The 114239-nt window shown below is 61.3% G+C and carries 108 protein-coding genes, 3 tRNA genes and 1 pseudogene (2 of these 112 only partly in view); 55 read left to right on the forward strand and 57 right to left on the reverse strand.

Features of this window, described 5'->3' with window-relative positions; translation table 11 throughout:
* Positions 1–254 carry the 3' portion of a hypothetical protein gene (locus tag P3T20_RS25115; protein WP_429288192.1) on the forward strand. It extends 34 nt beyond the left edge of the window, so only the last 254 of its 288 coding nucleotides appear in the window; its start codon lies off the left edge, out of view; its stop codon occupies positions 252–254.
* A 735-nt stretch (positions 255–989) separates the two neighbouring features.
* On the opposite strand, the gene P3T20_RS25120 is transcribed toward P3T20_RS25115, so the two are convergent.
* Positions 990–1511 (reverse strand): hypothetical protein, encoded by a 522-nt coding sequence (locus P3T20_RS25120; RefSeq protein WP_429288193.1) that lies wholly within the window; start codon positions 1509–1511, stop codon positions 990–992.
* A gap of 381 nt (positions 1512–1892) precedes the next feature.
* Positions 1893–2525 (reverse strand): ion channel, encoded by a 633-nt coding sequence (locus tag P3T20_RS25125; RefSeq protein ID WP_429288194.1) that lies wholly within the window; start codon positions 2523–2525, stop codon positions 1893–1895.
* A gap of 211 nt (positions 2526–2736) precedes the next feature.
* Here P3T20_RS25125 and P3T20_RS25130 point away from each other — a divergent pair, with 211 nt between their 5' ends.
* The gene (locus P3T20_RS25130) at positions 2737–3867 is read left to right on the forward strand and encodes a DUF3800 domain-containing protein (RefSeq protein WP_429288195.1); all 1131 of its coding nucleotides are present in this window, start codon (positions 2737–2739) and stop codon (positions 3865–3867) included.
* A gap of 92 nt (positions 3868–3959) precedes the next feature.
* Here P3T20_RS25130 and P3T20_RS25135 read toward each other — a convergent pair.
* From P3T20_RS25135 to P3T20_RS25150, 4 genes and pseudogenes are all read right to left on the reverse strand, one after another.
* Positions 3960–4070 (reverse strand): annotated as a pseudogene (locus tag P3T20_RS25135) (type II toxin-antitoxin system mRNA interferase toxin, RelE/StbE family); the annotation flags it as partial.
* Positions 4071–4088: 18 nt separating this feature from the next.
* Complete coding sequence (locus P3T20_RS25140; RefSeq protein ID WP_429288196.1) at positions 4089–4235, reverse strand: hypothetical protein; 147 nt, start codon at positions 4233–4235, stop codon at positions 4089–4091.
* Positions 4232–4699: a hypothetical protein gene (locus P3T20_RS25145; protein WP_429288197.1), complete on the reverse strand. Its 468-nt coding sequence runs from the start codon at positions 4697–4699 to the stop codon at positions 4232–4234. The genes P3T20_RS25140 and P3T20_RS25145 overlap by 4 nt, the downstream gene beginning before the upstream one ends.
* Before the next feature lie 20 nt (positions 4700–4719).
* Positions 4720–5058: a hypothetical protein gene (locus P3T20_RS25150; RefSeq protein ID WP_429288198.1), complete on the reverse strand. Its 339-nt coding sequence runs from the start codon at positions 5056–5058 to the stop codon at positions 4720–4722.
* A 183-nt stretch (positions 5059–5241) separates the two neighbouring features.
* Here P3T20_RS25150 and P3T20_RS25155 point away from each other — a divergent pair, with 183 nt between their 5' ends.
* Complete coding sequence (locus tag P3T20_RS25155; RefSeq protein ID WP_429288199.1) at positions 5242–5991, forward strand: hypothetical protein; 750 nt, start codon at positions 5242–5244, stop codon at positions 5989–5991.
* Positions 5992–6292: 301 nt separating this feature from the next.
* On the opposite strand, the gene P3T20_RS25160 is transcribed toward P3T20_RS25155, so the two are convergent.
* Genes P3T20_RS25160 through P3T20_RS25170 form a run of 3 tightly spaced genes read right to left on the reverse strand, consistent with a single transcriptional unit; the run spans position 6293 to position 8020 of the window.
* On the reverse strand, positions 6293–7255 hold the full coding sequence (locus P3T20_RS25160) for a tyrosine-type recombinase/integrase (RefSeq protein WP_429288200.1): 963 nt from the start codon (positions 7253–7255) through the stop codon (positions 6293–6295).
* Complete coding sequence (locus P3T20_RS25165) at positions 7248–7631, reverse strand: DUF2513 domain-containing protein (RefSeq protein ID WP_429288201.1); 384 nt, start codon at positions 7629–7631, stop codon at positions 7248–7250. The genes P3T20_RS25160 and P3T20_RS25165 overlap by 8 nt, the downstream gene beginning before the upstream one ends.
* Positions 7628–8020, reverse strand: coding sequence for a hypothetical protein (locus P3T20_RS25170; protein ID WP_429288202.1), 393 nt, complete (start codon positions 8018–8020; stop codon positions 7628–7630). The genes P3T20_RS25165 and P3T20_RS25170 overlap by 4 nt, the downstream gene beginning before the upstream one ends.
* A gap of 345 nt (positions 8021–8365) precedes the next feature.
* On the opposite strand from P3T20_RS25170, the gene P3T20_RS25175 reads away from it, so the two are divergent.
* From P3T20_RS25175 to P3T20_RS25200, 6 genes are all read left to right on the forward strand, one after another.
* Positions 8366–8698 (forward strand): hypothetical protein, encoded by a 333-nt coding sequence (locus tag P3T20_RS25175; protein WP_429288203.1) that lies wholly within the window; start codon positions 8366–8368, stop codon positions 8696–8698.
* A gap of 61 nt (positions 8699–8759) precedes the next feature.
* Positions 8760–8987 carry a ribbon-helix-helix protein, CopG family gene (locus P3T20_RS25180; RefSeq protein ID WP_429288204.1) on the forward strand — a complete coding sequence of 76 codons (228 nt, stop codon included), beginning with the start codon at positions 8760–8762 and terminating at the stop codon, positions 8985–8987.
* Between the two features lie 360 nt (positions 8988–9347).
* The gene (locus P3T20_RS25185) at positions 9348–9605 is read left to right on the forward strand and encodes a DUF2442 domain-containing protein (protein ID WP_429288205.1); all 258 of its coding nucleotides are present in this window, start codon (positions 9348–9350) and stop codon (positions 9603–9605) included.
* A complete protein-coding gene (locus P3T20_RS25190; protein WP_429288206.1) occupies positions 9602–9769 on the forward strand; it encodes a hypothetical protein in 168 nt (55 codons plus the stop codon). Before P3T20_RS25185 ends, P3T20_RS25190 begins: the two co-directional genes overlap by 4 nt.
* Positions 9770–9793: 24 nt before the next feature.
* Positions 9794–10222 carry a hypothetical protein gene (locus P3T20_RS25195; protein ID WP_429288207.1) on the forward strand — a complete coding sequence of 143 codons (429 nt, stop codon included), beginning with the start codon at positions 9794–9796 and terminating at the stop codon, positions 10220–10222.
* Positions 10223–10543: 321 nt separating this feature from the next.
* Positions 10544–11113: a hypothetical protein gene (locus tag P3T20_RS25200; protein ID WP_429288208.1), complete on the forward strand. Its 570-nt coding sequence runs from the start codon at positions 10544–10546 to the stop codon at positions 11111–11113.
* Between the two features lie 659 nt (positions 11114–11772).
* Here the strand turns inward: P3T20_RS25200 and P3T20_RS25205 are convergent.
* The 15 genes from P3T20_RS25205 to P3T20_RS25275 all read right to left on the reverse strand — a co-directional run bounded on the left by P3T20_RS25205 (position 11773) and on the right by P3T20_RS25275 (position 22952).
* A complete protein-coding gene (locus P3T20_RS25205; protein WP_429288209.1) occupies positions 11773–11982 on the reverse strand; it encodes a hypothetical protein in 210 nt (69 codons plus the stop codon).
* A gap of 127 nt (positions 11983–12109) precedes the next feature.
* Complete coding sequence (locus tag P3T20_RS25210) at positions 12110–12484, reverse strand: hypothetical protein (RefSeq protein ID WP_429288210.1); 375 nt, start codon at positions 12482–12484, stop codon at positions 12110–12112.
* A gap of 271 nt (positions 12485–12755) precedes the next feature.
* Entirely contained in the window at positions 12756–15035 is a 2280-nt protein-coding gene (locus P3T20_RS25215) for a DotA/TraY family protein (RefSeq protein ID WP_429288211.1), read from the reverse strand.
* Between the two features lie 5 nt (positions 15036–15040).
* Positions 15041–15562, reverse strand: a complete 522-nt coding sequence (locus tag P3T20_RS25220) for a hypothetical protein (protein ID WP_429288212.1) — start codon at positions 15560–15562, stop codon at positions 15041–15043.
* Positions 15559–15858: a hypothetical protein gene (locus P3T20_RS25225; RefSeq protein WP_429288213.1), complete on the reverse strand. Its 300-nt coding sequence runs from the start codon at positions 15856–15858 to the stop codon at positions 15559–15561. The genes P3T20_RS25220 and P3T20_RS25225 overlap by 4 nt, the downstream gene beginning before the upstream one ends.
* Positions 15855–16649 (reverse strand): hypothetical protein, encoded by a 795-nt coding sequence (locus P3T20_RS25230; protein WP_429288214.1) that lies wholly within the window; start codon positions 16647–16649, stop codon positions 15855–15857. Before P3T20_RS25230 ends, P3T20_RS25225 begins: the two co-directional genes overlap by 4 nt.
* 31 nt (positions 16650–16680) lie before the next feature.
* Positions 16681–17778 (reverse strand): CAP domain-containing protein, encoded by a 1098-nt coding sequence (locus tag P3T20_RS25235; RefSeq protein WP_429288215.1) that lies wholly within the window; start codon positions 17776–17778, stop codon positions 16681–16683.
* 75 nt (positions 17779–17853) lie between these two features.
* On the reverse strand, positions 17854–17985 hold the full coding sequence (locus P3T20_RS25240) for a hypothetical protein (protein WP_429288216.1): 132 nt from the start codon (positions 17983–17985) through the stop codon (positions 17854–17856).
* A gap of 123 nt (positions 17986–18108) precedes the next feature.
* Positions 18109–18360 (reverse strand): hypothetical protein, encoded by a 252-nt coding sequence (locus P3T20_RS25245; protein WP_429288217.1) that lies wholly within the window; start codon positions 18358–18360, stop codon positions 18109–18111.
* 352 nt (positions 18361–18712) lie between these two features.
* Positions 18713–19351 carry a division plane positioning ATPase MipZ gene (locus P3T20_RS25250; protein ID WP_429288218.1) on the reverse strand — a complete coding sequence of 213 codons (639 nt, stop codon included), beginning with the start codon at positions 19349–19351 and terminating at the stop codon, positions 18713–18715.
* Positions 19352–19507: 156 nt separating this feature from the next.
* The gene (locus P3T20_RS25255) at positions 19508–20527 is read right to left on the reverse strand and encodes a site-specific integrase (protein ID WP_429288219.1); all 1020 of its coding nucleotides are present in this window, start codon (positions 20525–20527) and stop codon (positions 19508–19510) included.
* Positions 20528–20701: 174 nt separating this feature from the next.
* Positions 20702–20776 (reverse strand) — tRNA-Val (locus tag P3T20_RS25260).
* A gap of 48 nt (positions 20777–20824) precedes the next feature.
* Complete coding sequence (gene dnaQ, locus P3T20_RS25265) at positions 20825–21559, reverse strand: DNA polymerase III subunit epsilon (protein ID WP_074263871.1); 735 nt, start codon at positions 21557–21559, stop codon at positions 20825–20827.
* Between the two features lie 134 nt (positions 21560–21693).
* On the reverse strand, positions 21694–22140 hold the full coding sequence (gene rnhA, locus P3T20_RS25270) for a ribonuclease HI (protein ID WP_074263872.1): 447 nt from the start codon (positions 22138–22140) through the stop codon (positions 21694–21696).
* A complete protein-coding gene (locus P3T20_RS25275) occupies positions 22137–22952 on the reverse strand; it encodes a class I SAM-dependent methyltransferase (RefSeq protein ID WP_074263873.1) in 816 nt (271 codons plus the stop codon). The genes rnhA and P3T20_RS25275 overlap by 4 nt, the downstream gene beginning before the upstream one ends.
* Positions 22953–22971: 19 nt before the next feature.
* On the opposite strand from P3T20_RS25275, the gene gloB reads away from it, so the two are divergent.
* The 7 genes from gloB to P3T20_RS25310 all read left to right on the forward strand — a co-directional run bounded on the left by gloB (position 22972) and on the right by P3T20_RS25310 (position 33229).
* Positions 22972–23763 (forward strand): hydroxyacylglutathione hydrolase, encoded by a 792-nt coding sequence (gene gloB, locus P3T20_RS25280; RefSeq protein WP_074263874.1) that lies wholly within the window; start codon positions 22972–22974, stop codon positions 23761–23763.
* A 155-nt stretch (positions 23764–23918) separates the two neighbouring features.
* On the forward strand, positions 23919–25622 hold the full coding sequence (locus P3T20_RS25285; RefSeq protein ID WP_074265974.1) for a transglycosylase SLT domain-containing protein: 1704 nt from the start codon (positions 23919–23921) through the stop codon (positions 25620–25622).
* 203 nt (positions 25623–25825) lie between these two features.
* Positions 25826–27067, forward strand: a complete 1242-nt coding sequence (locus P3T20_RS25290; protein ID WP_074263875.1) for an MFS transporter — start codon at positions 25826–25828, stop codon at positions 27065–27067.
* A gap of 349 nt (positions 27068–27416) precedes the next feature.
* Positions 27417–28580 (forward strand): glutamine-hydrolyzing carbamoyl-phosphate synthase small subunit, encoded by a 1164-nt coding sequence (gene carA / locus P3T20_RS25295; protein ID WP_074263876.1) that lies wholly within the window; start codon positions 27417–27419, stop codon positions 28578–28580.
* Positions 28581–28796: 216 nt separating this feature from the next.
* The gene (gene carB, locus P3T20_RS25300; protein WP_429288220.1) at positions 28797–32051 is read left to right on the forward strand and encodes a carbamoyl-phosphate synthase large subunit; all 3255 of its coding nucleotides are present in this window, start codon (positions 28797–28799) and stop codon (positions 32049–32051) included.
* A 153-nt stretch (positions 32052–32204) separates the two neighbouring features.
* Positions 32205–32681 carry a transcription elongation factor GreA gene (greA, locus tag P3T20_RS25305; protein ID WP_074263878.1) on the forward strand — a complete coding sequence of 159 codons (477 nt, stop codon included), beginning with the start codon at positions 32205–32207 and terminating at the stop codon, positions 32679–32681.
* 32 nt (positions 32682–32713) lie between these two features.
* On the forward strand, positions 32714–33229 hold the full coding sequence (locus P3T20_RS25310) for a DUF4149 domain-containing protein (RefSeq protein WP_429288321.1): 516 nt from the start codon (positions 32714–32716) through the stop codon (positions 33227–33229).
* Between the two features lie 97 nt (positions 33230–33326).
* Here the strand turns inward: P3T20_RS25310 and P3T20_RS25315 are convergent, their stop codons facing one another.
* Positions 33327–33887, reverse strand: a complete 561-nt coding sequence (locus tag P3T20_RS25315) for a YhbY family RNA-binding protein (RefSeq protein WP_429288221.1) — start codon at positions 33885–33887, stop codon at positions 33327–33329.
* Between the two features lie 198 nt (positions 33888–34085).
* Between P3T20_RS25315 and P3T20_RS25320 the strand changes: the two genes are divergently transcribed.
* The 11 genes from P3T20_RS25320 to phoR all read left to right on the forward strand — a co-directional run bounded on the left by P3T20_RS25320 (position 34086) and on the right by phoR (position 46299).
* Positions 34086–34748: an RlmE family RNA methyltransferase gene (locus P3T20_RS25320; RefSeq protein ID WP_429288222.1), complete on the forward strand. Its 663-nt coding sequence runs from the start codon at positions 34086–34088 to the stop codon at positions 34746–34748.
* 192 nt (positions 34749–34940) lie between these two features.
* Positions 34941–36830, forward strand: a complete 1890-nt coding sequence (gene ftsH, locus P3T20_RS25325) for an ATP-dependent zinc metalloprotease FtsH (protein WP_074263882.1) — start codon at positions 34941–34943, stop codon at positions 36828–36830.
* Between the two features lie 197 nt (positions 36831–37027).
* Positions 37028–37840, forward strand: a complete 813-nt coding sequence (gene folP, locus P3T20_RS25330; protein WP_429288322.1) for a dihydropteroate synthase — start codon at positions 37028–37030, stop codon at positions 37838–37840.
* A gap of 28 nt (positions 37841–37868) precedes the next feature.
* Positions 37869–39227 (forward strand): phosphoglucosamine mutase, encoded by a 1359-nt coding sequence (glmM, locus tag P3T20_RS25335; RefSeq protein WP_074263884.1) that lies wholly within the window; start codon positions 37869–37871, stop codon positions 39225–39227.
* A 309-nt stretch (positions 39228–39536) separates the two neighbouring features.
* Positions 39537–40568, forward strand: a complete 1032-nt coding sequence (gene pstS / locus P3T20_RS25340; protein ID WP_074263885.1) for a phosphate ABC transporter substrate-binding protein PstS — start codon at positions 39537–39539, stop codon at positions 40566–40568.
* A gap of 112 nt (positions 40569–40680) precedes the next feature.
* Entirely contained in the window at positions 40681–41667 is a 987-nt protein-coding gene (pstC, locus tag P3T20_RS25345; protein WP_074263886.1) for a phosphate ABC transporter permease PstC, read from the forward strand.
* The gene (gene pstA / locus P3T20_RS25350; RefSeq protein ID WP_074263887.1) at positions 41664–42560 is read left to right on the forward strand and encodes a phosphate ABC transporter permease PstA; all 897 of its coding nucleotides are present in this window, start codon (positions 41664–41666) and stop codon (positions 42558–42560) included. Before pstC ends, pstA begins: the two co-directional genes overlap by 4 nt.
* Positions 42561–42575: 15 nt before the next feature.
* Positions 42576–43424, forward strand: a complete 849-nt coding sequence (gene pstB / locus P3T20_RS25355; RefSeq protein ID WP_074263888.1) for a phosphate ABC transporter ATP-binding protein PstB — start codon at positions 42576–42578, stop codon at positions 43422–43424.
* A 29-nt stretch (positions 43425–43453) separates the two neighbouring features.
* Positions 43454–44158 (forward strand): phosphate signaling complex protein PhoU, encoded by a 705-nt coding sequence (gene phoU, locus P3T20_RS25360; protein ID WP_074263889.1) that lies wholly within the window; start codon positions 43454–43456, stop codon positions 44156–44158.
* A gap of 27 nt (positions 44159–44185) precedes the next feature.
* Positions 44186–44887: a phosphate regulon transcriptional regulator PhoB gene (phoB, locus tag P3T20_RS25365; protein WP_006051991.1), complete on the forward strand. Its 702-nt coding sequence runs from the start codon at positions 44186–44188 to the stop codon at positions 44885–44887.
* 98 nt (positions 44888–44985) lie between these two features.
* Positions 44986–46299 carry a phosphate regulon sensor histidine kinase PhoR gene (phoR, locus tag P3T20_RS25370; protein ID WP_074263890.1) on the forward strand — a complete coding sequence of 438 codons (1314 nt, stop codon included), beginning with the start codon at positions 44986–44988 and terminating at the stop codon, positions 46297–46299.
* Positions 46300–46306: 7 nt separating this feature from the next.
* Here the strand turns inward: phoR and ppk1 are convergent, their stop codons facing one another.
* Positions 46307–48370 (reverse strand): polyphosphate kinase 1, encoded by a 2064-nt coding sequence (ppk1, locus tag P3T20_RS25375; protein ID WP_429288223.1) that lies wholly within the window; start codon positions 48368–48370, stop codon positions 46307–46309.
* Between the two features lie 203 nt (positions 48371–48573).
* Here ppk1 and ppx point away from each other — a divergent pair, with 203 nt between their 5' ends.
* Complete coding sequence (gene ppx / locus P3T20_RS25380; protein WP_254368786.1) at positions 48574–50154, forward strand: exopolyphosphatase; 1581 nt, start codon at positions 48574–48576, stop codon at positions 50152–50154.
* Positions 50155–50285: 131 nt separating this feature from the next.
* On the opposite strand, the gene P3T20_RS25385 is transcribed toward ppx, so the two are convergent.
* From P3T20_RS25385 to P3T20_RS25395, 3 genes are all read right to left on the reverse strand, one after another.
* A complete protein-coding gene (locus P3T20_RS25385; RefSeq protein ID WP_074263893.1) occupies positions 50286–51101 on the reverse strand; it encodes a GNAT family N-acetyltransferase in 816 nt (271 codons plus the stop codon).
* 144 nt (positions 51102–51245) lie between these two features.
* Positions 51246–51707, reverse strand: a complete 462-nt coding sequence (gene sixA, locus P3T20_RS25390) for a phosphohistidine phosphatase SixA (RefSeq protein WP_074263894.1) — start codon at positions 51705–51707, stop codon at positions 51246–51248.
* A 605-nt stretch (positions 51708–52312) separates the two neighbouring features.
* A complete protein-coding gene (locus tag P3T20_RS25395) occupies positions 52313–52648 on the reverse strand; it encodes a hypothetical protein (RefSeq protein ID WP_074263895.1) in 336 nt (111 codons plus the stop codon).
* A gap of 265 nt (positions 52649–52913) precedes the next feature.
* Between P3T20_RS25395 and P3T20_RS25400 the strand changes: the two genes are divergently transcribed.
* Positions 52914–53174 (forward strand): DUF4148 domain-containing protein, encoded by a 261-nt coding sequence (locus P3T20_RS25400; protein ID WP_074263896.1) that lies wholly within the window; start codon positions 52914–52916, stop codon positions 53172–53174.
* Positions 53175–53367: 193 nt separating this feature from the next.
* Positions 53368–53526 carry a hypothetical protein gene (locus P3T20_RS25405; RefSeq protein ID WP_167379376.1) on the forward strand — a complete coding sequence of 53 codons (159 nt, stop codon included), beginning with the start codon at positions 53368–53370 and terminating at the stop codon, positions 53524–53526.
* Between the two features lie 535 nt (positions 53527–54061).
* Here P3T20_RS25405 and P3T20_RS25410 read toward each other — a convergent pair.
* The 4 genes from P3T20_RS25410 to P3T20_RS25425 form a co-directional block, all read right to left on the reverse strand.
* A tRNA-Pro gene (locus P3T20_RS25410) sits at positions 54062–54138 on the reverse strand.
* A gap of 105 nt (positions 54139–54243) precedes the next feature.
* On the reverse strand, positions 54244–54402 hold the full coding sequence (locus tag P3T20_RS25415) for a DUF3309 family protein (protein ID WP_074263898.1): 159 nt from the start codon (positions 54400–54402) through the stop codon (positions 54244–54246).
* Positions 54329–55663 (reverse strand): S-adenosylmethionine:tRNA ribosyltransferase-isomerase, encoded by a 1335-nt coding sequence (locus P3T20_RS25420; protein ID WP_074263899.1) that lies wholly within the window; start codon positions 55661–55663, stop codon positions 54329–54331. Before P3T20_RS25420 ends, P3T20_RS25415 begins: the two co-directional genes overlap by 74 nt.
* Entirely contained in the window at positions 55660–56394 is a 735-nt protein-coding gene (locus P3T20_RS25425; RefSeq protein WP_074263900.1) for an SDR family oxidoreductase, read from the reverse strand. Before P3T20_RS25425 ends, P3T20_RS25420 begins: the two co-directional genes overlap by 4 nt.
* Positions 56395–56517: 123 nt before the next feature.
* On the opposite strand from P3T20_RS25425, the gene P3T20_RS25430 reads away from it, so the two are divergent.
* Entirely contained in the window at positions 56518–57123 is a 606-nt protein-coding gene (locus tag P3T20_RS25430) for a helix-turn-helix domain-containing protein (RefSeq protein WP_074263901.1), read from the forward strand.
* 157 nt (positions 57124–57280) lie between these two features.
* On the opposite strand, the gene P3T20_RS25435 is transcribed toward P3T20_RS25430, so the two are convergent.
* Together P3T20_RS25435 and P3T20_RS25440 are read right to left on the reverse strand one after the other, a co-directional pair.
* Positions 57281–57454, reverse strand: a complete 174-nt coding sequence (locus P3T20_RS25435) for a hypothetical protein (protein WP_167379377.1) — start codon at positions 57452–57454, stop codon at positions 57281–57283.
* A gap of 561 nt (positions 57455–58015) precedes the next feature.
* Positions 58016–58324 (reverse strand): DUF2288 domain-containing protein, encoded by a 309-nt coding sequence (locus P3T20_RS25440; protein WP_074263903.1) that lies wholly within the window; start codon positions 58322–58324, stop codon positions 58016–58018.
* 198 nt (positions 58325–58522) lie between these two features.
* Between P3T20_RS25440 and P3T20_RS25445 the strand changes: the two genes are divergently transcribed.
* Complete coding sequence (locus P3T20_RS25445; protein WP_074263904.1) at positions 58523–59233, forward strand: pentapeptide repeat-containing protein; 711 nt, start codon at positions 58523–58525, stop codon at positions 59231–59233.
* A 768-nt stretch (positions 59234–60001) separates the two neighbouring features.
* On the opposite strand, the gene P3T20_RS25450 is transcribed toward P3T20_RS25445, so the two are convergent.
* From P3T20_RS25450 to P3T20_RS25460, 3 genes are all read right to left on the reverse strand, one after another.
* Entirely contained in the window at positions 60002–60337 is a 336-nt protein-coding gene (locus P3T20_RS25450) for a hypothetical protein (RefSeq protein ID WP_074263905.1), read from the reverse strand.
* Between the two features lie 115 nt (positions 60338–60452).
* A complete protein-coding gene (locus P3T20_RS25455; protein ID WP_074263906.1) occupies positions 60453–61178 on the reverse strand; it encodes a peptidoglycan DD-metalloendopeptidase family protein in 726 nt (241 codons plus the stop codon).
* 195 nt (positions 61179–61373) lie between these two features.
* Complete coding sequence (locus P3T20_RS25460) at positions 61374–62294, reverse strand: aldose epimerase (RefSeq protein ID WP_074263907.1); 921 nt, start codon at positions 62292–62294, stop codon at positions 61374–61376.
* 177 nt (positions 62295–62471) lie between these two features.
* On the opposite strand from P3T20_RS25460, the gene P3T20_RS25465 reads away from it, so the two are divergent.
* The 5 genes from P3T20_RS25465 to P3T20_RS25485 all read left to right on the forward strand — a co-directional run bounded on the left by P3T20_RS25465 (position 62472) and on the right by P3T20_RS25485 (position 65358).
* Complete coding sequence (locus P3T20_RS25465; protein ID WP_167379357.1) at positions 62472–62624, forward strand: hypothetical protein; 153 nt, start codon at positions 62472–62474, stop codon at positions 62622–62624.
* Between the two features lie 276 nt (positions 62625–62900).
* Positions 62901–63731 (forward strand): undecaprenyl-diphosphate phosphatase, encoded by an 831-nt coding sequence (locus tag P3T20_RS25470; protein ID WP_074263908.1) that lies wholly within the window; start codon positions 62901–62903, stop codon positions 63729–63731.
* A 142-nt stretch (positions 63732–63873) separates the two neighbouring features.
* Positions 63874–63948: transfer RNA gene (locus P3T20_RS25475), tRNA-Arg, on the forward strand.
* A gap of 137 nt (positions 63949–64085) precedes the next feature.
* A complete protein-coding gene (locus P3T20_RS25480) occupies positions 64086–64325 on the forward strand; it encodes a hypothetical protein (protein WP_074263909.1) in 240 nt (79 codons plus the stop codon).
* 181 nt (positions 64326–64506) lie between these two features.
* Positions 64507–65358: a helix-turn-helix domain-containing protein gene (locus tag P3T20_RS25485; RefSeq protein WP_074263910.1), complete on the forward strand. Its 852-nt coding sequence runs from the start codon at positions 64507–64509 to the stop codon at positions 65356–65358.
* Positions 65359–65425: 67 nt separating this feature from the next.
* Here P3T20_RS25485 and P3T20_RS25490 read toward each other — a convergent pair whose 3' ends face one another.
* Both P3T20_RS25490 and P3T20_RS25495 read right to left on the reverse strand, forming a co-directional pair.
* Positions 65426–65932, reverse strand: coding sequence for a YgjP-like metallopeptidase domain-containing protein (locus tag P3T20_RS25490; RefSeq protein ID WP_074263911.1), 507 nt, complete (start codon positions 65930–65932; stop codon positions 65426–65428).
* A 124-nt stretch (positions 65933–66056) separates the two neighbouring features.
* Positions 66057–67997: an AI-2E family transporter gene (locus P3T20_RS25495; RefSeq protein WP_074263912.1), complete on the reverse strand. Its 1941-nt coding sequence runs from the start codon at positions 67995–67997 to the stop codon at positions 66057–66059.
* 206 nt (positions 67998–68203) lie between these two features.
* Between P3T20_RS25495 and P3T20_RS25500 the strand changes: the two genes are divergently transcribed.
* Together P3T20_RS25500 and P3T20_RS25505 are read left to right on the forward strand one after the other, a co-directional pair.
* The gene (locus P3T20_RS25500) at positions 68204–68695 is read left to right on the forward strand and encodes a MarR family winged helix-turn-helix transcriptional regulator (protein WP_217272800.1); all 492 of its coding nucleotides are present in this window, start codon (positions 68204–68206) and stop codon (positions 68693–68695) included.
* Positions 68696–68774: 79 nt separating this feature from the next.
* Positions 68775–70310 carry an MFS transporter gene (locus P3T20_RS25505; protein WP_429288224.1) on the forward strand — a complete coding sequence of 512 codons (1536 nt, stop codon included), beginning with the start codon at positions 68775–68777 and terminating at the stop codon, positions 70308–70310.
* A gap of 31 nt (positions 70311–70341) precedes the next feature.
* On the opposite strand, the gene P3T20_RS25510 is transcribed toward P3T20_RS25505, so the two are convergent.
* Positions 70342–70965, reverse strand: coding sequence for a glutathione S-transferase family protein (locus P3T20_RS25510; protein ID WP_429288225.1), 624 nt, complete (start codon positions 70963–70965; stop codon positions 70342–70344).
* A 146-nt stretch (positions 70966–71111) separates the two neighbouring features.
* Positions 71112–71342, reverse strand: coding sequence for a hypothetical protein (locus P3T20_RS25515; RefSeq protein WP_074263914.1), 231 nt, complete (start codon positions 71340–71342; stop codon positions 71112–71114).
* A gap of 200 nt (positions 71343–71542) precedes the next feature.
* On the opposite strand from P3T20_RS25515, the gene P3T20_RS25520 reads away from it, so the two are divergent.
* Positions 71543–71932 (forward strand): RT0821/Lpp0805 family surface protein, encoded by a 390-nt coding sequence (locus tag P3T20_RS25520; protein ID WP_074263915.1) that lies wholly within the window; start codon positions 71543–71545, stop codon positions 71930–71932.
* 82 nt (positions 71933–72014) lie between these two features.
* On the forward strand, positions 72015–72464 hold the full coding sequence (locus P3T20_RS25525; protein WP_429288226.1) for an NUDIX hydrolase: 450 nt from the start codon (positions 72015–72017) through the stop codon (positions 72462–72464).
* A 12-nt stretch (positions 72465–72476) separates the two neighbouring features.
* Here P3T20_RS25525 and P3T20_RS25530 read toward each other — a convergent pair whose 3' ends face one another.
* Together P3T20_RS25530 and P3T20_RS25535 are read right to left on the reverse strand one after the other, a co-directional pair.
* Complete coding sequence (locus P3T20_RS25530; RefSeq protein ID WP_074265977.1) at positions 72477–73361, reverse strand: transporter substrate-binding domain-containing protein; 885 nt, start codon at positions 73359–73361, stop codon at positions 72477–72479.
* Positions 73362–73452: 91 nt separating this feature from the next.
* A complete protein-coding gene (locus P3T20_RS25535; protein WP_429288227.1) occupies positions 73453–75162 on the reverse strand; it encodes a glutamine--tRNA ligase/YqeY domain fusion protein in 1710 nt (569 codons plus the stop codon).
* Positions 75163–75420: 258 nt separating this feature from the next.
* On the opposite strand from P3T20_RS25535, the gene ggt reads away from it, so the two are divergent.
* Positions 75421–77283 (forward strand): gamma-glutamyltransferase, encoded by a 1863-nt coding sequence (ggt, locus tag P3T20_RS25540; protein WP_429288228.1) that lies wholly within the window; start codon positions 75421–75423, stop codon positions 77281–77283.
* A 47-nt stretch (positions 77284–77330) separates the two neighbouring features.
* Here ggt and P3T20_RS25545 read toward each other — a convergent pair whose 3' ends face one another.
* Positions 77331–78551, reverse strand: coding sequence for a CaiB/BaiF CoA transferase family protein (locus tag P3T20_RS25545; protein ID WP_429288229.1), 1221 nt, complete (start codon positions 78549–78551; stop codon positions 77331–77333).
* 403 nt (positions 78552–78954) lie between these two features.
* On the opposite strand from P3T20_RS25545, the gene alaS reads away from it, so the two are divergent.
* Positions 78955–81579 (forward strand): alanine--tRNA ligase, encoded by a 2625-nt coding sequence (gene alaS / locus P3T20_RS25550; protein ID WP_429288230.1) that lies wholly within the window; start codon positions 78955–78957, stop codon positions 81577–81579.
* Positions 81580–81773: 194 nt separating this feature from the next.
* On the opposite strand, the gene P3T20_RS25555 is transcribed toward alaS, so the two are convergent.
* Positions 81774–82697 carry a LysR family transcriptional regulator gene (locus P3T20_RS25555; RefSeq protein WP_429288231.1) on the reverse strand — a complete coding sequence of 308 codons (924 nt, stop codon included), beginning with the start codon at positions 82695–82697 and terminating at the stop codon, positions 81774–81776.
* Between the two features lie 150 nt (positions 82698–82847).
* Here P3T20_RS25555 and P3T20_RS25560 point away from each other — a divergent pair, with 150 nt between their 5' ends.
* The 5 genes from P3T20_RS25560 (at position 82848) to P3T20_RS25580 (ending at position 89250) form a co-directional block, all read left to right on the forward strand.
* A complete protein-coding gene (locus P3T20_RS25560) occupies positions 82848–84146 on the forward strand; it encodes a YbfB/YjiJ family MFS transporter (protein ID WP_429288232.1) in 1299 nt (432 codons plus the stop codon).
* A gap of 157 nt (positions 84147–84303) precedes the next feature.
* On the forward strand, positions 84304–85335 hold the full coding sequence (locus P3T20_RS25565; RefSeq protein WP_074265980.1) for a threonine aldolase family protein: 1032 nt from the start codon (positions 84304–84306) through the stop codon (positions 85333–85335).
* A 141-nt stretch (positions 85336–85476) separates the two neighbouring features.
* Positions 85477–86007, forward strand: a complete 531-nt coding sequence (locus P3T20_RS25570) for an NUDIX domain-containing protein (protein WP_074263921.1) — start codon at positions 85477–85479, stop codon at positions 86005–86007.
* Between the two features lie 64 nt (positions 86008–86071).
* Positions 86072–86515 (forward strand): acyl-CoA thioesterase, encoded by a 444-nt coding sequence (locus P3T20_RS25575; RefSeq protein WP_074263922.1) that lies wholly within the window; start codon positions 86072–86074, stop codon positions 86513–86515.
* Positions 86516–87093: 578 nt separating this feature from the next.
* Complete coding sequence (locus P3T20_RS25580; RefSeq protein ID WP_143787583.1) at positions 87094–89250, forward strand: hypothetical protein; 2157 nt, start codon at positions 87094–87096, stop codon at positions 89248–89250.
* A gap of 108 nt (positions 89251–89358) precedes the next feature.
* On the opposite strand, the gene iolB is transcribed toward P3T20_RS25580, so the two are convergent.
* The 7 genes from iolB to P3T20_RS25615 form a co-directional block, all read right to left on the reverse strand.
* Positions 89359–90156, reverse strand: coding sequence for a 5-deoxy-glucuronate isomerase (iolB, locus tag P3T20_RS25585; RefSeq protein WP_074263923.1), 798 nt, complete (start codon positions 90154–90156; stop codon positions 89359–89361).
* On the reverse strand, positions 90153–91079 hold the full coding sequence (gene iolE, locus P3T20_RS25590; RefSeq protein WP_074263924.1) for a myo-inosose-2 dehydratase: 927 nt from the start codon (positions 91077–91079) through the stop codon (positions 90153–90155). The genes iolB and iolE overlap by 4 nt, the downstream gene beginning before the upstream one ends.
* A gap of 10 nt (positions 91080–91089) precedes the next feature.
* On the reverse strand, positions 91090–93039 hold the full coding sequence (gene iolD / locus P3T20_RS25595; protein WP_074263925.1) for a 3D-(3,5/4)-trihydroxycyclohexane-1,2-dione acylhydrolase (decyclizing): 1950 nt from the start codon (positions 93037–93039) through the stop codon (positions 91090–91092).
* A complete protein-coding gene (locus tag P3T20_RS25600) occupies positions 93036–95069 on the reverse strand; it encodes a bifunctional 5-dehydro-2-deoxygluconokinase/5-dehydro-2-deoxyphosphogluconate aldolase (RefSeq protein ID WP_074263926.1) in 2034 nt (677 codons plus the stop codon). The genes iolD and P3T20_RS25600 overlap by 4 nt, the downstream gene beginning before the upstream one ends.
* Before the next feature lie 90 nt (positions 95070–95159).
* On the reverse strand, positions 95160–95990 hold the full coding sequence (locus P3T20_RS25605) for an ATP-binding cassette domain-containing protein (RefSeq protein ID WP_074263927.1): 831 nt from the start codon (positions 95988–95990) through the stop codon (positions 95160–95162).
* A 14-nt stretch (positions 95991–96004) separates the two neighbouring features.
* A complete protein-coding gene (locus tag P3T20_RS25610) occupies positions 96005–97171 on the reverse strand; it encodes an ABC transporter permease (RefSeq protein ID WP_074263928.1) in 1167 nt (388 codons plus the stop codon).
* 192 nt (positions 97172–97363) lie between these two features.
* Positions 97364–98410 (reverse strand): sugar ABC transporter substrate-binding protein, encoded by a 1047-nt coding sequence (locus tag P3T20_RS25615; protein WP_074263929.1) that lies wholly within the window; start codon positions 98408–98410, stop codon positions 97364–97366.
* Between the two features lie 280 nt (positions 98411–98690).
* On the opposite strand from P3T20_RS25615, the gene P3T20_RS25620 reads away from it, so the two are divergent.
* From P3T20_RS25620 to P3T20_RS25635, 4 genes are all read left to right on the forward strand, one after another.
* Positions 98691–99572 carry a MurR/RpiR family transcriptional regulator gene (locus tag P3T20_RS25620; RefSeq protein WP_074263930.1) on the forward strand — a complete coding sequence of 294 codons (882 nt, stop codon included), beginning with the start codon at positions 98691–98693 and terminating at the stop codon, positions 99570–99572.
* Entirely contained in the window at positions 99565–100587 is a 1023-nt protein-coding gene (iolG, locus tag P3T20_RS25625) for an inositol 2-dehydrogenase (protein WP_429288233.1), read from the forward strand. Before P3T20_RS25620 ends, iolG begins: the two co-directional genes overlap by 8 nt.
* Positions 100587–101621, forward strand: coding sequence for a Gfo/Idh/MocA family oxidoreductase (locus P3T20_RS25630; RefSeq protein WP_429288323.1), 1035 nt, complete (start codon positions 100587–100589; stop codon positions 101619–101621). The genes iolG and P3T20_RS25630 overlap by 1 nt, the downstream gene beginning before the upstream one ends.
* 180 nt (positions 101622–101801) lie before the next feature.
* The gene (locus tag P3T20_RS25635; protein WP_074265982.1) at positions 101802–102029 is read left to right on the forward strand and encodes a sulfurtransferase TusA family protein; all 228 of its coding nucleotides are present in this window, start codon (positions 101802–101804) and stop codon (positions 102027–102029) included.
* A gap of 151 nt (positions 102030–102180) precedes the next feature.
* Here the strand turns inward: P3T20_RS25635 and galU are convergent, their stop codons facing one another.
* The gene (galU, locus tag P3T20_RS25640) at positions 102181–103062 is read right to left on the reverse strand and encodes a UTP--glucose-1-phosphate uridylyltransferase GalU (RefSeq protein ID WP_074263933.1); all 882 of its coding nucleotides are present in this window, start codon (positions 103060–103062) and stop codon (positions 102181–102183) included.
* A 62-nt stretch (positions 103063–103124) separates the two neighbouring features.
* Positions 103125–106004 (reverse strand): valine--tRNA ligase, encoded by a 2880-nt coding sequence (locus tag P3T20_RS25645; protein ID WP_074263934.1) that lies wholly within the window; start codon positions 106002–106004, stop codon positions 103125–103127.
* A 196-nt stretch (positions 106005–106200) separates the two neighbouring features.
* Here P3T20_RS25645 and P3T20_RS25650 point away from each other — a divergent pair, with 196 nt between their 5' ends.
* Entirely contained in the window at positions 106201–108552 is a 2352-nt protein-coding gene (locus P3T20_RS25650; protein WP_074263935.1) for a UvrD-helicase domain-containing protein, read from the forward strand.
* Positions 108549–109334: a 5'-methylthioadenosine/adenosylhomocysteine nucleosidase gene (locus tag P3T20_RS25655; protein ID WP_074263936.1), complete on the forward strand. Its 786-nt coding sequence runs from the start codon at positions 108549–108551 to the stop codon at positions 109332–109334. Before P3T20_RS25650 ends, P3T20_RS25655 begins: the two co-directional genes overlap by 4 nt.
* Here the strand turns inward: P3T20_RS25655 and P3T20_RS25660 are convergent.
* Positions 109331–111298 carry a propionate--CoA ligase gene (locus tag P3T20_RS25660; protein WP_429288324.1) on the reverse strand — a complete coding sequence of 656 codons (1968 nt, stop codon included), beginning with the start codon at positions 111296–111298 and terminating at the stop codon, positions 109331–109333. The two genes, P3T20_RS25655 and P3T20_RS25660, sit on opposite strands and share 4 nt — an antisense overlap.
* Positions 111299–111459: 161 nt before the next feature.
* Positions 111460–112710 carry an MFS transporter gene (locus tag P3T20_RS25665; RefSeq protein WP_429288234.1) on the reverse strand — a complete coding sequence of 417 codons (1251 nt, stop codon included), beginning with the start codon at positions 112708–112710 and terminating at the stop codon, positions 111460–111462.
* 433 nt (positions 112711–113143) lie between these two features.
* Between P3T20_RS25665 and P3T20_RS25670 the strand changes: the two genes are divergently transcribed.
* Positions 113144–114239, forward strand: partial view of a methyl-accepting chemotaxis protein gene (locus tag P3T20_RS25670; RefSeq protein WP_429288235.1) — the 5' portion only. The gene runs 575 nt beyond the window's last position; the window shows 1096 of its 1671 coding nt (coding positions 1–1096); it begins with the start codon at positions 113144–113146; its stop codon lies off the right edge, out of view.

The following is a 114239-nucleotide window of genomic DNA, read 5'->3' on the forward strand; positions in this document are numbered from 1 at the left end:
TGTCAGTGATGGCGGGTGGTTTCCTCGGATACCGGACGTATCACTTGCAACGGCATATCCGGCAAGAACTCAAGGCCCTGCGTGTTGAGAGCGATGCGAAGGCGCGCCAGGCGAAGATTTTGGCGGCAGTCGCAGCGCCGGATCCGGTTTCGACGGTCTATGGCGCTGTCACGAACCCCGAAGGTGGGACGAACGCTTATGGGTTTGCGCCCATGAACAGGCCGGTTGAGATCCATAATTCCTACTCGCTATAAAATTCCGGACTATGTCGACTCCTCAGGATTTGGGTGCCGCATTGGCTGCGGCAATGGCTGGTCGTGCCACCCAGCAAATCATGCCGCCGGCGCCGTTGGCATTGCCGATTGATACGAAAGTGCAATTGCTCAGGCAGATGCACGAGGCGACGCAAAATCCTCACAGATTTGAAGTGGGACAACTCGTGAAGTGGAGGTTGGGTATGCAAACTCGACCATTCCCCCCGATGGGCGACCCGGCAATCGTGTTGAAGACCCTCGATCAACCGCTTTTCGACGGTACTTCCGATGCGGCGTTTCCATCGTTCAGGGAGCCACTGGACGTAGTCGTTGGCTGTCTAGGGCCACAAGCGCAGTTCCTGGTGTTTCATCTACCGGGTTTCCGGCTAGAGCCTTTCACTGCGCCGTCGAGTTCCTAACGGTATTTCCAACGCAAGCCAGCTTGAGTCTGTAGCGGAATAGTACGCCATCGGCCTGCATCGGCCTCTGCGCCCGCCTAGCCCCTCAGCAGGGTTTTTCATTGGTGCTGAGCCAAGCGCTCCACGCAAACATCCAGCATGCCTCGCAAGCTTCGCCCGCTCGATCCAGTCGCAGTCTGTCGCGTTGGACGCAGCCCATATCTGGCCGGCTTTTACCACGTGATCAGTCCGCAGCCACTCGCCGGTGTTGGCGTGGGCGATGAGCTGCGCGAGCACGAGGAAGCAGAGGAGGTCGGCGCGCTCTGGGCTATCCATGCTATGCGTCCCATCCCTCAGCGGCGAGGTCATCGATAAAGCTGCGACAGAACCGCAACCCCCTCTCCGCAAGTTCTACTAGTGGCGCTGCGAAGATGTTGTTGCCTTGGTGCTGCGATGGGATGTCGTACGTTTTGCCGCGGCTAGTTACAGACCGCGCGCGCAGCTCGGCGCCGACGATCTTTCTCACGAAACTGGGGGGTGGTGTCACGTTCATCGTAACGCCACATATGGTTCCCCTTGGATTGCGGGCCCATACGCTGCCGTCGGTCGAAATATTTACGAAGCCGGCCGGCATTTCAGCGGTCGTTTCCTCGTGCGAGTGCTCGTCGACCTCCCGGAGATGAGCCAGAGATCTGATCAACTCATCGTCTTTTCTGGCGGCTTTAACGCGCTTGACGTGCTGCGAGTTATAAAAGCGCGCGTCACCTTTGAGCGCCGATTCCGTCTTGTTCCAGACCCGCGCGACGCGGCTGATGCAAGGTCCAGCTCCTTGCGCGCCGCCGCGAGTGTGCCTCCTCATCCTTGTCCCCACTGTGTCATCTACGGGCTGCATTACTCAATCAGCTAGCGTTTGGCCGCGCGTCACGCGGAATCATGGGTTGCGTAGTCCCCGATGTTTCACGACGAATTTTCTGCGCCTTGAATCCCTTGAGCAGTAGGGCTCCGACGCCGATTTGAGGAAATTGTTTCACGCGATGCGATTAGCTCAAAGCCGCGGACAGGCTGTTACCCGACATAACATGCGTTATGTCTCTTTAGGCGATCGAACAATCATAATAATGACGTTATACGTAGTCATGACACCAAGGCTAACCGGTGATGTCAGCGTGCCGCTGATGTCCTTTCAGGGAGCCTCTCGATATTCGAATTGATTAAAATTTATACCTCGACTTCAAGCGAATTAATCTGAAGCATGGTTGACGCGAGAACTAAGGCGAAAAAACAAGACAGTGAAGAAGGCGACGTTGTGCGCTCCCGCGATCAGCGCTTCGAAGCAGAAGTACCACTTGGCTGGATCTGTTTTTGCGACAAAATCGCCAAATCCAACGGTTGTCAAAATCGTAGTGGCGAAGTATATCGAATTTGTCAATCCTGCAGCACCCGATTCAAATGGCGGGGTGCTGTCGGGGGGGGCAAACCCGCCGCCACTAACCCAACCATAGGCGAATTGAGAGATGAGGACGGTCGTATAAATGAGATATATAATTGCGGCTACTACAATATTTTCCCTCAAGCTTGCAGCGCCAAATTTTAGCTCCGAGATGATCGCGCATAAAACGAATAGATTATATAAAGTGATCCCCACGGCCGAAATACTAAAAACCACCTTTGCCGGACTGTATCCTGAGACCGCCCACTGTATAAATACCCCGAAAAGCGCGGAGGCAAATGATAGAATCAAGTACTTGTTATCACAGAGGGAGTCTCGGCAGCATTCGAGGATTCGGCAAATATCTATATATTTTTCGGCTTGCAATTGATTTTCCACCAAAAAAGGGATGATAGTCTGGCCTGCCAATCGCTCGTCGATCATGAGACGATTGGCTTGCCTCTTACAATGCTCAAACGCTGTAATCGGCAGATCTCGAAAAATCTTGAGTGTCGAATTGTGCTACATGTGTGTGACACGAATCCTCTGCTCAGTTATGCTCGTAACTGCATCGTGTTCTGCCGCATGGACAAAGACACGGCGATCCGGGCGCGCAGATGTAAGCGCTGTAAAAATAAAATATGAGAGGCCATCCGTGAAAGAACAACGCACTGACAACGTACGTCTGCTCGCCGACACGGCCGAGGAAGCTGACGCCGTCGATCCCGAAGTTAAACGAGTCGCTGCTCGGCTCAAAGCGAAAGAGAGTCTTATTGCGTCACTCGCCGGGGGCGACTTTTCGAATCAGCAAACACGAGTCGCGCATATCCTTAATTTGCATCCAGCCGCGCGTAACAGTGACGTCGCGCTATCTCTGAAGTATTGGGAGACATTTCAGCCCGAGCTGTACAACCCTGAAGGGATCAAGCCAGCAGATTTTTTCAAACTCGATCGAGTTCCATTTCTTGTTCGGGCACGCGCGAAGATTCAGAACGAATACGAGCTGTTTCAAGCCGAAGACCCAGTACGACGGCGTCGCAAAGGGCGCGAAAATGACATGCGCGATGCAGTCCTAGGTGATGACGTGCCGAGACAAACGCTGCAAGTCTTCTCGGATGAGACCGGGAAGACCGAGGAGCATGTGATCATTGGGTCAGTTTGGGTCTTGAGCGGGCGTGCTGTCTACGACGTGACCAAAGCGATTAAAGATTGGCAGGCGGGCTCAAAATTTGCGAAGAGGGAAGTGCACTTTTCTGCTTTTGGCCGTGGCGATATGAATGCTGTAGACGACTATCTGAATACTGTCGCGGCGAACCGGGAGTTTCTGAGCTTTAAGCTGATGGCGATGCCCAAGCGCAACTCGCGACGCTCGATCGAAGAGATTGTGCAACGGCTGCACGAGATGATGCTCGTGCGAGGTCTGCGTCACGAAATCGAGAGCGGCCGGGTCGGGATGCCCCGCCACGTCGGGGTGACTGTGGACGAAGAACAGTCGATTGACCGCATCGTTTTGTCCGAGATTCGGAATACGGTGGCAGAAGCGGTCGAGCGTGCACATCTCGACGGCGTAACACTTGACGAGCGCTTCAACGCGGTGTCGTCCAAAGAAAGCGCGCTTATACAGCTTGCCGATGTAATTGCAGGAGCCACGAATCGGCGGCTAAATTTTCGAGGCGATCGGAACTTCAAGGACGACATCGCCGACCGCGTAATGGACGTCCTGGGTTTGCAATTGGAAGAAGGAATTGCGGCGGAAATAGACGCAGCGGTGCTTTTCAAGATTTAGCGTCGGCGGAATCGCGTCAGACATCTGTCACGCTGAAAAGCCCGTTGGTTCGTGCTTGTGACCAATGAGCCGCCTCGATGGTGACAGATGACCTACGACACGTCCCGCTTGCGCGCGTCCCGCACGCGCAGGATGTCGACCTGTTCGCCGGTGACGCGGTAGACGACGATATAGTTGGGCCGCACAACCAGCTCGCGCGTGCCGGCGACGCGGCCGGCACGCTAGCGGTTAGGGCAGGCCGAGAGGGTGTCGGCCTTCGCGCGGATCGTCCGGGCCAGCTCGATAGCGGCGGCTGGACTGTCCTCGCTGATGTAGTCGATGATCGACAGCAATTGCTCGACGGCGCGCGGCAACGACACGACGATCATGCGCGGGCCTTGCGTCTGGCTTTCTTCTCGATCTGTGCGACTTTCGCATCGAGCAGCGCCATCACGTCAGCATGTGCAACCTTCGTCACCTTCGGATCATCGGCCTCGGCCGGCGCCTGCAACACGTCGGCCTCGAACTCGGCGGCTTCATCGGCGCGCTGGTGTGTCGCCTTCATGTGCGCGGCCTGGTCGGGCCGGCTCCACGCCTTCGCCTTCGGCGCGCGCGTGTCCCACTCCTCGAGCGCGAAACGGCCGGTCGCGACGCCCAGCTCGCGCACGACCTTGAGCGCCTGGCCCGGATCGCGGAACGAGCGGCGCTCGCGGCCGTTCGATGTGACCAGCTCGGCCACACCGGATTCGCGTGTCTCAAGCTCGATGTAGAACGCGCCTTTGTCGGCACGCAGGATCGCCGACAGTACACCGCCCGCCTTGACAGCCGCACTGGCCTGGGCCAGATCAAACATTGCTCGCCGCATGAAATCCCTCACAGGTTCGAAAGGTCACCCCGTCGCGCGTTGATGGCGTCCAGTCCATCATCGATTGCTTGCAAATACATCTGGCCGAGGGTCGCCACCGGGGGTTTCAGCCCGATAAGTAGGCCATAGGTGCGTTCGACCACCTCATGAGCCACGATTACCGCTTTTTCACGCTTGCGGCGCTGCCTGCGTCCATCGCAGGCGGCCCAAAGTGTCGCGGCCAGCCCGAGCGCCCCGAGTACGAGTCCGGCAATGCCAAGCCACCGGTCAAACGACCATGCGGGGACGGTGAGCGTGAGTGCGGCGGATGCTGCTGCGTCTGAGGCTGCACTGGCTACTGCCATCATGAATTTGCCCCTAGTTGGAAAGGTCACGCATTATAAAATTTTCCAGAACGAAATATAATATTGCGTGGCTTCTCCGGGTAGGGTACGTTATCCGATGGACACGAAGCCTTACGGGACAAGGAGTTACGCGCGGACTTTACATACCCTGTCCCGCAGGGTGACGGTGTTTTTCCGCATGCGAAAATGGCAACCTTGACCGCCGTAGGAAAAGAAATGGAAAGGCAATCAAAGCGTCTGCTTGACCAGCAATGGACAGATGCCCTTCAGGGCATGGCAAAACAAATCCAAGCTTTTAAAAAGTCTTCCGGAGCGACCCAGTTCGAAAGGGCGCTGAACTCCGAGGCCAATTTGCCGTTCATGAAGCATTTGCGAGAATTCGAGGCAACGCCAACGGGTAAATTCATCAAGCAAGCCCAGGAATTCGCGAACTCCCCAATAGGGAAACAATGGGCTGAGATGGCGAAAAACGTTATGGCCGCTAACGAGAGAGCAAAGCAGCTGTCAGATCTCATCCACGACGCGTCCGACATAGACGACGTTCAGACGGCCATCGACTCGATTCCAATCGACGTATACACGCTTTTGGCGCTGGTAAACCTTGAGAGAGACAAGGAAGCTGGTGAACTAGAAAAACGATTTCAGGAGAAAAGCCAGGCGGCTAAAAGCGAGCAGGGTCGCATGTTAGCCAAGCTGGCCCATGCCAAGTCACCTCACGCCCAGGTCAAACCAGAGATCATCAAATTTTACGAAGAGCACGCTGGCGAGATGAAGAATGGCCGACCACGCTTCAGAACCAAGGCATCGTTCGTAAGAGAAGTTGCGAAGAAATATGCGGATACGGTAACCGATCCGAACACGATCGCGCGGTGGATCGCTGAGAGCGCCCTCAAAGTCCCGCATTGGCGTACGCGGCCGGCCGCCGTGAAAAGTTAGATGGCCTGCGACGCAGACAAGGTTGTTTGCACCGCCGATCTGCTTGTCTGCACAGCAGGCATATTTAAACAAAACGGATGCGAATCTATTCTGCCATTTGAGACAACTGTCTCGAAAAAACTAATGAACAGGAGAGTTCAAGTGGCAAAATTTGAGAAACAACAATCGACCCTCACGGCGGCAATCCGCGCGCTCGCGCCAGTGTTGACTACCATCATCCGAGTAGGCGGCGAAATCATGGTGACATGGATTCGATACGCCCATCATTGAAGGGCTGACCGTTGAAGATAGGAAATGCCTGTTAAAGACGGATGCGTTCCACCTCGTCGAGGCTGATGTCGTCACGACGACGATCGTATAGCTGTGTCGTGCGGGTCGATGCGTGATTAGCCATCACTGCGGCGTTCTCCAACGTACCGCCGTTTTTCAGATAGGCGGTGATGCCGGTGGCCCGGAACGTGTGGTTGCCGATCCTCGTGCCGATCCCGGCCGCGATCGCGCGACGCCGCACCATCGAATACGCGTTCGCCTGCGGCAGCGGCGTGTCGCTTAATTGCCCAGTGCCGCGACGGATCGTGCGGAACAGCGGGCTTTTGGTATCACCGCTGATGCCGACGCCATCGAGATAGACATGCAGATATTCTTCGAGCGTGTGATGGCACGGCATCTCATGGCGCTTGCCGCCTTTCTCGTGAAGGCGCACCCATAGCCGCCGATTTTGCACATACACGTCCTCCACCTTCATCGCGATCGCTGCACCAATACGCGCGAACGAAAACACCATCAGCGCGATCAGCGCGCGGTCCCTCAGGCCCGCCGGTGTCGTCACGTCGATGCTGTCGAGCAGCTGCCGCGCTTCCGTTGCGTCGAGCACCGGGGTCTTCCCTTTTTTCGCGGTGTGAGACGGCCCCCGCACCGACGCGGCCGGGTTGTGCGGCACGATCTGGCCCGTGACAAGCCAGTCGAAGAGATGGCGGATCGCGGCCAGGTGCTGCTTGACGCTCGGCGCCGACAGGGTCTGTGTCTGCAGCTCGATCCACGCGGCCACGTGCAGCGGCTGCACCTCAGTAATGGACGTCACACTGGCGCCGGCGCACCACGCCAGAAAATCCCCGGCAGCCCGTGCGTAGGCACGGCGTGTGTGCGGGTTGCGGATCGCCGACGCGAAGAACTCAAGAAAGCGGATGCCGGCCCGCTCACCGGCCGACGCGACCAGCGCGGGCACCGTTGCGCCGGCGGGGAGGACGAGGTTTGCACTAGCCACCGATCAACCCCTTGATCTTGCCTTCGAGGTACGTTTTCGCGGCAAACACTAGCAGTTCAACCGTGAACCCACCGGCGGCCGAGGCAGTCTGCTTGGCCTTATCCCACACATCGGGGCTCCGGACAGAATCCACAAAGTCATGGCCCGACCAGCTCAGTCCTCTGAACATGAAGCCGATTGCCGGGTGACTTCTGCTGCGCTCAGTGAAGCCGGCCTGCACAATCAGATCAAGGTGGTAGGCAATCTGGTCGAAGCTGTAGCCATCAACGTGGACCGCTGGATTATCGGGAGTGATGTGGACGTTATCGCCGTATTCCATCGGCAGATTCTCAAGCTTGAGCATTAGCTCGCGGACTAGGTCCATGTCACGTTTCATTTTTCGGCTTCTCCTGAGCAGGAACAGGTAATGAAGAGATTCTGGTGTCGTTGGGTGGAAAAGGACTCGTCGTCCCCGGAATGCCTGATGAAGCGCATGCTTGCACGTGTTGATTCCCTTTCCAGCGGCGTGATGTCGAAAAGCTCGTTGTCCGGGTCTTGCACGACTGAATGGGCCGTCAGCTCGATACCCTGATCCCCATAGTCGATATAGGTCACCCACCCCCTGACCGCCTTGCACTCCGGATGGGTTTTCACCCAGGCATCAACGTTCGAATGGCAGTTGGCCACCGCAGGCAGCCCTTCACCCATGTCGACCTTGCGAAACGGGATGACGCGAGCTTCGTGCAACCGGCTGCAGATGTCTGCCTCGTAGTCCGCCCTGCTCATGGTCGGTGACCCTATTTTTATATGTGATAAAGGACATTATCACATATAGAAGGAGAGCTAAAAGGCAAAATCGAATGTTGTTGTTCCAGCGAAAAAGTTTGTGTATGCTATACACACTCGCCCAAGACTAGGGCGTGAGTGTCGTACAGTGTTTTGCTAGATATATTGAACGTTCGTCGCGTGGGCGCGAGGTCAGCGTCCTCTCACTACCCGCCCGACGAGCTCTGTTGTGCCCTATTTGCTGGGACGGTTGCAGTACCTGCCCCGTTGATCTCCACCTGACCGGAAACCAAGCTCTCAACGCAGTTTCCGAGGACGCACAGGAGACTCGGAGCGCAAGGCCTCATGAGCCCGACGATGGACCGTCGGGGGCTGCTCATGGGTGCTGTGCGCTCCGTTGCTCTCCGAGGCAGCCAAGCCTCGGAGAAGACGGTGGATCAACACGAAGACCTTGAAAAATTTCTCGACAAGTACGCAGATCTCGACGTTCACGAGTCTGCCGGCTGGCCAGCTGTGGTCAATTATTTGTCTCGCTTCAAGCGGCCCAACTTGGCAATCGTTGCGGTCGTCGCCATCGTTGCGGTTGATGCCTACAAAGATTTGCCGGCATCGATCATCTATGCCTCTCTCATCTCGATCACATTGTTGGGCGTTTTCGGCGGACGTGGAGATGGCTAGTAAGTGGCAGCGCAAGCAGCAGTCAGTCGACTCCGCTTGCGGCCCGGTAAATGGAAATGAAATGCGCGCAGCACGAAAGCAGCCGAAGGTCCGCCTCAATCTGGATATGTCCGTCGAGGTCAAGGAACAGATTGAGGCATTGCGGGACCGCATGCATGCAGACAGCATGTCGGAAGTGATTCGGCGCGCGCTCGCCATCTACGACTTTTTGTTGACTCAACAGGCCGACGGATCCATTACCGTTATCCGGTCCAAAGACGGATCCGAGAAGCAGATCCCGTTGATCTGAGCGTCTCGATAGATGCTTGAGAGCAACAGCCACTGGCTGTTGCCGAGCATCGCCCAACGGCCTTTTATGGCCATTCGCTAGTTTTTCCACGTTCCGGCGCGAATGCGGGTGACGCGCCTCCTTCACCACCTCGATTACTCCCGCCTCCCACGATCGCTGAAGCGTGGGCAGGCTGACGCGAGCCCGTTCGCCTGTCCCGGGGTCTTCAATGGTCGCGTTCGGCCACCAGACACCGGCGGGCTCCTCAAAGAGCTCGGGATGAACAAGATCGCCACAGACAATTGGCTTCATAAATACTCGTGTCACCATTTGCCGGAACTGGCCCGCTAGACTGGCCGCATTCCATCACTGGAGCGAAAGATGATCAACTGGCATGTGACAAGGCTGCGGGTGCTGCGCGGTCATCGTCTGGACGTTGAATTTGCGGACGGACTGCGCGGAATCGTGGATATGTCGAATGACCGTTTCAGCGGCGTATTCGCGCCTCTGGCCGATGAGGCATATTTTGCGCTGGCAACAGTTTGCGATGGTGTAGTGGTCTGGCCGAACGGTGTCGATGTGGCTCCAGACGCCATGTATAACGAAGTCAGCGGCAACCGTATGGAGGCTTTCAGATGACTCGCAAAAAGCTCAAGCTGGCCGATCTGCTCGCGCAATGCGATCCGGCCGCTCCATATGCCGGCGAAATATGGCCCGAGGCGCAACCAGTCGGCCGCGAGTTCGGTGCACCGCTCAAGATTGACGAAGCCACAGTGGACCGTGCAGGTCGCGACGATGGGTAAATCCTCTTTGAAGAGCGTGCAATTATGGAAATCTCGAAACTCGATGTGGCTGTCCATCAGCTCAACGTCGCCATCCGTCTGTTCCTCGATGGCGACTATCTGGCCTCACTCACCTTGGCAGGCGCGGCCGAAGAAATACTCGGCAGGCTGTGCGAGCGGGCAGGCAAACCCATCGCCATCGATTACATCGTGGACTATCACCGGAATGACACCGACCCGGCGCTGTCCGACAAGAAGCGCCGCACCATCCTGTCCGACGCGCTGAACAGGCCGCGCAACGCGGCCAAGCATGCCAACGATCCGAACGAAGCGACTTTCGACGTCGATCAGGCCTGGCCGCTACAAATGGTCATGCGCGCCGTGCCGATGTGCGCCTCCCTCGGAGTGAAGCCTTCGGAAGAGATGGGCAAGATGATGGGCTGGGTTCACGACCACCCCGAAGCGTTGCAGTAGCAAACCGCTTCGTCAGCGCGAGCGTTTCAGCGGGCAGCGGAGCATCAGTCCAGCGGTCGCACAGGTGTCCTCGCGCTCGCATTGGCAGTCGTACTGCGGCACCGCCCGATCATCGCCAATGCCGCTCACGCTGCCTAGGTACTGACACCAGACAGTCACGCGCAGGGCAGAGACAGGACAGGAAAACTTGCTGCTTTGAGGTTCGGTCATTTTCAATACGGGTTGTTGATCCAGCTTTGATGATTGCGTCACGACCGCGCCCGCAGTGCTCGACCTGCAAGATTATTTTTGTTTCAACCTTTGACATGCTGAGGTGGCCATATGCCGGCCCGAAAACGTAGCAAGCCCTCCGAACTGCTGGGCGCGATGAAAGGCCGTCTCGATCCTGTGCCGGCTGGAAAGGTCGCCGCTACCCCGCTCATGCAACCGGTTGCGGGCACAACGGGCGCAATCCGGCTAACGAAGCTCGATGCGGCCGTGCATCAACTGAATGCCGGCATACGGCTCTATCTGGCCGGAGATGCCATCTCCGCTCTCACGCTGGCCGGTGCAGCAGAGGAAACGCTGGGCGCGCTGTGCCAGGCACGCGGGCAGAAGAACGCCCTGCAGTTCCTGCACCTTTGGGCGAAGGAAAATCTCGACCCCGACGTGGCATGGAAAGATTTTGTCGCCGGCATGAACGAGGTTCGCAACGCCCTGAAACATGCGCACCACGCGGACGAAAACGAATTCGAGTTCCACCCGATGCTGACAGTCCAGATGATCATGCGAGCCGTGCCGATGTGCAGCTTTCTCGGTGTCGATGAAAGTCAGGAAATGAAAGATTTCCGTAAGCACAAGTATGAGGAGTGGCCCACAGCGGAGGCGGCCGCCAAGGCGCACAGCACCTAACAATTGGTGAGCTATTACTCATATGCTCATAAACTCTTCAACTGAGAGGTGCAGCAGCGGTCTTCTGCAAGTTTGCCAGTACACAGGCCAGCGCATCGGTGAGAGTTAGGTTGCGGTAGTGGCCGCTCAAGTGCGAAATTGGATCACGGGCTCCGGTCGCTCAAAAGGCGAACGGGCCCGGCTGCATGGTGCGGCAGATGCGCCGACCGATCAAACATATTTATCGGATGCATCAAAGTGGGTCGCAACTACAGAATTTGGCCTATTCCTATAACGTCTCGCCTCCGCTGGGTTCACACAATCGCCTTTTGAGCGACCGGATCTCCGCGAGTGTTATCCGTTTTGGATCGCCCTTTGAGCGACCTAGCTTCCGATCTACACCTGGGAGCCGGTGCAAAGCAACAGGTCTTCGATGAACATGCCTATCCGGGCCACCAATAATTGAGGTTATTTAGTCGCGCCGGGGTGGGAGTTGCTCTTTCAAGGTCCCAGCTATCTGGCGTATGCTTGACTGAGACTAGGAAACGAGGAACGACAATGCCGCACGATAACATGGGCGATTTTGGGCGGTTCATTACCAGCCGGCAATGTTCCGGGCGCGTCAACGAGTTTGTTGAGGAAGTCGTGTCCGACCTTGAGCAGCACCGATTTACGCCAGTCTATGATCGGACGGGCGAATGCAAAGAGAAACCGGAGGCGAGGTGATGCCCGCTGACAAACTCGGCCGTTTCATGACAAGCAGTGAGTTTTTGCGGCGCGCGAATGCGGCCGTGGCAGAGGCCGTTCGCCTCCTGGAAGCCCGCGGCATCAAGCCTGCCTATGTGGACCGCGAAACCGGCCAGATCACTGGCGACGATGATGCCGAGCATCTTGCTGATCGAGGACCAGCAGGGCACGCAAAACAATCTTTCCCTCGATAGAAATCTCATTTCTGATGGGCCGTTCGAACAGAGTATCGAGGTCATCAAGCGGGCCCTGGAGCAATCATTGAATGGCTTAACGGACCTCGGGCGGTGTCCTGCGAGCTGCCCGCGCTGCCGTTTCCATGATTTGTTCGCGCCGACCGATCGAGACCAGCGGATGCCTTGGATTAACCCTGCCCAGCTCAGTCGCTAGCTGTCCCTGCAACGAGTCTAGCCCAACCACTTGAGCTTGCGTTGTTCGAAGCTGCGCTGCCATCAAATCTCGCTCACGCTTCATCGCATCGCGTTCCTGTTCGACGGTCGCCAACTTCACCTTGAGCTTTTCAGCGTAAGCAATCCATTCGCGCGCAACTCGTGCGTTTGCGTCGGCTACAGCCGCGTTGTTATCAGCAACACGCCGATTATCTTCAGCAACTGCGTAGGCATATCCAGACATATCGGCGGGCATGCTAGCTCCTGGTGAGTGGTTTAGACGCCGTCAGCAAAAGGTGTTCAATCAAGGCCGTCTCAGTTGCCGGTGCATCTTTTTCCTGCATCAGCTGTAGCAGTGCAGCGTGCGCCTCTGGCGAGAGCCTGAACGTTTTTCGTGCCCCACCCGCTGCTACGAGTGCGGCGGTACTCGCCGCAACTCGATCGCTTGCTGTTGCTGCTTCGGGGAATTTGCGTGGACGGCCCATATTTTTATTGTAGTCGCACACAAAACAAAATCAATACCAATCTCAACTGTCTTCTGGTGGCGACGGCACGGTTGGTTCGGTAGATGGCCGTTGTGGCCTCCGGCGTCCCATCGGCTGGGCAGCGTTCCTGCCATGCGAGATTGCGCCCACGAATGTACCGTGCGTCTTGTCGTGCATGTCGTTTCCCACTCGCGCTTCTATTTGTCCGCCAACCCATGCGAATGCCTTGTCAGGGATGATGTGGATCAGGCTGAAGAGCGTGCTGCAGAGCGTTTGGCACATGCTGACATACAGCGATATAAAGGCCAGGATGCTTACGATTCCAGTCACGCTGCCGTATTGGGTATTTTGCATCGCGACGCCGAACATTGTGTTCAGCAACGTTCCGAGCGCAACGATGCCTGTGCTTGCAAGCAGAAAGCCGACCACCATGAAGACCGGACGCAGCATGAGATTGAGCAGGAAAATATACCCGTGAGTCGTTCTTTGCCCCATGCCCTCGCCATCACCGTCGAGGTGCGCAAAGGCCCACAGTGGAGATGCAACGACTGCTTCACAAACCGCACCGAACCAGCCCGTGATGCCGCTAAACCAGATGATGAACGGCAACATCGGCAGATAGACCGACAACATGACGCCGAAGAAAAATAGCGCGATTGTCAGCATAAGCACTAGCGGAGACAGCGAATTCAGGATCGCCCCAAGTGCACCGGCCATGGCACCTGCAAAGCCGCCTGTTGCGACGTCTGCCACGCCTGAAGTTATCTGACCAAGCGTTGATTTCTTTGCTCCTGCGAATGCCTCCGCACCGATATAGGCGCCGAGGAGGCTCCAGCCCGTGTCGAGAATGGTGTCGCCCAGATTTTTCATGCCGATCAGCGGGTTGACGCCGTTTGATGTCGATCCAGACTGACCCGCACCGGACGTCATCGAAATCACCTTATTCACGAGCGCCTGGCCCCCGAACATGGTGGTCAGGATTCCTTGCGGGTCAGTTGTGCCGGTGAAAAGATTGGCTGCGGGGGGTGCCGCGCCTGTGCCCGACGACGAGGAGGAAGATGAATTCTGGGTCGAGGTCGACGCGTCTTGCTGGATCTGCTGGTTGTAGGTGGCCATCACGCTGTTATAGATCTCTGGGTATGGCAAGTTATCCAGATCTGTCGGAGGCACACCTGCCGCGCTAGCGTTAGCCATAGTCGAAAGATCGGAATTGGCCATGGCGAAAGACTGGTACCACGAACCCAACATGATCCAACCGTCGCGCGTGAGGTTTGACTGTAACGTGGCTCCGATGCTACTGATCGTATTGCCGGCTCTGCGGATCGCCGACTGGATCGACTGCTGGTAGGTCTGTGCCGCGTTGTTAATAGTCTGTTGCGGGTCAGTCGGCTGTGTCCCACCCGTAACTGCCGTGACATACGCCTGGGCCGCTGTTGAAAGCGTCGCTTGCATGGCAGTGAGCGCGCTTTGTTGCGCCGATTGAAGCGCCGATGAAATCTGCGACGTGTCGGGTGAGTACGCAACGAGCCCCGTCAGCGAACTACCGGACGATGTGTTCGTCGACGCATCCGGAGAAGTTGAAGAACTCGTGTTGATCTGCGCGCCGCCGCAACTCAGCCCATTCGTGTTCATCAGCACGACCTTGCCAGTCGCTGTGATCGGGTTGAACGCCTCGCCGCTGTCGGCCGACACGCCGGCATCACTTGGAAGGTCTTTTACAGCCTCATTTGATGCCTGCGCGCATAGATTCGCTTCGAACAGCACCTTGGCAAGCGCCGTCACTGGCGGCGCACTGGGCGAGGACATCATCGAGCCGCCGCTGCTCAATGCACTTGTCGCAGCGGTCAGGGAAAGGTTGCCGATGCCGACACCGATCATCGCCGCCCAAATCATGATCGCCTGCGCTCCCGAATATCCGCCGAACATGGGAACAAGCAGCGTGAATCCGGCCCCGGTGCGTGCTACATACCAAGGGGAGGACTTTTTTGCTCCCATAAATTCGCCTTCTGCCCCGGTCGCAACCAAGGCAGAAACAAAGTGGTACATCGCCCAGATGACACCGACCGCCATGATGCAGGCATTCATAACCGTGAACTCCTGCGCGATGCCGCTCGCAGACGATGAGCTGCTGCCAGACAGCGGGTTCGTCACGATGGAACCAAAAACGAGCTGCAGGACCGACATCGACTTGTCTGTGCCGTTGTTCGCCGCGCTCGTGATGCTGGCTATAGATTCTGTTGTTTGCGCCATCACGGCGTTCGACGCAAGGCAGATCAACAGAAGGCCAACAAATGAAGTTGCGCGTTTCGCAGTGTTGTTCATGACCATCACCGGAAAAGGTACGGATTGAGCAACCTGATCAGGACGCCGCGTGTGCGCAGGAACGTGCCGATGCTGCCCAGCGGTTCTTCGGGCTGCGTCGGTCCGACTTCCATTTGCCAGAGTCGGTGCTCTTCGCGCAGTACGTACATCGCGGGCAGCATGCTGCCCAGTAGGCCGCCGTAAATTGGCATGACGTTTCCGCCGATCAGGCCGCCCGTCATGTATGCCGTGCACAACACGATGAAAATCAGGGCGACCCGCTTTCTGGCAACGCAGTCACTGGCGATCTTTGAGAGCGGCAGAGCGTCAACTGGGCGGGCCGATATCGCCTCGTTCCACGTGCGCACGCGGCGCGTTCGGTCCTTCCCTTCTACCTGCTTTTTTAGCTCGTCGATCGTGTGCACTCCAGTCGCGATCGTGCGCCAGCCACTGCCGATTGCCTTCACGATTGGATAGCCCGGCACGGCGTTTAGGGCCACTGTCTTGACGAGCCTGAGTGCCAGCCGGTTTTGTTTTTCATCGCTCATTTTTGTCCTCCAATGAGGCTTGCGATTGAGGTCAACTCTTTCAAGATCTCGCGCACCGCGCGCACCCACCCGTATCCCGCGACGCTTGCCGAGAGCAGCGTCATTAGCCAGTATGGAAATGTCATTCCGTCGTGGTGACGCAGCGCGAAAGTCAGCGAGATCAAGGCAATCAGTGTGAGCACGACAAGGGCTTTCACGACAAAGCCGAGTTCGGGATCTGGACGGCTGCGGCCAGCCATCCGGCGAGTGGCTCTGGCATAGACGAAAACTGCTTTGAGTGGTGATCGATTGATCATGGTGCACACTCAATGAGGCTTGGGTTGCTGTCACCGTGTGCGCCGACAGTGGCGTAATTCATGTTGGGAAACGTGCTGGGACACAAAAAAACCCAACCTTCATTGGTGCTGCTGTTGGGCGAGCTGACCCCCGTTTCGAACGCTGCCCCACCGGACTCCTGGAGGACCAACCCTAACTGGATGTCGACGATCTGCACGACCTCTCCTGCGGGCGCGGTTGTATTCGTGAAGACATCGTTGTTAGCGTGCAAGGCTGACGCTGGGGTGTTCCAGTACTGATACGTTGCGGAAGCGCCTGGCTCGGAGCCCTGTGCCATTGAGCCGCCCGCCATTGAGGTCGTACAACTCCATTCAAACGTGGTTACACGCAGGATCGTACGTTGCCATTCTTCGCCGCAGTAGCCCACGAGAAGGGCGTAAGGGTTGCCATCGGGCGCGAGCACAAACCCAGCGGGGGTGTCAGGCGGCGGAGGTACGCAGCCCAGCCCCACCCACTCCAAGCCGTTCCAGGTTGGCGCAACTGTTTCTGTTTCGCCACCGGCACACGTCGGCTGCGGCTGAAATGCGCTGCAGTCTGAAGAATAGTGAGAGCCCTCCCACACCGGCAGCGGCGAGGCGGGGTTGCCTGGCCCGGTCGGACAGGTGGGTGGCACCTCCGCCGCCTTCACCAGCGGCGTCACGCAAGCCGAGTCCTGGTTGCCTGTCCCGCAGCCTGCCACCGACTGCGCGAAAGCTGCGTGACCGACAAGCAGGAAAGCTGCGAGCACGACCAGCTTGAAAAGCGATTTCATGATCAGAAGTCCCGTCTGTGAATCGAATTGATTAGTTCGCGCCGGTTTTGAAGGTCCAGCTCGCGGCGATGGGCGTGCCATCGCGCGCGCCTGCGAACGAAGCCGCATAAACCGTGTTTGCGGTAAGGGGCTGTGACGGCACGAAGAAAACGACGCCAGGCGGCAACAGATCGTTTGCATCGACTACGGCTGTGGTGGCCGAGCCTGTGACAGCACCGCTTGGAATCAGGATTTCACCGACAACTACATTGCCGGTTGAGTCCGTGAGAGTGAAGCTCGAAACAGTCAACACGTCGCCTGCGCTCGCCGCATTGACTCGCACCATTAGCGGCCGGCCGGGCGTGGCGATCGAAGGGGCCGGGTTCGGCGATTCGACGGTCATCGACAGCGCGACGCCGGTTTCATTGGAGACAGGCACGTGCGCAACCGTCGTTGTCCCCATTTGCTGGCCACCAAAAACGGGAATTGCGTTCGCCTGGGGTGTGCCGGACACGCCCGTGGTTGAGCCAAAATCGAGCGGGCACGTCGCACTGACGCTGCCAGTGACGGGTGTAAAACCGATGCCCAGCGTCTGTTCAGTATCGGTCAACACGGTCAGGTGATAGACGCTGTCGATGAGTCTTGTAACGCAATCGTTACCGGCTGCAACAGCGGTTGTCTGAGCGGATGCGGCCACGTCTTCACCAACGAACTCGGTGGTCGGCGCACCGGCCTTCTGCACTCGATCCAGCGGCGTGTCTGCATAGAAATCTGCAAACGTCGAAACTTCATCGTGCGACAGCTGGCCACCTAGATTGCCATTTGCCAGATTCGCTTCTAGATAGGTCGCGTGGGCGGTCGCAGCCGTGTCGAGGATCGGATCGTCCGCCAACTCGCCGACGCCGACCTGGCTACGGTACGAATTGAGTGCCGCAAAAATCGTTGCCTGTGCGCTGTTCGCGGCAAACGGATTGGTCGCAGTCGTGGCGAGCGGGGCACTGCTGCCGCTGCTCCCGCTCGGGGAGGACGCGGCAGGCGGTGCGCTGGCCGGCGTTGCCGGGGACGTGGCGGCGCTGCTACCGCCACCGCCGCACGCAGACAAGACAAACGCACAGAAAACAACAGCCAGAATCAGTTTCTTGGTTAACATTTTGTAATCCTAAATTATGAGAACTTTATGTTTAGCTAATCGCTGTAATGGAGGTACTGCAGAAGAAATGACTTTTTAGTGCGGGGCACCCGTGTAGACGGCGACTCGCCGCTGGTCGTACAGCCCCCAGAGGTAGGCACGAACCTCAGGCTCGACCTCGCCCGGCGCTGACAATCTCAGAACCTCTTCGAGCCGCTCGTGACTCATGAGTACGGGGTCCTCAAGCTCGAGGAGTAATGCGAGGTCGCTATCGCTGGACAGCGTCGCAAGTGGGTGCCGCGCTAGAATAGCGTTAGCCATGATTTCACCTCTTGGTTAGGTGAGTTTGGGTCAGGCGCGTCGGTCGGTGGCTGCCGACCGGCGTGCCGCTTCAAAATTGAACGACGCCTTCGCGTGTCCGGTAGTGTTTGCGGCCAGTTCCTGCTGCTTTTCTGCCCGTGCGGCGACATCTAGCAATGCGTAAGCGGGTGCATTGAGTCTGCCGGGCTCGATTTCCCGTCCGCTTCCCAGCGGCGAATCGAGCCTGACCAGCGGCATGCCGCGATGAGTGCAGCAAAGCTTATATTCCAGCGTGTTGTGCATATGCCTCTCTTATGCGGTAATCCACTCTCAACGTACAGGTACGTAACACTACTTAACGTTACGTACCTGTACGCTGTGTCGTTACTTGAGTATCCGGTCCTGAAGGTCATTCAGGATCAGTGCTCGTATGTACTGCGCGCCCGTAAATCGCAGCTCGGCTGAACGCCGCTTCATGCGCTCATAGACATCAGGCGCCAGATCAGTGCTCAGGCGCACAGGTTTGGGTGTGCGTTCTCGCGTTTGTGATCGGACCAGGCTAGCACCGTTGACGAATTCGTCAGCACTGGCTGGTTGCGGCTCCGCTGTCGAAGCGGGTCGGGAAATCTCGAACCTGTTGATCATGGGATTTCTGTTAGCTGAGATCAAAAACTTCGCTGGCCAGTAGCTGGATCTCAGCGCGTGCCTGACCGTTGTCGAGTTCGGTCACACCCTTGCCGGCGAGCAGCGCATCGCGGTAAACCTTTCGGTCGCGGATCACAGTGTCGGCCAGTGCGAGTTGGTCAAATTGGGCGAGCAACTCCCTAGCGCTCTCGACCTCGCGGATGATGGGGTTGGACGGAGCCATTGAGAGAACCACGACGGCCTTTAGCTCCACATTCAGGCCCCGTGCAAGGCCGACGAGCTCATTGACCTTGGGCAGCGTTTCAAGATCCGCCTGGCTGGCCCGTGTAGGTACTAGCAGCAGATTTGCTACGACCATCGCCGATCGCATTTCGCGCGAGTCACGACCGCCGGCATCCACAATGACGACCTGATAGCGTCGTGCCAAGTCGCGCAGCGTGGAGCTGACCTCGCCAGTACGCTGAACACAGGGAATCGTTGGCGTCATGCCGACTTCGTCGCGTCGCTCGATGAATCGGGCGGCGGTAGCCTGTCCGTCCGTATCCAGAAGGACGACGTCCGTCCCGCATTGGGTCAAATGCACGCTCAGATTCGTGGCAATCGTTGATTTCCCCACGCCGCCTTTTTCAGCAGCAACCAGCAGGATCATTGCTATCTCCTTGTTGGAGGTAAGTGCATGTACTTACCGTTACGTGTATGTACTTACCGCTAAGTAGTTCCAATCCTATGGGGTAGCACTGGAGTCGTACATTGCGTTGTGAGCAAGTTAGGCTTTCAGTCGGGGCAGGGCGCGCACACTGGTGCATTAGCCAAGCTTTCGCGCCAGGTCTGTCGCACGTGGGTGGTAGTACCGTTTCAGCATCTGCACGGTCTTGTGCCCGGTGACGGCGGAAAGCTCCAGAATGTTGTCGAGGCGCTCAGCTATGCGTGATGTCGCTTCATGCCGCAGATCGTGGAAATGCAAATTTGCGATCCCGGCACGCTGGGAGGCGCGGGTGAATGCTTTCTTGACGGCTTCGGCGGAGATCGGGAAAACTTGACCGTCAGGGTTGCGACGCAGGGCGGCCAGTGTGGACGCAGCTCGGGTAGAGAGCGGGACGTCACGAGGCTCTCCGTTCTTGCTGTCGTGCAGCCGGACGAATCGTTCGTCAAGGAACACATCGGGCCAACGCAGGGCGAGGATTTCGCTGCGGCGCATGGCGGTTTCGATCGCGAGGACCACGACCGGCAGCACCCATTCGTTACGACAGCCTCCGCGCTCAAAACGCCCATTTTCATGGCGAGGGCTCGGGGCCAGCTCATCCAGTAACCGCTTTTCTTCGTCGGAGGAAAGTCGGCGGGCGCGGGCACGATTTTCTTTCGGTCGGCGGATCATCGATACGGGATTTACCTCCAGTGGAATGCCCCATTCCTTCCGCGCAATAGTGATCACATGACCGATCAAGGTCAGCTCACGGTTCACTGTGGAACCGGTGACTAGGCGGAGTCGTGCATCGCGGTATTCGACGATGACTTTGCGGGTTAGCGCCGAGATCTTGTATTCGGCGAGTTTGTCCTTGCGCAGCTTGCCGATGCGTAGGATTTCTCCGTTGCCGCTCTTTTTGTGGGGCGAGATTTCTTCGGCATATCGCTTGAGCAGGTCGCCAAAGCTCGTGATTTCTGCCTCGGTGCGATCGACGAAGGCTCCGCGATCCATTTCAGATTCGACCCGGCGTGCCCAAGCCTCAGCTTCGGCGCGCGTATCGAAACTGCAATTTTGATGCGGGTACCCCTGCCGCCTGATATACGCACGCCAGTAGTTGCCGCGTTTCCAGATGCCTGCCATTCGATGCTCCAGACGATTTTGGTTGCTTTTGTGTCTGGGACTATTTTCAACTGCGCCGCTTTTGCGCCAAATGGCGTTGTGCGCGAGTTAGGCTTTGCTGCCAGAAAAGAAAAAGGCCCTATGGCTTTCGCCGTAGGGCCTTGATTCTTCTGGGCTTTCACGTACCAGGAATACTGGTGGGTGGTACAGGGATTGAACCTGTGACCCCTGCCGTGTGAAGGCAGTGCTCTACCGCTGAGCTAACCACCCGAAGAGAGCGAAATTATGTCAGAGGATCTTCGGCTCGTAAAGCACTTTTTAAGCAGTCTGCTCATCCGCTGTCGACACAGGCTGGAGACGCCAAACGCTCGTCCCCTTGACCGCCTTGTCGAGGCCATCGAGCACCGCCTGATGCGCGGCAAGTTCCTCTTCGTTTGCAACGATCACCGGCAACTCGAGCGAACTCAGCGCCACGCGCGGCGCACGTTCTCCGCTGCTGGTCGATGCCTCGCCCAGCATGTCGATCACGAGGCTCTCTTGCCCGCGCGTCATCGCCAGATAAACTTCAGCGAGCAGTTCCGAGTCGAGCAGTGCGCCGTGCAGCGTGCGGTGTGCATTGCTGATGCCGAAGCGGTCGCACAGCGCGTCCAGTGAATTGCGCTTGCCAGGGAACATGGCTTTGGCGCGAACCAGCGTGTCGATCACCTCGCCGCAATGCGAACTGAACGGCGGCAGCCCGAGCAACGCGAATTCAGCGTCGAGAAAGCCGATATCGAATGGCGCGTTGTGGATGATCAGATCCGCGCCCTGAACGAAATCGCGCAACTCGTTGGCGATCTCGGCGAACTTCGGCTTGTCGCTCAGGAATTCGGTGGTCAGGCCGTGAACCGCCAATGCGCCCGGATCGCTGTCGCGCTCCGGGTTGATGTAGAAGTGCAGGTTGCTGCCTGTGAGCCGGCGGTTCACCAACTCGACGCAGCCGATTTCGATAACGCGGTCGCCGGTGCGCGCGTTCAGGCCGGTGGTTTCGGTATCGAGGATGAGTTGACGCATGTCGGATTAGCCCGCTCTAGAAATTGTCTGAGAAAAAACCTAACCGCGAACCTAACGCGGAAGCACATTACGGCAGAAGCGCGAAGAAAACTGAGACGCCAACGCGAAAGCAAATAGCAGCCAAAAAACGCGCTTCAAATCTCCGCCAGCGTAGCGACCCCACGGTTTGCCAGCGCGTCCGCACGTTCGTTCTCCGGATGTCCCGCGTGACCTTTCACCCAGCGCCACTCGATCTCATGCTGCTGGACGGCCGTATCGAGCCGCTTCCACAGGTCAGCGTTCTTAACCGGGGTCTTCGCAGCGGTCATCCAGTTTTTCTTCTTCCAGCCGTGGATCCATTCGCTGATGCCTTTCTGCACATACTGCGAGTCGGTATGCACGACCGCCTTGCAAGGCCGCTTCAACGCTTCGAGCGCGGCGATTACCGCCATCAGCTCCATGCGATTGTTCGTGGTGTTCGCTTCGCCGCCGAACATTTCTTTTTCCTGCGCGCCGTAGCGCAGCAGCGCGCCCCAGCCGCCTGGGCCGGGGTTGCCCTTGCAGGCGCCGTCCGTATAAATATCGATGAGTTCGGAAGTCATTTTCTCTGGTTGCGTGTGTTCGGAGAGGCGGCGGGGGCGAGGCCCGCTGCAAGCACGGGTTTTTTCACCTTTACCGGGCCGATGAGACGCATGCCGCGCACGCGCTTGATCGCCTTCACCATGTAGGTGGCGCCGAAGATCGGCCACCAGCGGTCGCCGGCGGCTTCCATGAAGCCATAGCGCGCGAGCCACTGGTCGCTGACGAGGGGCGGACGATAGCAGCCGAAGCGTCCGCGTTCAAGGTCGAAGCCGAGCAGTTTAATCCAGTCCTTCAGACGGGTGAACGCAATCAGGTCGTGCGCGGCCGGCACGAACGGCCGCCCGGTCATCTTGCCGACCGATTGCCGGGCTCCCCACAGCGACAGCGAATTGAAGCCGAGAATGATCAGTTGCCCTTCGGGCATCAGCACGCGTTCGGCCTCGCGTAACAGCCGGTGAGGGTCGCGGGTGAATTCGAGCGTATGCGGCATAACGATCAGGTCGACGCTCTGCGCCTCGAACGGCAGATCGAGCAGATCGCACCAGACCGCGCTGCGCCCGAGCGGCGCATGTTTTTCGGGCGCAGCGGCGCCCGCCGCGCGCGGGAATTCGTACGGCGCGCTCGCGCCGCTGGCGGCATCCAGCACGAGGCCACGGCACGGCATGCGGTTCTCGCGCAGGGCATCGAGCTGCGGCAGGCCCAGTTGCAGCGCGTGGTAGCCGAACACGTCCGACACCACACGGTCGAGCTGCGCCTGTTCCCATTCCAGCACGTAGCGTCCGGGTGGCGAATCGGTCCAGGCGGGCCAGTCTATAATCGTTCGGTCAGACATATTGAAGATTGCGTCGCCTATGAATGCGCTCGAGTACGTGCCGGTCCCGGCGTTTGAAGACAATTACATCTGGCTCGTGTCGGATGGGCACCATGCGGTGGCCGTCGATCCGGGCGATGCCGCTCCGGTTCGCGCCTACCTGGCGAAACGGGGCTGGCGGTTGAGCGCTATTTTACTCACGCACCACCACCAAGACCACGTCGGCGGGGTGGCCGATCTGCTGAATGGCCAGGCCGTGCCCGTGTACGGTCCGGCGGGCGAGGCGATAGAGCATCTCAACTATCGTCTGAAAAGTGGCGATCGCGTGAGCATTGCCGAGCCGGCGTTCGAACTGAGCGTGCTCGACGTACCTGGCCATACGCGCGGCCACATTGCCTACTTCCAGGCAGCCGACCCGGCCGGAACCCCTCACGTGTTTTGTGGCGACACGCTGTTCGCGTGCGGCTGCGGCCGGTTGTTCGAGGGCACGCCGGCGCAGATGCTGACGTCGCTGGACGAACTCGCGGCCCTGCCTGGCGCGACTCAGGTCCACTGCGCGCATGAATACACGCTGTCGAACATCCGTTTCGCGCTCGCCTGCGAGCCCGGCAATGCGGATCTGCAGGCGTGGCGCGATCGTGCAACCGCGCTGCGCGAGCGCGGCGTTCCCACTTTGCCTACGACGATCGCACAAGAGCGGGCAACCAATCCGTTTCTGCGGGCCGACAGTCCCGCGATCCACGCGACCCTCGCCGAACAGTTGCACGAAACGGTGCCGGATCGTTTAACTGCGTTCACATTGATGCGTGAATGGAAGAACAGGTTCCGCTGACCCATCGCCTGATGGGGTCATGTTCACCTTGAATTTCGGAAAAATATGCCAAGCCTAAGATTTGCCTAGGTTTTTCGTATATTTCTGATTGACGTAAACGTTTCGCTTTCGTACTATCGGCTGCAAATTCCAGTCCTATGGAAGCCGAGACGTTCATGAGATTTATCTTTAGTACGTTGCTGGTCCTCATGCTCGCCGCGTGCGCGAGCCAGGGACCAACGACGAGCAGCAATACCACCGCGCCTAATCCTGCCACCCAGCAAGCTGTAGCCGACGCCCTCCGCAACACCGCCTCTGCCAAAGAAACGATCAATGTCGATCAAGGCTCGGTCGACCAGTTGACGAGCCCGGACGCCGACCTATGGGCGCGGATTCGCCGTGGTTTCCAGATGCCTGACCTGCAAAGCGACCTCGTCGACATGCAGGTCAACTGGTACGCGCAGCGCCCCGATTACGTGGCGCGCATGACCGAGCGGTCGCAAAAATATCTGTATCACATCGTCGAAGAGCTCGAGCAGCGCCATATGCCGACCGAGCTCGCGTTGCTGCCGTTCATCGAGTCCGCCTATAACCCGCAGGCGTTGTCAGTCGCGAAGGCGGCTGGCATGTGGCAGTTCGTGCCGGATACGGGCCGTACCTACAACCTCAAGCAGAACATGTGGCAGGACGAGCGCCGTGACGTGCTGGCTTCCACCAGCGCGGCGCTCGACTATCTCTCGCGTCTGCACGACATGTTCGGCGACTGGCAGCTTGCGCTGGCGGCGTACAACTGGGGCGAGGGCAACGTGCAGCGCGCGATCGCGCGCAACGAAGCGGCGGGATTGCCAACGGACTATGCCGACCTGCGCATGCCGAACGAGACGCGTAACTACGTTCCCAAGCTGCAGGCCGTCAAGAACATCGTGATGAACCCGCAGGCCTATGGCCTCGCTCTGCCGACCATTCCGAACCACCCGTATTTCGTGACGGTCACCACCGCGCACGATATCGACGTCGATATCGCGGCCAAGCTCGCGAACATGACGCCGGACGAATTCCGTTCGCTGAATCCGTCGTTCAAGAAGCCGGTCATTCTCGGCGCGACCCAGCCGCAGATCCTGCTGCCGTTCGATAACGCCAGCGCCTTCGAGCACAACCTGAAGGCCTACTCGGGCAACCTGTCGTCGTGGACCACCTACACGGTGACCGAGCGCGCGGCGCCGGCCGCGCTTGCGCAAAAGATCGGCGTCGATCCGGACACGCTGATGGAGGTCAACAAGATTCCCGTCGGCATGCGTCTGAAGCCGGGTTCGACGATCGTCATTCCGCGTACGGACGACGACGCCGATGAAGACATCAGCGCGGACGTCGCCGAAAGCGCCGTTCTGGCGATGGAGCCGGACGTTCCCGACACGCGCAAGATGCTGATTCGCGTTCGTCGCAAGCAGACCATGGCGGCGCTGGCGGTGCGCTACGGCGTGTCGATCGGTCAGTTGAAGGGATGGAACCGCACGCATCGCGACCAGGTCAACCCGGGTCAGGTGATCGTGCTGCACGTGCCGGTTGGCAAGGCCATGCCTAGCGAACCCGGTCCCGAGCGGATCGCCACGAGCGTGCAGGGCGGTGGCGTCGAGCGCATCGGGACCCAGGTCACAGACACGAAGAGCGAATCGCGCTACGATAAGAAATCAGGTCGTGGCCGCACCGCTGTCGTCAAGGTGTCGGAACCGGCGGGCAAGGCCAGCAAATCGTCAGCGTCGGGCGCCGCTCCCAAGGGCAAGATGCTGAAAGTGGCCGAGCCGGTCACGTCCAGCAAGGCGTCAAAGGCTACGGCAGCAGGCCGCCCGAAGACCGCAGCCAAGACGAAGAAGGGCAACTAGACCAAAGCGGCTTCCACGGAAGTGGCCACATGCGTTGCGGGGGCAGCGCATGAATTGCGCTCCGATCCACTTCTCGTTTTTCAACGCCGTCACCTGTGGTGACGGCGTTTTCATTTCAGGGTCTCTGCAGGGGCTTTCCTGCAGTTCCTTGCGTTTTCCTTTATCGTTTGTGCTTTCGCCAGACCAGAAATTGCCTTTTACCCATGTCGTCCACCCAGCTTCGCGTGTTCCTGCTGTTCTCCGCCGGCTACTTCGTCTCCTATGTCTTTCGCGGCGTCAATCTCGGCTTCGCGCCACTCATCACGCATGATCTGGGTCTATCCGCTGCCGATCTCGGCCTGCTGACGAGTCTCTACTTCCTTGGCTTCGCCGGCGCCCAGATTCCAGCGGGCGTGCTGCTCGACCACTATGGCACGCGCCGCGTCACCGCCGGCACGCTGCTGTTTGCGGCGGCCGGGATCTGGGTATTCGGGACGGCGCACGGTATCGGCACGATGATGCTAGGGCGCCTTTTGATCGGCGTCGGCGTGTCGGTCTGCCTCGGCGCGGCGTTCAAGGCGCTGGCGCAGTATTTCGAGCCCGCGCGGCTGCCGTTCGTCAACGGCCTGGTGATGGCGGTGGGCGGTCTGGGCGGCGTGGTCGTGGGTTCGCCGTTGACCTGGGTGCTGACGTTCGCGAGCTGGCGGGCAGTCTGCGGCGGCTTGGGCGTGCTGACCATCCTGGTGGCGCTCGCTTTGTGGACGCTCGCGCCGGAAAAACGCGAAGAGCATCACGGGACGAGTCTCGCTGGACAGTTCAAAGGCACGTGGCACATCCTCAAAAGCGCAGCTTTCTGGAAGATCGCGTCGTTTTCTGTCGTCACCCAAGGCGTGTTCTATTCGATGCAGTCGCTATGGGTCGGCGCATGGATGCGCGATGTGATGGGCTTTGCCCCCCGTGAGGCCGCTGCGCTCGTATCCATTCTCGGTGTCGCGATGATGGCCGGCTGCGTCGGTTTTGGCGCTGCGGCGCGCAGTCTGGAAAGGCGCGGCGTCTCGCTCTACGCCTTCTGCGGAATCGGCATGGCGCTCTTCGTGGTCACCCAGTTGCTCATCATGCTTCGCGCGCCGTTGCCCGCAGGCCTGTTGTGGGCGGCATACGGCATCTTCGGTGGGACGGGCATCCTCAGCTACGCGGTATTGACGCGGCATCTCCCGCAGCAGCTGATCGGGCGCGGCAACACCACGCTGACGCTGATTCTTTTTCTGCTGATTTTCGGTTTCCAGATTGGCGTCGGCGCGGTGCTATCGCTCTGGCCCGCCGACGCCGGCCACTATCCGGCCGCCGCGCACCTAACCGCCTGGAGCGTTCTGGTCGCGCTTCAGATCGCCAGCGCGATCTGGTACGTATTGCCGAGCCGTGCGCTGGCGAAGCCGATCCATCTGCAGGCCGAACATCCGTCGTGATGCGCTGAAACCCTTGTGGATAAAGGCGCCCATGCGCCGTTCGGGGCTCCGCGCCCCGTTCCCGTCCCATCTCAGATTTGGAGGGAAGGGCACTTTCGGGCTATAATTCCAAGGTTTGAGCTTATCAACCCGCACCCTAGCGCCTACCTCTCCCATACCGTTCATCCGCCGCGCGCGGCTGACGCACCGCACCCAGCCGATCAGTCCACACAATGGATCCATCGCGCCCTTGCGACGTCTGCTGTGACACGCGAGCGAGCCTGCGCGCGCATCCACCGATGCATCTCGCTGCGGCTCGCACGGCTCGGATAGACAGGTCGGCACAGGGTGCTCCCCCAAGGAGTCTCCCGTGTTGCCGTCTTTTTCTCCCGCTCTGCTCGCGCTCGCCGACGGCACGGTCTTTCGTGGCTACTCGATCGGCGCTCCCGGCCATACGATTGGCGAAGTCGTTTTCAACACCGCGATCACCGGTTACCAGGAAATCCTGACTGACCCGAGCTATGCGCGTCAGATTGTGACCCTCACGTATCCGCATATCGGCAACGTCGGCGTGAACGCCGAGGATGTCGAAGCCTCGAAAGTCCATGCCGCCGGTCTGATCATCCGCGACCTGCCGGTTCTTGCATCGAACTTCCGCATGGAGCGCACGCTCTCGCAATACCTGCAGGACGAAGGCGTGGTTGCCATTGCCGGCCTCGACACGCGCAAGCTGACCCGCGTGCTGCGCGACAAGGGTGCGCAGAATGGGGCGATCCTCGCCGGCTCGGATGACGAAGCCAAGGCAATCGAACTCGCTCGCTCGTTCCCGGGTCTGGCCGGCATGGACCTGGCGAAGGTCGTGTCGACCCGGGAATCGTTCGAATGGACGCAGACCGAATGGCGTCTGGGCGAGGGCTACGGCACGCAGAAGGCGCCGAAGTATCGCGTGGTCGCGTTCGACTACGGCGTGAAGTACAACATCCTGCGCATGCTGGCTGAGCGCGGTTGCCACGTCACCGTGCTGCCGGCGCAGGCTACTGCGGCAGACGCGCTCGCGCTCAATCCGGACGGCGTGTTCCTGTCGAACGGCCCGGGTGACCCGGAACCGTGCGACTACGCAATTGAAGCCACCAAAGAACTGATCGGGAGCGGCATTCCGACTTTCGGCATTTGCCTCGGTCATCAGATCATGGGCCTCGCGGTCGGCGCGAAGACCATGAAGATGAAGACGGGTCACCACGGCGCGAACCATCCGGTGAAGGATCTGGACGACGGCCGCGTGGTCATCACGTCGCAGAACCACGGTTTCGCAGTCGACGCTGCTACGCTGCCCGCCAACGCACGTGCCACGCACGTGTCGCTGTTCGACGGCACGCTGCAGGGCTTCGCGCTGACCGACAAGCCGGCGTTCTGCTTCCAGGGTCACCCGGAAGCGTCGCCTGGCCCGCACGACATTGCTTATCTGTTCGATCGCTTCACCGGCTTGATGGACCACAGGAAAGCTGGCAAGACGGCAGCTGCAGCGGCGGCTTAAGGCGTCAGCTTATGGGGTGGTCGCCAAAGGCGCCCACCCAGGACGCCTGCGTCAGGCGGAGCCCCGGAAGTTTTAACGCCGGGCCGCTCTGCGGACAAACAGAACAGAGCGCGCCGCCACAGTTGCAACGTGGAGCCACCGCAGCAGCACCGGCCCCGGCAGCAGCGGCGAAGCGCGCCAACGGAAAGAACTCAGGAATACATTAGCGAGAGCGTTATGCCCAAGCGGACAGACATTAAAAGCATCCTCATCATCGGCGCGGGTCCGATCATCATCGGCCAGGCGTGCGAGTTCGACTACTCGGGCGCCCAGGCTTGCAAGGCGTTGCGTGAGGAAGGCTACAAGGTCATTCTCGTCAACAGCAATCCGGCGACGATCATGACCGACCCGAACACGGCCGACGTGACTTACATCGAGCCGATCACGTGGGAAGTGGTGGAACGCATCATCGCCAAGGAGCGCCCCGACGCGATCCTCCCGACGATGGGTGGCCAGACCGCGCTGAACTGCGCGCTCGACCTGCACGCACACGGCGTGCTCGAGAAGTACAAGGTCGAACTGATCGGCGCATCGCCGGAAGCCATCGACAAGGCGGAAGACCGTCAGAAGTTCAAGGACGCGATGACCAAGATCGGTCTCGGTTCGGCCAAGTCGGGCACCGCGCATTCGATGGAAGAAGCGTTGCAGGTGCAGGCGCAGATCGCGGTGGAAACTGGCAGCGGCGGGTATCCGGTGGTGATCCGTCCGTCGTTCACGCTTGGCGGCTCGGGTGGCGGCATTGCATACAACCGCGAAGAGTTCGAAGAGATCTGCAAGCGCGGTCTGGACCTGTCGCCCACGCGCGAACTGCTGATCGAAGAATCGTTGCTCGGCTGGAAAGAGTACGAGATGGAAGTGGTCCGCGACAAGAAGGACAACTGCATCATCGTGTGCTCGATCGAAAACCTGGACCCCATGGGCATCCACACCGGCGACTCGATCACCGTTGCGCCGGCGCAGACGCTCACGGACAAGGAATACCAGATCCTGCGTAACGCATCGCTCGCGGTGCTGCGCGAAATCGGCGTGGATACAGGCGGCTCGAACGTACAGTTCTCGATCAATCCGAAAGACGGCCGGATGATCGTGATCGAAATGAATCCGCGCGTGTCGCGTTCGTCGGCACTGGCCTCGAAGGCGACTGGTTTCCCAATCGCGAAGGTTGCGGCGAAGCTCGCCTGCGGCTACACGCTCGATGAACTGAAGAACGAAATCACCGGCGGTCAGACCCCGGCTTCGTTCGAACCGACCATCGACTACGTCGTCACCAAGATCCCACGTTTCGCGTTCGAGAAATTCCGCGAGGCCGATTCGCGTCTGACCACGCAGATGAAGTCAGTTGGCGAAGTGATGGCGATTGGCCGCACTTTCCAGGAGTCGTTCCAGAAGGCGCTGCGCGGTCTCGAAGTGGGCGTGGACGGTCTTGATGAAAAGACCACCAGCCGCGACGAGGTCATCCGCGAGATCGGCGAAGCCGGTCCGGACCGCATCTGGTACGTGGGCGACGCGTTCCGTATCGGCATGAGCGCCGAGGAAATCTTCGAAGAGACTTCGATCGACCCGTGGTTCCTCGCGCAGATCGAACAGATCGTGCTGAAGGAAAAGGCGCTAGGCGGCCGCACGCTCGCGAGCCTGTCGAAGGAAGAACTGAAGTATCTGAAGCAGAGCGGCTTCTCGGACCGCCGGCTGGCCAAGTTGCTCGGCGCGAAGCCGGCCGAAGTGCGTCAACGCCGGATTGAGTTGAACGTGCGTCCGGTCTACAAACGCGTCGACACGTGCGCGGCCGAATTCGCCACCAAGACCGCATACATGTACTCGACCTACGAGGAAGAGTGCGAAGCGAATCCCACGAGTAACAAGAAGATCATGGTGCTGGGCGGTGGTCCGAACCGGATCGGCCAGGGCATCGAGTTCGACTATTGCTGCGTGCACGCCGCGCTCGCCATGCGCGAAGACGGCTACGAAACGATCATGGTCAACTGCAACCCTGAAACGGTTTCGACCGACTACGACACGTCCGATCGTCTGTACTTCGAATCGTTGACGCTCGAAGACGTGCTGGAAATCGTCGACAAGGAAAAGCCGGTCGGCGTGATCGTGCAGTATGGTGGTCAAACGCCGCTGAAGCTTGCGCTCGATCTCGAAGCGAACGGCGTGCCGATCATCGGCACCTCGCCGGACATGATCGACGCCGCCGAAGACCGCGAGCGTTTCCAGAAGCTGCTGCAGGGCCTCGGCCTGCGCCAGCCGCCGAATCGTACCGCCCGCGCTGAAGACGAAGCGCTGAAGCTCGCCGACGAAATCGGCTACCCGCTCGTCGTCCGTCCGTCGTATGTGCTGGGCGGCCGCGCCATGGAAATCGTCCACGAGCCGCGCGACCTCGAGCGCTATATGCGCGAGGCCGTGAAGGTATCGAACGATTCGCCGGTGCTGCTCGACCGCTTCCTCAACGACGCAATCGAATGCGACGTGGATTGCATCTCCGATGGCGAAGCCGTGTTTATCGGTGGCGTGATGGAGCACATCGAACAGGCGGGCGTCCACTCGGGTGACTCCGCTTGCTCGCTGCCGCCGTATTCGCTGTCGAAGGAAACCGTGGCGGAACTGAAGCGTCAAACCGGTGCGATGGCCCGGGCACTGAACGTGATCGGCCTGATGAACGTTCAGTTCGCAATCCAGCAAGTGCCGCAGGCGGACGGTTCGAAAGAGGACGTGATCTACGTGCTCGAAGTGAACCCGCGCGCCTCGCGTACGGTACCGTATGTGTCTAAGGCGACCAGCCTGCCGCTCGCGAAGATCGCCGCGCGTGCGATGGTCGGCCAGACGCTGGCGCAGCAGGGCGTGACGAAGGAAATCGATCCGCCGTACTTCAGCGTGAAGGAAGCGGTGTTCCCGTTCGTCAAGTTCCCGACCGTCGACCCGGTGCTCGGACCTGAAATGCGTTCGACCGGCGAGGTGATGGGTGTGGGCCAGACCTTCGGTGAGGCGCTGTTCAAGTCGCAGCTTGCCGCAGGTTCGCGTTTGCCGGAGTCGGGCACGGTGCTGCTGACCGTGATGGACGCCGACAAGCCGAAGGCCGTCGAAGTCGCGCGCATGCTGCACGAACTCGGCTATCCGATCGTCGCGACCAAGGGTACGGCTGCCGCAATCGAAGCGGCTGGCGTGCCGGTCAAGGTCGTCAACAAGGTGAAAGACGGCCGTCCGCACATCGTGGATATGATCAAGAACGCAGAGATCGCGCTGGTCTTTACGACCGTCGACGAAACCCGCGCGGCGATCGCCGATTCGCGTTCAATCCGCATGAGCGCGCAGGCGAACAAGGTCACGTACTACACGACGATGTCAGGTGCGCGGGCTGCAGTCGAAGGGTTGCGGTATTTGAAGGACCTGGAAGTCTATGATTTACAAGGACTCCATGCTCGCCTAAACTAAGGCTTCGAATACCTGTCCAAGATGTAAGTGCCGCGGTTAAGCGGCGTCCCTCAAGGTACCGGCATGGGCTTTGCCCGGGCTCAGGTGCCAGCGGGGATGCACTTAACCGCGGTGATTTTTTTTACGGCCGTTTTTTTGCCACTAGAGCTGTTTATGAGCACTATTCCATTGACGACGCGTGGCGCCAAGAAGCTGCGCGATGAACTACAGCATCTGAAATCGGTTGAACGTCCGGCGGTCGTCAACTCGATCGCTGAAGCGCGTGCCCAGGGCGACCTGTCGGAAAACGCCGAATACGACGCTGCGAAAGAAAAGCAGGGCTTTATCGAGGGCCGCATTGCGGAAATCGAGTCGAAGCTGGCTGGCGCTCAGATCATCGACCCCGCTGCGGTGGACGCGGACGGCCGCATCGTGTTCGGTGCGACCGTGGAGCTGGAAGACCTGAAATCAGGGGCTTCGGTGAAGTATCAGATTGTCGGCGACGACGAAGCGGACCTCGAGCACGGCCTGATCTCGATCAGTTCGCCGATCGCGCGCGCCCTGATCGGCAAGTCCGAGGGCGACGTGGCGTCGGTGCAGGCGCCCGGCGGCGTGCGCGAGTACGAAATCATCGCCGTCAGCTACGTCTGAAGAGGGCTCAGGTGTCTACCCCGCTGTCTCCCATGCCGCACAGGGTGTTCCGGCTACTGACCGTTATCTGGGTCGGGAGCCTGCTCACCATCGGCTATGCGGTGGCGCCTGTGTTGTTTACTTCGCTTGATCGGGCTGCGGCGGGCGAGGTCGCGGCGCAACTGTTTCGCATCGAAGGCGTGCTTGGCGTGGTGTGCGGCGTGCTGTTGCTTGGGCTCGCCAATGTGCTGATCCGTCGCGGCAACGATGCTTATCGCCGTCTGCGCTGGCTGATCGCCGGGATGGTGGTGTGCGTGCTGCTCGGTTACTTCGCGCTGCAGCCGTTCATGAATGCAATCCGCATGGCTGCGCTGGCGGCCGGCACGGATGTCGCCCATTCGCCGGATGCGATGCGCTTCGGCGTGCTGCATGGCGTGTCGAGCCTGTTTTATCTGATCGAGAGCTTGCTCGCAGTGGCGCTGGTGTGGAAGCTGCCCACCAACGCGACGGCTGGGCTGACCGGGCAAGAAGAAGTCCGGGGCGCAGCGGGTAAGGGCGTTGCCGGTTAGATACCCCTGGTTGGCACCAGTCAATCAATAGTCGATCAACGCAACGCGCGACGCTGCGGGCAGGGCGCCCGCAGCCTCTTCAGCTTTCACGCAGAGATTACTTGACCGACTGGTGCGGACGCTTGGCGCTGGCCTGGCGTTTCTTGGCGCGCTTGATATTGCCGCCTTGCGTAACGCGTTCGTTACCGCGCACCACGACCTTCTTGGGCTTCGGCTTGCGCATCGGGATTTCGGACGGTTTGACCACCGTCACGACGCGCGGGGCGCGGCCTTTACCGGGCTTGGCATCTTCAGCCGCCGCCTGACGGGCGCTCGGAAGTTCGCCACGACGCACGCTCGGCAACTCGCCGCGTTTAGCGCGGGTGGCGGCCGGCTTGGCTGCAGCTTCGGGCTTCCAGATCACCAGCAGCTTGCCGAGGTGCTGGATCGGCGCCGCATTCAGCGTGTCGCAGATCTGTTCGTAGACCGCGAGCCGTTCCTCGCGTTCGTCGCCGAACACCCGGATCTTGATCAGTTGATGGGCGCCCAGGTGGACCTTGATTTCGGCCAGTACGGCGTCGGTCAAGCCCTCGGCGCCGATGAGCACGACCGGTTTGAGCGCATGTGCCTGGGAGCGCAACTCGGCGCGTTGATCGGAAGAGACTTTGAGGGCTGGCATGGAAAGTGGGAGACTCGACTAAAATGGCGGCGCCTGCATTTCCGATCGCTTCGGTCGATCGCGCAGGGCGGCGCGTCAGAACAACAGAGAACGCGGTTGATGGCCCCAAGGGTGAGACCCATGGAGCGGCAGCCGCGCGAATAAAACGCGTATTATCCGCTAAAAGCGCGGCATCACGCAGCAAGAGTTCAACGGTTAATGGCAAAAAACAAATTCAACACCTCGTGGCTGCACGATCACATCAATGATCCGTACGTGAAACTGGCGCAGCGGGAGGGCTATCGCGCCCGCGCTGCCTACAAACTGAAGGAAATCGACGAACAGGACAAGCTGATCCGTCCCGGCCAGGTGATTGTCGATCTCGGCTCGGCGCCCGGCAGCTGGAGCCAGTACGTCCGCAACAAGCTGGCGCAGGGCGCGAAGCGCGATGCGACGCGCGAAGGCGGCATCGACGGCACGATCATCGCGCTCGACCTGCTGCCCATGGAGCCGATTGCCGACGTCATCTTCATTCAGGGTGACTTCCGCGAGGACTCGGTTCTGCACCAGCTGGAAGAATTGGTAGGAGCGCGTCAGGTCGACCTTGTAATTTCCGATATGGCGCCCAACCTGTCGGGAGTGGCGCTGGCGGATGCCGCGCGAATCGAGCATGTCTGCGATCTCGCGCTGGAATTCTCCCAGAATCACCTGAAGCCGGATGGTGCCCTTTTAGTCAAATGCTTTCACGGCAGCGGTTACAGCCAGATTGTCGAGAAGTTCAAGCAGCAGTTTAAGACGGTGGCCGCGCGTAAGCCGAAAGCGTCTCGCGACAAATCGTCCGAAACTTTTATTTTGGGTAAGCATCTGAAACGGCCCGGTTGAATGGGCGCTCCGTAGGCATCCCGCGACATTTTTGAGTCCCGGAATTGTCGGAAAAGCGGCACTGGAACAGCGTTTTGCGCTATTTATGTGGTAGCGAAACGTTATGGCAGGGGTCTGCGGACTGGATTAGAATGCTTTAGTGGTGCCGCAAGGCAAATGTAGGCGCCCGTCTATGAGTGAAGGAGTGGTGCTTTGAACAACAATATGTTTTCGAAGGCAGCAGTGTGGCTGGTTATCGCACTGGTGCTGTTTACGGTGTTCAAGCAGTTCGATAAGCCCCGGGTCCAGGAAGGCGTTTCCTATTCGCAGTTCATGGATGACGCAAAGAACGGCAAGGTCAAGAACGTCATCGTTCAGGGGCGTAACCTCACGGTCACTCCAGCAGACGGCCAGAAGTACCAGATCGTGTCGCCCGGCGACATCTGGATGGTCGGCGACCTGATGAAGTATGGCGTTCAGGTGAGCGGCAAGGCCGATGACGAACCGAACGCGCTTGTGTCCGCGCTGTACTACCTCGGACCAACAATCCTGATTATCGGGTTCTGGTTCTACATGATGAGACAGATGCAGGGAGGCGGGAAAGGGGGTGCGTTCTCGTTCGGCAAGTCCCGTGCACGTCTGATCGATGAGAACAATAACGCAATCAATTTCACTGACGTCGCCGGTTGCGACGAAGCCAAGGAAGAAGTCTCCGAGCTGGTCGACTTCCTGCGCGATCCACAGAAATTCCAGAAGCTAGGCGGGCGGATACCGCGCGGCGTGCTGCTGGTCGGGCCACCGGGAACCGGTAAGACGCTGCTCGCGCGTGCCATCGCCGGCGAAGCCAAGGTGCCGTTCTTCAGCATTTCGGGTTCTGACTTCGTGGAAATGTTCGTCGGTGTCGGCGCGGCTCGTGTGCGTGACATGTTCGAACAGGCCAAGAAGCATGCGCCGTGTATCGTGTTCATCGACGAAATCGACGCGGTCGGCCGTCATCGTGGCGCCGGCATGGGCGGCGGTAACGACGAGCGCGAACAGACGCTGAACCAGATGCTGGTGGAAATGGACGGCTTCGAAGCGAATTCGGGCGTGATCGTGATCGCTGCCACGAACCGTTCGGATGTGCTGGACAAGGCGCTGCTGCGTCCGGGCCGTTTCGACCGCCAGGTGTATGTCGGTCTGCCGGATATCCGCGGTCGCGAACACATCATGAAGGTCCACCTGCGCAAGGTACCTATCTCGAACGACGTCGACGCAGCGGTTATCGCACGCGGCACGCCGGGTTTCTCGGGTGCTGATCTCGCGAATCTCGTGAACGAAGCAGCGCTGTTTGCGGCTCGCCGCGGCAAGCGCATCGTCGAGATGATCGATTTCGAAGACGCGAAGGACAAGATTTTCATGGGTCCGGAGCGCAAGTCGGCCGTGATCCGCGAAGAGTCGAAGCGCGCCACGGCGTACCACGAGTCGGGCCACGCGGTGATCGCCAAGCTGTTGCCGAAGGCAGATCCGGTGCACAAGGTCACCATCATCCCGCGCGGTCGCGCACTGGGTGTGACGTGGCAGTTGCCGGAGCACGACAACGAAACGTATTCGAAGGACTACCTGCTGGATCGTCTGGCGATTCTGTTCGGTGGCCGGGTCGCGGAAGAGTTGTTCCTGAACCTGATCAGCACCGGCGCGTCGGACGACTTCAACAAGGCAACGGCTACGGCCCGCGCCATGGTGGCCCGTTTCGGCATGACCGATGCGCTCGGACCGATGGTCTACGTGGACGACGAGAACGACGCTACGCCGTTTGGCCGCGGTTTCACGCGAACCATTTCGGAAGCGACGCAACAGAAGGTCGACGCGGAAATCCGCCGTGTGCTGGACGAGCAGTACAACCTCGCGAAGCGCCTGCTGGAAGATAACCGGGACAAGGTCGAAGCGATGACTTCCGCCCTGATGGAGTGGGAAACGATCGACGCCGATCAGATCAACGACATCATGGCAGGCCGTCCGCCGCGCGCCCCGAAGAGTTCGCCGCCGTCGGCAACGGACGCTTCCTCGGGTGGCAGCACGGGTAGTGAGGTGAAGCCGGGCAGCGCGACTGCACCGGCCTGATCGAAGCCACGTTCAACTTGCGGGCCGGTGTGATTCCACACCGGCCCGTTTTGCATTCTTCGTTATTCATCCGCCCGATTCGCCCAATTACCCGCTGCATGGTCCGTCACGTGTCGAATACCGCACTACCGTATCTCCCCGAACCTGAGCCGTTGCAATGCGGCCGCTTTACGCTGAGCTTCGAGCGGCCGTTGGTGATGGGCATTCTGAACGTCACACCCGACTCGTTCTCCGATGGCGGCAAGTTCGAAATGCGCGGAGATGCTTTGCGGCAGGCCGAGCGGATGATGCTCGATGGCGCGGATCTGATCGATATCGGCGGCGAATCGACCCGTCCCGGCGCACCGCCGGTGCCGCTCGATGAGGAGCTGGAGCGGGTGATACCGCTCATCGAACAGTTGCACGACGCCCAGGTACCGCTATCGGTCGATACCTACAAGCCCGAGGTGATGCGCCACGCGCTGGCCGCCGGCGCGGACCTGATCAACGACATCTGGGGCTTCCGGAGGCCCGGCGCCATCGACGCCGTGCGCGACAGTCTGTGCGGGCTCTGCGTCATGCATATGCTCGGTGAGCCGCAGACCATGCAGGTGGGTGAACCGGCCTATGAGGACGTCGTCAGCGAGGTGCGGGCGTTTCTCGAGCAACGGGTCGTAGCGTTGATGCAGGCAGGGATCGCAAAACGGCGCATCAGCGTCGACCCCGGATTCGGTTTCGGCAAGGCCGTGGTCGAACACAACTACGCCTTGCTGGCCCACTTGCCGGAGACGGCACCGCGCGGCGAGCCGCCGTTTGCCGCACCGGTTCCCATTCTGGCCGGCATGTCGCGCAAGTCGATGCTGGGCTCGGTCACCGGCCGGGCAGCGTCGGAGCGCGTGGCTGCAAGCGTGGCCGCAGCCATCTGTGCAGCCGAACGCGGGGCTGCGATACTGCGCGTGCACGATGTCGCAGAAACAGTCGATGGATTAAAAGTTTGGGCAGCCATGCGCGACGCAACGCGTCGCAGCTGACCCTTCGAAGAAAGAGGAAAACATAACGATGGCACGTCGCTTTTTCGGTACTGATGGCATTCGGGGCAAGGTCGGCGAGGGCCCGATCACACCAGATTTCGTGTTGAGGCTCGGTTATGCCGCCGGCAAGGTGCTGGCGGGCGGGGATCGCTGGGCCCACACCGGCCAACGCCCGACGGTCCTGATCGGCAAGGACACGCGCGTTTCGGGCTACATGCTCGAAGCCGCACTTGAGTCGGGATTCTCCGCGGCAGGCGTCGACGTGATGCTGGCCGGCCCGATGCCGACACCGGGCATCGCTTACCTGACACGCGCGCTGCGGCTTGCAGCGGGGGTGGTGATCAGCGCGTCGCACAACCCGTACTACGACAACGGGATCAAGTTCTTCTCGGCCCACGGCGACAAGTTGCCCGACGAGGTCGAACTGAAGATCGAAGAGCAACTGGATCAGCCGCTCGCTTGCGCCGCCTCGGAGCAACTGGGCAAGGCGCGCCGTCTCGATGACGCGGCCGGCCGCTATATCGAGTTCTGCAAGAGCACGTTCCCGGCGGCTTTCGACCTGCGCGGCATGAGGCTGGTGGTCGATTGCGCGCACGGGGCTGCGTATGACATCGCGCCGCATGTGTTCCACGAACTTGGGGCCGACGTAATCCCGATCGGCGTGGCGCCGAACGGCTTCAACATCAACGACGGCGTTGGCGCGACCGCTCCGGACGCGTTGGTCCGCGCGGTGAGGGCGAACCATGCCGATCTCGGCATTGCGCTCGACGGTGACGCCGACCGTCTGCAGGTCGTCGACTCGGCCGGCCGCCTCTATAACGGCGACGAGCTGCTGTATGTGCTGGTCAAAGACCGTATCGAGACGGACGGCAAGGTGGAAGGCGCAGTCGGCACCTTGATGACCAATATGGCGGTCGAAGTGGCGTTGCAGCATGCAGGCGTGAAGTTCGTGCGAGCGGCCGTCGGCGACCGCTACGTGCTCGAGCAATTGCGCGAACACGGCTGGCAATTGGGCGCCGAGGGCTCGGGACACATCCTCTCGCTCGATCGTCATTCGACCGGTGACGGAATCGTGTCATCGCTGCTGGTGCTCGCCGCCATGAAGCGTAGCGGCAAGACGCTCGCGCAACTGCTCGAAGGCGTGACGCTGTTCCCGCAGAAGCTGATCAACGTGCGCATGCAACCGGGCGCCGACTGGAAGGCGAGCGACGAGATCCGCCGCGCGATTAGCGCAGCCGAGGCGTCCCTGGACGGACATGGCCGCGTATTGATTCGCGCTTCCGGCACCGAGCCGGTCCTGCGCGTGATGGTCGAGGCCCAGCATGTGAATGACGCGGTCCAGCACGCCGAGACAATTGCCAGCGCGGTCAAGCAGGCTACCGCCTGACGGCTAACCGTTGCGTACCGCCGGGTAGGGACGCGGCCGAGCACGGCGCCGTCCTTACTCGCGGCTTCCATTTTATCCGCCAGCCTTCCAGAACCCCTTCATCCGCACGCAAACGTTGCCGCGGCGTATTTTTCGCCTAATCTCTACACACATGGCGAAAACGTCGTTCAAACAGCTTTCATCTCCCTGATTTTTCTTTCATTTCAGTAACCTTATTGTCACGTGTGATTCACGATACGTCACGTTACTGTCACAAATAGCCCCTATTCTTCGCGGTGTCCTGTAATCCGCTCACACCCTGGAGATCACATGAAATTGATGCAAACCGCGTTCGCTGGCCTGGCTGGCGCGCTCTTCGCGATCGCTGCTCAAGCCGCCGACATCACCGGCGCGGGCAGCACCTTTGCAGCACCCATCTATACGAAGTGGGCTGACGCTTATCAAAAGTCGGGCGGCGGTAAGGTCAACTATCAAGGTATCGGTTCGTCGGGCGGTATCAAGCAGATCATCGCCAAGACGGTCGATTTCGCAGGCTCGGATGCTCCGCTGAAGGACGACGAACTGGCCAAGGACGGCCTGTTCCAGTTCCCGACGGTGGTCGGCGGCGTGGTGCCGGTGGTGAACCTGCCGGGCGTGACCCCGGGCCAACTGACGCTGTCGGGCGAAGTGCTCGGCGACATCTACCTGGGCAAGATCAAGAAGTGGAACGATCCGGCGATCGTTGCACTGAACCCGAAGGCAAAGCTGCCGGATACGGACATCGCGGTGGTTCGCCGTGCTGACGGTTCGGGCACCAGCTTCATCTGGACGAACTACCTGTCGAAGGTCAACGCTGACTGGAAGTCGAAGGTCGGTGAAGGCGCAACGGTCAGCTGGCCGACGGGCACGGGCGGCAAGGGCAACGACGGCGTCGCAGCCTTCGTGCAACGTCTGCCGGGCGCAATCGGTTACGTCGAATGGGCGTACGCGAAGCAAAACAAGATGGTGTTCGTCGACATGAAGAATGCGGCAGGCACCGTGGTTGAGCCGAAGACGGAGACGTTCAAGGCAGCGGCTGCTGGCGCGGACTGGTCGAAGTCGTTCTACCAGATCCTGACGAACGAGCCGGGCAAGGACGCATGGCCGATCGTCGGCGCAACGTTCGTGCTGCTGCACACGACTCAGGACAAGGCACCGCAAGGCACCGAAACGCTGAAGTTCTTCGACTGGGCGTTCAAGAATGGTTCGGGCGCTGCTGACAGCCTCGACTACATCTCGCTGCCGGAATCGGTTGTGACGGAAATCAAGTCGCAGTGGAAGGAAAAAGTGAAGGACGCATCGGGCAAGTCAGTCGCCGAGTAAGCGTCGAACGCGTAGTAACAAGCCGCCCAGCCTCATGTGAGGCTGGGCGGCTGTAGTACTGGTTGCATGGCGTAGTGTCATGCAGCGTATGGTTACAGGTACATAGGTTCCCATGTCCGACATCCCCCTCGTGTCGAGCACGTCCGGCAGCGCGGCGCAGCAGAAAGCGCCCAGTCGCGCCGGCGACGTCATTTTCGGCGGTCTCGCGCGCCTTGCCGCGATCATCACGCTCCTGCTGCTCGGCGGCATCATCCTTTCGCTGATCATCGCCTCATGGCCGTCGATCAAGGAGTTCGGTCTGAGCTTCTTGTGGACCGCCGACTGGGATCCACCCAGCAAGAAATTCGGCGCGCTGGTGCCGATCTACGGCACGATCGCAACCTCGATCATTGCTCTCGTTATTGCGGTGCCAGTCAGCTTCGGCATTGCGCTGTTCCTCACTGAACTCGCGCCTGCATGGCTGCGCCGGCCGCTCGGCATTGCCATCGAACTGCTCGCCGCGATCCCTTCGATCGTCTACGGCATGTGGGGTCTGCTGGTGTTCGCACCGATCTTCGCCACCTGGTTTGAAAAGCCGCTGGGCACCGTGCTCGGCAGCGTGCCGTTCATCGGCGCGTTCTTCCAGGGGCCGCCCATCGGCATCGGCATTTTGTGTGCGGGCGTGATTCTCGCGATCATGATCATTCCGTACATCGCCTCGGTGATGCGCGACGTGTTCGAAGTCACGCCAGTCCTGCTGAAGGAATCGGCATATGGCATCGGCTGCACGACCTGGGAAGTGATGTGGAAGATCGTGCTGCCGTTCACCAAGAGTGGCGTGATCGGCGGCGTGATGCTGGGTCTTGGCCGTGCTCTCGGTGAGACGATGGCCGTCACGTTCGTGATCGGCAACACCAATCTGCTCGACAACGTCTCGCTGTTCTCACCGGGTAACAGTATTACCTCGGCGCTCGCCAACGAATTCGCGGAAGCGGATCCGGGCCTGCATACGTCAGCGTTGATGGAACTGGGTCTGATCCTGTTTGTGATTACCTTCATCGTCCTGGCGATTTCGAAAGTCATGCTGCTTCGCCTCGAGAAAGGGGAGGGCGCAAAATGAGCCAGCCCATCATGAATATGCCGGGTTCGGCGGATCCCGCTGCACTGGAGGCAATGCGCGTCAAGCTGCAGGGTCGCCGCCGCATCAAGAACGCGATTGCGCTCACGCTCTCGCTTGCCGCGATGGCCTTTGGTCTCATCTGGCTTGTCTGGATTCTCTATACGACGCTGCGTCTGGGCGTCGGTGGTCTGTCGATCGAGCTGTTCACGCAGAACACGCCGCCACCGAACACCGATGGTGGTGGCTTGCAGAACGCGATTGTCGGCAGCCTGATGCTGATCGTGCTGGCGACGTTCGTCGGCACACCGATCGGCATTCTGGCCGGCGTCTATCTGGCCGAATACGGTCAGAAGGGCTGGCTTGCCAGCGTGACGCGTTTTATCAACGACATCCTGTTGTCGGCGCCTTCGATCGTCGTGGGCCTGTTCGTCTATGCGCTGGTGGTGGCGAAGCTCGGCCACTTCAGCGGCTGGGCCGGTGTCTTCGCGCTCGCGCTGCTGCAGATTCCGATTGTGATTCGTACCACTGAAAATATGCTGAAGCTGGTGCCGAACGCGCTGCGTGAAGCGGCCTTTGCGCTCGGCACGCCGAAGTGGAAGATGGTGTTGTCGATTACGCTGAAGGCGTCGGTAGCCGGCATTATCACAGGCGTGCTGCTCGGCGTTGCCCGGATTGCCGGTGAAACCGCACCGTTGCTGTTCACCGCGATGTCGAATCAGTTCTTCTCGTGGAACATGAATCAGCCGGTCGCAAACTTGCCGGTCACGATCTATCAGTTTGCGATGAGCGCCTTCCCGCAGTGGCAATCGCTTGCCTGGGCCGGCGTCTTCCTGATCACGCTCGGGGTGCTGGGTTTGAACATCCTCGCGCGTACGATCTTTTCGAAAAAGTAAGGGCGGAGTAATCCGATGAACATGGCAGAAACTCAACTCAACCCGATTGCGCGTCCGACCGCGCCCGCCGGTTTCGACCCCGCCCAGGGCGACAGTGCCCAAGCGTCGGCGCAGCCGAAGATCCAGGTCAACGATCTCAACTTCTTCTACGGCAAGTACCACGCGTTGAAGAACATCAACCTGCGCATTCCCGAAGGCAAGGTGACGGCGTTCATCGGCCCGTCGGGCTGCGGCAAGTCCACGCTGCTGCGCACCTTCAACAAGATGTACGCGCTCTATCCGGAGCAGCGCGCGGAAGGCGAGATCCTGATGGACGGCGAAAACCTGCTGACCACCAAGCGCGATATCTCGCTGCTGCGTGCACGGATCGGCATGGTGTTCCAGAAGCCGACGCCGTTCCCGATGTCGATCTACGACAACATCGCCTTCGGCGTGAAGATGTTCGAAACGCTGCCGCGCTCGGAAATGGATGACCGCGTCGAATGGGCGCTCACCAAGGCAGCGCTGTGGAATGAAGTGAAGGACAAGCTCGGTCAGAGCGGCTACGGCCTCTCGGGTGGCCAGCAGCAGCGTCTGTGCATTGCGCGCGGCATTGCGATCCGTCCGGAAGTGCTGCTGCTCGACGAGCCGTGCTCGGCACTCGACCCGATTTCGACGGGCCGCATCGAAGAACTGATTGCAGAGCTGAAGAGCGACTACACCGTGGTGATCGTTACCCACAACATGCAACAGGCTGCACGGTGTTCGGACTACACTGCCTATATGTACCTCGGCGAGCTGATCGAGTTCGGTGATACCGAAAAGATCTTCATCAAGCCGGTCCGCAAGGAAACCGAGGACTACATCACCGGCCGCTTTGGTTAACCCCGACGAGCACCATTAGGGAGTACGACATGTCCGATAAACACCTCTCCAGCCAGTTCGACGCCGATCTGAATCTCGTTTCGTCGAAGGTTCTCGAAATGGGCGGCCTTGTGGAATCGCAGATCGTCAATGCGATGCACGCGCTCAACAATTTCGACCTGGACATGTGCGAGCAGGTTATCGCCGCCGAAGAGCGTCTGAACAAGATGGAAGTCGATATCGACGAAGAGTGCAGCAACATCATCGCGCGCCGCCAGCCGGCCGCGCGTGACCTGCGCCTGCTGATCGCGATCTCGAAGACCATCACGAATCTCGAGCGCGCCGGCGACGAAGCGGAAAAAATCGCCAAGCGCACCAAGCGTCTGATGGAAGACGGCGCCTCGCGCACCATCAATATCGCCGAGATCAAGCTGTCCGGTGAGATGGCAGTGACGATCCTGCGCCGTGCGCTCGACGCGTTCGCGCGCCTCGATACGGTGGCCGCCGCGCAGATCGTGCGCGACGACAAGGCGATCGACGAAGAATTCCGCGCCTTCGTGCGCAAGCTGATTTCGTACATGACTGAAGATCCGCGTTCGATTTCCGTGGGCCTCGATTTCCTCTTCATCGCCAAGGCGATCGAGCGGATCGGCGACCACGCGAAGAACATCGCTGAATTCATCATCTATATCGTCAAGGGTACCGACGTGCGGCACAAGTCGCGCGACGCGCTCGAACGCGAAGCACTTAGTTAACCCCTGCATAAAGGTCAAGAGGTGCCGATGCCTAGCAGCATTCTCGTCATCGAAGATGAGCCCGCTATTTCCGAGCTGATTTCGGTCAATCTTCAACACGCGGGCCATTGCCCGATCCGCGCCTATAACGCGGAGCAGGCGCAAAACCTGATCAGCGATGTGCTGCCGGACCTCGTCCTGCTCGACTGGATGCTGCCGGGCAAATCGGGCATCGCATTTGCGCGCGATCTGCGCAACAACGAGCGGACCAAACACATCCCGATCATCATGCTGACCGCACGTGGCGATGAACAGGACAAGGTGCTCGGTCTCGAGATCGGCGCGGACGACTATGTCACCAAGCCGTTCTCGCCGAAGGAACTGATGGCGCGTATCAAGGCTGTGCTGCGCCGCCGTGCACCGCAGTTGACCGAGGACGTGGTGGCGATCAACGGACTGAAGCTCGATCCGGCCACGCATCGTGTCGCGGCGCATGCAGAAGGCAGCGAGATCAAGCTCGATCTCGGGCCGACGGAGTTCCGTCTGCTGCACTTCTTCATGACGCATCCGGAGCGCGTGCATAGCCGCACGCAACTGCTCGATCAGGTGTGGGGCGATCACGTGTTCGTCGAAGAGCGCACGGTGGACGTCCACATCAAGCGCCTGCGCGCCGCGCTTAAGCCGGCGGGTTGCGATGCTATGATTGAGACGGTCCGGGGCAGTGGTTACAGGCTTGCGAAAAGCGCCTGATTACGCCTGGCAGGTTTAGCTGCACTTAAGGCCACCTGCGCTAACGCGCCGCGAAATTGCTTCGCGGCGCGCATTGTCTTCTCTTCGATCGCTAGAACATGAACATCATCTGGGCGCGTTCCATTGTCTCGATCGTGCTGCTTGCTGTTCTGTGCGCATTGCTTGGCGTGTTCGTTAACGTCAAGGCGGCACTGATCTTCGCGGTCGTCGTTCTGCTCGCACAGAGCGCTTTTAGCACCTTCCATAAACAGCGTCTGTGGCGCCTGCTCGATGCGCCGGTCTACGGCGAAGTGCCGAGCGCGCCGGGTATCTGGGGCGAAATCTATTACCGGCTGCACAAGCTCGCGAAGCGCTGGCATGCCCAGGTGCGTCAGGTCGAGCAGCAGCATTCGCGTTTCATCCAGGCCATCCAGGCTTCGCCGAACGGCGTTGCCATGCTCGACGATCACGATCAGATCGAGTGGTGTAATGCCATTTCCGAAGTGCATTTCGGCCTCGATGCGAAGCGCGATCTGCGGCAGCACATCACCCACCTCGTGCGTCAGCCGGACTTCGTGCGCTATCTGAACTCGCATCACTACGAGCAGATGCTGATCATGCGCGGGATGGGCGAGAAGCGCCAGAACGTGCTGTCGGTGCAGGTGTTTCCGTACGGCGAGAACCGCAAGCTGGTGTTGTCGCAGGACATCACCGAGCTCGAACGTACCGACGCGATGCGGCGCGATTTCGTGGCCAATGTGTCGCACGAACTGAAGACGCCGCTGACCGTGTTGTCCGGGTTCCTCGAAACGATGCGCGAATTGCCGCTGGGCGAAGCCGAGCGCGCCCGCTACCTTGAACTGATGGAGCAGCAGGCGGCACGTATGCGGCATATCGTCAACGATCTGCTGGTGCTCGCCAAGCTCGAAGGCGACAACAAGCCGCCGAGCGATCAGATGATCGACATGCGTGCCGTGCTACGGCACCTGCGCGACGATGCTCAAAGCCTTTCGAGCGATCACCATTGCATCACCTTCGACGCCGATGAGGGGCTCACCGTGACGGGCGTCGAGACCGAGATTCTGAGCGCGCTTGGCAACCTGGTGACCAATGCGATCCGCTATACGCCGGACGGCGGCAAGATTCACGTGACGTGGCAGTCGAGCGGTGGCAGCGCAGTGTTTTCCGTGACCGATAGCGGGCTTGGGATTCCCGCTGCCGATATTCCCAGGCTCACCGAACGGTTTTACCGCGTCGACCGCAGCCGCTCGCGCGACACGGGTGGCACAGGTTTGGGCCTTGCGATCGTCAAGCACGTGTTGCAACGGCACGATGCGCAGCTCGAAGTGAAGAGCGAAGAGGGGCGCGGCAGCACGTTCACCGTGCGCTTCCCGGTGTTCCGCACGGCGCGGCGGCAACCTGCGCCGGCCTGACCTAGCGTCAGGTGCAGAACTTCCCAAGCAGGCTCATCTGCGCATTACGTGAGGACTTGCCCGGCCTGCGCCGGCGATAGTGTCCATCGCTTTGCATCAGCCATGCGGACTGGTTGTCGCCGAGGAACGCCGACAGACCCTCCGCAATCACGCGGCGTTTCAGGCGGCGGTTGTTGATCGGGAACGCCACTTCCACGCGCCGGAAGAAATTGCGATCCATCCAGTCGGCGCTCGACAGGTAAACCTGTTCCTTGCCGCCATCGTAGAAGTAGAAAATCCGATGGTGCTCGAGGAAGCGCCCGACAATCGAGCGCACCGTGATGTTCTCGGACAGCCCCGGTACGCCCGGCTGCAACGAACACACACCACGCACGATCAGATCGATCTTCACCCCTGCCATCGACGCTTCGTACAGCTCCGCAATAACGGTCGGCTCGAGCAGGGCGTTCATCTTGGCGACAATGCGCGCCTTCTTGCCGGCGCGTGCGTGGTCCGCTTCAGCGCGAATCGCCTCGATGAGCTTCGGATGCAGCGTGAACGGCGATTGCCACAGTTCGTGCAGCTTCAGTTCGCCGCCAATGCCCGTGAGCTGCTGGAACACGTGGTGCACGTCTTCGCAGATCTTCTGGTCGGCCGTCATCAACCCGAAGTCGGTGTACAGACGCGCCGTGCGCGGGTGATAGTTACCCGTGCCGAGGTGGGCATAGCGCTTGAGCGTCATCTTGCCGTTGTGCGACACGCGCCGCACGATCAACATCATCTTCGCGTGACACTTGTGGCCCACGACGCCATACACGACGTGCGCGCCCACGGCTTCGAGCTGCGCGGCCCAGTTGATATTGGTTTCTTCATCGAAGCGCGCGAGCAGTTCCACCACCACCGTGACTTCCTTGCCGTTGCGGGCGGCTTGCATCAGCGCGTCCATTAACGGCGAATCGGTGCCGGTGCGGTAGATGGTCTGCTTGATCGCCATCACGTTAGGATCTTTGGCCGCCTGCAACAGCAGTTCGAGCACGGGCTGGAAGCTTTCGTACGGGTGATGCAGCAGCACATCGCCGTTATCGATTACGTCGAACAGGCTCGCGCTATTGGCGATCTGCGTCGGGATCGACGGAATGTGCGGGACGAATTTCAGATCCGGCCGGTCCACCATCTCCGGCAACTGCATCAGCCGCACCAGATTGACGGGGCCATCCACGAAGTAGCAGTCTTTATCCGAGAGGCCGCTTTCGTCGAGCAGGCGCTGTACCAGATGCGCGGGCGTCTCCGCCGATACTTCGAGGCGCACCGCGTTGCCCAGGTGCCGCGCCGGCAGTTCGCCTTGCAGCGCGACGCGCAGATTGGTGATTTCGTCTTCATCCACGAACAGTTCGCTGTTACGTGTGATGCGAAACTGGTTGCAACTGCGTACCACCAGATTCGGGAACAGTTCGCCCACGAAGCGCTGCAACAACGAGCTGAGCAGCACGAAGCCGTGCGGGTAGCCCGAGAGTTCCTGCGGCATGCGCACGAGCCGCGGCAGCGCGCGCGGCGCCTGCACGATGCCCATCAGTGCCTGGCGTCCAAAGGCGTCCTTGCCTTCGAGTTCGACCACAAAATTCAGACTTTTATTGAGCACGCGCGGGAACGGATGCGCGGGATCGAGTCCGATTGGCGTCAATACGGGCAGTAGTTCGTCGAAGAAGTAATTGCGCGCCCATTCGGTCTGCGCTTCATTCCACGCTTCGGTGCCGTGAAAATAGATGCCTTCCTGTTCGAGCGCGGAGAGCACGGTGTCGTGCAGCATGCGGTACTGGCGATGCACGAGCTTCTGCGCGCGCTCCACCACGAGGTCATAGACGTGCTGCAGCGACATGCCGTCCGGCGACAGTGCGCCCGGGTTGTCGCGCATCTGCTCCTGCAGTCCGGCCATACGGACTTCGAAGAATTCGTCGAGGTTGCTGCTGGTGATGCAGATGAAACGCAGGCGTTCGAGCAAGGGCACGGCGGGATCAGCGGCTTGCGCCAGTACACGCTCATTGAAACCCAGGATGCCCAGTTCGCGATTCAGTAGGGGGTAGCGGGTGGACATCGGCGGCGAGAATGGAAGCTCGGGAAGAGACGGTGAAAGACGCTCGGAAATTCTCACAGTATGATGAAGCTCTTATGACAGTCGAATTGTCATAAATTTTACGCTCTTCTGTCGTTGTGTCGTAAATATGACGCAGGGAATATGGGACCATACCGCACGCCAATCACCGCCAAGGTTACATCGTGAGGTCCGGTACGCTTAAAATGTCGTCTTTGAACGGCGGGGCTAGCAACAAGATAGCCGCGCTTGCGCGTATGGAGTCCGCTCAATCGATGGTCAACACGCCACAACTTCTCGCTGCCGTCGATCTTGGCTCGAACAGCTTTCGTCTGATCGTGGGCCGGGTCGAAGAAACCGATGCCGGCAGCCAGATCTATCAGGTCGACGCGCTACGCGAGCCCGTGCGGCTCGCCGCGGGCCTGTCGAGCGACAAGATGCTCGACCGCGCCTCGCAGGTGCGTGGCTGGGACGCGCTCAAACGCTTTGGTGAACGGCTGCGCGATTTCCATCCCGATCATGTTCGGGCCGTCGCCACGAATACGCTGCGCATCGCGAAGAACGCGAGTGAATTTCTCGGCGAGGCCCGCGCGGCACTGGGTTTCCCGATCGAAGTGATTGCCGGGCGTGAAGAGGCCCGTCTGATTTACGCCGGCGCCGCGCACTCGGTGCCCGCCAGTCCCGGTAAACGGCTGGTGGTCGATATCGGCGGCGGTTCCACGGAATTCATCATCGGCTCGCACTACACGCCGATCAAGATGGAAAGCCTGTATATCGGCTGCGTGAGCCATAGCCGGACCTTCTTTCCGGCCGGCAACGTCGACGAGTACACGATGCGTCAGGCCGAGCTTGCCGCCGGCCGCGAAATCCAGATCATTTCTCACGAGTACAAGAAAACCGGCTGGGAACAAGCCATTGGTTCGTCGGGCACGGCACGGGCGCTCGCGGAACTGGTGGAAGCGAACGGCTTTAACGACGCGGGCATCACGCATGGCATTTCGCGCGGCGGCCTCGAACGCCTGAAGCGTGCGTTGATCAAGGCTGAGAACGTCAACCGGCTGAAACTGGTGGCGCTGAAAGCGGACCGGATTCCGGTGCTGGCGGGCGGCCTGTCGATCATGCTGGCCGTGTTCGACGAACTGGGTGTCGATTACGTCGACACCACCGACGGCGCCTTGCGTCTCGGCGTGCTGTACGACCTGCTGGGGCGTTCGCAGCACGAAGATATGCGCACGGTCACCGTGGAAGGCTTCATGCGCCGCTACGGCGTGGATCGCGCGCAAGCAGGGCGCATCGGCGATCTGGCGGTGAGCTTCTACGATCAGTTCGACGAGCCGGATGGCGAACGTCGCGCCGAGAACCGCATGTTCCTGAGTTGGGCGGCGTCGCTGCACGAGATCGGGCTGTCCATCTCGCACAGCGCGTATCACAAGCACTCGGCCTATATCGCCAGCAACGCGGACATGCCGGGCTTTTCGCGCACTGATCAGGCGCGTCTCGCGGCGCTCGTGCTGGGCCATGCGGGCAAGCTCGGCAAACTGTCGCAAACGCGTGAGGTGGAGTGGCCGCTGCTGTTCTGTCTGCGTCTCGCTGCGCTGTTGTGCCGGCGCCGTGCGGATGTCGGTTTGCCGGGTATTGCCGTAAGTCGCGTGAACAATGGCTACGAAGTGCGTTTGCCGAAGGAATGGGTGGCGAACAACCCGCTCACTGACTACAGCATGATTCAGGAAGCCGCGGAATGGGAGAAGGTGGGCATCCCGTATCGCGTCGTTTATACGGACGACTGACGATACGTCGATCGCGCCCCGCTGGCTACACCTATACGCAGCAGCAATGTTTAAAACAAAACAGCCCGGCAGAGCCAATCTGCCGGGCTGTTTTGCATTCGCACCTGCGAAGAAGTGTGGCGTCGCTTCGCTCACCCCGGCAATGCATCGCCCAGGAAGTGACGTGCATAGCGTTCATTGATTTCAGACAGGCGCAGCAGCGTCAGAAAATCGGCCGTGTTGAAGTCAGGATCCCAGGCCGGCGCGCCGCAAATTTTTGCGCCAACTCGCAGATAACCTTTGACGAGCGGCGGTGGCGCAACGTTCGCGCCGGTTTGCAACTCTTCGACGGGTAGCGGCGTGTGCGGAAAGGCCCGGTATTCCTGCGACGTCATCGCGTTGTCGCGCAGCGCGCAGTACAGGTTCGCCGCGTAGTGGCCGCCGTCGGCCATCGACACGCTTGCGCAGCCAAGCATCGTTTCGTAGCCGTTGTGCATCATGTACGCTGCGAGACCGCCCCACAACGACATGATCACCGCGCCGCTGCGGTAGTCCGGGTGCACGCATGAACGGCCCACTTCGACCATCTTCGGCCGTAGGTGAGTGAGACGCGAAACATCGAACTCGCTTTCGGCATACAGGCGGCCGATGCGCGCGGCCTGATGCGGTGGCAACGCGCGATAGGTGCCGACCACTTTCAGCGTATCGAGATCGCGCACCAGCAGGTGATCGCAGTAGTGATCGAATGCGTCGACATCAAGGCCTGCAGGGCCCGTCAGACGGGCGCCCATTTCGTCGGCGAAAACCCGGTAACGCAGATGCTGGGCTTCGCGCAGTTCTTCTTCGGTCCGCGCCCAGGCTACTTGCAGCCGGTGTTGCGCGGTAACCGTTTCCTCGGCACGCGGCAGACGGCGACGCGTCTCGAGATTCGAAGCGAATGGCAGGGAGGACGTCGGCAGATCTTGCATGTGGCGTTCCTGGTCGAAAAAGGAGAAATTCGCTTTTTCGCCAATGTAGTAACGCCCGATGACGCTCGCATGGCAATGTTGTGACCGTTAGATGTCGGTCCGTAAGCTAAACGGCGTTTTTGAACCGCAAGCTTTTACGGTCGGTTACAGCAGATCCGGGCTGATGGCGGCGCGCAGCACGACCTGCTCGTCGCCGTCGCGCTCCCGGTTTGCAAGCCACCATACGCCAGCTTTCTTGAGCGGCCAGCTCGATTCGCTGTTGTTCGCAAGCAACTGTGCAGCGACGTGACCGAGCGTGGGCTGATGGCCGACGATCACTACCGTCGATGCGATGCCTGCTGGCCAGCCGGCGGCGGTCAGCACGTCAGCGGCGCTGGCGCCGGGCGCGAGTTCGCGCACCACGCGGTATTGGTCGGTGAGGCTCTCGACCGTCTGGATGGTGCGCGCCGCCGGACTCGAGAGAATCATGGCGTCCTCGTCGAGCCGCGCGCGCAGCCACTTCGCCACGGCTTGCGCCTGCTTGCGGCCGCGCACGGTCAACTGGCGGGCGAGGTCGGTCGGCGCGATCTCTTCGGCCTCGGCATGGCGCCAGAGGATCAGGTTCATGGCTGTCTCCTTTATCGACCGGAGCGGCGCTTTGGCGCGCTTCGGGTCCCATGCAGAGCTCTTGCTCCGGTCCCATGCAAGATGGGTGCGGACTTTCGAGCGACGCAGTGTTGTACCACTGTCGCATGGCTGCGTGCGTGACAGCAAGGTGGTTTGCTAAAGGGCGTGCAGCGGAGGGGATGTTCAGCCAGTTCAGGTGGTGTTGCCACACGCTGTGTGACATGGAGCGGCTTTCTGCGCCTGTTGTGGCGGATCTGGATCTGGGAGGCGTCGCCGCGAATGGACGGCAGCAGCCACAGCATGCGCGCGCCCGAGCGCGGTCGTGTGTGTGAAGGGTCGCTATCGGCTCGAGCTGTAAAGCTGCGGCTGATTGGGCTCGATTCAGGCTACGGTCAGCTTCACCACGCAGCACATCACGAGCACTAGCAGGGCATACGTAACGGCGATATCGAACGGATAGCGCATGGCTTGATCCCGTGGAATTTGGTCAGCAGTCATCTTAGATAGACGATTCAGCGAGCACCGTTATCAAGCCAACAGTTCGCCAAAAGACAAGTCGCGTTTCGCGAGGCGTCGTTTGCACGATGGACAAACCAGTGGGCAGATCAGGACGTCCGCGGATGCGGCACGCATGTTGTGGAGATATTGAGCAACGCGGACGGGTCGTTGGCCGCTTCGGCCCGCCGGTGTTTCGCCTCGAATGCATCGAGCTGGCGAAGCAGACGATCCAATGCGTACAACTGAGAGCGCGTCAGATGGGCGGCATCCAGAAGCTTGTTGAGCCGGGTACGCCAGTAACGCGACGACAGGATCGGTCCGCCTCGGCCCTCGGCCAGGCTGGCCGGCATCACCGACGCAATATGTGCGATCTCCTGATCCAGGAACATCAGTTTCTGCGCGCCCTTGGGTTGAAGCTTGGCATGTGGCGTGTTTTTTAGCATCCGATATCCATCCGCGACGGGCTAATGGACGGTTGCGGCGACTTCCAGTGACGGGCGCCGGACCGGAGTTCCAATGCTATGACGGCGTGACGAAAGACACTGTCAACAATGGTCAGGCGCTATCCCAGTATTGGAATGTTTTTGACAACAGTGTTTTCATCGCATAGGTATTTACCCTAGTCATGGTTAACCATAAAATGTTGTCATACGTCGAACACCGTGGTCGGTGTCGCGACAGATAAGACAATTTCTGGAGGTAGTCGTCATGAAGTCGCTGATCGAAGCTGCTGTTATCGCCGCCCTGATCGCTGCACCGCTTGCAGCATTTGCGCAATCGAGCCAACCGTTGACGCGCGCGGAAGTGCGCGCCCAACTCGTGGAGCTGGAGAAGGCCGGCTATAACCCGCGCGACTGGATGAACTACCCCGAGAACATTCAAGCCGCCGAAGCTCGTGTTGCCGCCGAAAAGGCCGACGCGAGCGGCTATGGCGTCGGCAGCAACGGCTCGTCGCAAGCAGGTCATTAAGGTCGTCAGGCGCGGTAGCGAAATGCTGCCTTGGCGAGCGGTTTGAGCATGTGTTGTATGGCTGTGCGGTCGTTGAGTCGTACGTAGGGTGACCCGAAAGGGCGCCTGTGCGGCGCACAGATTGTTGTGGGTGTTAGCTGTGCAGTGATTGAACGCCGCTGCAGTTGAACGCAGCATCTGACATGAGGCCGCTATGGACGCGACTGTTTTGGCCACCGCTATTGGATTTTTGGTCTTGTTGATTGCGGTGGTTTTCGCCATTGGTCACTACCGGCGCGAGCGTGTGCGCAAGCGCGTGATCGGCGAGATGCAGCGTCGGCGGCTTTACGAGTTCAGTCGACCCAGGCATTGACGCTTGGCGCGGATCATCCGCGCCAAACGCGTTTGTCCTTGTGAGGCGTCCTGCATCACAAGCTTTGCTTCGATGTTAGTGCATCCGACGTATCCCAGGACGTCGCTGCCAGGCTCCAATAATCAAGACAGCGACGGCCGCATTGGACGCCGGGTGCCTGCATCGTTGCTGCCGACGCAATGCCCTACGTCAAACGTAGCCCGGTTGGCGATGCGGCGGCCGGCGATGCCGATGATGTCGCGGCGGTGGCACCTGACGACAACGACGCACCAGATGACCGCGATACCAGACGTGCTTGCAGACGACTCGTGGACGCGCCTCGGCAGTGACAGGTGCGAACGCTGCGACGAACGTCGCGAGCAGGATGAGCAATACGAATTTGCGCACGGATCGATCCTTTAAGCAGAGTCAGGGTATTCGTCAGCGAGCAGAGTCAGGGCATTCGTCAGCGGCGGACAGAAAACATTCTGAACCGTCCATGCCCGATCGAAAAGAAAAAGGGTTACACGCCGAAACGTGTAACCCTTTGATTCCATGGTCGGAGCGATAGGATTCGAACCTACGACCCTCTGATCCCAAATCAGATGCGCTACCAGGCTGCGCTACGCTCCGACGAATCAGAGATTCTATCTGGTCTGACCTATGACCGTCAATCCTGAAATAGAAAAAGCGCAAACGAGAAGCTGAAGGAGCGCGATCAGCGCTTCACCTGACCTACTAGATTCGTCCCATCAGCAGCAGGATGATCACCACGATCAGTACGATACCGAGCAGGCCGGTCGGCCGGTAGCCCCAGCCGCTGCTATACGGCCAGCTTGGCAGGGCGCCAATCAGCAGCAGGATCAGGATGATCAGCAGGATGGTTCCGAGTGTCATGCGATGTCTCCTTGTCAGGCGAGTGCGCGACTGGCGCCAGTTCGTCTGATACGGTGCGTACGTTGCGTAGGGTGGGTCCGGCACGGTTGGGCCGGCTTGACGGGACCGCCGGCATCGCGCTGTCCTTGCGGTGCGAGTCAGCAAGGCCTATGCCCGGCGCTGGGCAACGTTCCCGTTCGCGCGGATCCACCGGGCGCATCCGCGCGTCTCGCACGACGCAGGCACGCCGCTCGATCCACACGGAATCGCCAAACTCATGCGTGCGATAGCGATGCGCCTCCAGCTCATCGGTCACGCCCTGCAGCGTCAGGGTATCGGTGAAGGCGCGCAACAACGCGTAGTGGCTGGTGTCCGGCTCATGCGTACCGGAGACAATCACATCCACCGCATGCAACTGCGTCTGTGGTCCGATTCGTTGCGTGGCGACGCCGTCGCCCGCGTGCACGACGCCGTTGCTGCTCGCCGCGTGTTCAAGCGCCCGCACAACTGTCGTGCCGATAGCGACGACGCGTCCCTTCTGTGCACGCGTCGCAGCGATCAGCGCAGCAGTGGCCGCCGGAATGCGATAGGGTTCGTCGAGCGGCAAGCGCTGATCGAGCGCCGCGTCGCCGGTGGATGACAGGCCCGCTGCGTGCGTCAACGTCGCAAACGGAATGCCGCGCACCTGCAGCGCATCGATGCTGCGCCAGTCGAGCACGAAGCCGGCGGAGGGCGGTTCGAACGCCACTGGCTGTGCGGCGATCGGCGTCCACACATCCCATAACGCCAGCGCCTCGTGCAGATGGGCGTACTGCACCGGCTTGCCTTGTTGTGCCAGCGTCTCCCAGATGTGCGCCGCGTCCGCATGAAACTGCAGCTCCACGAGACGCGGATGATCGAGCATCCGCACGATGGTCGCCTCGAGCTTGCCGAAGCTCAGCCGGTCACCAGGCGCGAGCAGTGGCGGGGCAGCACGTGCTTCGGTCGGCGTGTGAAAATCGCCGCCCCCGAACACCACGGCAGTAAAGCGTTTGACGTCTTGTGGATCGAGCGACGCGCGTCCCGCGAGGCGAATTTCGATCACGGCACCGCTGCGTCGATGGATGCCGTGCAGACTGGCGGGTAGCGTTGCAGCATCGTTCGCGATTACGCAATCGCCCGGGCGCAGCAGTTCCACGAATGCGTGGCGTGGTCGATGCTCGATATGCCCGTGACGGTCGACCACCAGCAGGCGTGCATCGTGAGGACGTTGAACAGGCAGCGTGGCGGCGCGCATCGTCATGCTCGTACTCCTTCAAGGTGGGCCGGATCGCGCAGCGCATGCAATGCCGCTTCGATTGCGTCGGCGAATTCGCGAGCTGCGTCGGCGGGACGCTTCAGGGTCGTGGGGTCGTCGCCGGGCGCAGCGAGGGCATGCAGCGGTGTGTCCATGTCCCCAGGATCGAGCGACAGCACACGCACTTTCTGCGTGGCCAGTTCCTGGTCCCAGATGCGGCTCAGATGACGCAGGCCGGCCTTGCTCGCACCGTATGCGCCCCAGCCCGGATACGGCTCGATTGCCGCATCACTCGAGACGTTCAGCACGACGGCGCCGCCCCGTTCGCGTGCGGCGGCAGTGAGCGAGCCAAGCAGCGCGCGCGTGAGGCGGAACGGCCCGAGCAGATTGGTCGCCAGCGCCGTTTCGAAATCTTCGCACTCCGTATCGGCGAGCAGCGCGAGCGGCACTGGACCGAGCGCGGATGCATTGTTCACCAGCACGTCGACGCCGCCGAGCAGGCCGCTGATCTGCATCGCGAGCGGATAGATGTCATCCTTGTTCGACATATCGCCGACGATACCCGCCACCTTCGGACGTGCCGCAGCCACCTCGGCCACGCGCCGTTGATCGCGAGCCACGAAAGCGACGCGCGCGCCGCGCGTCAGCAGTTCGTCCATCAAAGCGAGGCCGAGCCCCGAGGTCCCGCCGGTCAGAGCGACACGAATGTCTTGCAGATTGTGGGGCGTGTGGATCATGTGAGTTCTCCGGTTCAGGGCGAGACGATCGCTTCACCCGCGCCGTCTCGATGGCCCGATAATAGGAACCCCACGGCGCACGGCCGAGTGCGATGTCCAATTCCTTGTCAGAAAGTCGATACGATGGACGAGACTGCTTTTGAACCCGCTCCCGAGAGCGGGCCCGACAGGTCGAACGCGGCCCAGCATCTGGCGCGCAACCTCGTAGCGTTGCGTCACGCGCGTGCGTTGACCCAGGAAGGGTTGGCGAAGTCGTCGGGAGTGCCGCGTTCGACGGTGGCCAATCTGGAATCGGGCGAAGGCAATCCATCGCTGGCGGTGCTGATGAAGGTGGCCAGTGCGCTTGGCGCGCCGCTCGATGAATTGCTCGCCTCGCCACGTGCCAAGGTCCGCAAATGGTCAGTCGACGATATCTCCGCGCAAAATCGCGGCAACGGTTTGACGATCCGCCCACTGGTCCCGGAGCCTGTGCCGGATGGCATTCTGGAGACGATGGCGTTTGCGCCGGGCGCCTACATGCGTGGCACGCCGCATCTGCCCGGCACGCGCGAGTACTTCACCTGCATGGAAGGGCGGGTCGCGATTTTTGTGGCGGGTGAACGGCACGGACTCGAAACGGGCGATGTGCTCGCGTTTCCTGGCCATGTGCCGCATTCGTATCGCAATGAGGATCCGCAGCGCGACGCGTTAGGGGTATCGATTGTGGTGCTGGCCAAGGCTGGGGTATAGCGCTGCGGCGTCGCGGACAGCGCAATAACCTTCCGTGCCGCGGGGCTTCGTTACCGCGCGGCAAATCGGATCATGCCGACCGAGCGTAGCGCATCTCGCGGCTGTAAAACTGAATGGCCGCGAGGGCGGTAGAGGTCAGCGCGGTGTCGGCGCCGGGTCAGTGCCTGCGGCGCGTCCAGTTGAGCACGTGATGCTCGGACAGCCAGTGATGCATCATGCCTTCACCGTTGTGCTCACGCCGGTAGGTCCGCGATTCGAAAACCGACAAACCTATCAGGACCAGCAGGCCCACCGCGAGCCCGACAAAACCCGCGATCGATTCAGCGTCCATGGCAGCCTCCTTCGTCGATTGCAGCCATGTGTACATAGTAGGTCAGACGGCAAAAAACGGCATATGTCATACGCATAGGCACACGGCGTCGTGATGGCCGATGGCGGCCACTGCCGCAAAAAGACTTTGCAGGTAGACTCTCGGCGCGCTTGCGCTGTTATGTTTCCTTTAGAGAGTCTATGAATCGCGCCCTTTTGATTGTATTTGCTGCAGTAGTCCTGGCGGGCTGCTCGAATGATCCCGCGTCCGGCCACCATGGCTCGCCGCCGAAAGACCCGGCTGATTATCACGGCGTGCCGACCGACGACCGGCCGCCTTCCATGCTGGACACGCCGGATACGGCGCGACCCGCGCAGCCGCCGCAATAAAGGCGAAGCACCGGCGCGGGCACGCCGGCGCTTCTGACCCGCGCAGACTGTTCGCGCGGAGAGCGCGGGCTGCGTACCATTCTAGGGTGCCGGGTGCGCCTGATATGTATGCGCTTGTTTCAAGCGGTAACTGGAATGCGCGAGCGGCTGGCAGAGAATCCGCTACCACTCCGTAGATATCCCCAGACTTGATTCAACCGCGTTCCTGCACGCAAACCCACGGCGAGACCACCACGGCCCAAAGGTCTGGATCGCGCGCGGCGAAATCGGCAGCGGTTTCGCCCGGCATGCGCTCGACGAGGCCCGCTGACAACCACTGCGTTACCTGGGCCGTATCGTCGCTGGCAATCGCCTCGGCGACGCTGACCAGATCGAGGTCCCGCGCGACGTGCAGCAGGATGCCGCGCGCAAAGAAGCGCTCGAGCTCAGGCCAGCCGATTTTCGCGGTTTCCGCGAGCAGCGAGAGGTAAAGCGGACTGTGGGCGGCGTCGTTCGATGTCATCGGATCAGGCGGTGTTAAAAGCGGTGGTTGACAGGCGGCCGCTACTATAAACCATCAGCGAGCGCCCTCCACAGCGAAGGCGCGTTCGGGTACGCTTGCCGTTTTCGGCGAATCGGCGTTGGGCCTTTTCGCTCTAACTTAAGTGGCTCACAAGGTTTTTGGGTCCAGCACGCGCCGGTCGAACGGAACAACTTTTTCATGTCGCTCAATTCTACGACGCCTGCCGCGGGCGTTCACATCGTCGCCGATGCCACGCTCGCACGTGAAGACGTGCAGCGATTGCTCGCCGCCACTCATGGTCCGATTCGGTTCGAAGACTGCGACTTCGAGGGCGCGGATCTGTCGCGGCTCGATTTGCGTAGCGCCGAATTTCATCGCTGCACCATCGTCGAGGCTTCGTTTTTCGGCGCCGCACTGACGCAAAGCCGCTGGTTGCGTTGCCGTGGGCGGCAGGCGGATTTCGCCTCGGCGGACCTCGTCGACGCCGTGTTTCAGTCGAGCGATCTCAACAATACGAGCTGGCGCCGCGCCAAGCTCGCGTCAGTCAACTACACCGGATGCAAACTCACAGGCGCGAACTTCGAGGCCTGCACCGCGCTAGGCCTGACGTTCGTCGAGACGCTGCTGGTCGGCGCGCATCTGCGTGGCCTGTCATTTCGCAAAGCCACGCTGCAAGAACTCGATTTCTCCGATGCCGACCTCGCTGGCGCCGACTTCCGGGAGGCGCGGTTCGAAGGCGGCAGCCTCAGGGACGCGAACCTCAAAGGTGCTCGTTTCGATGGCGCAGACCTGCGCCTCGCCGATCTGAGCGGCGTACGTCTCGTGGACGCGGGACTGTTTCGCGGCGCGACGATTTCCCACCAGCAGGCCGCTGTGCTGGTGACTGAACTGGGGCTGCGCGTCTTGTGATGCGCCGGGTTAGCGGATGACGGCTAGCGAGTGCTTTATCTCGTCGGATTTAACCGATAAAAAATGGCTAAAATGCTCCGCGAGATGCGAATTAATCCAGAATAACTGAAAAGTCGCATTATGCGAATGGCCGCGACCCGCGATTAAATACAACTGGAACGTGCGCCTTCGCACCAAAGACGACCGAAGGCGGGCAAGGGAAATCGGCGCTAGTAATCACCGGAAAAATGCTTTCAGGATTTGACAGTTAAATCGGAACGTGGCTCAATCGTGCAGTGCGGCGTTGCTCCAGAACGCAATGCCAGTAAGGACTTCATGTTGTACGGGCAGGTTTGGTAGTGATCCTCATAAGCCCGTCATTCCGTTTCATTTGAATCGCGTTATTCGAACTATCTCATTAATTTTCGTTCACGGAATGCGTATTCCGTGCGGCGAAGCACATTTTTTGCGAAATTAATCGATTGCATGCCCCTGCCGCCGTTGATAGATTCGGTTTTGGCGCATGGTGAACCGGTCCTTTACCGATATGCGCCGAACCCCCGTTAGCCCGGCCTCGAGCCGGGCTTTTTTTCGTCAGGGGATCAGATGAATTGCATTCGATGATATTTATAGCGGTTCAATTCACGCCAAATGAGAACTCTCGGTTAACGGATATGAGCGTGCTCACACCGCTTTAAGCCGGTCTTAAAGTCATGACCGGAGCACGAATTGTCGCGGAGCGGGGGCGGCGCCGTGTCGTGCAGCGCCGCTTGCGGGTCTCATTCGCGCTTACTGCTTGCAGCGAACCACCATGGAGCGGTTCTTGACGTTTGCACCGAGGATGCCGCCGATCGAGCCACCCGAGGTGGCACCGTTGTCGACATCCTTCGAGATCACGTCGTAGCCATATGAACCGCATACTTCGCCTGCGCGTTTGTAACATTCGGCCCAGCTCTCGCTCGCGTCGCTGCCGCTGCAGTTGATGGCAAAGCCTGTGTCTCCGCTCGGGAGGTAGGTCATTTTGGTGGAGCTGGCGCAGCCGCCAAGGCTCGCGAGCGTCAGCGCAGCAACGCTTGCAGCCACGGCGGCGAGGGCCGTTGCGGATGGGGTCCATCCAGATTTCATCGGAGGCTCCTCATGGAGTGTGGTGACCGATGCGGTGGCTTGCCGCCGCATCGTCGGGTGTCGGAGGGGACATCGCACGGTACCGGAGTGCCGTGCGGACCGCCTATAGACGCAATTAACGTGCCGGAAGCGCACGCGAGGGGTCGATCGAGCGGCCCTGATAGCGCAACTCGAAATGAAGCATGGCGCGATCCGTGTCGCTGTCGCCCATTTCTGCGATTTTCTCGCCCTGGGTCACACTCTGACCTTCCTTCACGAGCAGCACGCGGTTGTGCGCGTAGGCGGTCAGATAATCTGCATTGTGCTTGAGTATCAGCAGGTTGCCGTAGCCGCGCAGGCCATTGCCGGCGTACACCACGGTCCCGGCGGCCGCCGCGACGACTGGCGTGCCTGCGCTGCCGGCGATATCGATGCCCTTCGAGTTCGAGCCGTCGAAGCGACGTACCACCGTGCCGTTGGTCGGCCACACGAGCGAGATCGATGAGGCCGGCGCGGGGGCGGGCGACACGTCGCTGGGCGCGCTGCGCGGTGCTGCTGGTGCCGCTGCACTGCCACGACCGCTGTACGAGCCGCTGCTTGCCGTCGCGGAGGTGATCGGCGCCGAATTGCCGGGCGGCACCACGCGTAGCACCTGACCGACCTCGATGCTGTCCGGATTCGACAGATTGTTCCAGCGCGCGATGCTCTGGACCGATACCCGGTTACTGCGGGCGATCTTCAGCAAAGTATCGCCGCGTTCGACACGATAGAACCCCGGACCGACTGGCGCAGACCCGCACGCGACGAGCACTGCAAGTAACGACACGCAAGCGAGCCGTTTAATTTTTCTTGTTCCCAACATTGGACCTCGCAAAGCGCTGCCGCGCGCCGATCCCTATTGCGCGACAGATGGGCAAAAAAACGACCGATTCTAACGGTTTTGCACCGCAGCACGCGAATTGGGATGGCGCTGCATGAGCGGCACGGCGTGGCGCGGCGTCCAGGCACCGCCCGGCGGCCTGCATTGCTCGCTAGCCGCCGGCAGATGTATGGCGATTCAGCGCAGGGCGCCAACCGTGATGCGCAACGCGGCCGTTTCCGTCTGGCCCGGTTCGAGCCAGCGCAGGCCCAGGCCGTTGTGGATCGCGTCGGGCAGGCCGAGCCACGGCTCGATGCAATAGAAGTCCGACTCCGCGGCTTCCGTCCAGGTCGTGACGGCATACCAGGGCACGGAGCCGGGTCGTTGCAGGTCGATCGTGATCGTGCGGTTCAGGCCTGGCGCGACAACTCTCACGGGTCGCTGAGGCAGGCCATCGAGGCAATGGAAGCGGTCGAGGATAAGCGTCTCGTCGAGCGTGTAGCTCGGTTCGCCCGGTTCAGGCGCGCTGATCGAGCCGTCTGGCTGCTGATAGCAACGCCGGGTATGCGGCAGCTCGAGCACCGTCTCGCTGCGTTGCGTGTGCGGCAGCGAGAAGTAGAAGTGATGGCCGGCGTAGTAGGGCAGCGGTGTAGCGCCGGTATTGACGGTGGTGAGTTCGACGTCGAGTGTGTGGTCGTCCGCGAGCCGGTAGGCGGCCTCGAAGCGGAAGCCGAACGGATAGCCGGCGCGGGTGGCGTCGCTGTCGGCCAGCGTCATGCGCACCGTCGTGCTGTGCGTCGCCGAGGCCGGTTCGACGCTTACGGTGAACGGCAGATCGCGCGCGAAGCCGTGCATCGGCAGATCGCGCACCGTCCCTTCGGCGTCGCGCCAGCGGCCAATCTGGCCGTCGACGCGATGGCGTCCGAGAAACGGAAACAGCAAAGGATTGCCGCCGCGGATTTTCGCAGGCTGGCTCCAGTCGGCCACGTCGGGCCAATGGATCACCTGCTGGCCGTCAATGTGCCACGACAGCAGCCGTCCGCCGGCTTGCGGGGCGATACGAAGCAGCGAGGCGCCATCGGCGATCTCTAGGATGTCCTGATGCTGGAATTGGGCCATGGTGAACGGTTCTGGTTAGGAGCGGTTAATACGAATGACTGCAAGGTTGGCTGCGATGATCACCTGCGCCGATCGACTGGCTCGAACTGCGGCACGCGGTCCGGAGCCGATTTTGCGCCCGTTTGGCCTACGGGGAAACCCTTCCCGGGCAATTACGGGTTCGCACGACCGGTAAGCTTGACGATAATCCGTCCCACTGCCCGGTCATTTAACCTTTCGGGCCGCACGACTTCCGGAGGCCTCATGGATCTCGCAATGGCAATGGGCGTGGCCCTGTTCGGCATGTTTGCCGCCAGCACAGTCTACTTCTTCTACAAGCTCGATCGCTGAACGTTCGCGTCCCGCTTGCTGCCGCGCCGCCCGCTGCGACGCGGATCAATCCCGTTGGTCATCTTGCCCAGGTTCGCAGCACATGCGCGCCAGATGGCTTGCAGAGGCGTAACAACCGTTTCGAGTTGTGACGCAATGCATCAAAATTTCCCCTAACGTCGCTCAAACGCTTGGCGCTGACATAGCGGCCAGGCATAATCGGTGCGCTTCCAGGCGTCGGTTCCACCAGGCCGGCGTGCTGCTCCTTGATTCTTCACTCACTAAAAGGACCGCCGCGTGAGCTTGTCGTTTCTGATTTTTCTGAGCGTGCTGCAGGGCGTCACAGAACTCTTCCCCGTCAGCAGCCTCGGTCACACCCTGCTCGTGCCCGCGCTGTTCGGCATGCATATTGACGAGCATGCGCCGCAGTTGCTGCCGTTCCTCGTTGCGCTGCACCTTGGCACTGCGCTCGCGTTGCTGTGGTACTTCCGCAAGCGCTGGGTCGCGCTGGTCAGCGGCTTTTTCGCGTCGCTCGGCGGCCGCCGCAACGATGACGGCCACATGATGTGGGCGCTGATCATCGGCACGATTCCGGCGGGCATCGTCGGGCTGGTGCTGGAAAAGCGCCTCGAGCTGCTGTTCCACGACTTGCGCATCGTGGCGATCGCGCTGATCGTCAACGGCGGGCTGTTGTGGTTCGGCGACCGTCTGCAACGTGCTCGCGCGCATCAGGCGCCGGAGAAGCTGACATTCCGCCAGGCGTTCTTCGTTGGGCTGGCGCAGATCGGCGCGCTGATCCCGGGGTTTTCGCGCAGCGGTCTGACGATGATTGCCGGCAACGCCGCTGGTCTGACGGCGGAGAAGGCGGCGGAATTTTCGTTCCTGCTTGGCACGCCGATCATTTTTGCCGCCGGCGTGCTCGAACTGCCAAAGTTGTTTCGTGCGCCTGGCCAGCTTGGCGATGCGCTGCTCGGTGGCGTGCTGACCGCGATTGCCGCGTATCTGAGCGTGCGCTTCCTGATGCGTTATTTCGAAGGACGCGGGCGTTTGGCGAGCTTCGGCGTGTACTGCGTGATTGCGGGCATCGTCTGTCTGGGCTGGTTCATGCTGCATACGCAGCCGGTTTGAGTGCGCAGTCGATCTGGCGACTATGCTGGGACTGAACGGATGCTTGCCGCAGCAGCAGCGGTGGGTTGCGCGGCAGCATCGGTTATAATCCGCCCCCTGCGTGCCGGTGGTGCTCGCCGCGCGGTTAAAATTTCAGTTTTGCCTCCCCATAGTTCAACGGATAGAACACGGGTCTTCTAAACCTGAAATCGAGGTTCGATTCCTCGTGGGGGGGCCACCCAGGCAACAAGCGTCGCCAAAGCAGCGCGCTTCACACGCCTCTCAAAGCCCTTTGCCTTACCGCCCCTTCCCCAGGCTCAAGCTCGCGGCGCTGTCGACGTTATCCCGTGTGTCACCCCACACACGGAGGCTCATATGTCTGCAGCAACGCCTGATCTGATCGCACAAAAGGTGCGTATCAACCCGATCGTGATTGTCATCGGCAGCGGGGACACCACACGCTCTTTGCGTTACCGCGGCAAGCACACGCTTCATGCGGTGCTGGGGTTTTTGCGCAGCCAGCGCGAATCTCGCGCATTGGTGTACAGCCACAAGACGGATGGACAGATGCTATGGATCGACGTCCAGACCGGCGCATTCTGCAACCTGCATTAGTTGGTTTGCGCGGCGTGCGCCGGCGGGGTCATTTCACCCGCTGGCGCAGCGCGTGGACGGACGGCGCAGAGAAGGGCTTTGATGTTGCCACTGCGTACGGAGTCGTGACGCTCGACGCCTTGTTGTCGGCGATGCCGGCTGTCATAGTAGACCGTTCGACATCTACGCGACGGTGTGCCACATGAACTCCACAGACGTCCATTCAGGACCGCCCGGAACCGAACTGGGTGCGCTCTTGCGCCGATGGCGCGCCGTGCGCGACAAAAGCCAACTGGATCTGTCGCTCGACTCGGGCGTGTCGCAACGTCACATCAGCTTCATCGAAGTCGGGCGCAGCGTCCCCAGCCGGCAGATGCTGATGAATATCGCACAGGCGCTGGACGTTCCGCTGCGCGAGCGCAATACGTTGCTGCTGGCCGCAGGCTACGCGCCGGTATATCCGGACGATCCGCTGAACGCACTCGAAACGCAGAGCGTGAAGAATGCGATTCAACGCATGTTGCGCCAGCACGAACCGTATCCGGCGGTCGTGATGGACCGCTACTGGAATGTGGTGATGACCAATGATTTCGCGCCGCGCTTTTTCAACTGCTTCATCGACATGTCCGCACGCAAGGAACCGCGCAACCTTCTGCATCTGATGTTCGATCCGGACGGCATGCGGCCATTTATCGACAAATGGGAGGACGTGGCAAAGAGTCTGATCCAGCGCGTTTACCGGGAGTCCGTAGGACGCGTGATCGATGAACAAACCCAGGCGCTTCTCGCTACGCTAATGGCCTATCCAGGGACGAAGTCCGACTGGAAATCGCCTGTGGCGCTCAGCGCGGTTCCCGTCAATCCTGCGATGCCGGTGATACCGCTCAGTTTTCTGAAGGACGGTAAGCCGCTCAATTACTTCTCGATGATCACCACGGTTGGGACGCCGCAGAGCGTCGCCATGCAGGAGTTGCGTATCGAAAGCATGTTTCCCGCCGATGAGGCGACCGAGCAGTCGCACGCTCAACTGGTTGGCCACGCGTCAGCGTACTGAAAGGCACGGTCGACGAGGACTCATTGGAACCGGGCGTGGTTGCGCGAAAAGGTTCGTAGAACGAAGCTCAGGTGGATCGCTCGCGGACGATATCGCGATGCGTCAGATAAAGGCGCAGGTCAAACTCGGTCTGGTGATAGCCCGGCTGCATGAACTCGCAAAGCCGGTAAAACGCCTTGTTGTGGTCGCTTTCCTTCAGATGCGCAAGTTCGTGCACGACGATCATCTGCAGGAACTCGGGCGCGCCATCCTTGAAGAGCGACGCAATGCGGATCTCTTTCTTTGCTTTGAGCTTGCCGCCTTGAACCCGTGAGATGGTTGTGTGCAGTCCCAAAGCGTGTCGCAGAACATCGAGCTTGCTGTCGTAGAGGACCTTGTCGATCGGCGGCCCGTTGCGCACGAATTCACGCTTGAGTTCCGCGACGTACTCGTAGAGCGCGCGGTCGGTTTGCACCGGATGCCTGCTTGGATATTTGTCGGCGAGGTAGGCGGCCAGTTTCTCTTCCGCGATCAACCGGCGAACCTTGTCCTGTAGTGCGGCCGGGTAGGCGCTCAGGTATTTCAGATGCTGCATGACGAGGCGAGCAGGTCGGATGGAGGCATGGGCCGTATTGTACCGATGGCCCGCTCGCGCGCGGTTTGGCCTCCGTTTCCGCCAGCCGGTCGTCGTTCATTGTTCATGGCCGCAAGCACACACCTTAGGCGGCCCCCTGAGCGTGTTCCTGACGACCCGTCGCCAGCGCCGCCGCCCGGCATTCCTCGATCAGATCGCGGAACGTGTTCGCATTGCGCGCGTTGGCGGCTGCAGTGGTATCCGGATCGTTCTCCGATAACCCGCCGAGACCGACAATCACCGTAGCCGGCACGGGTTGATTGCGTATACGGCGCAGCAGGTTGCGCAAATACGGCGGCGACTCGGCCGCGTCGAGCGAAACGATGCAGATGATGGTCGCAGCGTCACCTTCCTGCGGGCTTCGCACTTCGCCGCGCGCCCCGCGGAATTGCTCATAGGTCGTGGCGATCGTGGTGATGTTTTGCCGTCCCAGCAGTTGCACGGCAATTGCCGCGGCCACTTCGTCGAACGCGCCGCGTCCCGAGATGCACAGCACCACGGCGTCGTCCACAGTACCCAGCGCGTCCGCGCCTTCCGGACCGCCGCCATAGTGCGGTTCGGTGCGGCCGTGAGCATGCGCGGCGTCATCGGCGACGTCAGGCGCCGGGATCCCGTCTGGCAGACCTTCGACCGTTTCGAGGTTCTCGATGATGTCGACCACCGCTTCGTTAAAGCGCACCAGTTGCTCCGCCGTCAGCACGCCGCGTAGCGCATCGTTGCGTGCAAGTCTCAGCCCTTCGAGCGCGACCTGATCGTAGTAATCGACTACCGACATCTCACCGAGCAACCGGTCTGCCTGCACAATGGCCTCGTGCGGATCGTCCGCCAGCAGCCGTTGATAGAAAGTCTGCGCCGGAGTCAGGGCCGGCTGGTCGCCGAGCAGGATCGTCAGGAAGTTGAGCCGGTCCGCATAGCGCCCCAGCGTGACGAGGCACAACGTGAGCGGCGTCGATAGCACGAGACCCACGGGCCCCCACAGCCAGCTCCAGAAGATCGCGGCCACTACGACTGCGAGCGGCGAGAGGCCGGAGCGTCGTCCATACAGATACGGCTCCGCCACCTGACCGGCCACCAGATCGACCACCACGAACAGCACCAGGGTCCACACGGCCATGGTCCACTGCGGCTGAATGGCTGCAGCAAGACACACCGCCAGCAACGCGGCAATCCAGATGCCGATATACGGCACGAAGCGCAGCAGCGCGGCGACGACTCCGAACAGCAGCGCACCCGGCACACCGATGCCCGCGAGACCGACGGCGAGCACGCCCCCTACGCTGAGATTCAGGCCCAGTTGCGCAACGAAGTAGCGGCTCAGGCGGCTCGCCGCGTCGTTGATCGCGGTGGTGGTGCGGTGCAGGTCGCGCGAGCCGAACAGGCTGATCAGACGGTCGCGCAGATCCTCGCGCTGCAGCAGGATAAAGATGGTGACCACCAGCACGATGAAGGTGGTCTCGAGTGGCGCGATAGCTGGCGAAAACGCCCGTTGGGCCAGTTGCATCGGCGTGAGCGCGGGCTCGTGAACCTCGACGGGCATGGGTGCCTGAGGCGCGTTGCGGCTGGCTTTGCCATAACCACGCGGTGCCGCGGGACGCGACGGCGCGACCCGTTGCAGCGTCAGCGCAGCCCGGCCGAGCAGGACATCGGCGCGGCCGACGGTCTTCTCCTGCACCGTCTCGATCTTTTGCTCGATGGCCACCTGATATTGCGGCAGATCAGCCGCCAACTGGACGATCTGCGATGTGATCAGCGCACCCGCACCGAGCACGATGGCCAGCGCGAAGAACACCGCGATGAAGATCGACGGCAACTGACCCATGTGCAGACGCCGCAGCGACGCCACCAGCGGGGCCAGCAGAAAGCTGAGCAGCACTGAGAGCGTGATCGGAATCAGAACTGCGCGGCCGAAATACAGCCCGCATACCACCACAACACCGGTAATCACCGAGGCGAGGCCGTGCAGGCTGGGCGAGCCCGGCGGGTACACGCGGTTTGGCCGTCCGGGGGGCGGCAACGAAATCTTCATTTTGGCGACATTCGGGTTGACGGGAAGCTTAACGGCTTCCTCAGGGATTTGAGGATACAACTGCGGAGCATAGCAATCCACACGCCCGAGGGGCAGCTTCAGGTGATGGGGCCACCTTGTGCGTTGTCGCATCAAGTGTGCTTTGACGTGGCCAGTTCGGGCTTTTGCGTTACAATGCTGGCATATACCTGTAATTTGAGCGTGCCATGAAACCTCATCCGCATACGTCTGAACAGCGTCACAAGAGCCCGAGCGTCTGCATCAACGCGGCGATCCGCCGGGCGGCGCGGCGCATGGGGCAAATCTACGACGATGCCTTCGAGGCATGCGGCCTTCGCGCAACGCAGTACTCGCTGCTGGTGCAGATCGATCGCGTCGGCACGCCCACCATGCGTGTGCTGGCCGAGCATCTCGTGATGGACCTGTCGGCGCTGGGCCACACGCTAAAACCGTTGATCCGGGATGGTCTGGTGGAACTGGTGGTAGACGAACTAGACCGCCGCAGCCGCCGCGTTCATCTGACGAAAGACGGCCGCATCAAACTGGAAGAGGCGCGGGCAATCTGGAAGAAAGTTCAGCTCAGCTTCGATGATGCCTTCGGCAAGGACGGTGCAGCGCAACTCCGGTCAACCCTCGATCTGATCGCGTCGCCGGATTTTTCGGAGCGCATGACAACCGTGTTCCATTCAATTTCGTAAACAGTTGCGCGCTTTGCGCCGATGCTGAACTTCAGACGGCGAGCCGCAGAAACCGCGATGCATCCCACAGGTGGTCGAAATGCAAAACAGGTTGCTGGTCTTGCTGTGCGTGTCTGTGCCGTCGTTCATGATCAACCTGGACTCCAACATCGTTGCGGTCTCGCTGTCTTCGATAGCACGGTCATTGCATGCGGATTTCACGGCTATCGAGTGGGTGATCAGCGCCTACACCCTTGCTTTTGCCACGCTGGTCATGCCGGCCGGGGCGCTCGCCGATCGCTTCGGTCGTAAGCGGATGCTGGTGATCGGGCTGACCGTTTTTACGGTGGCTTCCGGCATCTGCGGTGCCGCGAATTCGACGACGCTGCTCAACTACGCCCGCGCCTTGCAGGGCGTTGGCGCGGCGCTCCAGTTGAGCGCCGCACTGGCGATCCTGTCGCATAGTTTTCAGGGCAAGGAGCGCGCCAGCGCGTTTGCATTCTGGGGTTCGGTGATTGGCGTGGCCATCATGCTCGGCCCGGTGGCGGGCGGCCTGATCACGCAATACTTTGGCTGGCAGTGGGCCTTCTACGTGAACCTGCCGGTTGGCATCGCGATGATCGCGTTGACGCTGTATGCGGTGACGGAGTCGAAAGACCCGCATGCCATGCGCGTCGACACGGCTGGTGTTCTGACGTTTAGCGGATTTCTGGGGCTGCTTACGCTGGCGCTGATCTCGGGCAATCGTGCAGGATGGCTAAGCAGGCCGGTCCTCGTCGAACTGGGTGTTGCCGTCGCGATGCTGATTGCCTTTCTGGTGGTGGAGTCGGTGCAAACCAGGCCCATGGTCGATCTGAAGTATCTTGCGCGCCGCACGTATCTCGGAGCGAACATTGCGGGCGTCTCCTATGCCGTCGCTTTTCTGACGATGCTCACGTATCTGCCGTTTTTCTTTCAGAGCGCGCTCGGCTACGCGCCGCTGATCGCCGGGCTATTGATGCTGCCGCTTGCTGTGCCGTTGTTTGTCGTCCCGCGCCTGGTTGCGCTGTATCTGGACCATCGCCTGTCCGGACGTACGCTGCTCGTGATCGGCCTCGCTTGTGTGGGTGTTGGTCTCCTGCTCACGGCACTCAGAATCACGCTCTTTCACTATCCGGCGATCTTCGAAAGCATGCTGATCGCGTCAATGGGGGCGGGTATTCTGAACGGACAGATCGCCAAAGTGGGCATGACCGTCATTCCTGTTGAGCGCGCGGGGATGGCCTCAGGCGTCTCCGGGACGATGCGCTTTAGCGGCATCGTGGTTGGCTTTGCGGCGCTGGGCGCCATTCTGTTCGCGCGGATCGGCGCAAGCGTCGGCGAAGCGTTGCCTGACGTCGCTGCATCTGACCGGCTGGCGATCACGCATGCGATCGCAGACGGTAATCTCGCGTCGGCCACGGCGCTCATTCATGCGCAGGGCGGAGCGGCATCCGTTGCACAGCATAGTTTGGGCTTCGGCTACGAAGGCGTGCTGCTGGCTGCCAGTCTTGTTGCGCTGGGCGCAGCGGTGTTGTGCTGGTGGCTTGTGAGCGCGCAGGAAACTGCGCCGCACGAAGCTGCGACGGAGCAGGTGCTGGAGTTGTCGGTGGACTGATCGATGGAGTGGATTAATTCGCTCGCCGTGCCTACGGCGTACCGTTTTTGCAGTAGGTCAGGAAACCGGGGCGCTCGCTCAGCCGCTCGAAATAGTCGGTCACGGCAGGAAAATCCGGATGATCGAGCGGGGTGCTGAACCAGCGGTTCAGTGAGAGACCAATCGGGATATCCGCGAGCGAAAAATCGCGTCCGGCGATGAACGCTCCCGTCGCTTCCAACTGCCGGTTCACGATGCCGATATGTCTCGTCCAATTCTGCGACGACGCTTCGATCGCTTCTGCGTCCTGATGCGCGGGCGACTTTCTGACCAACGCCAGGAAGGCATAACTCCATGCCCGGTTTAGCTCGGCACTTTGCCAGTCGATCCATTGGTCGACGCGCGCCCGCGCTTGCGGTTCAGCGGGATAGAGTTGCACGCCGCCATAGCGCGAGGCCAGGTAGCGAATGATCGTATTCGATTCCCACAGCACAAAGCCGTCGTCCTTGATAACCGGCACCATTGAATTGGGGTTGAGCGCCTGAAACTCGGCCGTTTCGGTGGACCTGAAGCCGGCTCCCCAGTCTTCCTGTTCAAAAGGCAATTGCAACTCCGCACAGGTCCAAAGTACCTTGCGGACGTTGATCGACGTGACTTTCCCGAGTATTTGCAGCATGCGCACTCCAGATGGTGGCGGGCTGCGACATTCTAGGGGAGCGCAGTGGGAGAGGACAGATACAGTTTGGGAGGATGCAGGCGGCACATCTGGGACGCCGTGAAGCTGAAGAGAGGGCGGAGGATCAACGGTTGATCAATCGGTGATCAGCCATTGAGCAGCAGATAACAGCCGCCGATCAGCAACACGAACGATGCCAACAACGTGACCGCACCCATGCGAGTGATGACGCCCGGCCATTGCGCCCGGGGCAGTGCCTCGGCGCTGACAACGCTATGCACCGGCGCGGGGTCACGCCGAACGAAGAACGGCATAAGTGCGATGCAGAAGAGCACCAGGATCACGGAAAAAGCTTTGAGAGCGAACGAGAGTTCCATGGGAGCGGCGGCAGAGTAGGATGCGCGCAAAGATTTGCGCTAAGCCTTGAATCTTAGGAATTCGCCGTGAACGCAACCATGGGACGAGTCTGAAAACACGCGCTGACCCCACTCGGACATGAGCGTCATGCTATCCTTTTCAGGTCCAGATCACGAACCGCTTCGTGACCGCCAGAAGGATCTTTCGAGGAGAACACTCAATGTCGATGCGAACCCGTGCCCTGTTTCACGTCACGTTGGGCGGATTGCTGCTGGCGGCATCCGTCGGCGCATACGCAGCGAATCTCGGCTTCCTTGGCAATACGCCGATCAGCTACATGAAGCAGCGCGACATCGACTCGGTGAAGGCGGCCGTGTTTAGCGCGCTCGATGGCAAGCAGGATGGCGAAGCCGCCACCTGGGTCAACGATGGCACGGGCAACTCCGTACACATCGACGCGACCATCACGCCGCAGAGCACCGCCAAGGACGGCGACCGCACCTGCCGCGACGTAGCCGTCGTGCTGAACGCGAAAGGGCAGTCGATGACGCTACGCCCGCAATTCTGCCGCGCCGGCAGCGGCGCATGGCAACTCCAGAAGAAGCCTTGATGCGTGACGGCTGGAGCGCGGCCATGACGGCGTTGCCGCTCGATGCTGGCGGAGCGCCGCAACTGCGCCGCGGCGTCACAGGATGAGTGCGCGCATTGTTTCGTGCGGCATCGTGCTGCTCGATCCGCATGGACGTGTGCTGCTCGCGCACGCCACCGAAACGTCCCACTGGGATATCCCGAAAGGGCATGGCGAGGAGGGCGAGGCGCCGCACGTCACGGCGCTGCGCGAGATGGTCGAGGAGACCGCCCTTGTGATCGACGCGGGGCGGTTGAAGGATCTCGGCCTCTTCGTCTACCGGCGTGACAAGGATCTGCATCTGTTCGCCGCGCGTGCTCATGACGATGAGCTTGACCTCACGCGCTGCGTTTGCACGTCGATGTTTCCGCGCCGCTCGGACGGCAAGCTGATTCCCGAAATGGATGCATACCGCTGGGCCGCGCCGGACGAAGTGGAACGGTATGCGAGCCGCAGTCTGACGCGGCTGTTTCAGACCACGCTTTCGCTGGCCGAACTGCATCACACGCTGTGATGCGAGGAGCGCTCAGTCGAGCGCGCGATCGTTCGGATGCGCGAACAAGGCACGCATCGCCGCCGACATCGGAAAATTGAGATTGATCCCGTGAGGCGGAATCGGCTGTGTGAACCACACGTTGTAGAGATGCTCCGCCTCGCCCGATGTCTGCATCCGTTCGACCACACCGTTGACCAGTTCCCGCATCGGCGCATCGCCTTTGCGGAACATGCACGCGTAGACCTCATAGCCGAGCGGCGTACCTGTCACCAGGAAGTCGTCAGGATGCGCGTCAGTCGCCTTGAAGCCGTACACAATCGGTTCGTCCATCACAAAGGCCACGGCCCGATCCTGTTTGAGCGCGACAAACGCGTCCGAATGATCTCGCGCGCTGGTGATGCGCATGTTGAGATGCTTCTCGACGTTCAACTCGCGCACGAGCCGTTCGTCGGACGTCCCCGCGGTCGTTACCACCGGTTTGCCGGCCAGATCCGGGAAATCGGTGATGCCGCTGCTGCGCTTCACGAGCATGCGCACCGCGTACTGGAAGAAACTGTCGGAGAAGGCCGCTTCGCTCTCGCGTTCATGCGTGTGCGTGGTCGAACCGCATTCGAGGTCGATCTGGCTGTTTTGCAGCATCGGGATGCGATTCGACGAGGTCACCGCAACTTCGCGTATCTTGAGATCGGGCAGGCCGAGTGTTTTCTTGATCTGCTCGACGATCGCCATCGCGATGCTCTGCGAGTAGCCCACCGTGGTCTGGCCGTCGAAATAGGAGAAGGGGATCGAGGCTTCGCGCACGCCGAGCAGGACGACCCCGTCGTCGTGAACTTTCCTGAGCGTACCGGTGAGTTCCTGCGCCTGCGCGGAGCACGCGAGCCATGCCGTAGCAAGCGCGACCAGCGCGGCGCGCATGTGGGACGGATGGCAGGCTGCAAACATCATCGTTCCTCCCGGAGCGGTGTGGGCACCGTCACCCCAGTTGACCCGGCTCAATTGGTCTAGCTTACGCTGGCTTGCCCCAACTGTCTCGCAGACTCACGATGCGATTGAATACTGGCTTGCCCGGTTTCGAATCGAGGCGGTCGGCGACGAAGTAGCCATGCCGTTCGAACTGATACCGCTGTTCGGGCAGCGCGTCACGCGCACCCGGCTCCAGGTAGGCGTTGACCACCCGCTTCGAATCCGGATTAAGCGCTTCGAGGTAATCGCGGCCGCCTGCGTCCGGCTGCGGTTCCTTGAACAGACGATCGTAGATGCGCACTTCGGCCGGGCAGGCGCCCACGGCGCTGACCCAGTGAATGTTGCCTTTGACCTTGTAGGTGTTCGCGCCTTCAGTGCCGGACTTGCTGTCGGGGAAGTAGTTGCAGTGGACCGCGGTCACGTTGCCGTTCTCATCCTTGTCCGCGCCCGTGCATTCGATCACATAGCCGTAACGCAGACGCACCTTGTTACCGGGGAACAGACGGAAGTAACCCTTGGGCGGCGTTTCGTTGTAGTCGTCACGCTCGATCCACAGTTCGCGCGAGATCGGGAACACGCGCGTGCCGTGTTCCGGATGATGCGGGTGCACCGGCGCATTGCACTCTTCGGTGAGATCTTCGGGGTAGTTGTCGATGATCAGCTTGACCGGGTCGAGCACGGCGGCCGTGCGCGGTGCCTTGTCGTCGAGGTCGTCGCGTAGTGCGCCTTCGAACACGCTCATGTCGATCCACGAATCGACCTTCGTCACGCCGATGCGTTCGCAGAACAACTGGATCGCCTCCGGCGTGAAGCCGCGGCGGCGTACGCCGACTATGGTGGGCATGCGCGGATCGTCCCAGCCGTCCACGTGACCTTCGGTGACGAGTTGCAGCAGCTTGCGCTTGCTGGTGATCGCATACGTCAGGTTCAGGCGCGAGAATTCGATCTGTTGCGGCAGCGGGCGGTTGAAGATGCCGGCTTCGGCGAGCTCGTTCAGAATCCAGTCGTACAGCGGCCGGTGGTCTTCGAACTCCAGCGTGCACAGCGAATGCGTGATGTTTTCCAACGCGTCAGAGATGCAATGCGTGTAGTCGTACATCGGATACACGCACCACTTGTCGCCGGTGCGGTAGTGGTGGGCAAAGCGGATCCGGTAGATGACCGGGTCGCGCATGTTGAAGTTCGGCGACGCCATGTCGATCTTCGCGCGCAGCACGTGTTCGCCTTCCTTGAACTCGCCGGCCTTCATGCGGCGGAACAGATCGAGGTTCTCCTCCACCGAACGTTCGCGGAACGGCGAGGGCGTGCCCACTTCGGTGGCCGAGCCGCGGCTCAGGCGCATTTCTTCGGCCGACTGACTATCCACATAGGCCTTGCCGCGCTGGATCAGCAGTTCGGCAAACTCGTAGAGTTTGTCGTAGTAGTCGCTTGCGTAGTAGAGGTGTTCGTTGCCGTCTTTCTTCCACTCGAAACCGAGCCATTTCACGGCGTCGATGATCGATTCGACGTACTCGACACTTTCCTTTTCCGGATTGGTGTCGTCAAAACGCAGATGGCAAATGCCGCCGTAGCTGCGCGCTACGCCGAAGTTCAGGCAGATGCTTTTAGCGTGGCCGATGTGCAGATAGCCATTCGGTTCCGGCGGGAAACGCGTTTCCACGCGCTGGCCCCACTTGCCGGAGCGGTTGTCTTCGTCAATGGTGTTGCGAATGAAATTGGATGCCGCCGGCGCGTCGTTGCGTTCAGTATTCATGCGAAGAGGAGAAAGTCGGTCGAGGGCGCGCAATGCGCTCACTTATCTGTCAATTCTACCTGACAGCTTCCCTTCCGACAGACCGCATGCGGCTGAGTGCGGCTTCCAGCCAACGTTTCAGGGCTTTTTGCGCGCGGTTGCACGGTGTAACAGGAGGTAAATCGCTTTGTTTTCGCGTGAACGGCGACCTTAGGATGCGACCGTCGCGGCGCCGGACTGGCCGCCTTGCAGGATATGAAACTTGTCTGAAAGGAATTCATGATGAACAAGGCCTTTTACGTCGGGCTGAAACGGCTCGCGGGCGCAGCGGTGCTGGGCGCAGGCTGCGTGGCGGCACTGGTGACGGCCACGCCGGCGCTGGCGAAAAGTGCGGAACCGAAGCCGGTTCTGGACGGCTCGGCTGCAGCGGTTCCCGATCAGTACAGCGCCAGCACTGCGCAGCAGATTTTTGCGCAGGGTGGAAATGCCGTGGACGCTGCGGTTGCGATTGCGTTCACTTTGGCCGTGACCGATCCCGACGCTGGCGGTCTTGGCGGCGGTGGATTCATGACGCTGTACGTAGGTGGCAAACCGTATTTCCTCGATTATCTTGAACGGGCGCCGCAGCGGGCGACGCGCGATATGTACCTCGACGACAAGGGCCATCCGGTTGCAGGCATGAGCACGGTGGGCTTTCGCGCGGTGGCCGTGCCGGGCACGGTTGATGGCTTGTGGGAGGCGCAGCGGCGCTTCGGCAAGCTGAAGTGGAAACAGGTGCTGGCACCGGCGATCCGCTATGCAACGGACGGCTTCAAGGTCGACTCGCGGCTCGCGAAGAGTCGCGCCGACGCCGCGCCGGCGTTTGCCGGCAAGACCGATTTCGACGCCTATTTCGCCAACCTGAAGGCGGGCGTCAATTTTCAGCAGCCCGAACTGGCCCAGACGCTTTCGCGGATTGCCAGTGACGGCGGGCGCGAATTCTATGAAGGTCAGACGGCCGATCTGGTGGTGAAGCAGATGCTTGGCCATGGCCTCCTCGGCAAACAGGATCTGCAGCAGTACAAGGCGGTCTGGCGCGAACCGCTCCGTGCCGACTGGAACGGGTATCAGATTGTCACCGCGCCGCCGCCCAGCTCGGGCGGTGTCGGGCTGATCCAGATGCTCAAGATGAAGGCCGATCTGAAGCAGAACTTCGACGGCCTTGCGCTGAATTCGGCGCCGTATATCCACCTGATCGCACAGATCGAGGACCGGGTGTTTGCCGACCGCGAGCAATACATGGACGATCCCGATGCGACGCCAGTACCGGTCGACAAGCTGCTTGACGATGCTTATCTTGCGCACCGTGCTGGCGAAGTGAGCGCCGATGAGGTGCCGGGCGCGGCGCCCGTGAAACCGGGTCTTGCTGGCGGGACGTTAGAAAAGCCGCAGACGACGCACTTCTCGGTGGTGGACAAATGGGGCAACGCGGTCTCGAACACCTATACGCTGAATGGCTCGTTCGGTTCCGGCGTGGTGGTGGATGGCGGCGGTTTCCTGCTCAACGATCAGATGGACGACTTCATCACCAGGCCCGTTGGCGTGTCGGCGAGCGCCGCGTCGCCAGCTACCGCTAGTGCGCCGTCGGCGGCGAGCGCGAGCATCCCGGCATCCGCTAGCGAGCCCACGGCCGGAAGCGATCCGACGGCCGGAAGCGGGACCGAGACGGCGGACACGGAGCGGCCTGCTACGGTTGCCGACGGTCCGAACACGATCGCGGCCGGCCGTCGGCCCCTGTCGTCGATGACGCCCACCATCCTTTTGAAGGATGGCAAGGTGGCGCTCGTGATCGGCACACCGGGCGGCTCGCGGATCTTCACGACGATTTTCCAGGTGATGACGGATATTTACGACTTCGGCATGTCGCCGGCCGATGCGCAGGCCGCGATGCGCTTCCATCATCAATTGCTGCCGCAAAAGACCATCTACTGGGAGCCGTATCATCCCATTACTGGCGAACTGGCTGACCAGCTAAAGGCCAAGGGCTATACGCTCAGCGGGCAGTCGTTCAACGGCGATGTGCAGTTGATTCGCGTCGAAGGCACGACCCCACAACCGGCGGCGGACCCGCGCGGTGCGGGCGTAGGCGGGGTATTCCAATAGGGCTCGCGGCGGGGGCCGGGCCGTGCGCCCCGCGCGCCGCCCGGCTCTCAGATCACCGCTTGCGCGCGCAACGCTGCAATCCGGTCCTCGTCATAGCCCAGCACCTCGCGCAGGACGGTCTCGGTATGCTCACCGAGCGTGGGCGGGTGTGTCAGCGCCTGCGGTGGCGTGCCGCTCATGTTGATCGGATTGCGCACCAGTTTCACGTTGCCGCCGGACGGATGCGGCAGATCGACCCGCATGCCGCGCGCCACCACCTGCTCGTTCTCGAACACCTCGGCCAGATCGTTGATCGGACCGCATGGAACGCCGGCCGCCTCGAGCGCCGCAATCCATTGCTGCTTGCCGAGCGTGCGGACCATCTCCGCGAGGATCGGCACCAGCGTATCGCGATTGCGCACGCGCGCAGGGTTGGTGGCGAAGCGCTCGTCGTCGGCCAACTCTGCGCGGCCACCGGCTTCGACGAATTTGCGAAATTGCCCGTCGTTGCCGACCGCGACGATGATCCAGCCGTCGCTCGTCTGGAAGGTCTGGTAGGGCACGATGTTCGGATGCGCGTTGCCCCAGCGTGCCGGCGGCTGACCGCTCGCGAGGAAATTCGAGTTCATGTTCGCCAGCATCGCAACCTGTACGTCGAGCAGCGCCATGTCGATGTACTGGCCTTCGCCCGTGCGGTCGCGATGCGTGAGTGCGGTCAGCACGGCAACGGTCGAATACATGCCGGTCATCAGATCGGCGATCGCCACGCCGGCCTTTTGCGGACCGCCGCCCGGCAAGCCGTCGCGCTCGCCGGTGATGCTCATGAAACCGCCGATACCCTGCACGATGAAGTCATAGCCTGCCCGTTGCGCGTACGGACCGGTTTGACCGAAGCCGGTCACGGAGCAGTAGATGAGGTCCGGCTTGATTTCCTTCAGCGACGCGTAGTCGAGGCCGTATTTCTGCAACTGGCCGACCTTGTAGTTTTCCATCACCACGTCGCTCTGCGCGGCCAGTTCGCGAATGATGCGCTGCCCTTCGGGGGTGGCGATATCCACGGTTACCGAGCGCTTGTTGCGATTCGCAGCGAGGTAGTAGGCGGCCTCGTGAGTATCCGCACCGTCCGGCGTTTTGAGGTATGGGGGCCCCCAGTGGCGGGTGTCGTCGCCGACCTCCGGGCGTTCGATCTTGATGACGTCCGCGCCGAAGTCGGCGAGCGTTTGCGCGCACCACGGGCCGGCGAGCACGCGAGTGAGGTCCAGCACGCGGATATGACTGAGAGCGCCCATATTGTGTCGATGTCTCCAGTGTCGGCCGGGGTTGGCGCTTCAGCGCTTGCTCCGGTCCCATGCAAAATTGTTGCGGTTGGCCAGACTGCGAAGCCGATGCGCCCGCAGTGGCGCGCTTTGGTGTCGATGCAATGGCATTGCAGCGTCGATGTCCGGAATCTTAAGCGATTCCCGCGTTCAGGCCCATTCGGCCGAATGGCATAGGTCGAACGACACGCCCCGAAACATAGCGCCCGCTGCCAAAACCTGGCCGAACGGCTAATCCTGCGCTCTGGCGGCGCTGCGCCGCCTCGCGAGGCCGCCGATCCCGTATAATCAGTCGTTTAAGCAACAATCGGTTGGCGCATTCCAGGTGTCTGTCCCGGATGTCGCCAGATCCAGTCAGGACCGTCCCCAGTACGCTATGAAAGCCGCCGAAATCCGCGAGAAATTCCTCAAGTTCTTCGAATCGAAGGGCCATACGATCGTTCGCTCGTCGAGCCTTGTGCCCGGCAACGACCCCACGCTGCTCTTCACCAATTCGGGGATGGTGCAGTTCAAGGACGTGTTCCTCGGCGCGGAATCGCGTCCGTACTCGCGCGCTACAACGGCGCAGCGCAGCGTGCGCGCGGGCGGCAAGCACAACGACCTCGAAAACGTCGGCTACACGGCCCGCCACCACACGTTCTTCGAGATGCTCGGCAACTTCTCGTTTGGCGACTACTTCAAGCGCGACGCAATCCACTACGCGTGGGAACTGCTGACAGGCGTGTACCAGCTGCCCAAAGACAAGCTCTGGGTCACCGTCTATCAGGAAGACGACGAGGCCTATGACATCTGGGCGAAGGAAGTGGGCGTGCCGACCGAGCGGATCATCCGCATTGGCGACAACAAGGGCGCGCGCTACGCGTCGGACAATTTCTGGCAGATGGCCGATGTTGGTCCCTGCGGCCCGTGCTCGGAAATCTTCTATGACCACGGCCCGGAAGTGTGGGGTGGCCCTCCGGGATCACCCGAGGAAGACGGCGACCGCTACATCGAGATCTGGAATCTCGTGTTCATGCAGTTCAGCCGTGACGCGCAAGGCACGCTGACGCCGCTGCCCAAGCAGTGCGTCGACACCGGCATGGGTCTCGAGCGGATCGCAGCCGTCCTGCAGCACGTGCACAGCAACTACGAGATCGACCTGTTCCAGGCGCTCATCAAGGCAGCGGGCCGCGAAACCGGTGTGGCCGATCTCACGAACAACTCGCTGAAGGTGATCGCCGATCACATCCGCGCGTGTTCGTTCCTGATCGTCGACGGCGTGATTCCGGGCAACGAAGGCCGCGGCTACGTGCTGCGCCGTATCGTGCGCCGCGCGATCCGTCACGGCTACAAGCTGGGCAAGAAGGGTTCGTTCTTCAATCGTCTGGTGCCGGATCTGGTCGCGCAGATGGGCGAGGCTTACCCGGAACTGAAGGACGCAGAACAACGCGTGACCGACGTGCTGCGTCAGGAGGAAGAGCGCTTCTTCGAGACCATCGAGCACGGCATGTCGATTCTCGAAAGCGCACTGGCCGATCTGGACGCAAAGGGTGGCAAGACACTCGACGGCGAACTCGCATTCAAGCTGCACGACACCTACGGCTTCCCGCTCGACCTGACGGCAGACGTGTGCCGCGAACGCGAGGTGACGGTAGATGAAGCCGCGTTCGACGAAGCCATGGCCCGCCAGCGTGACCAGGCTCGCGCGGCCGGCAAGTTTAAGATGGCCCAGGGCCTCGAGTATTCGGGCGCAAAAACCACGTTCCACGGCTACGAAGAAATCGTCTTCGACGACGCGAAGGTGATCGCGCTTTACGTGGATGGCGCATCGGTCAAGGAAGCGACTCAGGGCCAGCAGGCGGTGGTCGTGCTGGACCACACGCCGTTCTACGCGGAATCGGGCGGCCAGGTCGGCGACGCAGGCGTGCTGGCCAACGCGAGCGTGCGATTCGCGGTGGTGGACACGCTGAAGGTGCAAGCCGATGTGGTCGGCCATCACGGCACGCTCGAGCAGGGCACGCTGAAGGTTGGCGACGTCGTGAAGGCGGAAATCGACGCCGTGCGGCGCGCACGCACCGAGCGCAACCACTCGGCCACCCACCTGATGCACAAGGCGCTGCGCGAAGTACTGGGTACGCATGTGCAACAGAAGGGTTCACTCGTCGACGCCGACAAGACCCGCTTCGACTTCGCGCACAACGCGCCGATGACGGACGAACAGATCCGTCAGGTCGAAGCCATCGTCAATGCCGAAGTACTGGCGAATGCGCCGGGCATCGTGCGCGTGATGCCGTTCGACGAAGCCGTCAAGGGCGGCGCCATGGCGCTGTTCGGCGAGAAGTACGGCGACGAAGTGCGTGTGCTCGACCTTGGCTTCTCGCGCGAGCTGTGCGGCGGGACGCACGTGCAACGCACTGGAGATATCGGCTTCTTCAAGATCGTGATGGAAGGTGGCGTTGCGGCTGGTATCCGTCGCGTGGAAGCGATCACCGGCGACAACGCGGTGCGCTACGTGCAGGAACTCGACGCTCGCATCAATTCGGCCGCGGCTGCGCTGAAAGCGCAGCCTGCGGAGCTCACGCAACGGATCGTCCAGGTGCAGGATCAGGTGAAGGCGCTGGAGAAGGAACTCGGCGCGCTCAAGTCGAAGATGGCTTCGAGCCAGGGCGACGAACTGGTTAGCCAGGCAATTGAAGTCGCGGGCGTGCACGTGCTGGCCGCGACGCTCGACGGTGCGGACGTCAAGACGCTGCGCGAAACGGTCGACAAGCTGAAGGACAAGCTGAAGAGCGCGGCTATCGTGCTGGCTTCGGTGGAAGGCGGCAAGGTCAGCCTGATCGCTGGCGTGACAGCGGACGCGAGCAAGAAGGTGAAGGCCGGTGAACTCGTCAACTTCGTGGCCCAGCAGGTGGGCGGTAAAGGCGGTGGCCGTCCCGATATGGCCCAGGCGGGCGGCACCGAGCCGGCGAATCTGCCGGCAGCGTTGGCCGGCGTGAAGGGCTGGGTGGAAGCCCAGTTGTAAGCGCTGATTTAAGCCATCCGGAGCAAGCCAGCGGGAGCGCCCGTGTGTGTGGCTGTAGCTCCGAAACAAAAGAGCCGCGAGCGTAAAAACTCGCGGCTCTTTTGTTTTCCGTGCGGTGACGGAGTGGGCGCGGTGCTGTGGACGTAGTCGTAGCCATGACACCAAGCGTTGCAACCCGACCATCGCTCCAGCGGTCAGGCCGCCGTCGGCAACCCTACCTCGACTTGTCCACCCACTGGCTCCGCCAGATTGCTGCTGGCCAGCAAGGTCTCGCGCAGCGCTTTGAGCGCAGACGAGAAATGGCCGCGTCGCCAGACGAGCAGCGTATCTATGATGCCCAGGTCGTCGAGCGAATGAACCGCGATGTTGTTCATATCGTGCTGCAGGTCGAGCACCGAGCGTGGCGCGACAGCCACGCCCGCGCCCGCCGCTACACACGCGACGATCGCATGATAGGAACCGAGCTCCAGCACCCGCGCCGGGCGGATGCCATGCTCCATGTACCACTTCTCGACATAGCTGCGATACGCGCAGCCGCGCTCGAATGCAATCAGCGTCGACAGCGCGATGTCGCGTCCCTCGCGAATCGGCCGATGGCCGCGCGGCGTCAGCATCACCAGTTCTTCGCGAAACACCGGCACGGATTCGAATAACTCGCCATCCCAGCCGGGGGCGAGCGGGGTGGCGATCAACGCGGCGTCCACTTCGAAAGCCCGCACCCGCTCGATCAAACGACCGCTCGTCCCGGTTTCCAGTTCAAGCCCGACCTCCGGCCAGCGCTGGTGATATTGGGCGAGCAGCTCCGGCAGGCGGCTTGCCGCCGCGCTTTCCATGGTGCCCAGCCGCAGCCGGCCGCTCGGATGATCTTCGCGCAGTGCCTGACGTGCTTCGTCGGCGAGTGCCAGCAGCCGTTCGGCATAGGGCAGCAGGGTTTCACCGGCGGGCGTCAGCACCAGCCTGCGGCCGTCGCGGATGAACAGTTCGGTGCCGAGCTGCTCTTCGAGTTGCTTGATGCGGGTGGTCACGTTCGACTGCACCCGGTTGAGCTTCGCGGCAGCGCGCGTGACGCCGTTCTCGCGCACTACGGCGCGAAAAATGGTCAATGCGGCCAGATCCATGGTTCTCTCCAAGAGATCATTGGTATCTATATTATTCATTTTTTGTGATTGAAGCGTCAAGCTATGATGGGTTCAAGGCGCTGGTGCATCGCATTTGTTGCGCCCGGCCCCGCAATCTGGCCGCGTTTGACCCCTTTCGAAGTCAGCCATATGGACAATCTCGCCTCAACTCGCCCACTCGCCGCGTCGGCCGGACCTCACCCGGCCCGCGAGGCCGCAATCGCCTGCATGGTCGTGTTGGCGGTGGCGCTCGGTATTGGCCGCTTTGCCTTTACGCCGCTCTTGCCGCTGATGCTGCATGGCGGCGGACTCGACATCCGTCACGGCGGCTGGCTTGCGTCGTGCAATTACGCCGGCTACTTTGCCGGTGCGCTCGCCTGCGCGGCGCTGCGCGTCGAACCGGCGCGGATGGTGCGCGTGGGGCTCGCCTTGACCGTGCTGCTGACCCTGGCGATGGGCCTGACTAGCCACTTCTGGGTCTGGGCAATCGTGCGCTTCGCTGCCGGCGCGGTCAGCGCGTGGACCTTTGTGTTCGCGTCGCAATGGGGATTGCGGCGGCTCGCCGAACTGGGCGCACATGGGTGGGGCGGAGTGATCTACACGGGGCCCGGGTTTGGAATCATTGCGACCGGGTTGTTCGTGAGTGCTGCGGGACGCCTCGGGGCCACGGTGGGTTGGCTGGGATTTGGGATCGCGGCAGCGGTGCTGTCCGCGCTGGTCTGGCGGGTGTTTGTTGCTGTGCCCACCGGGCCGGGCGCGGCGGTATCTGCAGCCGGCAATGGCGGAAACGACGCTAGTCACCCAACCCATTCGACTTCGCCCACAGCCTCTGCAACGACCTCCTCGACTAATCCCCCGCATCGTGCCGACGCCTTCTGGCTAGTCGTGCTGTACGGCGTGCCGGGCTTCGGCTACATCATCACGGCGACCTTTCTGCCGGTGATCGCCCATCATGCGCTGCCCGGCTCCGCCTGGCCCGATCTGTTCTGGCCGATGTTCGGCCTCGCGCTGATCGCGGGCGCACTGGGCGCCGCGCGTCTGCCGCACCACTGGGACAATCGGACCCTGCTGGCCGCCTGTTACGTCCTGCAGGCGGCGGGCGTGGCCCTCGGCATTGTCTGGCCGACGGCCGGCGGCTTCGGGCTCGGTAGTATGTTAATCGGGCTGCCGTTCACCGCCATCACCCTGTTTGCGATGCGCGAGGCGCGCCGCCTGCGTGGCGATCACGCGGCCGGCCTGATGGGCTACGCGACTGCGGCCTACGGCGTCGGACAGATCATCGGGCCGCTGGTGGCGGCCCCAATCGCCGTCCATACCGGGTCATTCTCCCTTGCGTTGTGGCTGGCGGCAGGCGCTCTGCTGCTCGGCGCGCTCGGACTGATGTGGGTGGCTTACCGGCCAAACAGGCCAAACAGGCCAAACGGACCAAACAGGTCGCAGCAGGCGTAGCCGACGCATCCGCCACCGCCACCGCCACCGCCACCGCCACCGCCTCGCTAAAGCATCCCGTAATCTGACTGGCGAAAAACAATTTACTGGCTGGCGCACTAAAATGACCGCTTTCCGGTCATCTCTCCAGCGTCCGTCGCCGGGCGCGTCGCCAGCCATGCAACATTTCGCCTCCGATAACTACGCGGGTATCTGTCCCGAAGCGCTCAATGCGCTGATCGCCGCCAACAATAGCGGCCACGAACCCGCGTACGGCGACGACTCCTGGACCCAGCGGGTCTGTGACCGCTTGCGTGACCTGTTCCAGACCGACTGCGAAGCGTTCTTCGTCTTCAACGGCACCGCGGCCAATTCGCTCGCGCTCGCTTCGCTGTGCCAGTCGTATCACTCGGTGATCTGCCATGAACTGGCGCATATCGAAACCGACGAGTGCGGCGGCCCGGAATTCTTCTCGAACGGCTCGAAACTGCTGACCGCGCCGGGAGTTGGCGGCAAGCTGACGCCCGATGCAATCGAAGCCGTCGTGACGCGCCGTGCCGATATCCACTATCCGAAGCCGAAGGTCGTGACGCTCACGCAATCCACCGAAGTGGGCACCGTCTATAGCGTCGAAGAAGTGCGCGCGATTGCCGCGATTGCCAAGCGTCGTCACCTGAAGGTTCATATGGATGGTGCGCGCTTCGCCAACGCAGTGGCCGCGCTCGACGTGCATCCATCCGAGATCACGTGGCGCGCGGGCGTCGACGTGCTGTGCTTCGGCGGCACGAAGAACGGCTTGCCGGTCGGCGAGGTGGTGGTGTTCTTCGACCGCGCGCTCGCTGACGATTTCGCGTATCGCCTCAAGCAAGCCGGACAACTCGCCTCGAAGATGCGCTTCATCTCCGCGCCCTGGCTGGGCCTGCTCGACGGCGATGTGTGGCTGCGTAACGCGCGCCACGCGAACGCGATGGCGAAATTGCTGGAAACCCGCCTCGCCGAGATTCCTGGCGTGAGCATCATGTTCCCGACTGAATCGAACGCGGTGTTCGCGCAGTTGCCCGCGCCGGTCGCGAAGGCGATGCGCTCGCACGGCTGGAAGTTCTACGAATTCATCGGCGCGGGTGGCTGCCGGCTGATGTGCGCGTGGGATACCCAACCCGACACCGTCGAGCGCTTTGCGGCCCAGGTGCGCGAACTCTGCGCCGCGTGAGCGCCCGAAGAATGCCGCGAGAAATCCACATAACCGCTGTGTGGTTGCGCCGCGCGTTGGGCGGCTTGACCATCGGCGATGTGTGCGCTGAATCAGCACAACCCAATACCATTCCGACCTATCCAGAGACGATTTCCCACCATGAGCGACTACCGATTTTGTCCCCGTTGCGCTGCGCCTCTCGTCGAGCGCACTGACGCCGAGCACGAGGGCGGCCGTGAGCGTCAGGTTTGCCCCGACGAAACATGCGGCTATGTGCACTGGAACAATCCGCTGCCCGTGGTGGCCGCTATCGTGGAGTACGAAGGCAAGATCCTGCTCGCGCGCAATGCTGCGTGGCCTGAAGGGATGTTCGCGCTGATCACCGGTTTTCTGGAAAACGGCGAAACGCCGGAGGAGGGCATTGCGCGCGAAGTCCGCGAAGAGACTTCGCTGCAGGCCGAGACGGTCGAACTGGTCGGCGTCTACGAATTCATGCGCAAGAACGAACTGATCATCGCCTATTACGTGCGGGCTTACGGCACGATCGCGTTGTCGCCCGAATTGCTCGAATACCGGCTCGTCGAACCGGCCAGATTGCGGCCGTGGCGCGCGGGCACCGGACAGGCGCTCGGCGAGTGGATGCGCCGTCGCGGTCTGCCGTTCGAGTTCGTCGAGCGGCCCGGACAATAGCAGCAAACGCTCGCTCGCGTTCGCGAGACTTCCTTCTCCAACAATCATCTACGTACTGCTTACGATGAACAAACCCGTTCCCGCCGCGCGTGCGGCTTTCCGTCACTTCTTGCCGATCACGACTCGCTGGATGGACAACGATGTCTACGGCCATGTGAACAATGTCGTCTATTACAGCTATTTCGACACGGTTGTGAATGAGTATCTGATTCGCGCTGGTGTGCTCGATGTCGAGCACGGCGAAACAATTGGCCTGGTGGTCGAAACGCAGTGCAACTACTTCGCGCCGCTGGTGTTTCCGGAGCGTGTCGAAGCCGGCCTGCGGGTGATCCGTCTCGGCTCGACGAGCGTGCGTTACGAGGTGGGTCTGTTCAAGGAAGGTGATGCACAGGCTGCTGCGCAAGGTCACTTTGTGCACGTCTATGTAGATCGTGCGACGCGGCGGCCGGTCGAGCTGCCTGCAGCGCTACGTGCGGCGCTTGAGCCGCTTGTGGTCGTGACGGCCTAGTCTTTTTCGCTTCTGTTGCGCAACGCGACTTGTCTTTACGCCTGTTTTGTCTATCGACGGGCAATCCTCCCTGTTTGAATCCGGATTTCAAAAATCTCTCTGCGCCAGCGCTCATAAGGCTCGGCGCGGAGATGGGTTGGCGATTCAAACGCTTGATCGTTTGGTGAGCGTCCTCCAGAAATCTTGTCGGCAATACGAGGACAAATACAGACAATCAGGTAATAGAGGCAAGCGGGGCGATTGGTGTTTTCAGGCCGCCCCGGCCGTTGCCATAGACAAACCTGTGCAGCGCCCGCGATCACGTGCAGCAGTCGCAGGAGGGAGGGGACATCATGAGAAATGCAGAGGCAAAGGCCGGCGTGCAACCGAACGGACTCATGTCGACGCGCGTCGTCGTGCGCACGCTTAGATGGCTCGCTATGGCGATTGCGGCGGCCGCACGAGGCGTGCGGATCTTGGCGGCCCCGACTCACGCTCGCCGACGGAGGACCCGGTATATCAAGGCCCGACCCACGTACCGGCAACGCGCTCAGCCAGCCTGGTGCGCGCGCGTGGCTCCGGGAGCCGTACTGGTCACCATGGCGTTGGCTGTCTCAGCCTGTGCGGATGCCAGTTCTACAGACGCCTCGGCGACGCACGCTTCAGAGAACACTGCGTCTGCGTCTGCGCAGGCGCCCGGCGGCGCATCTTCCACGCGTCCCGCGCTGGAAATCGCCAAGCAACGCCAGCTCGCCGACGAGCAGCGTATTGCCGACCGCCTGCCAACGGCCAGTGGCATGACCGAACGGCGTGTTCGTCCATTGACGCTACGTGACTCCGGCATCGACGGTTCGATGATGTTCGCTCGCGACGTGGATTTTCGCGTGACCGGCGATATCGGTTTCATGATCCACAGCATGGCGGCCACACTTACGCCGACGCATGCCGGTGCGCCGATTGTGTTCGACGATCCGACCAGCGTGACGATCGACGTCCACCGTGGCGACGTCACACTCGACAGCAACAAGCTCACGGCGATCTTCAACCGCTATCTGTTCCAGTACCAGGGCTCGCCTCTGCGCAATATGCACGTCGTGCCGCAGGACGGCGGCTCATTGCGCATCACGGGCGAAATGCATCGCGACAGCTGGGTGCCGATCGTCCTCAGCGGCACACTCTCTATGCGCAACGCCGACGAGCTCGTGTTCCGTGCAGACCACGTCGAAGTCGCCGGCGTGGGCGCGGACAGGCTGATGCAGGCAGCACATGTGAAGATGGCCGACCTGCTGAAAGTGGATACACCGATTGCGCGTCTGGAAGGGGACGACGTGGTCATGCAGGTGGAAAAACTCACGCCGCCACCAGCACTGCACATGACGATCACGCAGATCGACACGTCGTCGGCGGGCGTGCACTTCACGCTTGACGATCACACGTTGCACGATATTGCATGGCCCGCGACGATGCCGCCACGCGGCATGCTGGTGGAGGGGGGCGACGTCAAGTTCATGCGTTCGATGCCAATGAACATCGACATGGCGCTGACACCGGTCGATGCCAAGGCGCCGTTTGTACTCGACCTGTACCACTACCGCGAGCAGATGGCGGCGGGCTACTTCACTTTCGACGAGGCCGGCGCGCTGGATGTGCATCTGCCCTCATTCGACACACTGGCGGGCGCCTCGCACGACGTCCCACAAGAGACCGGTAGCGCAAGCGCACGCTTTAACGACAGCTTTATCCGCGCCCAACAGGCATCGCTTGCGGCCGCGCGACTGCAATGGCAGAGTGTGCCACCCGATTTGCGCACTGCTGCGCAGGCGCGAGCGATCCCGGTCGGAACCCGTGCCGCGTTTTCCGGCGCGAACGCGCTCACGCCGGGCTCGGCGATCACGGACGAGCGGCACTCATCGGGACCGGCACCACTGATTCATATGGAAAACGTAGATTTCTTCGTCTCGGGACGAATCGGTTTTCACGTGCGTTCTCTCGACGCGCAGATGGTGCCGAAGAAGCCAGGACAGCCAGTTGATCTGGACGACCCGGAGCAGTATGACATTCACATCATAGGTGGCGAGGTGGTGGAGCCGTGGCCTGCCATGGCGGCGCTGTTCAACGATTACCTGCTGGATTACGAACCACGTTCGCTGAACGATCTGCAGTTGACACCGGAGAACGGGGCGCTGCAGGTTACAGGCGGCATCAAGTTATGGAATCACTTCCCGGGCGCATGGTTGCCTACGACGATGAGCGGGACGATTGTCGCGCGGGATGAACGGCATCTGGTGTACGCACCGACGTCCGTCAAGGTGCTAGGAGTGCCGCAGGCGGGGTTGTTGCGGGCGCTGGATATTCCGTTAGCCTCGTTGACACCGTTTGTGCGCAAGGGAGTGGCGTTACAGGGCAACGAACTGGTATTCGATCAGTACACGGTGTTTCCGCCACCGGTGTTGCAGGGTCATCTGGCGAGCGCGACTGTGACGGATGAGGGTTTAGTGTTGAAGTTTCAGCGCGAGAGCGGGGCGGTGGTGGCGAGGCCGCCTGCTGGGGCTGGCGGGAGTTTTGTGTGGATTCAGTCTGGCGACATCAAGATGTTTGATTCGTTGGTCACGAATGGCCGGACCTTGATACGGGATAGTTCGGTGCCTGGCGCTATGCGGTTTGATCTTTATGGGTATCGGCGGGGTGTTGCCAATGGCGTTGTGCGGATGGGTGAGGACGGGGGATTAGTCGTTGATCTGGCACGGAGAAAATAACGTCTTCCTTGGCAAACCCATCCGCCGCGCACGTAGTGCGCGGCGACCCGAAGGTGGTCCCTGTGGGACAAAGAAAGTAAGTGCCGCTCCGCACAGGCAAACCAAACCCTAGTCCTTATTGATAATCCACTCATGCGCCGGATCATTCTTGAAATGCCAGGTCCGCTTCTCCCCAGCCATAACATTCAAGTAGTACGAATCATACCCATAGGGAACAACAACAGGATGATAGCCACGTGGAACCATAACAACATCATGATCCTCAACAGCCATCGACTCGTCGATATCCCTTGAATCGGTATACACGCGCTGAAAAGCAAACCCCTGCTTAGGCTCCAGCCGATGATAATAAGTCTCTTCGAGCGAGCTCTCGAGCGGCACATTATCGGTGTCATGCTTGTGCGGCGGATAACTCGAAGCATGTCCGCCAGGCGTCCTGACCTCCACCACCAGCAAAGACTCCGCGGCCTCAGTCTGCGGCAGGATATCGCATACATACCGCGTATTGAGTCCCTTGCCGCGCGTTGAACGCTTCATCTGCGAAGGCTCGATCAACCGTGCCGGCAACTCTCCCTTGGCAGGCGCGCTAGCCACGCCCACCTCCGCATCGCGTACCGCTCTCACCGTGGCGCGCGCACCCGGCGGCAAGTACACCGCATACGGCGCTGCGTCCTCAAACACGCTGTCGCGCGAGCCAAGAGCGCTCCACTTCTGATCTCCGGTCTCCACATCCACCGAGCCTGCCAACACGACAATACACACCTCGCGGCCCGGTTCGAACACGTGCACGACCTCGTTCGCGTTCATCCGGTACGCCGCAAAACCCACGTAACGCCATGCCGCCGTCTCCGGTGTCACCCGCGCGATTGTCTGGCCCTCGCGCTGTGCCTTTACGAGCAAACTCATGCTGCCTCCTTCGTGGCAGAAGTACCGGCTTCGAGCGGTGCATCCACCAGCGACCGCAATGTCAGGTACCCCTTCTCCGCATACGCATACGACGGTGCAATCACCGGATCCTGTTCGGCTTCGACCACCAGCCAGCCGCGATAACCATGCCGCTTCAGGCGTTCGATGATCGCGGGGAAATCAACCGTGCCGTCTCCCGGGACCGTGAACGCTCCTGCGATCACGGCGTCCAGAAAACTCCAGTTGCGATTGCGCGCCAGTTTCATCACCGCCGGCCGCACGTCCTTGCAATGGACGTGACACACCCGCCCAATATGCTTGTCCAGCACCGTGACCGGGTCGCCGCCGGCAAATGTAATATGTCCCGCGTCAAACAGCAGCCCGACGGCGTCGCTCGTGCGCGACATCAGGTTGTCGACATCGGCAGGCGTCTCTACGTACGCACCCATGTGATGGTGGTAAGCAAGCCGCACGCCGCGGCTTAGCGTATAGCGCGCGAATTCGTCCAGGCGCGCGGCGTAGGCGTCCCACTGCGCGTCGCTAAAGAAGCGCGGTCGCTGATAGAGCGGTTGGGGTGCGCCCTGGATCGAATCGGCCACCTCGCCATACACCATCACTGTGGAACCGTTGCGCGCCAGCAGTTCCAGATGCGCGTCCACAGAAGCGATTTCTTCTTCGACGCTGCGTCGTGCGAGTCGTCCCGAGTACCAGCCGGATACCAATGCCAGGTCGTATTGCGCGAGCAGCGCTTTCAAGGCCTCTGGTTCGCGCGGGAACTTGTTACCAAGCTCGAATCCGTCATAGCCGATCGCGCGTCCTTCGGTTAGCGCAACCTCGAGCGGTGTTTCGCCGCCCAGCGACGGCAGGTCGTCGTTCATCCACGACAGCGGGTTGATGCCGATTCGTACTTCGAACTGAGTCATGCCAGTGTCCTCAATCGTTTTTGGTGTCGCCGGCGGACTTGGCGCGCTCGGCAATCTGGGCTTCATATTGCGCACGCGCTGCGCGCACGCCTTCGCGTTCGGACACTTCCGGCACGGCCACCTCCCACCACCAGCCGCCGTCGTCGGTGGTGCGCGCCGCGTCGGTGTCGATGCTGATCAGGTACGTGCGGTCGGCAGCTCGCGCACGTTGCAGCGCCGCTTCAAGCTCGGCGATGTTCGCGACGTGTTCGGCTTGCGCACCGAGCGCGCGTGCATGTGCGGCGAAATCGACCGGCGGTGCGCCCAGCGGACCCTGTTCGCAATCGTCGAACATATTGTTAAACGGTGCGCCGCCGCAGGCCTGCTGCAGCCGATTGATACACCCGTAGCCGCGATTGTCGAGCACGACGATGATCAGCTTCGCGCCGAGCATGACCGAGGTCGCGATCTCGCTGTTCATCATCAGGTAGCTGCCGTCACCCACCATCACGATGACGTCACGCTCGGGCCGGGCGAGTTTCGCACCGAGGCCGCCGGCAATCTCGTAGCCCATGCACGAATAGCCATATTCGACGTGATACGCGCCGGGACGGCCCGCGCGCCAGAGCTTGTGCAACTCGGCCGGCAACGTGCCTGCTGCACACACGACGATATCGTCTACGGCGGACCTGGCGCTCGAGCGCTGCACGGCGCCGATCACATCCGCGTCATACGGCAACACGGTTTCGTGCTGCGGCGCATGCGTCAGCATACCGACCGCGTCGCGCCAGCCCGCTGCGAGTTTTTGTGCCCGCGCGGTCCATGCACGGTCGGCATGCCAGTTGCCGAGTTCTGCGGAGAGTGCCTCTAGCGCGCGGCGCGCATCTGCCTGCACTACGAATCCACCATGTTTAAGGCCATCGAACGCGTTTGCGTTGATGCCGATCACGTCGGCCTGGGTGAATAGCGTGTTCGAGCCGGTTGTGAAATCCTGCAGACGCGTGCCAATCGCCAGCACGCAGTCGGCGTCGTGTGCGAGTGCATTCGCTGCGGGCGAACCGGTTACGCCGAGCGCCCCCGTGTTGAGCGGATCGTTCCATGCCAGCGAACCTTTGCCGGCCTGCGTTTCTGCAACGGGGATGCCGTGTGCACTGGCGAACGCATGCAATGCATCAGCCGCGTGGCCATACAGCACGCCGCCACCGGCGACGATCATCGGCCGCTCCGCGCGCCGCAGGCGCTCGATTGCAGCGCTGATTTCTTCTGCGATCGGCGCAGGTGTATGGAAGTTGACCACGCGTGGTTCGAAGAAGTTGGCCGGAAAATCCCAGGCGGTGGCCTGCACGTCCTGTGGCAGCGCGAGCGTGACAGGGCCGCACAACGCGGCATCGGTCAACACGCGCAGCGCACGGGGCAGAGCCGTCAGCAACTGCGCCGGATGCACGATCCGGTCGAAGTAGCGCGACACGGGTTTGAACGCGTCGTTGGCCGAGATGCCGCCGTCCTGGAAGTCCTCGACCTGTTGCAAGACCGGATCGGGCTCGCGCGAGATGAACACGTCGCCGGGCAACAGGAGGACCGGCAAACGGTTCACGTGCGCGAGCGCCGCAGCGGTCAGCAGATTCGTCGCGCCGGGTCCGATCGAAGTCGTGACCGCCATCATCCGGCGCCGGAAATGGGCCTTCGCGTAGGCGATCGCGCTGTGGGCCATCGCCTGCTCGTTGTGCGCGCGCAGCGTCGGCAATTCATGACGATGCTGGTACAGCGCTTCGCCTATTCCCGCGACATTGCCGTGGCCGAAGATCGCGAATACGCCGCCGAATAGCGGCTCGGTACCGCTACCGTCCTCGGTCGTCACGCGCTGCGCGGCCAGATAGCGGACCAGTGCCTGCGCGGTGGTAAGACGCACCGTGCCGGAGGCCGGCGCAGGCGCTGCCGTCCCGGACGCCTGCGGATCGTGATGCAAGATGCGCTGGTTCATGCAGCCTGCTCCTGGTGAACGTGATGTGGCTTAGTGCCGTGCGTAGCCGGATTGCCGCGCGTTGCGCGCCACGAAGCGATCAGCGCTTCAAACGTCTGTCGCACACGTGCGATGAGTTCGTCGTCGCGGATCGTCCCTGCGAGCCAGGCGTGGCTAGGCTCGTGGAAGATGGTCCGGCCAACGGTGAAGCCGCGGCAGGTCGCCGATTGCGCGGCAGCACGGAAGCCTTCGTTCAACTGTTCAACCGCCGCCGACAGTCCCAGCAATACTACGCCACGGCAGTACGGATCGCGTTCGGCGATCAGCGCGTCGATTGCCTGCCATTGCGCAGCTTCCATGGGCTCGAGCTTCCACCACTCCGGATAGATGCCGATGTTGTACAAGCGTTTCAATGCGCGATACACGGTGTCGGATCCGCACGGCAAATGCGCGTGCTTCGGCGGAATCACTTCGAGCAGCAGTTCATGGCCGCTCGCCTGGGTGGCATCGTAGAGCGCGCGCAATTGTGCTTCCTGTTCGAGCCGTTGTTCGATCGGCTCGTCGGGATGGTATTGCACGAGGCACTTCACCACATGCTCCTGCGGCCACGCAATCAGCGTGGTGCCGATGGAACGCCCGTGATCGAACACCAGCGGTACCGAACCCGGCAGTTCCACCGGTCGGCCGATCCACCAGCCGCGGCCCGTGGCGTCGTTCAACGCATCCTGGCCATAGCGGTCGTCGATCAGTACACCGATGCGTCCTTGCAGGCCGAGTGCGCTTTCGGTTTGCGCAACCGCCTCGACAAAGAGGCTCTTCAACCTCGCGATGCGTGCTTCGTCCGCGCCGGTCTGCTGGGCCAGATCGAAGAACTGGTTGCGGTGATCGAAGGCGAAACCGAGCACTTCGTCCCATTGCTTGCGGGCAGGGGAAACGCGGTGCAGCCGCGCGAGTTTCGCATCGCGATCCGGGCGGCGCATACGTTGCGGATCGGCCTTGGCCTCGCTCAGGAAGTACTCGAGCTCCGCGGGCGTCGGCATGGCCGGGGCGCACCCATGCCGAGAGACGACGAGCGCACCGCTCGCGTTCGCTGCACGCGCGCAAGCCTCGAGCGGCTGATCGCGTAGCCACCCAGACAAAAAGCCGGAGGCAAATGCATCGCCCGCGCCGAGCACATTCAATACTTCGACTTCGACACCACCGTGAATCGGCGCGTCGTCGAGCGAGGCCGGCACATCGCCGTCGATGATCTGGCAACCCAGCGGACCGCGTTTGACGACCAGAGTGGCCGGCGTCACCGCGCGAACCATCGCGAGCGCTTCGATCAGTTCATGCTTGCCGCCGGCAATGCGAAACTCTTCTTCGGTGCCGATCACCAGATCCATCAATGGCAGGATGCGCTGGATGTGCGCAGTGACGTCCTCACTGGCAACAAAGCGGGTTTCACCGTCGGCCTTGCCCGTGAGTCCCCACAGCACGGGGCGGTAGTCGATATCGAGCACCGTGCGCACGCCGTTGCGGCGGGCGTAATCGAGCGCCCTGCGGCTGGTGCGGTTCACCTGTTCGGTGGAAAAGTGGGTGCCAGTAATCAGCAGTGCTTTGGACGAGGCGATGTACGCCTCGTCGAAGTCCGCTTCGTCCACTGCCATATCGGCGCAGTTTTCGCGGTAGAAAATCAGCGGGAAGGTATCGCGATCCTTGAGACCGAGCAGCACGAGCGCAGTCAGGCGCTCATGATCGACGCGCACGTGGCTGACGTCGCAACCTTCCTTGGTGAGCGTTTCGGTGAGGAAGCGTCCCGGATGGTCGTTGCCGACACGCGCGAGCATCGATGACGCGAGCCCAAGCCGGGCGCAGCCGAAAGCGATATTGGCCGACGAGCCGCCGAGATACTTCGCGAAGCTCGTGACGTCTTCGAGCCGCGCGCCGACCTGTTGCGCGTAGAGATCCATCCCGAGGCGGCCGAGACAGATGATGTCGCGGCTGCGGCCCTGCGCAAAGCGGCTGGTGGTGCTGGCAACGGACGGCGTGGTTGTGCTGGTAAGAGCCATGGAATTTCCTGTATGTCCTGGTGCTTGACTGACGACGCGGGCCACACGACGTTGGCACGAAACGAGCGCCGCGTCGAAGGCGTGGCGCAATCAGATCGTCGCGCCTTCGAGTTCACCGATCATCTTCTGCATTTCGGCGCCGCCGGCCATCATGTCGAGTACTTCGTCCTTGCTGATGGTGTCCTTGGTGAAGGTCCCAAGCGACTTGCCGCGATTGAGCAGCGTGAACGAATCGCCGATCGGATAGGCGTGGTGTACGTTGTGCGTGATGAAGATGACCGAGATGCCTTTGGCCCGCGCGGTGTGGATCAGCTTCAGCACATTGAAGCTCTGCTTCACGCCGAGTGCTGCCGTCGGTTCGTCGAGAATCAGCACCCGCGCGCCGAAGTGAATGGCCCGTGCGATAGCGAGACACTGCTTCTCGCCGCCCGACATCGTGCCGATCGGTTGATGTGGGTCGCGCACGTTGATGCCCATTTCGGCGAGCTTGTCACGCGAGGCTGTCGCACAATGGTCGAGATCCATCACGTTGATAAAGCCGAACAGTTTTTTCTGCGGCTCGCGTCCCATGAAGAAGTTGCGCGCCACGGAAAGCAACGGCACCAGCGCGAGATCCTGATAGACGGTCGCAATGCCGAGATCGAGCGCGTCTTTGGGCGAGGTGAAACGCACCGGCTTGCCGTCGACAAGGTAGGTGCCTTCGCTCGGCTGATGCACGCCGGCCAGCGTCTTGATCAGGGTGGATTTGCCTGCGCCGTTGTCGCCGAGCAGGCAATGCACTTCGCCTCGTTTGAGCCGGATCGTGATGTCCTTCAATGCAATCACGTTACCGAAATAACGGCTGACGTTTTCGAGCGAGAGAATGTAGTCGCCCGTGGCCGGCTGCACGGCGGCTGCTGTCGTATTCTGGGTGGTATCCATCGTGAACTCCTCGTTTAGCGGGATGCCGCGACGCGGCTGCGCACGTAGTGGTTAAACAGCACCGCGAACAGCAGCATTGCGCCGAGGAACACGCGGAACCAGTCCGAATCGATGTTCGTGTAGGTGATGCCGATCTGCACGACGCCGAAGATCAGTGCACCAAACGATGCGCCCACCACCGAACCGTAGCCGCCGGTCAGCAGGCTGCCGCCGATCACCGCGGCGATGATGGCCTCGAATTCCGCCTGCAGGCCGCGGTCGGCTGCCGCCGAACCGATATCGCACACTTGCAGCACGGAATAGAGGCAAGAGCAGAAGGCAGTCAGGACGAACAGCGAGATCTTCACACGGCGTACCGGCACACCGACGTTCTTGGCCGCATTGGCGTCGCCGCCCACAGCGAAAATCCAGTTGCCGAATTGCGTCTTGGCGAGGACGAATGCGCAAACCGCGGCAAGTGCGAACCACCACAGAATGACTTTCGGAATCCCAGGGACGAGCGGCAGGCCGTTGTCGAGCATCTTCACGAGACCGATGTGTCCGAGCCAGGTAAACACGCCCTTGAAGGCGACGCCCTGGAACAGCGTATGCGCGATCCAGTCATGCGAGGCGACGTCGCCCACGCCGGAGATGATGGTGCGGTCGGCAAACATCACCGAGAGGGCGAGCGTGAGGCCGCGCAGGATAAACAGGAAGGCCAGCGTCACGATGAAGGAAGGCAGCCGCGTGCGCATCACGAGGTAGCCGTTCAGCGCGCCGAGCAGCATCGAACCGGCGAACGCGAACACGATCGACAGCGCAATCGGCCAGTGAAAATACATCGTAGGCAACGCGACCATCATGCCGGAGAAGCCGATCATCGAGCCGATCGAAAGATCGAACTCGCCGGCAATCATCAGCAGACAGGCGCCGACTGCGATGATCCCAAGATAGGCGGCAACCTGCGACCAGTTCATCACACCGTCGAGGTTGAACATGCCGGAGTTGCCGGCGGCAAGCCCGAACACCAGGAACACCATGACGGTGCCGGCGAGGGCGGCAAATTCAGGGCGGCTCAACAGATGTTTGAACCACGATTCGCGACGCACGCGTTCATCGGCTGAAGCGGTCCCGGCTGCTGCTGCGGCAGCGTCCTGCTCGGGACGGGGATGTTTGGCGTGGAAGGGGTTGGCGACGCCCATTGAAGCTCTCCTTGATGCGCCAGCGGATCGCGTCGTGGCGACGCGTCGCTTGAAGGCGCTGAATGCAAGTGAAGTGCAAGTGAAACCTTGCGAAGGGGAGCGCGTGCGGCCGGGCCAGTGGCGGCTGGCGGCACGCGCTTTCTTCATGCCTGCTGGGACGGTTTCCCGTGCCCGAACTCAATCAAACCTTGCTTAGCGGTACTGACCTGCGTACTTGATTACCTTGTCGATGTTTTCCTTCGTAATGAAGCCCGGACCAGAGCCAATGTTGCGCGGACCGTAGGAGGGGGCGAGACCATAGGTCGACAGACGAGCCTGGAACTTCGGGTTAGCCTGGAGAGCCTGGCGGATCTTCACGGGGTCGGTAGTGTGGTCGTGCTTGGCGATGGCCAGCACGGCGACGGCGATGTAACCCTGCAGGTACGGTTGCTGGTCGATGGCGAACTTGATCGTGCCGTCCTTGATGGCCTTGGCGATGTCGTCGTCAAAGTCGAACGTTGCGAACCAGAGCTTGCCGGCCAGCCCCATTTGCTGCAGCGCCTTGATCGTCGGCGCAGCCGAGAGCGGCCCGAGTGCGAGCACGCCGCCGGTGTCCGGGTGATTGCGCAGATACGCACTCACCTTCGACTGGATGCCAGTGGGGTCCGTGCCTGCATCGAGCGTGGAGGTCTTGAAGTCGACCCCAAGCGCATCGGCAAAGCCGCGGCAACGTTCGAACGACGCCGGGTTGGTCGCGTAGTGGTTTACGCACAGGAACGACTTGACGCCTGCGGCCTTCGCTTTTTCGCCTGCTGCTTTACCTGCCGCGTATTCAGGCTGGCCGATGTGCATGATCGCGCCCAGATCGGCGCTCTGCTGCTCGGTGCCCGAATTGATCGTGACTAACGGAATGTGCTTTTCGGTGACCTTGCCGATCGAGCCCTTCAGCACGTCGTAGTCGGCGATGGTAACGATCACGCCGTCGTAGTTGCGTGCGGCAGCCTGTTCGATCAGGCGGGCCATGTCGGCGATGTCGCCATTAGGCGGGTTGCGGTAGTCGGTCTCGACGTTGAAATCCTCGTCGGCCTGTTTGATTGCGTTCTTGATGGTGTTCCACCACGAATCGGAATCGGGTGCGTGGCTGATCAACACGAAGTGCGCATCGGCCGCGCGGGCCGCGGTTGTGGCGGCCAATCCCGCCGTCAGCGCCAGTGCTGCCACCAGAATCCTCAGCGTTGCCTTGCCATTGCAAAGTCTCATCGTCTCCACCTTTCTCGGTCTTCGTTATTGAAGGGAACGTATGGTGTTTCTTCATACCTGCGAGCCCTCTTCGCGTGAGCACGCATGCTCGCTACACCATCGCTCAGGACCAAGATTAGGCCATCTTTTGCCCACTTGCAATGAAAATTTCATGACAAAGAAAAATGGAAAATATGTTCCATTTGACGATGCGCCTGCCTATAATCGGCAACGTTAGCGTGGTGCGCAGAGCCTTGATGGGGGCCGTTTTGCAGCGCAATAAAGCATCAAAGGAAGAGCCATGGCGGAAGAGAGCACAGAAGAATTGCCCAGCGTCGAAGATTTGATGCAGCGCATCGCGGAAAACTACGACTCGTTGCCGCGTCAGTTGAAAAACGTCGCGACGTATATCGAGCAGCATCGCTCAAGCGTGATGGTGGATCGCACCAGCGACATCGCGGCGAGCTGCGGCGTGCATCCATCCGCCGTCGTGCGGTTTGCGCAGCGCTTCGGCTTCTCCGGCTTCTCCGATCTGCAGGCGGTGTTTCGCCAGGCTTATACGGGGCAGGGCACATCGTCGCCGAGTTATCAGCAGCGCATTCGCAAGCTGATCGACGAGAAGCCGGGTGCGTTGTCCGGCGGTTCCGTGGCGCGCGAATTCGTTGCGGCGTGCCGCGGCGGTCTAGATGAGCTCGAAGCAGGCCTCGACGACGCGCAGTTCGACGCCGCAGTGAAGATGCTGCAACAGGCCGACAACATCTACGTGGTGGGTGTGCGGCGTTCGTTTCCGGTGGCGAGCTATATCGTCTACGCGCTGCAGCACACGCCGAAGCGCGTGCACCTGGTGTCCGGTTTCGGCGGCATGTATCGCGAGCAGATCCGCAGCGTCAGGAAGGGCGACGTAGTGATCGCGATCAGCTTCGCACCGTACGGCAAGGAAACACAGTACTGCTTAAGGGTGGCGCATCATCACCAGGCAAAAACGCTGGTGATCAGCGACAGCCAGTTGTCGCCGCTCGCGCGCTACGCCACCACGCAACTTTATGTGAAGGAGGGGAGCGCGTTCGCGTTTCGCTCGCTCACCAGCACGATCTGCCTGTGCCAGGCGCTGTTCATCGCGCTCGCGTACAAGCTCGAATTGAACGTAGAAGAATCGAAAGACACTGGAGGATACGATGACTGACCTAGCAGGCGGCAAGACAATCGACGTAGCAGTGTTCGGTGCAGGGCGCATTGGCCGGATTCATGCGGCCAATCTCGCGCGGCAACCGGGCGTGCGGCTCAAGTACGTGGTGGACGTGAACAAGGATGCGGCGGCAGCGCTGGCTGCCTTGCACGGCGCGCAGGTCGCGGACATAGACGGCGCGATGGGCGACGCGTCGGTCGGTGCGACGGTGATCTGTTCGAGCACGGATACGCATGCAGACCTGATCCAGCAATCGGCCGCGCAGAAGAAGCACATCTTCTGCGAAAAGCCCGTGGATCTGACGCTCGAACGCGCGCGTGCCTGCGCGCAGGCAGTGGAACGCGCGGGCGTGGTGTGCATGATCGGCTTTCAGCGCCGTTTCGATCCGACCTTTGCCGCGTTGAAGGCGCGCATCGACGCTGGTGAAATCGGCACGCCGGAAATGCTGATTGTCACGAGCCGCGATCCGGGCGCACCGCCGGTTGACTACATCAAGCATTCGGGTGGGATCTTCAAGGACATGCTGATCCACGACTTCGACATCTTCCGCTGGATTCTCGACGATGAAGCTGAGACGCTGCACGCCACGGGCAGTTGCCTGAGCGACCCGGCGATTGCCGACGCGGGCGATATCGATTCGACAGCCGTGACGATTCGCACGAAGAGCGGGCGGCTCTGCCAGATCAACACGGCGCGGCGTGCAGCGTATGGCTACGATCAACGCTTCGAAGTGCTTGGCAGCGAGGGCATGCTGCAGGCCGGCAACGTGCGTCCTACCGAGGTGGTTGCCTATTCGAAGACGGAAGTCTCGAGTGACGTGCCCGAAGCGTTTTTCCTTGAGCGTTACCGCGCGGCGTACGCGGCGGAAATTGCACACTTCTTCGAGGCGGTCACGCAGGGCAAACCGGTTCGCACGACTGTCGCAGATGGCCTGAAGGCGCTTGAACTCGCGGATGCAGCGACGCGCTCGTGGCGTGAAGGCCGGCCGGTGCGTCTCGGGGAGGGTGCATGATGGCGACCACTGCTAATCGCAAACCCGTTCGTGTTGGCGTAGTCGGGCTTGGACGGCTCGGCAAGCGTCACGCGGAGAATCTCGCTTATCGCGTGCCGGGGGCCGTGCTCGTCGCTGCTTGCAGTCCAGTAGAAGAAGAGTTGGCGTGGGCCGCTGAGGCTTTGTCGTCGCCGCGTTTGTACAAAGACTATGCCGCGTTGCTCGAGGATCCTGAGGTCGATGCCGTCTGGCTCGTCACGCCGTCGTCGTTGCACGCGCAACAGATTATCGACGCGTTGCGGGCCGGCAAACATGTGTTCTGCGAGAAGCCGCTGTCGCTGGATCTGGCGGAGTGCGAGCGAGTGCTGGCGGAAGCGGAACAGCATCCGCATTTGCAGGCGACCATCGGTTTCATGCGCCGCTTCGATCCGAGCTATCGCGACGCGTTCGAGAAGATCGAAGCAGGCGTGATTGGCCGGCCGTTCATGGTGCGCTCGCAGAACACCGACAAGAACGACCCCGACGGCTTCTTTGTGCGCTTCGCGCCGACCTCGGGCGGGATTTTTCTCGACTGCACGGTGCACGACATCGACGTGGCTCGTTGGCTGCTCGGCAAACCGCGCGCCAAACGCGTGTTTGCGAGCGGGACGATCGCGTTGCACGAAGGGCTGCGCGAATTCGGCGATGTCGACAACGGCGTGGCGATCTGCGAATTCGACGACGGCAGCCTCGCGATGTTCTACGCGTCGCGCACCATGGCGCACGGCAACGATACCAGCAGCGAAGTGATCGGCACGGCGGGCGCGATGACGATTGGCCACAATCCGCGTTTGAATCGCGTCGAGATTTCGGACGCGAGCGGGATTCGCAACGAATGCACACCGACCTTCTTCGACCGTTTTGAAGACGCGTTCCTGTACGAAGCGCGGGCGTTTGTGGCGGCGGTGCAGGGTGGGGCGTCGGCGGGTGCGACGTTAGCTGATGCGTTGGAGGCGACGCGGATTGGCAGCGCGCTGCGGCAGTCTTTGCAGACGGGGCAGGCGGTGACGTTGTAAGGCTAATAAGGCCCCGGGGTTTGGCTTTGACGACGCGATGCCCGAAAAGGCGCCCCAGCGTGTTCCTGTGATGGTCGTCATATCGGCGCTTCCGGCGTGGATATGACGGCTGCTGTAGAATTTGACCCTCTGTCCGGCGTCGTTCGCGGCGCCTTATCCCGAAGGTCATCGTCGATGCAAATTCAGGTTCACAAGGAAGTCGATGCGCGCGGGCTCAACTGTCCGCTCCCCATTTTGCGCGCCAAAAAGGCGCTTGCCGATATGGAAAGCGGCCAGATCCTCAAGGTGCTCGCCACCGATCCCGGCTCGCAACGCGATTTCGCCGCGTTCGCCAAGCAGACGGGTAATGAAATCGTCGAGGTGTCGACGCAGGACAAGGTGTTTGTGTTTTTGATGCGGCGGCGGTAAGGCGCAGCGGATCGGAGCAGACACGCGAGGATCGACCTACGTCAGAACCGCAGCACTCAAAATAAAAGGCGCCGTGCCCGCGATCCGCGGAGCAACAGCGCCTTTTTAACATCTGCCGCGCGGTTTTCCGCGCTTCTATCCGTCCGCCAGCTTACCCTTCCAGCACCGGCGAGCGAGTCCGCAAATATTCTTCGAAATCCGCAGCCACTTCCGGGTGACGCAGCGCGAATTCCACCGTCGCCTTCAGATAACCCAGCTTGCTGCCGCAATCGAAGCGCGTGCCGTGATACTTGTACGCCAGCACCTGCTCATCGGCGAGCAGCGACTGGATCGCATCCGTCAGTTGCAACTCGCCTCCCGCGCCCGGCTTCAAGGCGCGCAGATGCTCAAAAATCCGCGGCTTCAGCACGTACCGGCCAACCACGCCGAGGTTCGACGGCGCCACTTCCGGAGCCGGCTTTTCGACGATGCCCGACATCTTGATGATCGAATCTTCCCACTCCTTGCCGTCGACGATCCCGTAGGACTTCGTCTCCGAGTGCGGGATTTCTTCGACGCCGATCACCGAGCTGTGATAGTGGTCGAACACCTCGATCATCTGCGCCATCACGGGCGGCTTGCCGTACAGCAAGTCGTCCGCGAGGATCACGGCGAACGGGTTGTCGCCCACCAGCTTTTCCGCGCACATCACCGCGTGGCCGAGGCCGAGCGCCTCGGGCTGGCGTACGTAGAAGCAGTCGACGTGGCTCGGCTTGATGCTGCGCACGAGTTCCAGCAGCTTGTCCTTGCCGCGTGCTTCGAGCTCCGCTTCGATTTCGTACGACTTGTCGAAGTGATCCTCGATCGCGCGCTTGCTGCGGCCCGTGACGAAGATCATTTCGGTGATACCGGCGGCCATCGCTTCTTCGACTGCGTACTGGATCAGTGGCTTGTCGACGATGGGCAGCATTTCCTTCGGGCTCGCCTTGGTGGCGGGGAGGAACCGGGTGCCAAGACCTGCTACCGGAAATACCGCTTTTGTAACTTTTAGCATGTAATTACCCCTGAATCCTGTGGTGGCTACGTCTGTGCGCAGGCGCAGACGTGGAGCGTCAATCAGGCTGGCAGGCGCGCAAGTTGCGCGTTCAGCTTGCCGATGGTCGTTTCGTATTCTGCCAGCCTTTTCTGCTCCTGCTCAACGACTGCGGGCGGGGCTTTCGCAACAAAGCTCTCATTTTGCAGCTTTGCATTGCATTTCGACACTTCGGCGCCCAATCTCGCAATCTCTTTTGACAAGCGTTCGCGTTCGGCTGCGACATCGATTTCCACCTTCAGCACCAGCTTGTCATTCCCTACGATAGCAATTGGCGCGCCATGTGTCTGAGCGTCGAGCGTAGCCTCGTCGGCGATGATCTGCACATCCGACAATCGGGCCAGCGCCTGGGCGTACGGTGCGAACGTGCGCAGGCGTTCCGCGTTGCCGGTTGCGAGCAGAGGCACCTTGACGGCCGGCGACAGGTTCATCTCGCCACGCAGGTTGCGGCAGGCGTCGATTACAGCCTTCAGATCAGCCACCCACTGTTCGGCCGCTTCGTCCAGCTTGCTGGGCTCCGCCACCGGATAACGCTGCACCATGATAGAAGCTTCGCCCTCGGCCATACCCTGCGGGTAACGGTCGGCAAGGGGCGCCACCTTCTGCCACAGCGCCTCGGTGATGAACGGAATCACCGGATGCGCGAGGCGCAGGACCGTCTCGAGCACACGCAACAAGGTGCGGCGAGTGGCGCGCTGCTGCTCCGGCGCGCCGTTCTGGATCTGCACCTTGGCCAGCTCGAGATACCAGTCACAGTATTCGTCCCAGACAAACTTGTATAGGGCGTTTGCCACATTGTCGAAGCGGTAGTCGGCAAAGCCCTTGGCCACTTCAGCCTCGACGCGCTGCAGGTGCGAGACGATCCAGCGGTCTGCCTGCGAGAAGTCGAGGTAGGCGCCCGGGCCGCAGTTGCCCTCGCCGTTCGGACCGCACGCATCGGCGGGCTTGCCGAAGCCGCAGTCGTGGCCTTCGCAGTTCATCAGCACGAAGCGGGTCGCGTTCCACAGCTTGTTGCAGAAGTTGCGATAGCCCTCGCAGCGCGCGAGGTCGAAGTTGACGTTGCGGCCGAGCGTGGCCATCGACGCCATCGTAAAGCGCAGCGCGTCGGTGCCGAACGCGGGGATGCCTTCGGGGAATTCCTTGCGGGTCTTTTTCTCGATCGACGCTGCCTGCTTCGGATTCATCAGGCCGGTGGTGCGTTTGGCGACCAGCGAATCGAGATCGATGCCGTCGACGATATCGATCGGATCGAGCGTGTTGCCTTTGCTCTTCGACATCTTCTGGCCTTCGGCATCGCGCACGAGGCCGTGCACATAAACGGTGTCGAAGGGCACCTTGCCGGTGAAATGGGTGGTCATCATGACCATCCGCGCGACCCAGAAGAAGATGATGTCGAAGCCGGTGACGAGCACGGACGACGGCAGGAACGCTGCCAGTTCCTTCGTCTCGTTCGGCCAGCCGAGCGACGAGAACGGCACCAGTGCCGACGAAAACCACGTGTCGAGCACGTCTTCGTCGCGTTTAAGGGCGCCGGTATAGCCCTTGGCAACCGCTTGCGCGCGGGCGTCTTCTTCAGTCTTGGCGACGAAGATTTCGCCGTTTTCGCCATACCAGGCCGGAATCTGATGGCCCCACCAGAGTTGGCGCGAGATACACCAGTCCTGGATGTTTTCGAGCCATTGATAGTACGTGGTGGTCCAGTTTTCCGGCACGAACCTGATCTGGCCGTTGCGGACCACGTCGAGCGCAGTTTCGGCGATCGACTTGCCGGGATTGTAGGTCCCTTCCGGCGCCGGTTTGCTCATGGCGACGAACCATTGGTCCGTGAGCATCGGTTCGAGCACGACGCCGGTACGGTCGCCACGCGGCACCATCAGCTTGTGCGGCTTGACGGACTCGAGCAGACCGATGGCTTCCAGATCCGCGACCACCTGCTTGCGCGCCTCGAAACGATCGAGACCGCGGTACTTCTCGGGCGCGTTGTCGTTGATCTTTGCTTCGAGCGTGAGGATTTCGATCTGCGGCAGCTTGTGGCGCTGGCCGACCTGATAGTCGTTGAAATCGTGTGCGGGGGTGACCTTGACGACACCGGTGCCGAATTCGCGGTCGACGTAATCGTCGGCGATGATGGGGATTTCGCGGTCGGCGAGCGGCAGCATCACGGTCTTGCCGATCAGGCTGGCGTAGCGTTCGTCTTCCGGATGGACCATGACGGCGACGTCGCCGAGCATGGTTTCCGGGCGGGTGGTGGCAACCGTCAGATGACCCGAACCATCGGTCAGCAGGTACTGGATGTGCCAGAGGTGGCCATTTTCTTCTTCGCTGGCGACTTCGAGGTCGGAGACGGCGGTCATGAGGACCGGATCCCAGTTGACGAGGCGCTTGCCGCGATAGATCAGGCCCTGTTCATATAGACGGACAAACACGTCGCGCACGGCGGCGGACATCTTGTCGTCCATGGTGAAGTATTCGCGCGACCAGTCGATGGAGGCGCCGAGGCGCCGGACCTGGCTGGTGATGGTCGAACCGGATTGCTGCTTCCATTCCCAGACACGTTCGACGAACTTTTCGCGGCCGAGGTCATGGCGCGAGACCTTCTGGGCGTCGAGTTGGCGTTCGACGACGATCTGGGTGGCGATACCGGCGTGATCGGTGCCGGGGACCCAGAGGGTGTTTTCGCCGAGCATGCGATGGTAGCGGGTGAGGCCGTCCATGATCGTCTGGTTGAAGGCGTGGCCCATGTGCAGGGTGCCTGTGACGTTAGGCGGCGGCAGCTGGATCGAGAAGTTTTTCGTGTTTTCCGCGAACGCTGGCGCGGCGTAGGCGCGTTTTTCCCACTCCGGGCCCCATTGGGCTTCGATGTTGTGGGGTTCGAAACTCTTGGCAAGCGTGTTGTCGCTCATTGTTCGTGGTCTGCTGGGATGCTGTGGAATCTTTGATTATAAGGGGTGAGGATGCCGGGGAGGGTTGCCTGCGGCGCCCCGGTTTGGCGGTTCACCCAAACCAGGGCGCCGCAGGCACAACAACCAGCCGAAGGCAAAAACCAAACCTACCCCCGAACCTTATAATGACGGACAAACCGCCGCCGACCCCTGGAAAATGCCCGAACTCCTCAGTAACCTGAACCCCGAACAACACGCAGCGGTAACGCTGCCAAACGAACCGGCACTGATTCTGGCCGGCGCGGGCAGCGGCAAAACCCGCGTCCTCATCACGCGCATCGCGTGGCTCATCCAGCAAGGCCTGGCGTCGCCCGCAACCATCCTCGCGGTGACGTTCACCAACAAGGCCGCCCGCGAAATGATGGCGCGCCTGCAAGCGCTCCTGCCCATCGACACCAGAGGCATGTGGATCGGTACCTTCCACGGCCTCTGCAACCGCATGCTGCGCGCTCACCATCGCGATGCCGCGTTGCCCGCTACCTTCCAGATTCTCGACACCGCCGACCAGCTCTCCGCGATCAAGCGTCTGATGAAGGGCCTGAACATCGACGATGAAAAGTACCCGGCGAAGAATCTCCAGTACTTCATCAACAACGCCAAAGAGCAGGGCCTGCGCCCCAAAGACGTCGACGCTACCGATAACTTCAACCGCAAATTCGTCGAGCTCTACGAGGCCTACGACCAGCAGTGCCAGCGCGAAGGTGTCGTCGATTTCCCCGAACTGCTGCTGCGCTGCTTCGAACTGCTCGCGCACAATCCGCCGCTGCGCGCCCACTACCAGGCGCGCTTCCGGCACATCCTCGTCGACGAGTTTCAGGACACCAACAAGCTGCAGTATGCGTGGCTCAAGCTGCTCGCCGGGCAGACCAATTCGATCTTCGCCGTCGGTGACGACGATCAGTCTATCTACGCGTTTCGCGGTGCAAATGTCGGCAACATGCGCGACTTCGAACAGGAGTTCAATGTCCGTCATCTGATCAAGCTCGAGCAGAACTATCGCTCGCACGGCCACATCCTCGATGCGGCCAATCAGTTGATCGCCAATAACTCGCGGCGTCTGGGCAAGAATCTGCGTACCGATGCGGGCCACGGCGAACCGGTGCGTGTCTATGAGGCCGCCACGGATACCCAGGAAGCCGGCTGGATCGTCGAGGAAATCAAGGCGCTTATCAGCACCGGCACCTCGCGCAGCGAAGTCGCCGTGCTGTACCGGAGCAATGCGCAGTCGCGCACCATCGAACATACATTGGTGAACGCGGGTATCGCTTACCGCGTGTATGGCGGCCTGCGCTTCTTCGAACGTCAGGAAATCAAGCATGCGCTCGCCTATCTGCGTCTGATCGACAACCCCAACGACGACACCGCGTTCTCCCGCGTCGTCAACTTTCCGACTCGTGGCATCGGGGCGCGCTCGATCGAGCAGCTCGCGGACGCCGCGCGTCTCTACAACTGCTCGATGGCCGCGGCGGTTCCGTACGTCGCCGGCAAGGCAGGGTCGAGTCTGGCCAGCTTCGCCAATCTGGTCGGCAAGATGCGCGCGGAAACGCAGCAGATGAGCCTGCCGGAAACGGTCGAATATGTCGTGCGCGCGAGCGGTCTGTCGGAGTTCTATCAGACCGAGCGCGAAGGTCAGGACCGCCTCGAAAACTTGCAGGAACTGGTCAACGCGGCCGCAGCGTTCGTCAGTGAAGAAGGCTACGGTCTCGATACGCCGGCGCGCTCCATTCCGTTGCGTCCGGGTGCGACGTCCGCGCCGGAGCTCGTGGCGGAAACGGACGACCCCAACATCGTCGTCCTCGATGCGCCGGACGTCACCGACCCCGCGCAAAACCCCGACACGATGACGCCGCTCGCCGGCTTCCTGTCGCACGCGTCGCTGGAGGCGGGCGACAACCAGGCGCAGGCGGGCCAGGAAGCCGTGCAGTTGATGACGGTCCACGCGGCCAAGGGCCTCGAGTTTACCGCGGTGTTCATCACGGGCCTTGAAGAAGGCCTGTTTCCGCACGAGAACAGCGCGATGGAAACCGATGGCCTTGAAGAAGAGCGTCGTCTGATGTACGTTGCGATTACGCGTGCGAAGGAGCGGTTGTACCTGTCGTTCGCGCAGAGCCGGATGCTGCATGGCCAGACGCGCTACAACATCCGCTCGCGTTTCTTCGACGAGTTGCCGCAGGAAACGCTCAAGTGGCTCACGCCCAAGGTCGAGGCGGGTTCGCGCTGGGGTGGCCGCTCCGATAACGCCGGCTATGGCCGCGACTGGTTTGCGCGGCCGGGTTACACGGGCCCGTCGTCTTCGACCTCGGCGCCGCTGCCGGCTTTCGCCAATGAAACGCGCGCGGCCGAAAGCGGTTTCCGGGTCGGCCAGCAGGTGTTTCACACCAAGTTTGGCGAAGGCACGATCATCGCGCTCGAAGGCGGTGGCGCCGATGCGAAAGCGCAGGTCAAGTTCAAGCGGCACGGCGAAAAGTGGCTGGCGCTCGCCGTCGCCAAACTGCAGGCGGTCGAATGAGCGCGGCGCAAACCGGAGCGGCGGGCGGTCGTCGTCCGCTCGGGGTGATGGCGGCGTTGCCGCAGGAACTCGGTGATCTGGTCGAGGCGATGCGGGCGGAGTCTGGTGTCCGTACGGTCACGCATGGGCGCCGTGACTATCACCTCGGCACTGTGCATGGCGCGCCCTGTGTCGTGACACTGGCGCGGATCGGCAAGGTGGCCGCCGCGGCAACGGTCAGCGCGCTGATTCATGCGTTCGATGTCGACGCAGTGGTGTTTACCGGTGTCGCTGGCGGCGTGGGGCGTGAAGTGCGGATTGGCGATGTAGTTGTCGCCGATACTCTGGTGCAACACGATCTGGATGCGTCACCGTTGTTTCCGCGTTTCGAGGTGCCGTTGCTCGGCATCGCGCGGTTCGCTGCGGATCAGGTGCTGGCGGATCAACTCGCGGCGGCGACGGAACGTTTTGTCGCGGAAGAGGGCGAGGCGGTCGCGGCACGCTTTGGCACGCAACTGCCTCAGGTGCACCGGGGCCTCATCATCAGCGGCGATCAGTTCGTTGCCAGCGCGGCGGCTGTCGAGGCGCTGCGCGAGGCATTGCCGGATGCGCTCGCGGTCGAGATGGAAGGCGCAGCGATCGCGCAGGTCTGTCACGAGTACGGCGTGCCGTGTGCGATCGTGCGCACGGTGTCCGATACGGCGGACGCCCATGCACCCGCGTCGTTTGCTTCGTTTTTGACCGAGATCGCCGGGACCTACTCGAACGGTATTCTCAAGCGGTTCTTGCAGGCGCGCGTTTAGGCCTTCCCACCCGCGCCCGCCGCCAGCGCGTCGCGCACCTGCTGCAATGCGCTCGCATCCTCGATAGTCGGCAGGTCGCCCGGATCGCGGCCTTCCGCCAGCGCCGAGATCGCGCGGCGCAGCAGCTTGCCTGAACGCGTCTTCGGCAGCATCGCTACGAAATGCACCCGCGCCGGCCGCGCAATGGCGCCGAGTTGACGGTCGACCGTCGAAACCAGCTCGGCCTCGAGTTTCAGGCGCGCCTTGTCCGCCGCATAACGGTCCGCATCGCGCAACACGACGAACGCCAGCGCCACCTGGCCCTTCAGCGGATCCGCGACACCCACCACCGCAACCTCAGCCACGGCCTTATGGCTCGAGATCGCTTCCTCGATCTCCCGCGTGCCGAGCCGGTGACCCGCGACGTTGATCACGTCGTCGGTGCGCCCGAGGATCGTCACGTAGCCGTCGTCATCCTGAATGCCCCAGTCGAACGTCGAATAGAGTTGCTGGTCCGGCACGCTCGACCAGTACGTACTGACGAAACGCCGGTCGTCTCCCCACACCGTCGACATGCAACCCGGCGGCAGCGGATAGCTGAGTGTGATGACGCCTTTCTCGCCTGTTGCGCAGACGTCGCCGGTCTGCTCGTTGCGCAGCGTCAGGTTGTAGCCGTACACCGGTACGCCCGGCGAGCCTAGCTTCGGCGGTAACGCCTCGACGCCGCGCTGGATGGCGAGCATCGGCCAGCCGGTCTCGGTTTGCCAATAGTTGTCGACCACTGGTTTGCCGAGCGCGTCGGAGATCCACGAGGCCGTGGGTTCGTCGAGCGGCTCGCCGGCCAGAAACAGCGTGCGCAGGCTCGACAGGTCGTACTTCTTCAGCAGTGCCGGGTCCTGCTTCTTGAGCACGCGCAAGCCGGTCGGCGCGGTGAACATCAGGTTGATCCGATGCTGTTCGACAAGCCGCCACCAGATGCCACCGTCCGGTCGGATCGGCGTGCCTTCGTACATGACCGTAGTCAGGCCCGCGATCAACGGTGCATAAATGATGTAGCTATGGCCGACCACCCAGCCGATGTCCGAAGCGGTGAACATCGTGTCGCCCGCGCGCCCCTCGTAGATGTATTCCATGGATGCCGCCAGCGCCACCGCATACCCGCCCACGTCGCGCACGACGCCTTTCGGACGGCCGGTGGTGCCCGACGTGTACAGCACGTACGATGGCTCGTTCGACTCCAGCCACTCGCATGGCACATGCGCGTCGAAAAACTGCTCGCGTAACGGCTCGTAGTCGACGAGGTAGCTGGCGTTCAGACGCTCCGGTGCAAGCTGCCGGTCGATCCGCAGCACATGCGGCGGCTTGTGCTGCGCGCGGGCGAGCGCTTCGTCGACGAGCGGCGTGTAGTCGATCACCTTGCCGCCGCGCGCGCCGGCGTCGGCGGTCACGATCAGCGCCGGGGTTGCATCGTCGATGCGCGCTGCGAGACTCGGCGCCGCAAAACCGCCGAACACGACAGAGTGAATCGCGCCGAGCCGGGCGCAGGCGAGCATCGCGAACACGGCTTCGGGGATCATCGGCAGATAGATCAGCACGCGGTCGCCACGCTTGACGCCGAGCGAGCGCATCACCGCGGCCATGCGGTTGATTTCGGCGTATAGCTCCGCGTACGTGTAGCGCCGTTCGATGCCGGTTTCCGTCGAGACATAGACGAGCGCATTCTGCTGGGCGCGTTCGGCGAGATGCCGGTCCACCGCGTTATGGCACAGGTTGGTCCGGCCGCCGACGAACCAGCGCGCAAACGGCGGATTCGAGCGGTCGAGCACCATCTCGAACGGCGTCTCCCAATGGATGCGCCGCGCTTCGTCGCGCCAGAAGTCTTCAGGGGCTTCGATGGAACGGCGGTGGAACTCGCGGTAACGGGTCATCGGCGGCGATCCTTCCTGCGATATGTTGTGAGCGAGCGTGACGGTGCGTGTCCGCACAGCATAGAGCAGGCGTGCAGGCGCGGACAACGCGGGTTCACCATAGGCAGGGTGTCAGCAAACCCGGTGCCTCGATCGCAATGGTGTTTGGCCGGCTCGGCCCGCAAAACGAAAAAAAGGCGCCGCAGCGCCTTTCTCCGTCCATCCACGTCACACGAAACTCACGCTTTCGCGCGTTTTCCCTCGACATCGGGCAGGAACACCGTCAGCACGCCGATCAGCGGCAGGAACGAGCAGACCTTGTACACATAAGCGATGCTGGTCGCGTCGGCCAGTTGGCCGAGCACTGCCGCGCCGATCCCGCCCATGCCGAACGCGAAGCCGAAGAACAGGCCCGCAACCATCCCGACCTTGCCCGGAATCAGCTCCTGCGCGTAGACGAGGATCGCCGAGAACGCCGACGCCAGCACCACGCCGATCACGACCGTGAGGACGCCGGTCCAGAACAGGTTGGCATACGGCATCAGCAGCGTGAACGGCGCGACGCCGAGGATCGACACCCAGATCACGTACTTGCGGCCAATCCGGTCACCCACCGGACCGCCGATGATCGTGCCCGCCGCGACCGCCGCGAGGAACACAAACAGGTGGATCTGCGCGGCCTGGACCGGCAGATGGAACTTGTCGATCAGATAGAACGTGAAGTAGCTGTTGATGCTGGCCAGATAGAAGTACTTCGAGAACACCAGCAGCATCAGCACGCTCATGGCGAACAGCACCTTGTTGCGTGACAGCGTCGCGTGGCCGACCTGCGCTCCCTTGGCCTTTTTGGTGGCCGGATGACGCTTGTACCAGCGGCCGATCTGCGTAAGCACGACGATCGCGACCAGTGCCGCCACCGAGACCCATGCAATGCTGCGCTGGCCGTGCGGAATGATGATCAGCGCGGCGAGCAGCGGCCCGAGCGACGAGCCGGCATTGCCGCCCACCTGGAACAGCGACTGCGCGAGACCGTGCTGGCCGCCCGAGGCCATCCGCGCGACTCGCGACGACTCCGGATGGAACACCGACGAACCGCAGCCGACGAGTGCCGCGGCCACCAGCAGAATGCCGAAATTCGGCGCTACCGACATCAGCAGCAGGCCGGCCAGCGTAAAGCCCATACCGACAGGCAGGGAATACGGCTTCGGATGCTTGTCGGTGTAGATGCCGATCAGCGGCTGCAGCAGCGACGCCGTGATCTGGTAGGTCAGCGTGATCAGGCCGATCTGCCCAAACGACAGCGAAAAGTTGTCCTTCAGCATCGGATAGATCGCGAGGATCAGCGACTGGATCATGTCGTTGATCAGATGCGAGAAGCTGATTGCGCCGAGCACCGAGTACACGGTGCGTTGGGCCTTGACGGCCAGAGGGGCAGCGGCGGGGATGCTTGAACCGCCAGCGAGGGCGTTTTTATCGAGGCTCGTTTCCATGCGCGTGAGAGAGGGGAGAAAGTGAGCGGGCCGGATCCGCTGGGTGACGATACCGTCTGCGCCATATCGTCACACTACGGGGAACTATCTGACGTTTCATGAAGTGTAATGTGGCTTGCATGAAATGTTCGGACAAGTTTTGTCGCGAATCAGACATCAAGCGGCGTAATGCTGGCACCACGGTGGGGCGATCTGCCGCGCGTCGGTCACAAAGACCGACCATTTGCAATGTTTCGGTGCGTTCTGTCAGGGGGAATTTTGGCTGTGTATAAAGCCGTCGCTGGCACGCTGTTCACATAGTGGACGCGCATTGGGGGCGGAACACTGCACGACGGCGGCTCTAAAGATTGCTGCCGCTGGTGCCGTAGACCCGAAGAGATAACAAGGAATGCCGGAACCGACCTTTCCGGCTGGTCATACGTGAGGACCAAATATGAAAGCAGTTTCGCTGGGCAGCCAGCCGGGTGTCGGTTTCGTAGCGAGTGACGAACCGGCGGGCGGTCCGTCCGGTTCGCGCGCGCCGGTTGGGCGGCTCAAGGGTTTGTCCGTGAAGGCGACGCTCCGACTGGCTTTCGCCGCGGTGCTGATCGGTACGCTGGTGATCGGGGTGTTTTCGCTGGCGCAGATCAGCCGGCTCAACGGATCGGCGCAATCGATCTACGACCAGGGCCACGTCGCGAGCCGGGCGGCAGAGGAAGCGCGAGGTTATGTGCTGCGCGCGAGCCGTGCGCAGAAGATGCTGCTGACCGCGACGACGGCCAAGGAGCGCGATGAACTCGGCTCGGACATCGACAAGGGTCTCGCCGGCCTGTCGACGCAGATGAACACGCTGCAGCAGTATGTCGATCCCGCCGATGCGGATCAGGTGTCGCAGCAGAAGAAATTCGCCGCGGCGGTCGGGACGTGGAGCGGCCACCTGCGCGATTTCGTGAAGCTGGTGAAGGCACAGCCGCTCGATCTGTCGCAGATGAACTGGCAGGTGGGCATGCAGGATGTGTCGTTGCTGGTGGAGACCGAAAAGCTCGAGAAGATGGTGGACGCGCTGGTCGAGCAGCGCAGCGTGGCCGCAAAGGCGACCATCGACGCCTCGGCGTTCATCTACCACTCGTCGTACGTGACGATGGCGGCGATGACGATCGGCCTGATCGTGCTGGCGTTTGTGATCAGCGAATGGGTGGTGCGACGGCTGGCGCGTCAACTGGGTGGCGAGCCGGTGTACGCGAAGGAGATTGCGAGCCGGATTGCGGCGGGGGATCTGTCGAACCAGATTGCGCTGGCACGCAACGATCATTCGAGCATGCTATCGGCGCTGCACGACATGCAGAGCGGGCTCTCGACGACGGTCTCGGACATCGCGGCGAGTGCTGACGCGATTGCGACGGCATCGGGCGAGATTTCGATGGGCAACCAGGACTTGTCGGAGCGCACCGAGCAGCAGGCGATGGCGCTGGAGCGCACGGCGAGCAGCATGGAGCAGTTGACCTCGACGGTACGGCAGAACGCCGACAACGCCAGGCAGGCGAGCACGC

The sequence above is a fragment of the Paraburkholderia sp. GAS206C genome (genome assembly GCF_050435645.1).
Taxonomy (GTDB): Bacteria; Pseudomonadota; Gammaproteobacteria; order Burkholderiales; family Burkholderiaceae; genus Paraburkholderia; species Paraburkholderia phenazinium_B.

Coding starts and splice junctions, on each gene's coding strand:
- P3T20_RS25220 (WP_429288212.1), bottom strand. CDS start 15,562: ATGAGCGATGAAAAACAAAACCGGCTGGCACTCAGGCTCGTCAAGACA.
- P3T20_RS25645 (WP_074263934.1), bottom strand. CDS start 106,004: ATGAGCGACAACACGCTTGCCAAGAGTTTCGAACCCCACAACATCGAA.
- P3T20_RS25395 (WP_074263895.1), bottom strand. CDS start 52,648: ATGCTAAAAAACACGCCACATGCCAAGCTTCAACCCAAGGGCGCGCAG.
- P3T20_RS25240 (WP_429288216.1), bottom strand. CDS start 17,985: ATGAGTCACGAGCGGCTCGAAGAGGTTCTGAGATTGTCAGCGCCGGGC.
- P3T20_RS25150 (WP_429288198.1), bottom strand. CDS start 5,058: ATGATGGCAGTAGCCAGTGCAGCCTCAGACGCAGCAGCATCCGCCGCA.
- P3T20_RS25555 (WP_429288231.1), bottom strand. CDS start 82,697: ATGGATCTGGCCGCATTGACCATTTTTCGCGCCGTAGTGCGCGAGAAC.
- P3T20_RS25210 (WP_429288210.1), bottom strand. CDS start 12,484: ATGCCCGCCGATATGTCTGGATATGCCTACGCAGTTGCTGAAGATAAT.
- ppx (WP_254368786.1), top strand. CDS start 48,574: ATGTCGTCTTTGAACGGCGGGGCTAGCAACAAGATAGCCGCGCTTGCG.
- P3T20_RS25580 (WP_143787583.1), top strand. CDS start 87,094: ATGGCGTTGGCTGTCTCAGCCTGTGCGGATGCCAGTTCTACAGACGCC.
- greA (WP_074263878.1), top strand. CDS start 32,205: ATGAGCACTATTCCATTGACGACGCGTGGCGCCAAGAAGCTGCGCGAT.
- P3T20_RS25485 (WP_074263910.1), top strand. CDS start 64,507: ATGAACTCCACAGACGTCCATTCAGGACCGCCCGGAACCGAACTGGGT.
- iolB (WP_074263923.1), bottom strand. CDS start 90,156: ATGAGTTTGCTCGTAAAGGCACAGCGCGAGGGCCAGACAATCGCGCGG.
- P3T20_RS25250 (WP_429288218.1), bottom strand. CDS start 19,351: ATGATCCTGCTGGTTGCTGCTGAAAAAGGCGGCGTGGGGAAATCAACG.
- P3T20_RS25205 (WP_429288209.1), bottom strand. CDS start 11,982: ATGCTCGGCATCATCGTCGCCAGTGATCTGGCCGGTTTCGCGGTCCAC.
- P3T20_RS25190 (WP_429288206.1), top strand. CDS start 9,602: ATGACTCGCAAAAAGCTCAAGCTGGCCGATCTGCTCGCGCAATGCGAT.
- alaS (WP_429288230.1), top strand. CDS start 78,955: ATGAAAGCCGCCGAAATCCGCGAGAAATTCCTCAAGTTCTTCGAATCG.
- ppk1 (WP_429288223.1), bottom strand. CDS start 48,370: ATGTCCACCCGCTACCCCCTACTGAATCGCGAACTGGGCATCCTGGGT.
- P3T20_RS25440 (WP_074263903.1), bottom strand. CDS start 58,324: ATGACATCGAACGACGCCGCCCACAGTCCGCTTTACCTCTCGCTGCTC.
- P3T20_RS25235 (WP_429288215.1), bottom strand. CDS start 17,778: ATGTTAACCAAGAAACTGATTCTGGCTGTTGTTTTCTGTGCGTTTGTC.
- P3T20_RS25535 (WP_429288227.1), bottom strand. CDS start 75,162: ATGAATACTGAACGCAACGACGCGCCGGCGGCATCCAATTTCATTCGC.
- P3T20_RS25145 (WP_429288197.1), bottom strand. CDS start 4,699: ATGTTTGATCTGGCCCAGGCCAGTGCGGCTGTCAAGGCGGGCGGTGTA.
- pstS (WP_074263885.1), top strand. CDS start 39,537: ATGAAATTGATGCAAACCGCGTTCGCTGGCCTGGCTGGCGCGCTCTTC.
- P3T20_RS25310 (WP_429288321.1), top strand. CDS start 32,714: ATGCCGCACAGGGTGTTCCGGCTACTGACCGTTATCTGGGTCGGGAGC.
- P3T20_RS25230 (WP_429288214.1), bottom strand. CDS start 16,649: ATGAAATCGCTTTTCAAGCTGGTCGTGCTCGCAGCTTTCCTGCTTGTC.
- P3T20_RS25195 (WP_429288207.1), top strand. CDS start 9,794: ATGGAAATCTCGAAACTCGATGTGGCTGTCCATCAGCTCAACGTCGCC.
- phoB (WP_006051991.1), top strand. CDS start 44,186: ATGCCTAGCAGCATTCTCGTCATCGAAGATGAGCCCGCTATTTCCGAG.
- P3T20_RS25525 (WP_429288226.1), top strand. CDS start 72,015: ATGAGTGCGCGCATTGTTTCGTGCGGCATCGTGCTGCTCGATCCGCAT.
- P3T20_RS25255 (WP_429288219.1), bottom strand. CDS start 20,527: ATGGCAGGCATCTGGAAACGCGGCAACTACTGGCGTGCGTATATCAGG.
- carB (WP_429288220.1), top strand. CDS start 28,797: ATGCCCAAGCGGACAGACATTAAAAGCATCCTCATCATCGGCGCGGGT.
- pstB (WP_074263888.1), top strand. CDS start 42,576: ATGAACATGGCAGAAACTCAACTCAACCCGATTGCGCGTCCGACCGCG.
- P3T20_RS25315 (WP_429288221.1), bottom strand. CDS start 33,887: ATGCCAGCCCTCAAAGTCTCTTCCGATCAACGCGCCGAGTTGCGCTCC.
- P3T20_RS25520 (WP_074263915.1), top strand. CDS start 71,543: ATGTCGATGCGAACCCGTGCCCTGTTTCACGTCACGTTGGGCGGATTG.
- P3T20_RS25495 (WP_074263912.1), bottom strand. CDS start 67,997: ATGAAGATTTCGTTGCCGCCCCCCGGACGGCCAAACCGCGTGTACCCG.
- P3T20_RS25155 (WP_429288199.1), top strand. CDS start 5,242: ATGGCAACCTTGACCGCCGTAGGAAAAGAAATGGAAAGGCAATCAAAG.
- glmM (WP_074263884.1), top strand. CDS start 37,869: ATGGCACGTCGCTTTTTCGGTACTGATGGCATTCGGGGCAAGGTCGGC.
- P3T20_RS25490 (WP_074263911.1), bottom strand. CDS start 65,932: ATGCAGCATCTGAAATACCTGAGCGCCTACCCGGCCGCACTACAGGAC.
- phoU (WP_074263889.1), top strand. CDS start 43,454: ATGTCCGATAAACACCTCTCCAGCCAGTTCGACGCCGATCTGAATCTC.
- P3T20_RS25450 (WP_074263905.1), bottom strand. CDS start 60,337: ATGAAATCTGGATGGACCCCATCCGCAACGGCCCTCGCCGCCGTGGCT.
- P3T20_RS25385 (WP_074263893.1), bottom strand. CDS start 51,101: ATGCAAGATCTGCCGACGTCCTCCCTGCCATTCGCTTCGAATCTCGAG.
- P3T20_RS25140 (WP_429288196.1), bottom strand. CDS start 4,235: ATGATCGTCGTGTCGTTGCCGCGCGCCGTCGAGCAATTGCTGTCGATC.
- P3T20_RS25430 (WP_074263901.1), top strand. CDS start 56,518: ATGGACGAGACTGCTTTTGAACCCGCTCCCGAGAGCGGGCCCGACAGG.
- P3T20_RS25455 (WP_074263906.1), bottom strand. CDS start 61,178: ATGTTGGGAACAAGAAAAATTAAACGGCTCGCTTGCGTGTCGTTACTT.
- P3T20_RS25620 (WP_074263930.1), top strand. CDS start 98,691: ATGGCGGAAGAGAGCACAGAAGAATTGCCCAGCGTCGAAGATTTGATG.
- P3T20_RS25515 (WP_074263914.1), bottom strand. CDS start 71,342: ATGGAACTCTCGTTCGCTCTCAAAGCTTTTTCCGTGATCCTGGTGCTC.
- P3T20_RS25500 (WP_217272800.1), top strand. CDS start 68,204: ATGAAACCTCATCCGCATACGTCTGAACAGCGTCACAAGAGCCCGAGC.
- P3T20_RS25600 (WP_074263926.1), bottom strand. CDS start 95,069: ATGGCTCTTACCAGCACAACCACGCCGTCCGTTGCCAGCACCACCAGC.
- P3T20_RS25425 (WP_074263900.1), bottom strand. CDS start 56,394: ATGATCCACACGCCCCACAATCTGCAAGACATTCGTGTCGCTCTGACC.
- P3T20_RS25460 (WP_074263907.1), bottom strand. CDS start 62,294: ATGGCCCAATTCCAGCATCAGGACATCCTAGAGATCGCCGATGGCGCC.
- iolD (WP_074263925.1), bottom strand. CDS start 93,039: ATGAACCAGCGCATCTTGCATCACGATCCGCAGGCGTCCGGGACGGCA.
- dnaQ (WP_074263871.1), bottom strand. CDS start 21,559: ATGCGTCAACTCATCCTCGATACCGAAACCACCGGCCTGAACGCGCGC.
- P3T20_RS25275 (WP_074263873.1), bottom strand. CDS start 22,952: ATGTCTGACCGAACGATTATAGACTGGCCCGCCTGGACCGATTCGCCA.
- P3T20_RS25435 (WP_167379377.1), bottom strand. CDS start 57,454: ATGGACGCTGAATCGATCGCGGGTTTTGTCGGGCTCGCGGTGGGCCTG.
- P3T20_RS25665 (WP_429288234.1), bottom strand. CDS start 112,710: ATGGAAACGAGCCTCGATAAAAACGCCCTCGCTGGCGGTTCAAGCATC.
- sixA (WP_074263894.1), bottom strand. CDS start 51,707: ATGAACCTGATCCTCTGGCGCCATGCCGAGGCCGAAGAGATCGCGCCG.
- P3T20_RS25290 (WP_074263875.1), top strand. CDS start 25,826: ATGTCGTCCACCCAGCTTCGCGTGTTCCTGCTGTTCTCCGCCGGCTAC.
- rnhA (WP_074263872.1), bottom strand. CDS start 22,140: ATGACTTCCGAACTCATCGATATTTATACGGACGGCGCCTGCAAGGGC.
- P3T20_RS25570 (WP_074263921.1), top strand. CDS start 85,477: ATGAGCGACTACCGATTTTGTCCCCGTTGCGCTGCGCCTCTCGTCGAG.
- P3T20_RS25125 (WP_429288194.1), bottom strand. CDS start 2,525: ATGATCGACGAGCGATTGGCAGGCCAGACTATCATCCCTTTTTTGGTG.
- P3T20_RS25180 (WP_429288204.1), top strand. CDS start 8,760: ATGCGCGCAGCACGAAAGCAGCCGAAGGTCCGCCTCAATCTGGATATG.
- P3T20_RS25120 (WP_429288193.1), bottom strand. CDS start 1,511: ATGAGGAGGCACACTCGCGGCGGCGCGCAAGGAGCTGGACCTTGCATC.
- P3T20_RS25615 (WP_074263929.1), bottom strand. CDS start 98,410: ATGAGACTTTGCAATGGCAAGGCAACGCTGAGGATTCTGGTGGCAGCA.
- P3T20_RS25480 (WP_074263909.1), top strand. CDS start 64,086: ATGTCTGCAGCAACGCCTGATCTGATCGCACAAAAGGTGCGTATCAAC.
- P3T20_RS25575 (WP_074263922.1), top strand. CDS start 86,072: ATGAACAAACCCGTTCCCGCCGCGCGTGCGGCTTTCCGTCACTTCTTG.
- P3T20_RS25560 (WP_429288232.1), top strand. CDS start 82,848: ATGGACAATCTCGCCTCAACTCGCCCACTCGCCGCGTCGGCCGGACCT.
- P3T20_RS25405 (WP_167379376.1), top strand. CDS start 53,368: ATGGACGCGACTGTTTTGGCCACCGCTATTGGATTTTTGGTCTTGTTG.
- iolE (WP_074263924.1), bottom strand. CDS start 91,079: ATGACTCAGTTCGAAGTACGAATCGGCATCAACCCGCTGTCGTGGATG.
- P3T20_RS25530 (WP_074265977.1), bottom strand. CDS start 73,361: ATGCGCGCCGCGCTGGTCGCGCTTGCTACGGCATGGCTCGCGTGCTCC.
- P3T20_RS25655 (WP_074263936.1), top strand. CDS start 108,549: ATGAGCGCGGCGCAAACCGGAGCGGCGGGCGGTCGTCGTCCGCTCGGG.
- P3T20_RS25215 (WP_429288211.1), bottom strand. CDS start 15,035: ATGAACAACACTGCGAAACGCGCAACTTCATTTGTTGGCCTTCTGTTG.
- P3T20_RS25505 (WP_429288224.1), top strand. CDS start 68,775: ATGCAAAACAGGTTGCTGGTCTTGCTGTGCGTGTCTGTGCCGTCGTTC.
- P3T20_RS25605 (WP_074263927.1), bottom strand. CDS start 95,990: ATGGATACCACCCAGAATACGACAGCAGCCGCCGTGCAGCCGGCCACG.
- P3T20_RS25420 (WP_074263899.1), bottom strand. CDS start 55,663: ATGACGATGCGCGCCGCCACGCTGCCTGTTCAACGTCCTCACGATGCA.
- galU (WP_074263933.1), bottom strand. CDS start 103,062: ATGCTAAAAGTTACAAAAGCGGTATTTCCGGTAGCAGGTCTTGGCACC.
- P3T20_RS25225 (WP_429288213.1), bottom strand. CDS start 15,858: ATGATCAATCGATCACCACTCAAAGCAGTTTTCGTCTATGCCAGAGCC.
- ggt (WP_429288228.1), top strand. CDS start 75,421: ATGATGAACAAGGCCTTTTACGTCGGGCTGAAACGGCTCGCGGGCGCA.
- P3T20_RS25200 (WP_429288208.1), top strand. CDS start 10,544: ATGCCGGCCCGAAAACGTAGCAAGCCCTCCGAACTGCTGGGCGCGATG.
- P3T20_RS25445 (WP_074263904.1), top strand. CDS start 58,523: ATGTCGCTCAATTCTACGACGCCTGCCGCGGGCGTTCACATCGTCGCC.
- P3T20_RS25630 (WP_429288323.1), top strand. CDS start 100,587: ATGGCGACCACTGCTAATCGCAAACCCGTTCGTGTTGGCGTAGTCGGG.
- iolG (WP_429288233.1), top strand. CDS start 99,565: ATGACTGACCTAGCAGGCGGCAAGACAATCGACGTAGCAGTGTTCGGT.
- pstC (WP_074263886.1), top strand. CDS start 40,681: ATGTCCGACATCCCCCTCGTGTCGAGCACGTCCGGCAGCGCGGCGCAG.
- P3T20_RS25400 (WP_074263896.1), top strand. CDS start 52,914: ATGAAGTCGCTGATCGAAGCTGCTGTTATCGCCGCCCTGATCGCTGCA.
- P3T20_RS25165 (WP_429288201.1), bottom strand. CDS start 7,631: ATGAAACGTGACATGGACCTAGTCCGCGAGCTAATGCTCAAGCTTGAG.
- P3T20_RS25320 (WP_429288222.1), top strand. CDS start 34,086: ATGGCAAAAAACAAATTCAACACCTCGTGGCTGCACGATCACATCAAT.
- P3T20_RS25285 (WP_074265974.1), top strand. CDS start 23,919: ATGAGATTTATCTTTAGTACGTTGCTGGTCCTCATGCTCGCCGCGTGC.
- P3T20_RS25650 (WP_074263935.1), top strand. CDS start 106,201: ATGCCCGAACTCCTCAGTAACCTGAACCCCGAACAACACGCAGCGGTA.
- P3T20_RS25185 (WP_429288205.1), top strand. CDS start 9,348: ATGATCAACTGGCATGTGACAAGGCTGCGGGTGCTGCGCGGTCATCGT.
- gloB (WP_074263874.1), top strand. CDS start 22,972: ATGAATGCGCTCGAGTACGTGCCGGTCCCGGCGTTTGAAGACAATTAC.
- P3T20_RS25415 (WP_074263898.1), bottom strand. CDS start 54,402: ATGACACTCGGAACCATCCTGCTGATCATCCTGATCCTGCTGCTGATT.
- phoR (WP_074263890.1), top strand. CDS start 44,986: ATGAACATCATCTGGGCGCGTTCCATTGTCTCGATCGTGCTGCTTGCT.
- folP (WP_429288322.1), top strand. CDS start 37,028: ATGGGCATTCTGAACGTCACACCCGACTCGTTCTCCGATGGCGGCAAG.
- P3T20_RS25170 (WP_429288202.1), bottom strand. CDS start 8,020: ATGAGCAGGGCGGACTACGAGGCAGACATCTGCAGCCGGTTGCACGAA.
- P3T20_RS25565 (WP_074265980.1), top strand. CDS start 84,304: ATGCAACATTTCGCCTCCGATAACTACGCGGGTATCTGTCCCGAAGCG.
- P3T20_RS25175 (WP_429288203.1), top strand. CDS start 8,366: ATGAGCCCGACGATGGACCGTCGGGGGCTGCTCATGGGTGCTGTGCGC.
- P3T20_RS25545 (WP_429288229.1), bottom strand. CDS start 78,551: ATGGGCGCTCTCAGTCATATCCGCGTGCTGGACCTCACTCGCGTGCTC.
- pstA (WP_074263887.1), top strand. CDS start 41,664: ATGAGCCAGCCCATCATGAATATGCCGGGTTCGGCGGATCCCGCTGCA.
- P3T20_RS25510 (WP_429288225.1), bottom strand. CDS start 70,965: ATGCTGCAAATACTCGGGAAAGTCACGTCGATCAACGTCCGCAAGGTA.
- P3T20_RS25610 (WP_074263928.1), bottom strand. CDS start 97,171: ATGGGCGTCGCCAACCCCTTCCACGCCAAACATCCCCGTCCCGAGCAG.
- P3T20_RS25245 (WP_429288217.1), bottom strand. CDS start 18,360: ATGCACAACACGCTGGAATATAAGCTTTGCTGCACTCATCGCGGCATG.